General features: G+C 70.6%; 100 protein-coding genes and 4 pseudogenes (2 of these 104 only partly in view). 57 read left to right on the top strand and 47 right to left on the bottom strand.

The window, feature by feature from the left end; all coding sequences use genetic code 11:
• The 5 genes from WME76_RS35895 to WME76_RS35875 all read right to left on the bottom strand — a co-directional run.
• Window positions 1–1,805 carry the 5' portion of a TAT-variant-translocated molybdopterin oxidoreductase gene (locus WME76_RS35895; RefSeq protein WP_437956692.1) on the bottom strand. It extends 1,198 nt beyond the left edge of the window, so 1,805 of the gene's 3,003 nt are visible here — the first part of the coding sequence; the start codon lies at window positions 1,803–1,805; the stop codon falls past the left edge of the window.
• Complete coding sequence (locus tag WME76_RS35890) at window positions 1,802–2,494, bottom strand: cytochrome c3 family protein (RefSeq protein WP_061620487.1); 693 nt, start codon at window positions 2,492–2,494, stop codon at window positions 1,802–1,804. The genes WME76_RS35895 and WME76_RS35890 overlap by 4 nt, the downstream gene beginning before the upstream one ends.
• A gap of 309 nt (window positions 2,495–2,803) precedes the next feature.
• On the bottom strand, window positions 2,804–3,589 hold the full coding sequence (locus WME76_RS35885) for a phytanoyl-CoA dioxygenase family protein (RefSeq protein WP_437956691.1): 786 nt from the start codon (window positions 3,587–3,589) through the stop codon (window positions 2,804–2,806).
• Window positions 3,586–4,578 carry an aldo/keto reductase gene (locus WME76_RS35880; protein ID WP_437956690.1) on the bottom strand — a complete coding sequence of 331 codons (993 nt, stop codon included), beginning with the start codon at window positions 4,576–4,578 and terminating at the stop codon, window positions 3,586–3,588. Before WME76_RS35880 ends, WME76_RS35885 begins: the two co-directional genes overlap by 4 nt.
• Window positions 4,579–4,608: 30 nt before the next feature.
• Window positions 4,609–4,851, bottom strand: coding sequence for a hypothetical protein (locus WME76_RS35875; protein WP_061620488.1), 243 nt, complete (start codon window positions 4,849–4,851; stop codon window positions 4,609–4,611).
• A 129-nt stretch (window positions 4,852–4,980) separates the two neighbouring features.
• On the opposite strand from WME76_RS35875, the gene WME76_RS35870 reads away from it, so the two are divergent.
• The 4 genes from WME76_RS35870 to WME76_RS35855 all read left to right on the top strand — a co-directional run bounded on the left by WME76_RS35870 (window position 4,981) and on the right by WME76_RS35855 (window position 11,674).
• A complete protein-coding gene (locus tag WME76_RS35870; protein ID WP_437956689.1) occupies window positions 4,981–6,996 on the top strand; it encodes a SpoIVB peptidase S55 domain-containing protein in 2,016 nt (671 codons plus the stop codon).
• A gap of 57 nt (window positions 6,997–7,053) precedes the next feature.
• Window positions 7,054–9,159: a hypothetical protein gene (locus tag WME76_RS35865; RefSeq protein WP_437956688.1), complete on the top strand. Its 2,106-nt coding sequence runs from the start codon at window positions 7,054–7,056 to the stop codon at window positions 9,157–9,159.
• A gap of 290 nt (window positions 9,160–9,449) precedes the next feature.
• A complete protein-coding gene (locus tag WME76_RS35860; RefSeq protein WP_437956687.1) occupies window positions 9,450–10,385 on the top strand; it encodes a hypothetical protein in 936 nt (311 codons plus the stop codon).
• A gap of 89 nt (window positions 10,386–10,474) precedes the next feature.
• The gene (locus tag WME76_RS35855; protein WP_437956686.1) at window positions 10,475–11,674 is read left to right on the top strand and encodes a metallophosphoesterase; all 1,200 of its coding nucleotides are present in this window, start codon (window positions 10,475–10,477) and stop codon (window positions 11,672–11,674) included.
• A 103-nt stretch (window positions 11,675–11,777) separates the two neighbouring features.
• Here the strand turns inward: WME76_RS35855 and WME76_RS35850 are convergent, their stop codons facing one another.
• Window positions 11,778–12,464 (bottom strand): hypothetical protein, encoded by a 687-nt coding sequence (locus tag WME76_RS35850; protein WP_437956685.1) that lies wholly within the window; start codon window positions 12,462–12,464, stop codon window positions 11,778–11,780.
• A 131-nt stretch (window positions 12,465–12,595) separates the two neighbouring features.
• Here WME76_RS35850 and WME76_RS35845 point away from each other — a divergent pair, with 131 nt between their 5' ends.
• Entirely contained in the window at window positions 12,596–13,966 is a 1,371-nt protein-coding gene (locus WME76_RS35845) for an OmpP1/FadL family transporter (RefSeq protein ID WP_437956684.1), read from the top strand.
• 28 nt (window positions 13,967–13,994) lie between these two features.
• Here the strand turns inward: WME76_RS35845 and WME76_RS35840 are convergent, their stop codons facing one another.
• Window positions 13,995–14,786, bottom strand: a complete 792-nt coding sequence (locus WME76_RS35840; protein ID WP_437956683.1) for a response regulator transcription factor — start codon at window positions 14,784–14,786, stop codon at window positions 13,995–13,997.
• Window positions 14,787–14,845: 59 nt separating this feature from the next.
• On the opposite strand from WME76_RS35840, the gene WME76_RS35835 reads away from it, so the two are divergent.
• From WME76_RS35835 to WME76_RS35825, 3 genes are read left to right on the top strand one after another with little or no spacing between them, the layout of a single operon-like run.
• Window positions 14,846–15,937, top strand: a complete 1,092-nt coding sequence (locus tag WME76_RS35835; RefSeq protein WP_437956682.1) for a DsbA family protein — start codon at window positions 14,846–14,848, stop codon at window positions 15,935–15,937.
• Window positions 15,934–16,710 (top strand): 3'-5' exonuclease, encoded by a 777-nt coding sequence (locus WME76_RS35830; protein ID WP_437956681.1) that lies wholly within the window; start codon window positions 15,934–15,936, stop codon window positions 16,708–16,710. The genes WME76_RS35835 and WME76_RS35830 overlap by 4 nt, the downstream gene beginning before the upstream one ends.
• Window positions 16,711–16,714: 4 nt before the next feature.
• Window positions 16,715–17,281: a hypothetical protein gene (locus tag WME76_RS35825; protein ID WP_437956680.1), complete on the top strand. Its 567-nt coding sequence runs from the start codon at window positions 16,715–16,717 to the stop codon at window positions 17,279–17,281.
• Between the two features lie 74 nt (window positions 17,282–17,355).
• On the opposite strand, the gene folK is transcribed toward WME76_RS35825, so the two are convergent.
• The 6 genes from folK to WME76_RS35795 all read right to left on the bottom strand — a co-directional run bounded on the left by folK (window position 17,356) and on the right by WME76_RS35795 (window position 21,746).
• Window positions 17,356–17,853 carry a 2-amino-4-hydroxy-6-hydroxymethyldihydropteridine diphosphokinase gene (folK, locus tag WME76_RS35820; RefSeq protein ID WP_437956679.1) on the bottom strand — a complete coding sequence of 166 codons (498 nt, stop codon included), beginning with the start codon at window positions 17,851–17,853 and terminating at the stop codon, window positions 17,356–17,358.
• A gap of 112 nt (window positions 17,854–17,965) precedes the next feature.
• Complete coding sequence (locus WME76_RS35815) at window positions 17,966–18,235, bottom strand: hypothetical protein (protein WP_437956678.1); 270 nt, start codon at window positions 18,233–18,235, stop codon at window positions 17,966–17,968.
• Between the two features lie 157 nt (window positions 18,236–18,392).
• Window positions 18,393–19,352 (bottom strand): glutathione synthase, encoded by a 960-nt coding sequence (gene gshB, locus WME76_RS35810; RefSeq protein WP_437956677.1) that lies wholly within the window; start codon window positions 19,350–19,352, stop codon window positions 18,393–18,395.
• Window positions 19,353–19,422: 70 nt separating this feature from the next.
• Window positions 19,423–20,289 carry an anti-sigma factor family protein gene (locus WME76_RS35805; RefSeq protein WP_437956676.1) on the bottom strand — a complete coding sequence of 289 codons (867 nt, stop codon included), beginning with the start codon at window positions 20,287–20,289 and terminating at the stop codon, window positions 19,423–19,425.
• A complete protein-coding gene (locus WME76_RS35800) occupies window positions 20,286–20,972 on the bottom strand; it encodes a sigma-70 family RNA polymerase sigma factor (protein WP_437956675.1) in 687 nt (228 codons plus the stop codon). Before WME76_RS35800 ends, WME76_RS35805 begins: the two co-directional genes overlap by 4 nt.
• 33 nt (window positions 20,973–21,005) lie before the next feature.
• Entirely contained in the window at window positions 21,006–21,746 is a 741-nt protein-coding gene (locus WME76_RS35795) for a polyhydroxyalkanoate synthesis regulator DNA-binding domain-containing protein (RefSeq protein WP_437956674.1), read from the bottom strand.
• Window positions 21,747–21,886: 140 nt separating this feature from the next.
• Here WME76_RS35795 and WME76_RS35790 point away from each other — a divergent pair.
• The 5 genes and pseudogenes from WME76_RS35790 to WME76_RS35770 form a co-directional block, all read left to right on the top strand.
• Window positions 21,887–22,645, top strand: a pseudogene (locus WME76_RS35790) (ABC transporter ATP-binding protein); the annotation flags it as partial.
• Between the two features lie 80 nt (window positions 22,646–22,725).
• The gene (gene nuoH / locus WME76_RS35785) at window positions 22,726–24,705 is read left to right on the top strand and encodes an NADH-quinone oxidoreductase subunit NuoH (RefSeq protein WP_437956673.1); all 1,980 of its coding nucleotides are present in this window, start codon (window positions 22,726–22,728) and stop codon (window positions 24,703–24,705) included.
• A 50-nt stretch (window positions 24,706–24,755) separates the two neighbouring features.
• Window positions 24,756–26,561, top strand: a complete 1,806-nt coding sequence (locus tag WME76_RS35780) for a hypothetical protein (protein ID WP_437956672.1) — start codon at window positions 24,756–24,758, stop codon at window positions 26,559–26,561.
• On the top strand, window positions 26,558–27,583 hold the full coding sequence (locus WME76_RS35775; protein WP_437956671.1) for a trypsin-like peptidase domain-containing protein: 1,026 nt from the start codon (window positions 26,558–26,560) through the stop codon (window positions 27,581–27,583). The genes WME76_RS35780 and WME76_RS35775 overlap by 4 nt, the downstream gene beginning before the upstream one ends.
• A 3-nt stretch (window positions 27,584–27,586) precedes the next feature.
• Complete coding sequence (locus WME76_RS35770) at window positions 27,587–27,724, top strand: hypothetical protein (protein WP_437956670.1); 138 nt, start codon at window positions 27,587–27,589, stop codon at window positions 27,722–27,724.
• A 413-nt stretch (window positions 27,725–28,137) separates the two neighbouring features.
• Here WME76_RS35770 and WME76_RS35765 read toward each other — a convergent pair whose 3' ends face one another.
• Together WME76_RS35765 and WME76_RS35760 are read right to left on the bottom strand one after the other, a co-directional pair.
• Complete coding sequence (locus WME76_RS35765) at window positions 28,138–29,250, bottom strand: hypothetical protein (RefSeq protein ID WP_437956669.1); 1,113 nt, start codon at window positions 29,248–29,250, stop codon at window positions 28,138–28,140.
• A 29-nt stretch (window positions 29,251–29,279) separates the two neighbouring features.
• Entirely contained in the window at window positions 29,280–29,930 is a 651-nt protein-coding gene (locus WME76_RS35760) for a hypothetical protein (protein ID WP_437956668.1), read from the bottom strand.
• A 511-nt stretch (window positions 29,931–30,441) separates the two neighbouring features.
• Between WME76_RS35760 and WME76_RS35755 the strand changes: the two genes are divergently transcribed.
• The 9 genes from WME76_RS35755 (at window position 30,442) to WME76_RS35715 (ending at window position 42,404) form a co-directional block, all read left to right on the top strand.
• A complete protein-coding gene (locus tag WME76_RS35755; protein ID WP_437956667.1) occupies window positions 30,442–30,720 on the top strand; it encodes a hypothetical protein in 279 nt (92 codons plus the stop codon).
• Between the two features lie 199 nt (window positions 30,721–30,919).
• On the top strand, window positions 30,920–33,292 hold the full coding sequence (locus WME76_RS35750; RefSeq protein WP_437956666.1) for a 3-hydroxyacyl-CoA dehydrogenase/enoyl-CoA hydratase family protein: 2,373 nt from the start codon (window positions 30,920–30,922) through the stop codon (window positions 33,290–33,292).
• 9 nt (window positions 33,293–33,301) lie between these two features.
• Complete coding sequence (locus WME76_RS35745) at window positions 33,302–34,483, top strand: thiolase family protein (RefSeq protein WP_437956665.1); 1,182 nt, start codon at window positions 33,302–33,304, stop codon at window positions 34,481–34,483.
• A 98-nt stretch (window positions 34,484–34,581) separates the two neighbouring features.
• On the top strand, window positions 34,582–34,839 hold the full coding sequence (locus WME76_RS35740) for a BolA/IbaG family iron-sulfur metabolism protein (RefSeq protein WP_061613513.1): 258 nt from the start codon (window positions 34,582–34,584) through the stop codon (window positions 34,837–34,839).
• Window positions 34,840–35,036: 197 nt separating this feature from the next.
• Entirely contained in the window at window positions 35,037–37,115 is a 2,079-nt protein-coding gene (locus WME76_RS35735) for an OmpA family protein (RefSeq protein ID WP_437956664.1), read from the top strand.
• 94 nt (window positions 37,116–37,209) lie between these two features.
• Window positions 37,210–37,707 (top strand): hypothetical protein, encoded by a 498-nt coding sequence (locus tag WME76_RS35730; RefSeq protein ID WP_437956663.1) that lies wholly within the window; start codon window positions 37,210–37,212, stop codon window positions 37,705–37,707.
• Window positions 37,708–37,792: 85 nt separating this feature from the next.
• Window positions 37,793–39,598 (top strand): acyl-CoA mutase large subunit family protein, encoded by a 1,806-nt coding sequence (locus tag WME76_RS35725; protein ID WP_437956662.1) that lies wholly within the window; start codon window positions 37,793–37,795, stop codon window positions 39,596–39,598.
• A 274-nt stretch (window positions 39,599–39,872) separates the two neighbouring features.
• Entirely contained in the window at window positions 39,873–41,612 is a 1,740-nt protein-coding gene (locus tag WME76_RS35720; RefSeq protein WP_437956661.1) for an ABC transporter substrate-binding protein, read from the top strand.
• 144 nt (window positions 41,613–41,756) lie between these two features.
• A complete protein-coding gene (locus WME76_RS35715; protein ID WP_437956660.1) occupies window positions 41,757–42,404 on the top strand; it encodes a hypothetical protein in 648 nt (215 codons plus the stop codon).
• A gap of 62 nt (window positions 42,405–42,466) precedes the next feature.
• Here WME76_RS35715 and WME76_RS35710 read toward each other — a convergent pair whose 3' ends face one another.
• The 5 genes from WME76_RS35710 to WME76_RS35690 all read right to left on the bottom strand — a co-directional run bounded on the left by WME76_RS35710 (window position 42,467) and on the right by WME76_RS35690 (window position 48,124).
• The gene (locus WME76_RS35710; RefSeq protein WP_437956659.1) at window positions 42,467–43,570 is read right to left on the bottom strand and encodes a cellulose binding domain-containing protein; all 1,104 of its coding nucleotides are present in this window, start codon (window positions 43,568–43,570) and stop codon (window positions 42,467–42,469) included.
• Window positions 43,571–43,771: 201 nt separating this feature from the next.
• Window positions 43,772–43,984 carry a hypothetical protein gene (locus WME76_RS35705; RefSeq protein ID WP_437956658.1) on the bottom strand — a complete coding sequence of 71 codons (213 nt, stop codon included), beginning with the start codon at window positions 43,982–43,984 and terminating at the stop codon, window positions 43,772–43,774.
• Between the two features lie 297 nt (window positions 43,985–44,281).
• Window positions 44,282–44,989 (bottom strand): hypothetical protein, encoded by a 708-nt coding sequence (locus tag WME76_RS35700; protein ID WP_437956657.1) that lies wholly within the window; start codon window positions 44,987–44,989, stop codon window positions 44,282–44,284.
• A gap of 906 nt (window positions 44,990–45,895) precedes the next feature.
• Window positions 45,896–47,125, bottom strand: a complete 1,230-nt coding sequence (locus WME76_RS35695) for an AAA family ATPase (protein WP_437956656.1) — start codon at window positions 47,123–47,125, stop codon at window positions 45,896–45,898.
• A 66-nt stretch (window positions 47,126–47,191) separates the two neighbouring features.
• On the bottom strand, window positions 47,192–48,124 hold the full coding sequence (locus WME76_RS35690; protein WP_437956655.1) for an FKBP-type peptidyl-prolyl cis-trans isomerase: 933 nt from the start codon (window positions 48,122–48,124) through the stop codon (window positions 47,192–47,194).
• A gap of 167 nt (window positions 48,125–48,291) precedes the next feature.
• Here WME76_RS35690 and ppdK point away from each other — a divergent pair, with 167 nt between their 5' ends.
• The 4 genes from ppdK (at window position 48,292) to WME76_RS35670 (ending at window position 54,740) form a co-directional block, all read left to right on the top strand.
• Window positions 48,292–51,045 carry a pyruvate, phosphate dikinase gene (ppdK, locus tag WME76_RS35685; protein ID WP_437956654.1) on the top strand — a complete coding sequence of 918 codons (2,754 nt, stop codon included), beginning with the start codon at window positions 48,292–48,294 and terminating at the stop codon, window positions 51,043–51,045.
• Window positions 51,046–51,242: 197 nt separating this feature from the next.
• Window positions 51,243–52,778: a hypothetical protein gene (locus WME76_RS35680; RefSeq protein ID WP_437956653.1), complete on the top strand. Its 1,536-nt coding sequence runs from the start codon at window positions 51,243–51,245 to the stop codon at window positions 52,776–52,778.
• A gap of 210 nt (window positions 52,779–52,988) precedes the next feature.
• On the top strand, window positions 52,989–53,720 hold the full coding sequence (locus tag WME76_RS35675) for a PspA/IM30 family protein (RefSeq protein ID WP_061618082.1): 732 nt from the start codon (window positions 52,989–52,991) through the stop codon (window positions 53,718–53,720).
• A gap of 345 nt (window positions 53,721–54,065) precedes the next feature.
• On the top strand, window positions 54,066–54,740 hold the full coding sequence (locus WME76_RS35670; RefSeq protein ID WP_437956652.1) for a hypothetical protein: 675 nt from the start codon (window positions 54,066–54,068) through the stop codon (window positions 54,738–54,740).
• A 177-nt stretch (window positions 54,741–54,917) separates the two neighbouring features.
• Here WME76_RS35670 and WME76_RS35665 read toward each other — a convergent pair whose 3' ends face one another.
• A complete protein-coding gene (locus WME76_RS35665; RefSeq protein WP_437956651.1) occupies window positions 54,918–55,574 on the bottom strand; it encodes a hypothetical protein in 657 nt (218 codons plus the stop codon).
• 541 nt (window positions 55,575–56,115) lie between these two features.
• On the opposite strand from WME76_RS35665, the gene WME76_RS35660 reads away from it, so the two are divergent.
• Window positions 56,116–58,845 carry an SNF2-related protein gene (locus tag WME76_RS35660; protein WP_437956650.1) on the top strand — a complete coding sequence of 910 codons (2,730 nt, stop codon included), beginning with the start codon at window positions 56,116–56,118 and terminating at the stop codon, window positions 58,843–58,845.
• Window positions 58,846–59,202: 357 nt separating this feature from the next.
• Here the strand turns inward: WME76_RS35660 and WME76_RS35655 are convergent, their stop codons facing one another.
• Window positions 59,203–59,859: a hypothetical protein gene (locus tag WME76_RS35655; protein ID WP_437956649.1), complete on the bottom strand. Its 657-nt coding sequence runs from the start codon at window positions 59,857–59,859 to the stop codon at window positions 59,203–59,205.
• Window positions 59,860–60,502: 643 nt separating this feature from the next.
• On the opposite strand from WME76_RS35655, the gene WME76_RS35650 reads away from it, so the two are divergent.
• Window positions 60,503–61,498, top strand: coding sequence for a metal-dependent hydrolase (locus tag WME76_RS35650; RefSeq protein WP_437956648.1), 996 nt, complete (start codon window positions 60,503–60,505; stop codon window positions 61,496–61,498).
• Between the two features lie 120 nt (window positions 61,499–61,618).
• Here WME76_RS35650 and WME76_RS35645 read toward each other — a convergent pair whose 3' ends face one another.
• Window positions 61,619–61,909, bottom strand: coding sequence for a hypothetical protein (locus tag WME76_RS35645; RefSeq protein ID WP_437956647.1), 291 nt, complete (start codon window positions 61,907–61,909; stop codon window positions 61,619–61,621).
• Between the two features lie 24 nt (window positions 61,910–61,933).
• Between WME76_RS35645 and WME76_RS35640 the strand changes: the two genes are divergently transcribed.
• From WME76_RS35640 to WME76_RS35630, 3 genes are all read left to right on the top strand, one after another.
• Entirely contained in the window at window positions 61,934–63,187 is a 1,254-nt protein-coding gene (locus WME76_RS35640) for an extracellular solute-binding protein (protein WP_437956646.1), read from the top strand.
• Window positions 63,188–63,218: 31 nt separating this feature from the next.
• The gene (locus WME76_RS35635; protein WP_437956645.1) at window positions 63,219–63,968 is read left to right on the top strand and encodes a glutathione S-transferase; all 750 of its coding nucleotides are present in this window, start codon (window positions 63,219–63,221) and stop codon (window positions 63,966–63,968) included.
• Window positions 63,969–64,150: 182 nt separating this feature from the next.
• On the top strand, window positions 64,151–64,705 hold the full coding sequence (locus WME76_RS35630; protein ID WP_437956644.1) for an RBBP9/YdeN family alpha/beta hydrolase: 555 nt from the start codon (window positions 64,151–64,153) through the stop codon (window positions 64,703–64,705).
• A gap of 283 nt (window positions 64,706–64,988) precedes the next feature.
• Here WME76_RS35630 and WME76_RS35625 read toward each other — a convergent pair whose 3' ends face one another.
• The 8 genes from WME76_RS35625 to WME76_RS35590 all read right to left on the bottom strand — a co-directional run bounded on the left by WME76_RS35625 (window position 64,989) and on the right by WME76_RS35590 (window position 74,994).
• Window positions 64,989–66,374, bottom strand: a complete 1,386-nt coding sequence (locus tag WME76_RS35625; RefSeq protein WP_437956643.1) for a carbohydrate-binding domain-containing protein — start codon at window positions 66,372–66,374, stop codon at window positions 64,989–64,991.
• A 610-nt stretch (window positions 66,375–66,984) separates the two neighbouring features.
• A complete protein-coding gene (locus tag WME76_RS35620; RefSeq protein ID WP_437956642.1) occupies window positions 66,985–67,590 on the bottom strand; it encodes a Uma2 family endonuclease in 606 nt (201 codons plus the stop codon).
• 166 nt (window positions 67,591–67,756) lie between these two features.
• On the bottom strand, window positions 67,757–68,551 hold the full coding sequence (locus tag WME76_RS35615; RefSeq protein WP_437956641.1) for an alpha/beta fold hydrolase: 795 nt from the start codon (window positions 68,549–68,551) through the stop codon (window positions 67,757–67,759).
• 16 nt (window positions 68,552–68,567) lie between these two features.
• Entirely contained in the window at window positions 68,568–69,203 is a 636-nt protein-coding gene (locus tag WME76_RS35610) for an HD domain-containing protein (protein ID WP_437956640.1), read from the bottom strand.
• A gap of 81 nt (window positions 69,204–69,284) precedes the next feature.
• Complete coding sequence (locus WME76_RS35605) at window positions 69,285–70,292, bottom strand: GlxA family transcriptional regulator (RefSeq protein ID WP_437956639.1); 1,008 nt, start codon at window positions 70,290–70,292, stop codon at window positions 69,285–69,287.
• A gap of 642 nt (window positions 70,293–70,934) precedes the next feature.
• Window positions 70,935–72,977, bottom strand: a complete 2,043-nt coding sequence (tnpC, locus tag WME76_RS35600) for an IS66 family transposase (protein ID WP_437954404.1) — start codon at window positions 72,975–72,977, stop codon at window positions 70,935–70,937.
• Between the two features lie 271 nt (window positions 72,978–73,248).
• Window positions 73,249–73,572 (bottom strand): IS66 family insertion sequence element accessory protein TnpB, encoded by a 324-nt coding sequence (gene tnpB / locus WME76_RS35595; protein WP_437954403.1) that lies wholly within the window; start codon window positions 73,570–73,572, stop codon window positions 73,249–73,251.
• A 222-nt stretch (window positions 73,573–73,794) separates the two neighbouring features.
• Window positions 73,795–74,994 (bottom strand): LysR family transcriptional regulator, encoded by a 1,200-nt coding sequence (locus WME76_RS35590; protein WP_437956638.1) that lies wholly within the window; start codon window positions 74,992–74,994, stop codon window positions 73,795–73,797.
• 64 nt (window positions 74,995–75,058) lie between these two features.
• On the opposite strand from WME76_RS35590, the gene WME76_RS35585 reads away from it, so the two are divergent.
• Window positions 75,059–76,003, top strand: coding sequence for an MBL fold metallo-hydrolase (locus WME76_RS35585; protein WP_437956637.1), 945 nt, complete (start codon window positions 75,059–75,061; stop codon window positions 76,001–76,003).
• Window positions 76,004–76,190: 187 nt separating this feature from the next.
• Here the strand turns inward: WME76_RS35585 and WME76_RS35580 are convergent, their stop codons facing one another.
• From WME76_RS35580 to WME76_RS35565, 4 genes and pseudogenes are all read right to left on the bottom strand, one after another.
• On the bottom strand, window positions 76,191–77,459 hold the full coding sequence (locus tag WME76_RS35580) for an FG-GAP repeat domain-containing protein (RefSeq protein ID WP_437956636.1): 1,269 nt from the start codon (window positions 77,457–77,459) through the stop codon (window positions 76,191–76,193).
• Window positions 77,460–77,793: 334 nt separating this feature from the next.
• Window positions 77,794–78,399, bottom strand: a complete 606-nt coding sequence (locus WME76_RS35575) for a JAB domain-containing protein (protein WP_437956635.1) — start codon at window positions 78,397–78,399, stop codon at window positions 77,794–77,796.
• Window positions 78,396–78,737 carry an RNA polymerase sigma factor gene (locus tag WME76_RS35570; protein WP_437956634.1) on the bottom strand — a complete coding sequence of 114 codons (342 nt, stop codon included), beginning with the start codon at window positions 78,735–78,737 and terminating at the stop codon, window positions 78,396–78,398. Before WME76_RS35570 ends, WME76_RS35575 begins: the two co-directional genes overlap by 4 nt.
• Window positions 78,738–79,244: 507 nt before the next feature.
• A pseudogene (locus WME76_RS35565) lies at window positions 79,245–79,397 on the bottom strand (tyrosine-type recombinase/integrase); the annotation flags it as partial.
• Window positions 79,398–79,478: 81 nt separating this feature from the next.
• Between WME76_RS35565 and WME76_RS35560 the strand changes: the two are divergent.
• The 5 genes from WME76_RS35560 to WME76_RS35540 all read left to right on the top strand — a co-directional run bounded on the left by WME76_RS35560 (window position 79,479) and on the right by WME76_RS35540 (window position 82,905).
• Window positions 79,479–80,384, top strand: coding sequence for a hypothetical protein (locus WME76_RS35560; protein WP_437956633.1), 906 nt, complete (start codon window positions 79,479–79,481; stop codon window positions 80,382–80,384).
• A gap of 157 nt (window positions 80,385–80,541) precedes the next feature.
• Window positions 80,542–81,027, top strand: a complete 486-nt coding sequence (locus tag WME76_RS35555) for a hypothetical protein (protein WP_437956632.1) — start codon at window positions 80,542–80,544, stop codon at window positions 81,025–81,027.
• Window positions 81,028–82,002: 975 nt separating this feature from the next.
• The gene (locus tag WME76_RS35550) at window positions 82,003–82,242 is read left to right on the top strand and encodes a hypothetical protein (RefSeq protein WP_437956631.1); all 240 of its coding nucleotides are present in this window, start codon (window positions 82,003–82,005) and stop codon (window positions 82,240–82,242) included.
• Window positions 82,239–82,544 carry a type II toxin-antitoxin system RelE/ParE family toxin gene (locus tag WME76_RS35545; protein ID WP_437956630.1) on the top strand — a complete coding sequence of 102 codons (306 nt, stop codon included), beginning with the start codon at window positions 82,239–82,241 and terminating at the stop codon, window positions 82,542–82,544. Before WME76_RS35550 ends, WME76_RS35545 begins: the two co-directional genes overlap by 4 nt.
• A 91-nt stretch (window positions 82,545–82,635) precedes the next feature.
• Window positions 82,636–82,905, top strand: a complete 270-nt coding sequence (locus WME76_RS35540) for a hypothetical protein (protein WP_437956629.1) — start codon at window positions 82,636–82,638, stop codon at window positions 82,903–82,905.
• Window positions 82,906–83,004: 99 nt separating this feature from the next.
• Here WME76_RS35540 and WME76_RS35535 read toward each other — a convergent pair whose 3' ends face one another.
• Entirely contained in the window at window positions 83,005–83,349 is a 345-nt protein-coding gene (locus tag WME76_RS35535) for a hypothetical protein (protein ID WP_437956628.1), read from the bottom strand.
• Window positions 83,350–84,518: 1,169 nt separating this feature from the next.
• Between WME76_RS35535 and WME76_RS35530 the strand changes: the two genes are divergently transcribed.
• The 3 genes from WME76_RS35530 to WME76_RS35520 all read left to right on the top strand — a co-directional run bounded on the left by WME76_RS35530 (window position 84,519) and on the right by WME76_RS35520 (window position 86,684).
• Window positions 84,519–84,962: a hypothetical protein gene (locus tag WME76_RS35530; RefSeq protein ID WP_437956627.1), complete on the top strand. Its 444-nt coding sequence runs from the start codon at window positions 84,519–84,521 to the stop codon at window positions 84,960–84,962.
• Window positions 84,963–85,072: 110 nt separating this feature from the next.
• Window positions 85,073–85,981, top strand: coding sequence for a TIR domain-containing protein (locus WME76_RS35525; RefSeq protein ID WP_437956626.1), 909 nt, complete (start codon window positions 85,073–85,075; stop codon window positions 85,979–85,981).
• Window positions 85,982–85,991: 10 nt separating this feature from the next.
• A complete protein-coding gene (locus WME76_RS35520) occupies window positions 85,992–86,684 on the top strand; it encodes an adenylate/guanylate cyclase domain-containing protein (RefSeq protein ID WP_437956625.1) in 693 nt (230 codons plus the stop codon).
• Window positions 86,685–86,797: 113 nt separating this feature from the next.
• On the opposite strand, the gene WME76_RS35515 is transcribed toward WME76_RS35520, so the two are convergent.
• The 5 genes from WME76_RS35515 to WME76_RS35495 form a co-directional block, all read right to left on the bottom strand.
• On the bottom strand, window positions 86,798–88,342 hold the full coding sequence (locus WME76_RS35515) for a hypothetical protein (RefSeq protein ID WP_437956624.1): 1,545 nt from the start codon (window positions 88,340–88,342) through the stop codon (window positions 86,798–86,800).
• Between the two features lie 38 nt (window positions 88,343–88,380).
• Window positions 88,381–90,048: a hypothetical protein gene (locus WME76_RS35510; RefSeq protein ID WP_437956623.1), complete on the bottom strand. Its 1,668-nt coding sequence runs from the start codon at window positions 90,046–90,048 to the stop codon at window positions 88,381–88,383.
• A 506-nt stretch (window positions 90,049–90,554) separates the two neighbouring features.
• The gene (locus tag WME76_RS35505; protein ID WP_437956622.1) at window positions 90,555–91,544 is read right to left on the bottom strand and encodes an ATPase; all 990 of its coding nucleotides are present in this window, start codon (window positions 91,542–91,544) and stop codon (window positions 90,555–90,557) included.
• Between the two features lie 632 nt (window positions 91,545–92,176).
• Complete coding sequence (locus tag WME76_RS35500; RefSeq protein ID WP_437956621.1) at window positions 92,177–92,809, bottom strand: HupE/UreJ family protein; 633 nt, start codon at window positions 92,807–92,809, stop codon at window positions 92,177–92,179.
• 16 nt (window positions 92,810–92,825) lie between these two features.
• A complete protein-coding gene (locus WME76_RS35495) occupies window positions 92,826–93,281 on the bottom strand; it encodes a DUF6640 family protein (protein WP_437956620.1) in 456 nt (151 codons plus the stop codon).
• A 301-nt stretch (window positions 93,282–93,582) separates the two neighbouring features.
• On the opposite strand from WME76_RS35495, the gene WME76_RS35490 reads away from it, so the two are divergent.
• Window positions 93,583–94,506: a LysR substrate-binding domain-containing protein gene (locus WME76_RS35490; RefSeq protein WP_437956619.1), complete on the top strand. Its 924-nt coding sequence runs from the start codon at window positions 93,583–93,585 to the stop codon at window positions 94,504–94,506.
• Window positions 94,507–94,889: 383 nt separating this feature from the next.
• Here the strand turns inward: WME76_RS35490 and WME76_RS35485 are convergent, their stop codons facing one another.
• Window positions 94,890–95,843 (bottom strand): AraC family transcriptional regulator, encoded by a 954-nt coding sequence (locus tag WME76_RS35485; RefSeq protein ID WP_437956618.1) that lies wholly within the window; start codon window positions 95,841–95,843, stop codon window positions 94,890–94,892.
• A gap of 121 nt (window positions 95,844–95,964) precedes the next feature.
• On the opposite strand from WME76_RS35485, the gene WME76_RS35480 reads away from it, so the two are divergent.
• Window positions 95,965–96,414: a DUF4267 domain-containing protein gene (locus WME76_RS35480; protein ID WP_437956617.1), complete on the top strand. Its 450-nt coding sequence runs from the start codon at window positions 95,965–95,967 to the stop codon at window positions 96,412–96,414.
• A 107-nt stretch (window positions 96,415–96,521) separates the two neighbouring features.
• On the opposite strand, the gene WME76_RS35475 is transcribed toward WME76_RS35480, so the two are convergent.
• Window positions 96,522–97,097, bottom strand: coding sequence for an alpha/beta fold hydrolase (locus tag WME76_RS35475; RefSeq protein WP_437956616.1), 576 nt, complete (start codon window positions 97,095–97,097; stop codon window positions 96,522–96,524).
• Between WME76_RS35475 and WME76_RS35470 the strand changes: the two genes are divergently transcribed.
• On the top strand, window positions 97,098–97,301 hold the full coding sequence (locus WME76_RS35470; RefSeq protein WP_437956615.1) for a hypothetical protein: 204 nt from the start codon (window positions 97,098–97,100) through the stop codon (window positions 97,299–97,301).
• 210 nt (window positions 97,302–97,511) lie between these two features.
• On the opposite strand, the gene WME76_RS35465 is transcribed toward WME76_RS35470, so the two are convergent.
• Both WME76_RS35465 and WME76_RS35460 read right to left on the bottom strand, forming a co-directional pair.
• Window positions 97,512–99,365, bottom strand: coding sequence for a cytochrome-c peroxidase (locus WME76_RS35465; protein WP_437956614.1), 1,854 nt, complete (start codon window positions 99,363–99,365; stop codon window positions 97,512–97,514).
• 845 nt (window positions 99,366–100,210) lie between these two features.
• Complete coding sequence (locus WME76_RS35460; RefSeq protein ID WP_437956613.1) at window positions 100,211–100,495, bottom strand: hypothetical protein; 285 nt, start codon at window positions 100,493–100,495, stop codon at window positions 100,211–100,213.
• Here WME76_RS35460 and WME76_RS35455 point away from each other — a divergent pair.
• The 5 genes and pseudogenes from WME76_RS35455 to WME76_RS35435 all read left to right on the top strand — a co-directional run bounded on the left by WME76_RS35455 (window position 100,494) and on the right by WME76_RS35435 (window position 103,000).
• Window positions 100,494–101,312, top strand: a complete 819-nt coding sequence (locus WME76_RS35455) for a hypothetical protein (protein ID WP_437956612.1) — start codon at window positions 100,494–100,496, stop codon at window positions 101,310–101,312. The two genes, WME76_RS35460 and WME76_RS35455, sit on opposite strands and share 2 nt — an antisense overlap.
• A 175-nt stretch (window positions 101,313–101,487) precedes the next feature.
• On the top strand, window positions 101,488–101,937 hold the full coding sequence (locus WME76_RS35450) for a hypothetical protein (protein WP_437956611.1): 450 nt from the start codon (window positions 101,488–101,490) through the stop codon (window positions 101,935–101,937).
• 7 nt (window positions 101,938–101,944) lie between these two features.
• Window positions 101,945–102,322 carry a hypothetical protein gene (locus tag WME76_RS35445; RefSeq protein WP_437956610.1) on the top strand — a complete coding sequence of 126 codons (378 nt, stop codon included), beginning with the start codon at window positions 101,945–101,947 and terminating at the stop codon, window positions 102,320–102,322.
• Window positions 102,315–102,602 (top strand): annotated as a pseudogene (locus tag WME76_RS35440) (VOC family protein); the annotation flags it as partial. The gene WME76_RS35445 and the pseudogene WME76_RS35440, both read left to right, overlap by 8 nt.
• A gap of 2 nt (window positions 102,603–102,604) precedes the next feature.
• On the top strand, window positions 102,605–103,000 hold the full coding sequence (locus WME76_RS35435) for a GFA family protein (RefSeq protein WP_437956609.1): 396 nt from the start codon (window positions 102,605–102,607) through the stop codon (window positions 102,998–103,000).
• 96 nt (window positions 103,001–103,096) lie between these two features.
• Here WME76_RS35435 and WME76_RS35430 read toward each other — a convergent pair.
• Window positions 103,097–103,231, bottom strand: a pseudogene (locus tag WME76_RS35430) (glutathione S-transferase family protein); the annotation flags it as partial.
• Between WME76_RS35430 and WME76_RS35425 the strand changes: the two are divergent.
• The 7 genes from WME76_RS35425 to WME76_RS35395 all read left to right on the top strand — a co-directional run bounded on the left by WME76_RS35425 (window position 103,224) and on the right by WME76_RS35395 (window position 109,052).
• Window positions 103,224–103,634: a hypothetical protein gene (locus WME76_RS35425; RefSeq protein ID WP_437962193.1), complete on the top strand. Its 411-nt coding sequence runs from the start codon at window positions 103,224–103,226 to the stop codon at window positions 103,632–103,634. The pseudogene WME76_RS35430 and the gene WME76_RS35425 overlap by 8 nt on opposite strands.
• Window positions 103,635–103,679: 45 nt before the next feature.
• Complete coding sequence (locus WME76_RS35420) at window positions 103,680–104,168, top strand: transketolase-like TK C-terminal-containing protein (protein WP_437956608.1); 489 nt, start codon at window positions 103,680–103,682, stop codon at window positions 104,166–104,168.
• A gap of 342 nt (window positions 104,169–104,510) precedes the next feature.
• The gene (locus WME76_RS35415; protein WP_437956607.1) at window positions 104,511–105,740 is read left to right on the top strand and encodes a styrene monooxygenase/indole monooxygenase family protein; all 1,230 of its coding nucleotides are present in this window, start codon (window positions 104,511–104,513) and stop codon (window positions 105,738–105,740) included.
• 255 nt (window positions 105,741–105,995) lie between these two features.
• Window positions 105,996–107,006, top strand: coding sequence for a DUF6585 family protein (locus WME76_RS35410; RefSeq protein WP_437956606.1), 1,011 nt, complete (start codon window positions 105,996–105,998; stop codon window positions 107,004–107,006).
• Between the two features lie 143 nt (window positions 107,007–107,149).
• Complete coding sequence (locus WME76_RS35405) at window positions 107,150–107,527, top strand: hypothetical protein (protein ID WP_437956605.1); 378 nt, start codon at window positions 107,150–107,152, stop codon at window positions 107,525–107,527.
• A 57-nt stretch (window positions 107,528–107,584) separates the two neighbouring features.
• On the top strand, window positions 107,585–108,163 hold the full coding sequence (locus WME76_RS35400) for a hypothetical protein (protein ID WP_437956604.1): 579 nt from the start codon (window positions 107,585–107,587) through the stop codon (window positions 108,161–108,163).
• Window positions 108,164–108,254: 91 nt separating this feature from the next.
• Entirely contained in the window at window positions 108,255–109,052 is a 798-nt protein-coding gene (locus WME76_RS35395; protein WP_437956603.1) for an alpha/beta fold hydrolase, read from the top strand.
• 9 nt (window positions 109,053–109,061) lie between these two features.
• Here WME76_RS35395 and WME76_RS35390 read toward each other — a convergent pair whose 3' ends face one another.
• Complete coding sequence (locus tag WME76_RS35390) at window positions 109,062–110,285, bottom strand: MFS transporter (protein WP_437956602.1); 1,224 nt, start codon at window positions 110,283–110,285, stop codon at window positions 109,062–109,064.
• A gap of 599 nt (window positions 110,286–110,884) precedes the next feature.
• On the opposite strand from WME76_RS35390, the gene WME76_RS35385 reads away from it, so the two are divergent.
• Both WME76_RS35385 and WME76_RS35380 read left to right on the top strand, forming a co-directional pair.
• Window positions 110,885–112,279 carry a hypothetical protein gene (locus WME76_RS35385; protein ID WP_437956601.1) on the top strand — a complete coding sequence of 465 codons (1,395 nt, stop codon included), beginning with the start codon at window positions 110,885–110,887 and terminating at the stop codon, window positions 112,277–112,279.
• A gap of 240 nt (window positions 112,280–112,519) precedes the next feature.
• On the top strand, window positions 112,520–113,006 hold the 5' portion of the coding sequence (locus tag WME76_RS35380; protein WP_437956600.1) for an ADP-ribosylglycohydrolase family protein. The gene runs 398 nt beyond the window's last position; 487 of the gene's 885 nt are visible here — the first part of the coding sequence; the start codon lies at window positions 112,520–112,522; the stop codon falls past the right edge of the window.

Below are 113,006 nucleotides of genomic sequence, written 5' to 3'. Positions count from 1 at the left end.
CCGTTGTTCGCGAACCGGCCGTCCCAGGCGTGCTGGTCGGGCCGGAAGGTCACCTCCAGGCCCTCGGCCGCCGGGGCGAACGCCCGCAGCGCCTCGACCGCGGCCTGCGGCGCGGCGGTGACCAGCTCGTCCGTGAGCTGGGTCCCCGCCACGAGGCCGTCGTGCAGCGCGCGGCGGATGTCCTGCTCCGTGCGCTTCGCGCCCTCGGCCGTCATCCACGTCGCCCGCACGAGGTCGTAGGCCGTCCGCGTGCCGCCGAGCAGGAGCTCGATGACCTCGGCGTCGGTCCTGCCGCCGAAGAGCGGCGCGATGAGCGGCTGCGCGATGCTGGCCGTCCCGTCCTCTGCGCGGACGTCGCTCCACGACTCCAGCGGGTGGGCGCGGTTCAGGTGCCAGCGGGCGCGCTCGCTCGTCTCGTCGACGTGCGTCGAGACGTGCACGCTGACGGGCACCTTGGCGAGCGCGTCGGCGAAGCGCGCGTCGGCGGGCGCGTCGAAGGCCGGGTTGCCGCCGAGGATGAGCAGCGTCTCGACCTCGTTGCGCTCGATGGAGCGCGCGAGCTCGACGATCGCCTCGGGGCCCTCGCGCGACTCGTCGAACGGCGCCACGAGCCGGACCGCCTTGCCGGTGTTGTCGAGGGCGAGGTTGATGAGGTGCGCGACGGCGTGCACCTCCTTCGGCTGCGAGCGCCCCGCGACGACGGCGCCCTGGCCGCGGTTCGCCGCGAGGTCGGCGGCGATGGCGGCGGCGTACCGGGTCGCCTTCGCGTCGAGCCCGCCCGACTTGCCCTCGATCGCCTTGAGCACGTCCGCGTCCAGCGCGACCCCGCGCTTGCCGAGCTCGGCGGCGAGCGCGAAGGCGAAGGCGGCGATCTTGCGGCTCTGGATGCGGAGCCGGTGATCCGCCGACGCGCCGGTGATCGTGAAGGTGCTCTCGACGGCGTACAGGCGGTTCATCGACTGCGGGTCCTTGTCGACCGCGCGGCCCGCCGCGAACGCGCGCGCCTGCTTGATCGGGCTGCCGTCGGTGCCGAACAGATCGGCGTCGAGCGCGACGATCACGCGCGCCTTGGTCAGGTCGAGCGAGGTCTCGAGCGGCCTGCCGAAGGCGAGCCGCGCGCCCTCGCGGGAGGCGTCGCGCGAGAACGGCTCGTACCGGACGACGCGCGCCTCCGGCAGCGTCTTGCGCAGATCGGCGAGGCGCGCCGCCAGGGTGGGCGAGCGGTGGGCCTCGGTCAGGATCGTGAGCCCCTTGCCGCCGCGGCCGCGGAGCTTGTCGCCCTCGGAGCGCAGGAACGCGGCCGCGTCGTCCCACGACCTGGCGTTCGCCCCTTCGCGCGGCGAGCTGCTGCGGTCGGGATCGTAGAGGTCGAGGACGGCGGCCTGGGTGTAGATGGTGGTCGCGCCGAGGCTCTCGGGGTGCTTCGGGTTGCCCTCGATCTTGGTGGGCCGCCCCTCGTGGCTCTCGACGAGGACGCCGAACGCGGTGCCCATCATCGGCAGCGCCGTCGCGAAGAAGAGCGGCTGGCCGGGGATGACCTCCTCCGGCGCGCGCGAGTACGGCAGGATCTGCTCGACGGGCCGGCGGCAGCCGACGAGGCCGCCGAGCGCGAGCGACGCGCCCATGAGGGAGAGGAACGTGCGCCGCCCGACGCCGTCCCCGTCCGTCGGCGGCTCGATCGCGCCCGGCGGGAACTCGCGCGCGATCGCGTCGACGAAGTCGGGGGAGCCGGCGAGCTCGTTCAGGCTGCGCCAGTAGGTCTTTCCAGAGAGGTCCTGGGCGAGGGGGAGAGGAGTTCGTTTCATCGGTGGCACCCCGAGCAGTGGAGCGGCGCCTGCACCTGCCGCCCGGAGGTCGTGACCGCTGGCACGCGATCTTGATAAGGTTCCGGGTTCGGGGGGACCCCGGCCGCCATGACGGCCGTCGAGGGCGCCATATCCATCTTGGTGACGTCGGCGGGATTGCGGAGGTGGGGACCTGGATTGCGGTGGCAGTCCAGACACCATCCCATCGAGAGCGGCGCGACCTGCCGGACCTTGTGCATCTGATCGACGCGGCCGTGGCAGCTCACGCAGCCGACCCCAGCAGCCAGGTGGGCTGAGTGGTCGAAATAGGCATAGTCGGGCAGGTTGTGGACGCGGACCCAGGGAATGGGTTGATCGGTCGCCCAGCTCTCCTGAACGAGCAGAAGCTTTTCGCTGTCCCTCCGCACCTTGGCATGACAGTTCATGCACGTTTCGGTCGGTGGAACGGCGGCGAAGCCGGATACTTCCACAGTGTTGTGGCAATACCGGCAGTCAATACCGAGGTCGCCGGCGTGCAGCTTGTGTGAGTAGTCAACCGGTTGATCCGGTTGATACCCGACCTCAATATGTTTGTTGGTACCGTAGTACCAGAATCCGCCGATCACAGCGGCACCGAGGGGCAGGACTCCGAAGAGGAGCCCCAGCGGGACCACTTTGTTGGCCCATCGTGGGAACAGGAACCGAGCCATAGGGTTTGTGTAGCGTCGGAGCGACGCGCGGGCCCAGTTATGGCCTGCTGGTGGGGTGCGACAAGACGGCAAAACGCCGCGTGACCGCGGCAGATTGCCGCGGGGGAGGGCCATGGGCCGGCAGCGCGGCAGGGCGCCGCGTGCTGCGGCAACTTGCCGCGGCTTGCGGCGTCCACCCTTACGGTGCGCGGGCGACACCGCGGGGCCGCGGGGTGAAAAATCGTCGAAACGCGGGGCGGGGGAGAGGCGGGGGGCTCGTCGAGCGCGGTGGCCGACGGCACCGCCGCGCCCGCAATTCCCGGGGCCGGCTCAGAACACCGGGGTGAACGCGCGCGGCGCTCTCTTCTTCCTGAGGCAGCGGGTCGCCCTGCTCATGTAACAGATGGTGAGGGCCCGCCGCGGCTGGCCGCTGCGGTTCACCGCGGAGCAGTGCCAGAGGTAGTTGTGGATCAGCAGGGCCTCGCCTGCGCGCGCTGGCAGCGCGACCTTGCGGGCGTCCGCGTCGGCGGCGCGCACGCGGTCGCTCGGGACGACCCCGCCGAGCGGCGTCGCGAGCCCGTCCCGGTGGCTGCCCTCGAGCACCTCGACGCAGCCGGCCTCGAGCGGCGCGTCGTCGAGCGCCGTCCAGATCTGCAGCTCGGGGTCGCGATCCAGGCCCCAGTAGCTGCCGCCGTCCTGGTGCCACGGCAGCGGCGTCCCGCCGGAAGCGGCCTTGGTGAAGAGCACGGCGCGGTAGATGGCGATCTCGCCCTCGATGCGCGACCGCGTGATCCGCTCGAAGAGCGGGTTCTCGATCCAGGCGCGGAACAGCGGGTCCTTCTCGAGCTTCTCGATCTTGCGGTACGACGTGCTCGGCCCCTGGTACCCCTTGCCGTACGGCAGGTCCTCGTAGCGGCCCGACTCGGCGTCGTGCTGGAAGAAGAGCCCGGGGTACGTGACGCGCCCGAGCATCAGGTCGTCCGAGCGCGCGCGGAGCGCCGCGAGCCCGGCGTCGCTCATCACGCGGCCGAGCCGCGCGTACCCGCGGGCGGCGTAGTCGGCGAGGGGGCCCGCGACGTCGAGCGTCCTGGCCTCGGGCAGCAGGAAGTCCGTCACCGCGCGTAGCTCGCGTCCGTGCCGAGGTGGTCGCGGTGGAGCGCATCCACGCGCCGCGCCGCCTCCGGCGAGATCGCGCGCCGGGTCGCGTCGGCGGCCGCGTCGAGGTGCTCGACCCGGACGGGGCCGACCACGATGGAGTCGACAACATCCCGCCCCGCGAGCCACGCGTACGACAGCTCGAGCAGGCTCATCCCCTCGTCCGCCGCCACGGCCGCGTAGCTGGCCGCGAGCTCGAACATGCGCCCGCTCCAGTACCGGCGCTGGTAGAGGCGGTTGTCCTCGAAGCGCGAGCCCGCCTGCGTCGCGTCCGGCCCGGCGTGCCGCCCGGTCAGCAGCCCGCCCGCGAGCGGGTTGTACACCGCGGTGGGGACCGAATACCGCCTCGCGAACGCGGCGTACTCGAGGTCGAGCTGACGGATGAGCGCGTTGTAGAGCACCTGAGAGACAGCGGGGCGCGCCTTCCCTTCGGCGTCGCGGCGCGCGATGAGCTCCAGGATCTGCCACGAGGCGTGGTTGCTGACCCCGACGTGCAGGATCTTCCCCTGCTCGAGCAGGGCGTCGATCGCGGCGAGCGTCTCCTCGACGGGCGTCTCCGGATCCGGCGCGTGCAGGTAGTAGACGTCGACGTGGTCGGTGCCGAGCCGCCCGAGGCTCTCCTCCAGGGCGCGGATCACCTGCGCGCGCCCGAGGCCCTCGGCCTTGCCCCGGACGCGGCGCAGGCCGACCTTGGTGGCGATCTGCACCTCGGCCCGGCGGCCGCGGAGCGCCCGGCCGAGGATCCGCTCGGACGCGCCGTCCTGGTAGAGGTTGGCCGTGTCGAACGCGGTGATCCCTCGCTCGAGCGCGCGGTGGACGATGCGCTCGGCCTCCTCGGGCGGCGTGCGGCCGCCGAAGTTCATCGTGCCCACGACGAGGCCCGGCGGCGCGCCCGGGCGCCGCTTCGCCGTCATTGCAGCCTTCACGTCAGCCTTCACGTCAGCCTTCATGTCAGCACGTCGGCCGCCACGCCCTGCTCCTCAGGCCCGCGCGACGAGGTGCGCGAGCACGTACACGATGAGCCACACCAGCCACAGCGTGCTCATCCGCCGCCACCCCTGCCGGAAGCCGTACATCGGCGCGAGGGGCGGCACCACCAGCGCGACGAGCCCGCGCCAGCGGGGCTGGCTCCGGAGCACGAGCCGCGCCGCGAGCGCGACGTGGACGGTCACCCAGGTGGCGAACGCCAGAATGAGCGTCGCGGTCGCCGCGATATCCTTCACGGAGCGAAGCCTAGCGTCACCGGCGCACCTCGCCGCTGGAAATGATCGACCCGGGGTGCGCGCCGGCCCGCCTCGCGCTCCTCGAGCCCCGGCTCTGTCCCGCACCCAAATCCGGGCTAAGCTGGGTCCGTGCCTCTGCGCGAATCACCGTGTTTTCGTCCGGATTCCTTCTTCGCCGCGCGGGCCGTCCCGCTCGCGTCCCGCTGCGCGAGGGCGATCGCGGGCGCCGCCCGCGCCCTCGTCGACCGTGAAGGGCGCCTCATCCCCCTGAGCTTGCTCGCCGGCGCCGCGTGCAGCACCGCAGTCGGCCTCGGCACGGCTCAGGCGATCTCCACGCCGCCCGACACGATGCCCGTCTCCGAGGTGAAGCCGGGGATGAAGGGATACGGCCTGACCGTGTTCTCCGGCACCACGCCCGAGAAGTTCGATGTCGAGGTCATCTCGACCCTCCGCAATTTCCGGCCGAACCAGGACCTCATCCTCATCAAGACGCAGCACCCGCGCCTCGAGATCGCCCGCACCGTGGCGGGGATGAGCGGCAGCCCGATCTACGTGAACGGCAAGATGATCGGCGCCTATGCGTACGGCTGGCTCTTCGGCGCGGAGGCGATCGCCGGCGTGACGCCGATCAAGTCGATGCTCGACGAGCTCGCGCGGCCGCTCCCGCCGGGGATCGCCCCGAAGGTCGGCGGCCCGCTGCCCGCCCCGGTGAGCGCCATCGGCGGCGCGCCGCCGCGCGCCGCGGCGCCCGCCCGGCTCCACGGCGGCCGCGGCTTCGTGGGGGCGGTCGACGCCTACGACCTCGCCGGCCACGCCCGCCAGATCGCCGCGCGGGTCGCGCCGGCGCTCGCCCCGCCCGAGTCGACGGGCCTCGCGCGCGCGTCGACGCCGGTGATGCTCGGCGGGCTCGGCGGGACGTCGCTGCGCATCGCGGGCGACCTGCTCGGCCCGATGGGGCTCGAGCCGATGCAGGCCGGCGGCGGCTCGTCCATGAGCCCCGAGCCGGGCGCGCCGACGAAGTACGTCGACGGCGGGGCGATCGGCGTCGAGCTCGTGCGCGGCGACATCTCCGCCATGGGCATCGGCACGGTCACGCGCGTGTCGGGCGACAAGCTGGTCGCCTTCGGCCACCCGATGATGAACGGCGGCGTGGCCAACCTCCCCACGGCGATCGCCCGGGTGCACTGGATCCTCGCGAGCCAGAACCGGAGCTTCAAGATTGGCGAGGCGGTGCGGTCGGTCGGCTCGCTGGTCAACGACCGGCAGGCCGCGATCGTGGTCGACAGCGCGGCGAAGGCGCCGGTCTTCCCGATGCGCGTCCAGATCGACGGCGTCGACGGCGCGCCGCACCCGACGTGGAACGTGGAGGTCGCGCACGACCAGTTCCTGGCGCCGTCCTTCGTGTCGATGGCGATCGGCAACGCGGTCGAGGCGACCACGGCCGAGCGGCGGGACATGACCTGGCGGGCGGTGAGCCAGCTCAAGATCGGGCGCTATGGCACGATCTCCCTCGTCGATTTCGGCGCGGGCAACGGCACCCCGCTCAGCGCCGACGACTTCGTCCGCAGCCGGCTCGTCCGGGCGATGGGCTCGCTCCTCAACAACCCGTGGGAGGACGTCACGATCGAGCGCGTCGACACCCGCGTGAAGGTCACCTTCGATCGCGAGGTCGTCCTGCTGCGCGGCGCGAAGGTGCTCGAGCCGGAGATCGACGCGGGCGCGCCCGCGCGGATCCGCCTCGACCTCCAGCCCCACCTCGGCCCCGTCGAGTCGCGCGTCATCGAGGTGCCGGTGCCGCGCGAGCTCGCCGGCGGCCAGGTGGACATCGAGCTGTCGCCCGGCTACGAGGTCGAGCGCCCGATGGCGACGCCGAACAACGTCGCCGAGCTCGTGGCGATGCTGCCGCACCAGAGCCACGACCCGGAGAGCGTTGTCGCCACGTTCAAGCTCCGGGAGAACGGCGCCGCGTACCGCGGCAAGGTCGCCTCGCGGCTCCCGCCGGGCGCGATGGACACGCTGCGCCCGAGCTCCGACTCCGACGCGCCCGAGACCTTCGGCGCGCAGGTGCAGGTGCCGGTCTCCCTCAAGCGCTTCCTGGTCGGTAAGGACACCGTGAGCGTCACGGTCCGGCCTATCCTCCGCTGAGCCGCGCTGGCTCCCGGCCTCCCTCTCCTCCCTGACCCCCCTTCAATCCTGCGATCCATGAGCACCAAGCGCTCTCCTGCCCATCCCCGATCCTCACGCCCTCACGCCGTATCCTCTTCGCGAGCGGCCCTCGCCGCGGCCGTCGCCGCCGCGGGGCTCGTCGCGCTCCCGGCCCACGCGGTGGGCACGCGCAGCTTCGAGCTCAAGACGCTCGAGGACCTCAAGGACGGGGATCTCACCGGGGTCAGCGTGGACTCGAACGGCAACGTGCGCGCCGGGCTGACGCTCGGCGCGACGCCGCTGCCGGACGCGACGTCCGTCTGGAGCTCCGCGGCGCTGCCGGACGGGACGGTGCTGCTCGGCACGGGCAACGAGGGGAAGATCTACGGCGTGTCGGGCGGCCGGGTCGCGGTCGTGGCCACGACCGGGCAGATGGCGGTCAGCGCGCTCGCGATCGCGTTCGACGGCGACGTCATCGCGGGGACGTTCCCCGAGGGCAAGCTCTACCGCCTGCCGCGCGGCGGCGGCAACGGCGGCCCTGCGAAGCTCTTCGCCGAGCTCCCGCAGACGGAGGACATCTGGGGCCTCGCCTACGACCCCAGGGCCAGGGCGCTGTACGCGGCGACCGGCCCCGAGGGGAAGCTGTTCCGCATCGACGCCGCGGGGAAAGCGCAGGTGTACTTCGACAGCGACGAGCCGCACCTCGTGAGCGTCGCGGTCGCGGACGACGGCGCCGTCTATGCCGGCTCGAACGGCAAGGCGCTCCTCTACAAGCTCACGGCGCCCGGGCGCGCGACCGTGCTCCACGACTTCGACGCCGACGACGTGAAGGCCATCGCCGTCGCGCCGGGCGCGAAGGGCGGCGCCATCTACGCGATCGCCAACAAGTACGCCGAGGCGTTCGCGCCGCCGAAGCGCAACCGGAGCGGGCCGCCGTCGCCGCAGCCCGCGCGCGCGCAGAAGCCCGGCAAGGGCCTGCTCGTGCGCTTCGATCGGAGCGGCGTCGCCGAGCGGATGATGAGCGACGACGACACCCACTACGTCTCGCTCGGCCTCGGCGACGATCTCACGCCGTTCGTCGGGACCGGCGCGGAAGGCCAGCTCTACACGGTGAGCGACAACCACGTCGCGCGGCTCGTCGCCGACACGGACGAGCGCCAGGTCGGCGCGTTCCTGCTGGCCGGGAAGCGCAGGTTCATCGCCACCACCGATCCCGCGGTGTTCCACGAGGTGAAGGGCGTCGGCGGCGCCTCGGCGGTGTGGACGAGCAAGGTGCTCGACGCCGGGCTGCGGGCGACGTTCGGGCGCCTCACGTGGCGCTCCGACGGCGCGCTGGAGCTCGAGACCCGGAGCGGGAACACCGACACGCCGGACAGCACCTGGAGCCCGTGGTCTCCCGCGCTCGCGGCGCCGGGCGACACGAAGAGCCCGCCGGCGCGCTTCGTGCAAATTCGCGCGCGCTGGAGCCGCGATCCTGGCGCTGTGCTCCGCGAGGTGAAGCTCGCGTTCGTCACCGACAACGCGCGCGCGGTGGTCACGTCGATCGAAGCGGCGCCGAAGGGACAGACGAAGCCCTCGCGCACGAGCTTCCCGCCGTCGGGCGGGGAGGCGCCGAAGCCCGTGACCTCGCTGCAGCTCACGTGGAAGGTCGACAACCCGGATCAGGACGACCTCCGCTACCGGCTGTCCTACCGCATGGAGGGCCAGTCGACGTGGCGCAGCATGCTGAAGCCGGGCGAGAAGGTGACGCGCGCCGAGCACGTGTGGGACACGACCGCGCTCCCCGAGGGGGAGTACCGCATCCTGGTCGAGGCGAGCGACGAGCTGGCGAACCCGCCGGAGCGCACGCTGCGCCACAGCCTCGAGTCGGGGACCGTCCTCGTCGACGCCACGCCGCCGCTGTTCCGGACGCTCGCGCTGCAGGGACGCCGGCTCACGGGCGAGGTCGTGGACGGCCTCGGCCCTGTCGCTCGCGTCGAGGTCTCGATCGCCGGCCTGGAGGAGTGGCGACCCATCTTCCCGAGCGACGGCATCTTCGACGAGGCGGCGGAGCCGTTCGACGCGGACCTCAGCGCGATCGTGCCGCCCGGCTCGCACCTGCTCGCGGTGCGCGCCTACGACAGCGCGGGCAACGTGGTCACCCGTGACATCGAGGCGCGGTAGGCGCCGTCACCGCGCCCTTCCTGCGGTGCGGGGCGCAGCCCTCGGCTGCGGGGCGCCGCCCTCGGCTGCGGGGCGCCGCCCTCGGCGCGACACCGGCGTCATGCTTGCGCCAGGCGCCCGGTCAGGAGCGGCGCTCCCGCGTGCCGCGTACGCCGCGCATCGCGAACGACGGCGTCCCGACCCACGTTGCGCCAGCGTGCATCGGAGGCACGCCGGGACGGCACATTCTATGAATGCTGAATGGGGACATGATACGCTCACTCCGCTTGTTCTTTTCTGGTGACCCTGGAATGAGCTACCAACGTTCCCTGCTGCTTCATGGTCTCGCGGCGCTCGCGATCGCCGCGGTCTCCGCGTGTGGGATGGCCCAGTCCGACGAAACGGCTGGCGACCCCGCGGAGTACACGGGGGGGACACCGGGCCAGGAGGGGTCCACCGGCTCGGGCGACTCCGCGCCGTTCGTGAGCGCCGGCGCCGGCGGCGACGACCTCGGCGGGGGCGGCGGGGCCACCGCGGTGGAAGAGGACGTCAACATCCCCGCGCCCGGAGGGCCGCCGGATCCTTACACGCGCTTCGCTCACCTGTGCGGCGACGGCTGCACGCCGGGGGGCGATCCGGGCGAGTGCTCGTCGTCGGAGGGCGGCGCGGGCACGGGGATGTCCCCCGCGCAGATGCTGCACTGCCAGCTCGCGCTCGTCGACGGCGACGCGATTCCGAGCTGCCGGCCGGTGGGCCGCTTCGACAAGGGCGGCCCCTGTCACCGGGGCACGGACTGCGCGATCGGGCTGGGCTGCGCGGCGGTCGACGGAGAGGGCGGCGTGTGCCGGCAATACTGCTGCGGCAACGTCGAGAGCTGCTCGCCTGGAACGTACTGCGACGAGCGGCCGATGGCCGAATCCATCCTCGAAGGGGGCGCTCCGGTCTCGATCCCGGTCTGCGTTCCCGCGGTGAACTGCGAGCTCCTGAACGACAGCGTCTGTCCGGCAGGGCAGACCTGCACTATCGTCCGCGAGGACGGGACGACGAGCTGCGTGACGCCCGGCGCCGGCCGGGCCAACGAGTCTTGCCCGTGCGCGCCCGGGTTCGTGTGCTCGATGCTGACGAACCAGTGCAAGCAGCTCTGCCGCATCGACGGGAGTGCGCGGGACTGCGGCGCAGGCGCCAAGTGCCAGGGCGGCAGCAGCGCTTACCCTCCGGGGTTCGGCGTGTGCGTCAACACGCTCTAGCTCCACCGGCCCGTTAAAAAGTGTTGCCGGTCCCCGCACCGGCGTGGATCGGAGCGGCAGGCGCGCGCTGCCGTGGTCATGCTGGGCGCGTGCAGCGGCCTCTCCTCCCCTTCCTCCTCTTCATCGGTGTTTTCAGCGCCATCGTGGCCGGCGTCCACTACTACCTCTGGCAGCGCCTGATCCGCGCGCCCGATCTTGGCCCGCTCTGGCACCGCGTCGGCAGCGTGGCCCTGGTGGTGCTCGCGTTGCTCGTGCCGGTCGGCCTCTTCGTCACGCGCGCGCTCCCCCGGCACATCGGCAGCGTCGTCGCGGGCGTCGTCTACACGTGGGTCGGCCTCGCCGTCCTGCTCTTCTTCCTCCTGCTCACCTCGGAGCTCGTCCGCCTCGGCGCCCACGGCGTCACGGCGCTCCTGAGCCAGCCGCCGCTCGACAGCGATCGCCGCACGTTCCTCTCGCGCGCCATCGCGGGCGCGGTCGGCGCGCTCGCGGTCGGCCTCGGCTTCGCTGGCGCCGCGAGCGCCCTCGGCGAGGTCGCCGTCCGCCCGGTGCGCGTCCGCCTCCGCCGTCTCCCCGCCGCCATGTCGGGCTTTCGCGTGGTTCAGCTCACGGACCTTCACATCGGTCCGACGATCGGACGGGAGTGGCTGGAGCGCGTCGTCGCGCGCGTGAACGCCCTCGAGCCGGATGTCGTCGCGATCACGGGAGATCTCGTCGACGGCTCCGTGGAAGAGCTCCGGGAGCACACCGCCCCGCTCGCCGATCTGCGCGCCAGGCACGGGGTCTTCTTCGTGACGGGCAATCACGAGTACTACTCCGGCGTCGAGGCGTGGATCGCGGAGCTCCGCCGGCTCGGCGTGAGGGTGCTCCGCAACGAGCGCGTCACGATCGGCGAGGGCGAGCTCAGCTTCGACCTGGCCGGGGTCGACGACTGGAGCTCCCGCAACATGGGCCGCGATCATGGCCCCGACCTCGCGCGCGCGCTCGCCGGGCGGGATCCTTCCCGGGAGCTCGTGCTGCTCGCGCACCAGCCCAAGCAGATCCTGGAGGCCGCGGAGCGCGGGGTCGGCCTGCAGCTCAGCGGCCACACCCACGGCGGCCAGATCTTCCCCTGGGGCCTCTTCGTGCGCCTCGATCAGCCCTACGTGGCCGGGCTGTCCTCCCACGGCGAGACCCAGATCTACGTGAGCCGCGGGACCGGCTACTGGGGCCCGCCGATGCGCGTCGGCGCGCCGTCCGAGATCTCGCTGATCGAGCTCGAAGGCACCGCCGCAGCCGAGGCCTTGGCCTAGGCCCCGCCCGGCGAGCCGCTGCGCGGCCCGAACCGTCGGCCGCGCTCGCTCGAGATCCCGCCGTACATCGACGTCCGTCGACGGCGCCTGCGCTACCGGGCGATCACGGGAGCGGGCGCGCCGGATCCCTGTCGCAGTTGATGACCGGCGCCGGGTAGCTGCTCGGATCGGTGATGCGCTCCATCGCGAACGTCGATCCCTTGAGATCCAGGGCGATCGGCCTCGTCGCCGTGCCGGTCACGTCGCCACAGACGAAGTCGGCGGGCGCGCAGAGGGCGCCGGTCAGCGTGATGGTGGCCTCGAGCTCGCTGCCGGAGATGGGGTTGGCGTTGCCTGGCACCACGATCGTCGGAAGCTCCGCGGTGAACTGCCCGTCGGCGGACACCTCGTAGGGCCCGACGTCGAACGGCTCGCCCGTGGGCGTCTTGCGATCCGCGGCCTCCAGCGGCTGGAAGCTCAGCGAGAAGCTCAGGCCGCCGTCGCTCGCCTCGGTGGTCAGCTTGCTCAAGAAGACGATGGGGGCCCGTGGGCTGAGATAGGCAGAAAGGCTGAAGAAGAAGTCGCCATCGGGGGCCCCTGCCTCCGGAAGGCAGTCGCCGCTCCCACCACCGCCGTTGCCGCCCTCTCCGTCGTTGCCGCCCTCGCCGCCGGCCTGGTCTTCTCGGATCGCGGTGTCGCGCGTCTCGAAGTCATCGTATCTGCCCTGCGGGTCGGCGCACCCGGCGAGGAGCGCGGCGCAGGAGAGGGTGGCAGAGGCGAGCGTTGTCCGGATGGGGCGGGAGAAAAGCATTTGACACCGTGCGAAAGGTGACATCTGACTCGATCGGGTCGAACGTCCCGCGAGCTGGCAGGTGACACACCCTACCACGCAGGTCTGTCGCAGGTGCGCGTTCCTCCGCCCCGTACCGAGAACACCCGGCCATGCTCATCCACCGCCACTGCATCGCGCTCTCCGTCGGCCTCCTCGGCGGCCTTGTCTGGACCGGGCCGGCGTTCGCCGGCGGCTTCGCGACCGCGCGGTTCGGCGGTGAGCACGGCAACCCGATCACCGGCAATCCGACCGCCGTTTATTACAACCCCGCGGGCCTCGCCGAGAGCGAGGGGATTCACCTGTTCCTGGACGGGACCTTCGCGCTGCGCGCCGCGTCCTACGCGCACACGCAGGCGGCGTCCGACGACGTGACGGTGCCGGAGGCGAACACCGGTGAGGCGCGCCTGCTCAACGAGGCCGCCTCGCCGATGCTCGGCGCGTCGGGCAGGTTCGGCGACCTGGCGCTGGGCGCCGGTATCTACGTGCCCTTCGGCGGCGCGGCGTCCTGGGGCAGGAACAGCGCCTTCGACGACAATGGCGATCTCGCCGGGCCCGTCGACGGCGTGCAGCGGTGGCACTCCATCGAGTCCTCGCTCCAGGCGATGTTCTTCACGCTCGCGGCGGCCTACAAGATCCCGGCGCTCCGCCTGAGCCTCGGCGCGTCGGGGAACCTGATCCGGACGCAGGTGAGCACCGTCCGCGCCCGCAACGCCTCCGGCGACAACCTCCTTGCCACCGAGGGGCGCTCGCTGCTCGAGGTGAGCGGGCTGCACGCGAGCTTCGGCGTCGGCGCGCTGATCGAGGCGATGCCGGAGAAGCTCTGGGTGGGCGCGTCGTACCAGTCGCGGCCGAACGTCACGGGGGGCGAGACGCTCGAAGGCACGCTGACCAACCGATTCAACGGCGTGTCGAGCGCTCCGACCGCCGTCGAGCTTCACCAGGGGCTGCCCGATATCGTCCGGCTCGGCGCCCGCTTCGTCCCGGCGGAGCGCCTGGAGATCCGGCTCTTCGGCGACTGGACGCGGTGGAGCTCGATGGAAAACCAGTGCCTCACGCAGGTGGGCGCGTCGTGCGCGATCGAGAGCGACGGCTCCGCCGTCGACCCCGTCGGCGTGGTGCAGAACATCGTGCGGCGCTGGAACGACACGTTCGGCGTGCGCGCGGGCGTCAGCTACTGGCCGAAGCCCCCGGTCGAGCTCTTCGGCGGCGTCGGGTACGACTCCAACGCTGTGCCTGACGACACCCTGGATCCGTCGGCCACCGACTTTCACGATGTCTCGTTCGCCGTGGGGGGGCGCTTCGAGCTCGCGGAGAAGCTGCACCTCGGGGCGTCGTACACGCACCTGTTCTATGCGAGCCGGGACACCACGGGAAAGAGCATCACCGCAGGCCTGGCGGGCAACTCGAGGGCTCCCGACTCCGGCGGGGTTTACGCGCAGACCATCGGCGTGCTCAACGTCAACGTGGACGTCGGCTTCTGAACGGCCAGCGGCGCCGCGGCGCGATGGCTCAGGAGGCGCCGCGCCGGGTCCGGCGGAGCAGGCTGAAGATGCGCGCCCGGAGCTCGGGGGCGCGGAACGGCTTCACCATGTACTCGTCGGCGCCGCTGGCGAAGGCGTGAACCATGTCCTGCGCCGAGGCGTTCGCGGTCAGGAAGAGGACGGGCAGATCGCGGAGCGCGGGATCCTGCCGCAGCGTCCGGCAGAGCTCGATGCCGGTCATCTTCGGGAGGTTCCAGTCGAGCACCACGAGGTGGAACGCCGAGCCGTGGACGTGTTCCAGCGCCTCCTCCGCGCTGGCGGCGGTGACGACGGCGAGCTCGACAGCCTCGAGCATCGTCGCCAGCATCCCGCGGACGTCAGGATCGTCGTCGACCACGAGCACCCGCGCGCCCTTGCCTCTCAGCCGGGGAGGCGAGGGCGCCCGGCCCGCCGCATCGATGTCCAGGTTGCCGTCCGGCGGCGCGGCGGGACGGACCTCGCCCGCGGCGCGGAGGAGCGCGGCCGCGTCGGTGTCGGGCATCGATCCAGGGCGGGTCGCCTCCGTCTGCGCGAAGTGGGCGAGGCGGCGCCAGTCGCGTGGCTCGAACGTGAGCCGCGCTCCCTCGGGCGAGATGCACGCGCACGCTGCCGCCGACGTGGCGCGGCGGTTTTCGCCCAGCTCGAAGATGGCGAGCACCCACTCGCCGTCGGCGACCACCTCCCCGGCGGGCAGCCCGAGCTCGAGGTCGCCGTCCTCCGGATCGCACACGATTTGCTCGAACTGTTGCAGATCCGGGAAGCGGTAGAGGACGCTCCGCACCCGGCGACGCTACACCCGCGCTAGCATCTCGCAAAGGGTGCGACTAAGCTCGCGCCGCGATGTCATTCCTGCGCTGGATGCTGCCGCTCCTCGCGCTGTCTTCGATCAGCGTCACGGGCTGTCCTGGTAATTCGGGTTCGAGCGAGCCGAAACCGGCCCCGAGCCCGGAGGTTTCGGTCTCGCTCGCCGGTGTGGACACCTCCTCGCTCACGCCCCGCGAGCGTCGAGAGTGGGCCGCCCAGGTCTCCGAGCTCCTCTCGCCCTGTCCGGACACGCCCGTGAGCATCGCGCAGTGCGTGAAGGAGGAGCGTCCCTGCAAGGCGTGCCTCCCCGCCGCGCAGCTCCTGCTCAAGCAGGTCAAGGAGGGCCGGTCGAAGAAGGAGCGCGAGGACGCGTTCCACATGCGCTTCGACGCGAACAAGGTCCGGACGCTCGCCACGGACGGCTCGCCCGACATGGGGCCGCCCGACGCGCCGATCACGATCGTGGAGTGGGCCGACTTCGAGTGCCCGTTCTGCCGGCTCATGTCGCCGGTGCTCGAGGAGCTCGTGAAGCGCTTCGACGGGCAGGTGCGGCTGGTCTTCAAGTTCTACCCGCTCTCGGCGCACGTCCACGGGGAGCCCGCCGCCCGCGCGGCGATCGCCGCGCTCAACCAGGGCAAGTTCTGGGAGATGCACCACCTGCTCTTCGAGAACCAGGACAAGCTGGAGCAGGCCGACATCGAGCGCTACGCGCAGCGGCTCAAGCTCGACATGGTGAAGTTCCGCGCCGACCTGGTCTCGCCCGAGACCAAGGCGCGGATCGACAAGGACAAGAAGCAGGCGGACGAGGTCGGCCTGGACGGCACGCCCCTTGTCTTCGTCAACGGCCGCGAGGCCGACCTGCAGCTCCTCTCGAACCCGCCCGCGGATCTCGAGGAGTGGGTGAAGGTCGAGCTGGAGCTCCTCGGCCACACGCCGCGGCCCGCGCCGCCGAAGCCGGCCGTCGCCCAGCCCGGCGCGACCGACGCGCCCGCCTCCGCGAGCGCGACCCCGGCCGCCAGCGCGGTCCCCGCCGCCGGCAGCAGCGCGCCCGCGGGCAGCGCGGCGCGCCCCGCGCCCTCTGCCGGACCGGCGCAGCCCGCTCAGCCCGCCCAGCCGAGGAAGCCTTGAAGGTCGCCGACCCGTGCGGCTGCTTCCCGACGGGCCGGCACTACCCTGGGATCGCGCACCTCCTCAAGGTGCGCGCCGTCGGCGTCGCGTCCGAGATCGACGCGGGCAGCGCCTGGATCGACCAGCCCATCGCCTTCATCGACGTCGAGACGACGGGGCGCGACCCCGCGGGGGATCGGATCATCGAGCTCGGCATCGTCATCGGCCGCGCTGGCGAGATCCTGACCCGCTACAACTGGCTCATCCATCCGGGGCGGCCGATCCCCGCGGAGAGCACCGCGATCCACGGGATCAAGGACGCGGACGTCGAGGGCAAGCCGTCGTTCGCCGAGGTCGCGGAGGAGATCCTCGTCTGCTTCAAGGGGGCGATCCCGGCGGCGTACAACGCGGCCTTCGATCGGTCGTTCCTCCTCGCCGAGCTCGAGCGCGTGGGCATGCGCCCGCGCGAGCCGCCGCCCGCCATGCGGCGGGAGGTCGACTGGATCGACCCGCTCACGTTCGCCCGTGAGCTCTACAAGAACGAGGAGAGCCGAGCGCTCGGCGACATGGCCGCGCGGCTCGGGATCACGCTGGACAAGGCGCACCGCGCGACGGACGACGCCGAGGCGGCGCTCCAGGTCCTGTACGCGCTGGCGAAGGATCCGCGGGTGCCTCGCGCCTACGGCGGCCTGATCCAGGAGCAGCGGCGGCTGGTTCGCCTGCAGGATGAAGCGCGGAAGCTCTGGCGGAAGGCTCCTGCCGCCGCCGCGCCTCCGACCTCGAAGCCGAGCTGACGTCATGGCCGACGGGCCGAAGCGACGCCTCCCGATCGTCGGCGGCGGTGCGCCCGGCGCGGCGCCTCCCCGCAGCGCGACGGCCGCGCCGGAGAAGCGCAAGCTCCCCGTGCTGCAGAGCAGCGGCGACGAGGAGGGAGAAGACCGTCCGCCGTGGCACTGGATCGCGCTCGGGACGGTGGCGACGTTCATCGCGTGGCTGCCGCTCGCGGGGCTCGTCAACACGCTGCTGCGCCGGATGCTGGAGGGGGCAGGGGACGCCGAGGCGCCGACGCGGGTGCGGCTCGCGATGGTCGGGCTCAACGTGATCGCGTTCGCGCTCGCCGGCGTCGCCGGGGGTTACCTCGTCGGGCGGTTCGGCGGGCGCGCCGGGCGGCGCGAGGCGGCCGCGAGCGGGGCCGTCGTCGCGGCGCTCGCCTGGGCGCTCGCGCTCGCCGAGGGCGCGCCGGCGGGCGCGCTGGGGTGGGCGCTGCTGCTCGTCGTGATGGTCGCGATCGGCAGCGCGGCGTCGTACGCCGGCGGCAGCGCCGGGCTGCGGGCTCGATCCGGCGAGGCGCCTCGCCCGAGCTGAGCGCGCGCTCTGGCGTCGCCGCGGCCGGCCGTCACGGTCGCGCGTCGCCGGGGCGCGCAGATCGAGCGCGCCGTTCAGCCCGGATCGAGCCGGCGAATGGGCGCGCTCGCCTCGGCGAGCGAGGCGTACGCGAGGGCCGTGCGCGGGTCGCGCGCGTCGGGGGCCACGTCGAGCAGCGGCCTCAGCGCGAAGACCCGCTCGCAGAGCCGCGGGTGCGGCACCTCGAGGTCCGGCTCCGCGACGGCCTCGCCCTCCATCCAGAGCAGATCCAGATCGATCGTCCGCGGGCCCCACCGCACCGGATCGGGGCGCTTCCGCCCGAGCGAGCGCTCCACGGCGAGCGTGCGCTCGAGGATCTCACGCGCGGACAGCGACGTGGCGACGAGCACCGCGGCGTTCACGTAGTCGCCTTGCGGCGGGCCACCTGCGGGCGGCGACTCGTAACGCGGCGACTCGCGGACCACCTCGATGTCGGGATCGGCGTCGAGCGCCGCGACGGCGGCGCGGATCGTCGCCAGGCGATCGCCCACGCTCGACCCCAGCCCGATGACGACGCGTCGATGAGACCTCATGACGGGAACCTACCACGCAGCTCCAGGCTGCTCGCGACGCTCGGCGTCGGGTCACCGAGCGCCGGGCACCGTGGACCTCGCGCCGGCGCGACGATCCGCGCGAGCCTCGCGATCACTCCCGGGGGTCGCTGGCGCGGCGTCCGGCTCCGAGCCGCCGGCCTTCGGGACGCGGGGGGAAGACGCGCCGATCCTCGGGGTTGCGGCGCGGGATGGGGGAGCGGCGCTCGACGGACGTGTCGCCCTGCGCCGGCGGCCCACCGCGCTGGAGGCCCACGAACAGCTCGCGCATCTCCTCGAACGTCTCCGGCATGGCGGCGGCGACGGTCGCCGCGTGCGACCGGCACAGGCTCAGCGAGCGCCCCTGGATGACCACGCGGGCCATCCGCGTCCGCGCGCGAGCATCCCCGGACGGCACGCCCTCCCGGCCGTCCAGCTCGCGATCTTCACATACGGCACATCGCTCGAATGACTCGCCCATACGGGAGCCTTCGCAGAAACCGGGCCTCCGGGCCAACTTCCGGATGCCCGGGCGCGTCCGGTCACCCGCGCGTCCGGCCGCGCGCCCGCTCCTCGGCCCAGGCGATCACCCGCTCGGCGGGATCCGTGCCGGTGAAGCGGCCGAGCTCCTGGATGCCCGTCGGGCTCGTGACGTTCACCTCGGTCAGGCGCTCGCCGATCACGTCGAGGCCCACGAAGAAGAGGCCGTCGGCGCGCAGGCGAGGCGCGACCGCCCGGACGAGATCGCGCTCGCGCGGCGTCAGCTCCGTCGAGACCACGCGCCCGCCGACATGGATGTTCGAGCGGTGGTCGTCGTCGCGCGGAACCCGGAGGATGGCGCCGATCGGCTCGCCGTCGAGCAAGAGGACGCGCTTGTCGCCCTGGACGACCGCGGGGAGGTATTCCTGCACCATCGCGAGGCGGTGCCCCTCGCTCGTCATCATGTCCGCGATCGCGCGCGCGTTCTTGTCGCGCTCGCTGATCTGCAGCACGCCGAGGCCGCCCGCGCCGTCCAGCGGCTTGATCACCGCCGTGCCGCCGAGGTCGCGGACGAACGCGTGGATCTGCTCGCGATCGGCGGTGACCAGCGTCCTCGGCGTCCACTCGGGGAAGTTCAGCGCGTAGAGCTTCTCGTTGGCGTCGCGCAGCCCGCGCGGGTCGTTCACGATGAGCGGGCAGCGCCGCGCGCGCTCCAGGATCAGCGTCGCGTACAGGTAGCTGCGATCGAACGGCGGGTCCTTGCGGATGAAGATCGCGTCGACGTCCGCGAGGCGGAGCCGGCGCGGGCCGCCCGCGACGTCGAGCGAGATGTACGGGGGCGCGTCGCCGATGATCACCGGGGTCGTCGAGGCGTGCGCCTCGCCGCCCTCGATCGAGAGGTCGCGCGGCAGGCAGTGGTAGCTCTCGTGTCCGCGCGCCTGCGCCGCTCGGATGAAGGCGAACGACGTGTCCTTGTCGTGCGCCACGCGGCTCAGCGGATCCATGACGAAGACGAAGCGCATGCGGTCTCTCGCGGGTTGGGGTGGTCGAGGGGGGGGAGGGGCGCGCCGCGCACGGGCGGCGCGGGCGCGGTCACTGCATCGCAGCGAGGACGAGCTGCGTGCTGAGGTCGTCGCCGAGATCCGAGGCGAGCGCGTAGCCGACGCCGCTGCGCTCGGCGGCGACGACCGAGTAGCCGTTGATCTTGCCCACGTAGACGGGGCGCTCGCGCACGACGCGCGGCTGGAGGATCGGCTGCGCCTTCTGCACCGGGACCGCGCGTGAGTTGAAGAGGTACACCGTCACGCGGTGGTTGCCCCTCACGACGTACTGGAGCAGCGCGGCGCGCCGGTCGCGCATCGTGTGCACGCGGGCGCCCATGAAGTTCACGGGCATCGACTGGAACTCCGGCCTGCGGACCGGCACGCCGACGAACGGATCGAAGCGCGGCAGGTCCTCCGGGTTGGTCGTCTCCGGCGGCAGCGGCTGGGCGTGCTGGGTGACGAGGTCGTCGAGCAGGATCTCGACGCTCTCGGCGCGCGCCGCGTCGGCCTCCACCTTCGCGGAGCTCTTCGCGACCTCCGGCGGCGGCGCGGCGGCTCGCTGCCGCGTCACGCCCACCATGAACACGACGCCCGCGGCCACGGCGAGCGCGGCGGCGTAGCCCCTGTGCATGAGGCGCGGCCTCGCCTCGAACGACTGCGCCGCCTCGCGCGCGTGCTCGTGCGCGATCGACGCCGCGATGCGCGCCCGCAGCGCGTTCGGGCACGCCGGGGGCTTCGACCGCTTCAGGCTCGCGCGCAGCGAGCGCAGCACCTTCACCTGCTCGAAGCACGGCGGGCACTGGACGAGGTGGGACTCGAGGTCCACCGCGTGATCCGGATCCAGCTCGCCGTCGACGTAGGCCGACAGCGCGTACTCGAACTGCGCACAGCTCTCGATCGACTTCGCGGCGCTCATGCGACACCCCGCTTCCGCTTGCGGTACGCGTCCAGGTCGGCGGGCGCCTCCTTCGGTGCGTCGTCGCTGACGATGCCCATCAGGACCGCGTGCTCGCGCAACGTCTTCTGGAGGAGCTTGCGGCCCCGGTGCAGCCGCGACATCACCGTGCCGATGGGGCAGCCCATCGCCTCGGCGATCTCCTTGTAGGAGAGCTCCTCGATGTCCGAGAGCACCACCGCGAGGCGGAACTCCTCGGGCAGCTCGTCGAGGGCGCGCTGCACCTCGGCCTCGATGAGCGGCGTGAGCGCCTGGGTCTCCGGATCGCGCATCGCGCGCATCGTGGTCGCACCGACCCAGCCGTCGGTGAGCGGCTCGGCGTCAGGGCCCTCGAAGATGCCTCGCTCGAGGCCCCCGCGCCGGTACCGGTTGATGAACGTGTTCGTCAGGATCCGGAGCAACCAGGCCTTGAGGTTGGTGCCGGGCTCGAACTGATCCCGGGCACGCATCGCCTTGACGATGGTGTCCTGGACCAGATCCTCCGCCTCGGTCGAGCTCTTGGTCATCCTGCAGCTCACGCCGTACAGCGTGTCCAGATGACCGAGCAGCTCGACCTCGAAGGCGTCCGCGCGCCCCCCCTCGCTGCTGGATAACGACAGGTCCTGCGCTACGGACGCAGGTTTCTTGCTGAAGAAGAACGGCATGGGATCGACGGGGGAACAGAGGGGCGGTCAGGACTATTCCGGCCTGCTCTCGCCCCCCTGCCCCTCGCCCGCGGGCTCGTCCGTGGCGGAGCCGGCCTGGAGGGGAGCGGTGCCCTCGATCTGCTCACCCGCGCGTCCCTGGAGCTTCGCCTCCAGCTCGTCAATGCGCTGCGAAAGGCGCTTGACATCGGCCTGGAGATCGCGGACCAGCCCGAGACCCGGCAGGATCGACAGGATGCGCTCGTCGACGGCCTGCTGCCACTGATCGAGCGTCTGCTTCGAGCTCTCGACGATGCCGCTCAGGCGGCCCTTCGCGTGGCTCGACCTGTCCGCGTCGAGCGGCGGGGGCGGCTGGGACGGCGACGCGGAGGCCGCCTGCTCCGGCGCGGGCGCCTGCGGCGCGCCCGGCGCTGCAACCCCGCCCTCACCCGGGACCGCGCCGGGGATGAGCCGGCCGATCGGCCCCTCGCGGAGCTGCGAGAGCAGCCGCTCGCCTCGCTCCTGGATCAGATCCCTCAGCGTGCCGAGCGGAACCGAGCGCGGCTGCGACTTGAGGTCCTCCGAGATGATCAGCGCCAGCGTGACCTCGGTCTTGTCCTCCTTGGTCGCGTTGTCGATGATCTGGACCTCCTCGCCGGCCCGCACCATCTCCCCGATCTGTTGCAGGGTGACGTAGCGACTGTCCTTCGTGTCGTAGAGCTTCCGATTGGAGTAGCGCTTGATAACGCGACGCGGTACCTCGCCGCTGCCCAGGGTCTCCTTCGCCGTTTCCATCTCCTCTACGCCTCGAGTCGATTGGACCACCGCTAGAAACCTCGCGCAAGGGAAGATCACTCGATATCACTCGATAAAAGAGGCGGCGCTTGAAGGAGCCGGCGATCGAGCTGCGTGACGTGACCGCGAGCTATCCCACCGGGAGGCTGGCGCTGGAAGGGATCAGCCTGGCGGTGCGCGCGGGCGAGCTCTGCGCCGTCCTGGGGCCGAACGGCGCCGGCAAATCGACGCTGGTCCGCGTCCTGTCCGGAGCCCTGCGGCCAGCGCGGGGGGAGGCGAGCCTGCTGGGGAGGCCGCTCGGCGGCATGGACCGGCGGGCGATCGCGCGGTGCGTGGCGGTCGTGCCCCAGGGCATCGCCTCGGCGCCCGGGTTCACGGTGCGCGAGGTCGTGATGATGGGCCGCGCGCCCCACCAGGGCGCGTGGATGCGCGCCTCCGGGCGCGACGAGGAGGCGGTCGCCCGCGCCCTCGGCGCCTGCGACCTCGTCGAGCTCTCGGGGCGGCCGGTGGCCGAGCTGTCCGGCGGCGAGCAGAAGCGGGTCGCCATCGCCCGGGCGCTCGCGCAGGAGGCGCAGGTGCTGATCCTCGACGAGCCAGGGGCCCACCTCGACATCCGCCACTCGATCGAGGTCCACGAGGTCGTGCGCAGGGAGGTGGCCGAGCGGCGCCTCGCCTGCGTCGCCGTGCTGCACGACCTCAACGCGGCGGCCCAGTACGCCGATCGGGTGGCGCTCCTCAAGGGCGGGCGGCTGGTCGCGCAGGGCACCATCGAGGAGGTGATGACCTACCGCCGCCTCAGGGACGTGTTCGAGGCAGAGCTCTACGTGGGGGTGAACGAGCTCGACGGCAGCCGGTACTTCCTCCCCGTCCGGGGCGCGCCCGGCGCGCCGGTTCGCTGATCAGCGCCGCCCGCGGCGGGGGCCGAGCGCGATCCTCCGCAATCTCGACCGTTTGCGCGGCGCGGTTTATAAGCGGCCCCATGCGCGGATCTCCACCCTGGAGAGCTCTCCCTCGAGGCTTCCTCCCGTGCCTGCTGGCCCTGGTCGCGCTCCTCGGCGCGGCCGGCTGCGCCCGGAGCCGGACGGCGCCCGAGCTCCTGAACGTGATCGACGTCGTCCCGCGCGAGGTCGACCTCGGCGACCGCATCGAGATCCTCGGGACCAACCTTCCCACCGCCGAGGCGAAGGAGGCGGTCGTCACGTTCCGCGGGACGCTGCGGCGCCCGGGCCAGGCGCCGCTCACCGATCAGAGCATCGAGATCGACGACGCGCAGGTCAGCAGCAGCAAGGTCTCGCTGGTCTTCTCCGAGGGGCTGCAGGCGCGCTTCGCCGGCCGCGGCGACGACGCGGTGCACACGACCTTCCACGGCGACGTCGTCGTCGAGATCCCCGCGACCACGCAGGGGGCGCTCCCCGTGGCGGGCACGGTGCGGGGCGTCACGATCGACTTCATCCCGCCGACCCCGCGCCGCGCCGTCATCGAGGCGCGCGAGAAGGAGGGGGCGCGCGCGCTCGCGTTCCTCGGCGTCGAGGTCGCGGCCGAGTCGCCGCCGTCCGGCGGGCTCGTCGTGACGGGCGTGCGCGACGCGAGCCCGGCGAGCCGGGCGCAGATCGCCCCGGGCGACGTCATCACGAGCTTCGAGGGCGTGAAGGTCCTCTCGAGGGGCGACGTGATCCCGAGCGGCCACGAGCGGCTGTCGACGGTCGGGATCCGGCGGGGCAGCGCGACCCCGTCCCAGGTCCAGGTCTCGACCGAGGGGTTCCACGCGAGCGCGCCGACCGACCTGCTCGGCGCCGGGATCATCCTCGGCGTGGCCGCCGCGATCATCCTGCTCTTCATGGCCCCGACCGCGGGGATCATCACCTGGGTCGAGCGCCGCGTCTCGGCGCGCATGCAGTCGCGCATCGGGCCGAACCGCGCCGGGCCGCAGGGCTTCCTCGTGTGGATCGCCGATGGGATCAAGTCGATCCTCAAGGAGGACATCATCCCGGCGGAGAGCGACAGGGCGCTCTTCCGGCTCGCGCCCTACCTCGTGTTCGTCGGCGTGTCGGCGACGTTCGTGGTGATGCCGTTCGGCCAGTACCTCATCGCGGCCGACCTCGACATCGGCATCCTCTTCGTCATCGCCGTGACCTCGCTCGTCACGATCGGCCTCATGACCGGCGGCTGGGCGTCGAACAACAAGTGGTCGCTCCTCGGCGGGATCCGCTCGGCGGCGCAGATCATCAGCTACGAGATCCCCGGCGCGGTCGCGATCGTGTGCATCGTCATGATGACCGGGTCGTTGCGCCTTCAGGACATCATCGGCGCGCAGGGCGGCACCGGGGCCTCGTTCCTCGACGTGGGCGGCTGGCCCTGGTACTGGTTCGTCTTCCGCAACCCGATCACGTTCGCGCTGTTCTTCCTGTACTTCACGACGGCGCTGGCGGAGGGCAACCGCGCGCCGTTCGACCTGCCCGAGGCGGAGAGCGAGCTCGTCGCCGGCTACTCGACCGAGTACTCGGGCATGCGGTACCTCTTCTTCTTCTTCGCCGAGTGGGCGAACGTCTTCGTGATGTGCGGGATCGCGAGCGCGCTCTTCCTCGGCGGCTGGCAGATCCCCGGCGTCTCCCCGGCCCAGCAGGAGGCGAGCTTCGGACTCCAGCTCCTCGGTGTTTTCCTCTTCCTGCTGAAGAGCTGGCTGCTCGTCTTCGTCGTCATCTGGATCCGCTGGACGCTGCCGCGCGTCCGGATCGACCAGATGATGAACCTCTGCTGGAAGTGGTTCGTCCCGCTCTCGTTCGGGGCCTTCCTTCTGACGGCGCTCTGGATGGTGATCGGCGTCAGCAAGACGGTCCAGCTCGTCATCAGCGTGGTCACCTTCGCCGTCTGGGCCTACCTGCTCATCCACTTCATTCGCAGGGTCCAGTACAACCTGCGGCAGGCCAAGGTCGCGCTCCACCTGAATCCGTTCCTGTGAGAGCAAACCCCGGTGCCACCTCGGCCTTGCGCTGAGGTATGCTGTCGGGCGTGGCGGTCCCGTCGAGCCCGGCCTCCGATTTCTGCGCGGCGTGCGGCTTCCCGCTGCGCGGGCCGCGGTGCGAGGCGTGCGGGGTCGACCGCTCGCCGGCGATCTCGCGCAAGCCGCCGCCCGCGGACGCCGACTGGGACGGGAGCTCGGTAGAGGCCTGGCGCGCGCGCGATCCGGTGCGCTTCGTGTCCCACTGCGCGTCGGCGGAGGCCGGGACGAGCGTCCAGGCGACGACGCTGCAGGAGGGCGTGGGGTGGATCGTGCCGCTCGGGGCGGCGACGCTGTTCGTCGCGCTCGACGCGGCGAACGAGCGGGTGTCGATCGACGTCCCGGTCGCGCGCGTCGCGGAGCGGCAGCGGGTGCCGCTCCTCCGGGCGGCGCTCGAGCTCTCCGGCGGCCCCGAGCCCTTCCGGCTCTGTCTGCGGGACGATCTGCTGCTGCTCCGCCGCGTCGGTCGCGTCGCCGCGTTCACGCCGGAGGCGCTGCGCCTGGCGCTGCGCGAGAGCGGCGAGGCGGCGCAGCGGCTCGGGGCGACGATGGCCGCCTGGTTCGACGCGCGACCGCCGTTCTCGGAGGAGCAGCGCGCGAGCCTGACGTGGGCGTCGGCCGGCCGCGCGCGGCCCCTGAAGAGCTTCTCCATCCCGCCGACACCGGGCCGCCCGCCGAGCGCCCCGTCGGTGCGCGCCGTCGCGCCCCCGCCGCCGATCTCGGCGGTGCGGACGCCGCACGAGGAGCACTCGGCGTGGGCCGCGCCCCCGCTGCCGCGCCTGCCGGAGTCGGTCGCGCGCCCCATCCGCGACGCGGACGCGATCCCCGACATCCTGTCGCCGTCGCTGGCGTCCGTCCCGGCGCCGACGTCGATGACCGCGTCGGCGAGGAACGGCGGCGCGCCGTCGGCGAAGGCCGGCATCCTCCCGCCGGCGCACGACGGGGGCGCCGCGTCGAAGGCGATCAGCAGCGTGGCGATCCCGGGGCCCGAGGCCGGCGCCGCGAAGCCGGCCTCGGCGACCGCGGCCCCGCTCTCGGGGGAGCACGCGCCGGCCGCGGACACGCCGGCGCAGATCAGCGATCGCCGCAGCGCGCGCACCGTGCCCTTTCGGCGCTCGAACTCCAGCGTGATGGCCGCCGTGACGACCCCGGTGTCGGTGCGCCCGCCGGCGCTGCCGGAGGTCGAGATCGACCCGCCGTCGCGCCAGAACATCCCGTCCCGCCCCGAGTCGACGAACACGCCGGCGGACCGGTTCTGCCAGCTCCTCCGGGATGCGCAGGTGCTCGGCACGGCGCTCAGCTTCCAGGAGCGGCCGGGCGTCATGGTGCTCCTCATCCGGTGCACCGTGTTCCGGGCGATCTACGAGTACGGCGACACGATGCCGGACGCGGTGGCGCACCTCTACCGCTGCACGGCGGCCGCGACCCGCGAGCTCATCCAGGCCGAGGGCGGCGCGCGCCGCGGGGGCACGGCCGGGGTCGCGGAGCCGGCGTTCCTCGCGATGGAGCGCCTCGTGACGCTGCGCGGGCAGGTCGCGGAGGAGAAGCCGCTGCACATCGATCCGCTCACCACGGCGGCGCTCGCGCGCGAGCACCTCGGCCGCTACCTGCGCGAGATCGAGCGCGCGCCGGCCGACCCGATGCTCCGCCACTTCCTCGCGATCGGCGCCCTCTCGGAGCTGCTCGTGCGCACGAAGCTGCCCCTCAAGACGGAGCAGCGGCTGCGCGACATCGTCGCCTACGCGCAGCGCGACGGCGCGAAGCCCGGCACGATCGATCTGCTGATGACGGCGCTCTCGAGGATCGTCGCCCAATGACGTCGCAGCTCGCGCCGCACGGCGACGGCGATCTGGCCCTGCTCCACGAGCGGGTCGCCCGCGCGCGCCGCTCGATCGTGGCGATCCGCGCCGGCGCGCTCGTCACGACCGGCTGGGTGGCGCTCGGCAACGGCGTCGTGGTGACGAGCCGGCGCGGGCTCGGCTACCCGACGGAGGTCGCGCTGACGCTCGAGGACGGGCGGAGCATGGCGGGGCGCGCGATCGCCGCCGACGTGGGGCGGGACGTGGCGATCGTCGCGCCGGGCGAGCCGCCGGGCGTCGCGGCGCTCGCCGTGCGCGCCCCGGCGGAGCCGCGGCTCGGCGAGCGCGTCGCCGTGCTGAGCTGCCTGCCGGGGCAGAGCCTGCGCCTCGCCGTCGCCAGGGTGTGCCACGTGGCGCGCAAGGTCGACGGGCAGCTCCCCGCGTTCGAGCTCGACGTGGCGGCCCCTCTCGGCGCGCCGGTGCTCGACCCGGAGGGGCGCGTGCTCGGGGTGGTGGCGGCGCCGTCCGGCGTCGCGGGCGAGCTCCCGGGCCACAGCGTCGTGCTGCCGGCGGGCTCGTTCCAGCCGCTGCTCGCCTCGGCCGACCGGCCGCTCGTCGAGCTCAGGGAGAGGGCGCCTGTCTACCGCTGCCCGGCGTGCGATGAGCCGTTCGACGTCGAGAGCGATCGCTGCCTGGGCTGCGGCCGGCTGCTGCCGCACGCGTTCGCGCCGGCCCCGGCCCGCGCCGGGGTCGAGCGGGTGATCCGCCAGGGCCTGTCGGCGCTCGGGATCATCGCCAACCGGGCGCGCGTCGGCCCGAGGACGTGGCGCATCGCGCAGCGGCCGTTCCCGGCGGCGGAGACGGCGACGCAGGTGGACGTCGAGATCGACGAGGCGGGGCGCCTGCTGACGCTGCGCGCGCCGGTCGTCGGCCTGCCGGCGGCGAACCACGAGCCGTTCTACCGGTTCCTGCTCACGATGAACGACCAGACCACGGGCGAGTTCCGCGTGTCGATCACGGGCGACGAGGTCTCGGTCTAGTGCGTGGCGTCGCTGGAGGGCTTCTCGGACCACGACGCGGCGCTGCTGATCGACGGGCTCGTCCAGATGGCCGACGAGTACCGCCGGACCCTCGCCGAGACCTTCGAGGCGGCGCCGCGCTTCGAGTCGGCGCCGCGCTGAGAGGGCCGCGGCCGGCGGGGAGGCTTCGGGAGGCGGGGGGAGGCTTCGGGAGGCGGCGGGGAGGCTCCGGGAGGCGGCGGGGAGGCTCCGGGCGGTGTCGCGAAAGCTTCGCGCGGGGTCTGGAAGCTTCGCGTGCGCTCCGGAAGCTTCGCGCGCGGGTCGGAAGGTCAAATTCTCCGGGAAATTCGTCCCCTGGCGCACGCCGGAAGGCGCCGGAGGCGCGGCGGACGCCGCCAAGTACGCGAAATCTCGTGCTCTGGAGCGCGCGGGAAGCTTCCGGAGCGCGCGCGAAGCTTCAGGACCGCGCGCGAAGGTCTTGGGCGCGCGCGGGAAGCTTCCGGAGCACCCCGGGAGCTGGAGTTCGTGTGTAGGAGCACTCGAAATCGGAGCTCGTGCTCAGGCGCGCCGAGAAGTCAGCCGTCTCTGAATGATGACCACGTGCTCGGTGGAACATCGCCTGCAAGTGCCTCTCGCGCGGCGCGGACGGCCGCGAGCCAGTGCGTCTTCGCTGGATCGCTGTCCCACCGCGGGGCCTCCCGATAGAGCGAGTCCCAGTATTCGCGCGCTGCCGCCTCGGCGGTCGCAAGCTCGCTCTCGCCTTCGGGCGCATCCTCGACGGCATCCACGAAAGCACGCCAGGGGTCCGAGGCGAAGTAGGTCAATTTCGGCCATGGTGGAGCGGGCTGCCCGTCGAAGAGCCCATCGCTGCTCCGGAGATAGCCTTCATAGGCGCGCTGAGCCACGGCGCTTCGCCGGCGACCGTTGACCTCGTTCATGCAGGCGTGGCGGTAAGATTCGGCCCATTCGCGGTCCTCCTCCGGCACGTCGTCTCGCCAGGCGCCCGCATAGAGATCGCGCAGCTCCTGCTGGAGCGCCGCCAACTCCTTGGGATCGTTGCAGTGAAGCCACGCGTCCCAGAGGGCTCGGTTCCGCGCCGCGCTCGGTCCGGGGAGCGGGGGCAGCGAAGACGGCCAGAACCGCGGAGCTTCCAGCCTCGGGGGGATGGGTCTCGTCATGGAGCTCGGGTGCCCATGGCGCCCGCGCCGAAACCCCCTCTGGAAGGCGCGGAGCGCCGCGGGCCGGTCGACCTCGGGGGCGCCGTCGGCCGACAGCGCCCGCCAGAGCGACGTCCGGTCGAGGCGCGTTGCCGGATCACCCGTCGCGCCCTCGCCCTCGCCCGCGACCCTCTGCCCGAAGTCCACGACGAAGGTAAAGAACGCGCTCTTGACGGCTTCGAGCAGCATCGGCCACGGTGGAGCTGGCTCCTTGTCGAACCTGCCCGGGAGGTCCTGGCGAGAGCCCGCGTTCGACCTCGGGCGGATGGCATCGGGCCGCGACTCGTCGACCCACCTCCTGAATTTCTCGCGATGCGCCACGGCCCATGCGCGGTCCGCCTCGGGCAGGTCGTCGTGCCATGCCTCGGCGCACAGCCTGCCCAGGATCTCGAGGTCCATGTGCCGGCCCAAGGCGTCCTGGGGCGAAAAGAGGTGATTCCCCGTGCCCGCCTCGACGAGATTGCGCCGCATGAGGTATCTCATGCGCGACGTCCGGAGCTTCATCGATGATCCCCTGGTTCACCGCCCGTCGGATTGGTGGGTTGCTCGCCCGGAAGGTCCGTCGGCCGAGGCGGGCATCCCCAGCCGGGTCCCGCGCCGAGCGGGCAGAGGAGCGGGACGAGCTCGGGGAAAGCCCATCCCGGAGGCGGCGCGGGGAGCCCGATCAGCCAGTCTATCAGCTCATCTGGCGTCATCCCTCTGGGGCTCGTCAGGTCGGACGGTACCTTCTCCGGCTCGTAGCGGGGATCCCAGACGAACCTGCACTCGACGTGCGTCACGCCCGGTACCTGCTCCTCGTGCAGGATCTTGAGCTTCATGGCCGCATTGCCCCGGCCTTGCAATTCGCCGGCACACATCGTGTAGATCACGGCGATATCTCCTCCTCCAAGGAGGCAGTCGATCAAGTCAGCGACGGTGTACGGCGGCTCCTGGTCGTTCCAGCCGCTCCACGTGCCCCCCGCCTTCAACCGGCACTGGAGCTTGCCCACCTGATCGTCGGGGTCCTTGTAGAGCTTCAACCACCTCAGCGCGTTGGTGTTCATGACCACCTTATCCCAGTACGACAGCGTGTCGGGCGGCAGCGCCGCGATCCGTTCTCTCAGCTCGTCGCGATCGCCGGGATCCATGATCGAGCAGCCGAAGGCGAGCACGACGGCCGCAGCTACCGCCCACATCCTCAGGAAGCGAGCCATGCGAGGGTGATCTCATGGGGGGCGGTGAGCATCAAAGCACAGTCCCCGGGCCGCGCCTTCCTGAGGCGCGCATGCAGGCGTCGCTCGGACGTATCCGCTCCGTTCGCAGTGGATGTTCCGTGTCCACGAAGCACCCGTGAATCGCCACGCCACAAGCTTCATTCGCCGCTCGCCGGGAAGCCTGCTCCGGCATCTTCCCGTCCCGACGTACACGTCGGTGTGACCGACGCGGACGAACTCGACGTGTTCGCGTCGGCGCCGTCCACGTCCGGCGCTCCACGCACGCCGCCGCACGCACAGCCCCCGACGAATGTCAAGTCTCCCACGCCCACGCGGACCGGGCCGTCGCAGTGGATGAGGCCCGTCCGGCACTGCCGCGCCGCCCGCCGGGACTCTCGCCGAGCGACACATGGTAGCGTGAGCCGCGCCAGCACCACGCCGTGCGGCCATCCCCGTCCTCGAGGAGACCATGAAGCGAGAAAAGCGACTGACCAAGCGCGAGCGGAAGGCGCTCGCACCGGCGCGCCCGGCGGCGCAGCAGCACGAGCACAAGCACATCCACTGCGTCGCCTGCGGCAAACACCTCGATGCGGTGGAGTTCGGGGCGCAAGGGACGGCGACGTGGCTCCAGTGCCTGCACCGGTCGCGCTTCGCATCCTGCACCGTATGCGTCGACATATCGAAGCGCCTCCTGGCCGAGCACGACCGCACCGGGCAGCCGGTGCAGTCCGCTCAGGCATGGCACTGAGAACGGAGCCACAGGCCGCGAGCCCCACCAGCCCCGCCTGAGCACGCTCGCACCACGGCGCACACGGGCGGACGATCAGGACAGATCGTCAGCGCACCTCCTTCGCGCGCTCACCCCCAAGGCCGTCCACCCCGGATACGCTTGCGCTCGGCGCCCTTCGCGCCAATGGTTTGCGCCCCATTCATCTCGGAGGATCTGCATGACGAAACCAATCCGCCGCGCGGGCGTCATCGGCGCGGGCGTCATGGGCAGCGGCATCGCCGCCCACTTCGCGAACGCCGGCATCGAGGTCTTGCTCCTCGATATCGTGCCCCCGAACCTCAGCGAGGCCGAGCGGCAGGACCCGGCCGCCCGGAGCCGGTTCGCCGCGGGCGGGCTCGAGAAGGCCCTCAAGGCCAGGCCCGCCGCGTTCTTCCACCCGTCGCACGCCCGCCTCGTGCGCACCGGCAACACGGAAGATCACTTCGCCGAGCTCGCGCAGTGCGACCTCGTCATCGAGGCCATCATCGAGAAGATGGAGCCGAAGCGCGCCCTCTTCGCGCGGCTCGAGCAGGTCATGCGGCCGGACGCGATCGCGGCGTCGAACACCTCCGGGCTGCGCATCGAGGAGATGATGCAGGGGCGCTCCGAGGACTTCCGCAAGCGATTCCTCGTCATGCACTTCTTCAACCCCGTCCGGTACATGAAGCTCCTCGAGCTCGTCACCGGCCCCGACACCGATCCGGCCGTGGTCGCGCGCGTGCGGAGGTTCGGCGAGGACGTGCTCGGCAAGGGCATCGTCTTCGGGAAGGACACCCCGAACTTCGTCGGCAACCGCATCGGCACCCACGCGATGCTCACGGCCATCCACCTCATGATCGAGGAGGGGCTCGCGCCGGAGGACGTCGACGCCATCACCGGCGTCGCCATGGCCCACCCGAAGAGCGCGAGCTTCAGGACAGGCGATATCGTCGGGCTCGACACCTTCGCCCACGTCGCCGAGAACTGCTACGCGTCGCTCGATCGCGACGAGGACCGCGAGGTCTTCAAGCTGCCCTCGTACATCCGGAGCATGATCGAGGCGAAGCTCCTCGGCGACAAGACCAAGGGCGGCTTCTACCGCAAGACCAAGGACGGGCTCGAGACGCTCGATCCCGCGAAGCTCACGTACCGCCCGCACGGCGGCGACGAGGCGATCAAGAAGGCCACGAGGTCGTGCGAGAAGATCGAGGACCCGGCCGCGCGCGTGAAGAAGCTCGCCGGCGACCCGGGCAAGGCCGGGCAGTTCGCCTGGAAGGTGCTCTCCCGCTCGCTCGCGTACACCGCGCGGCGGATCGGCGAGATCACCGACAGCATCGTGGCCGTCGATGACGCCATGCGCTGGGGGTACAACTGGGAGCTCGGGCCGTTCCAGACCTGGGACGCGCTCGGCTTCGCCGAGACCGTCGAGCGCATGCAGAAGGACGGCATCAAGCTGCCCGAGTCGATCCTGCGCATGAAGCAGAGCGGCGCGACCTCGTTCTACCGCCAGGACGGCGCGGTGTTCGACCTGCTCAAGGGGGAGTACGTCGCCCGCCAGCTCGATCCGCGGAACGTCACGCTGGCCGGCGCGCGTCGCGGCGTGAAGGCGGTGCTCGCCAACGACGGCGCGGAGGCGTGGGACCTCGGCGACGGGGTGCTCGGCGTCACCTTCAAGACGAAGGCGAACAGCCTCGATCCGGACTCGATCGGGATGCTCACGCTCGCCGCCGAGAAGGCCGAGCAGGACTTCCGCGCGCTCGTGGTCTTCAACCAGGGCGAGCACTTCTGCGTCGGCGCCAACCTGTTCCTGGTGGCGATGGCCGCGGGGAACAAGGACTGGGACGCGATCCGCAAGATGGTGAAGGCGTACCAGGACGCGACGCAGCGGCTGAAGTACGCGAGCGTCCCCGTCGTGGCCGCGCCCTACGGGATGACCCTGGGCGGCGGGCTCGAGCTCTGCTTCGCCTGCGACGCGGTGCAGGCCGCGGCCGAGACGTACGCGGGGCTCGTCGAGGTCGGCGTCGGGCTGATCCCGGGCGGCGCGGGGACGCTCAACATGCTCTGGCGCGCGTTCGAGGGCATCCCGGAGGGCGTGCCGGTGAACTCGTACGACCTCGTGACGCAGGTCTTCAAGAACATCGCCCTCGCCAAGGTCGCGACGAGCGCCGACGAGGCGAAGGCGCTCGGCTTCTTCCGCAAGACCGACGGCGTCTCGTTCGATCGGGCGCGCCAGCTGTACGAGGTGAAGGCGCGCGCGGTCGGGATGGCCGAGGCCGGGTACCACGCGCCCGTGCCGCGCGCCTACAAGCTGCCGGGCGAGAGCGGGATCGCGACGCTGCAGATGATGATCGACACGCTCGTCGCCGGCGGCCACGCCAGCGAGCACGACGCGAAGATCGCGCGCAAGCTCGCCGAGGTGCTCTGCGGCGGCGCCGGGGGCGGGGCGCGCGAGGTGACCGAGGACGAGATCCTCGAGCTCGAGCGCGAGGCGTTCGTCAGCCTGTGCGGTGAGCCCAAGAGCGCCGAGCGAATGCAGTACATGCTGATGAACAACAAGCCCCTCCGGAACTAGGTGAACGCCATGGTCGACGTCGTAATTGCAGAGGCCGTCCGCTCGGCCGTTGGCCGGGCCCACAAAGGGTCGCTCGCGCTGAAGCGCCCCGACGAGCTCGCGGGCGAGGTCGTCGCCGCGCTGCTCCAGCGCGTCCCCCAGGTGAAGCCGGAGGACATCGAGGACCTCGTCCTCGGCTGCGCCATGCCGGAAGGCGAGCAGGGGCTCAACGTCGCGCGCGTCGTGTCGCTCCTCGGCGGGATGCCGCAGGAGAGCTCCGCGATCACCATCAACCGCTTCTGCTCGAGCGGGCTCCAGGCGATCGCGAACGCGGCGGGGAGCATCGCGATGGGCTCGGTCGACATCGCCGTCGCCGGCGGCGTCGAGTCGATGAGCATGGTCCCGATGACCGGCAACAAGCTGAGCGCGTCGCCGGAGGCGATGGAGCGGTGTCCGACGGTGTACACGCCGATGGGCATCACCGCGGAGAACGTGGCGAACCGGTTCCAGGTGAGCCGCGCCGACCAGGACGCGTTCGCGCTGAAGAGCCACCAGAAGGCGGCGGCGGCGCGCGCGGCGGGGCGGTTCGAGGACGAGATCGTCACCGTGAAGGGGGTGCGCTACGAGAACGGCAAGCGCGCGACCTTCGACTTCCGCACCGATGAGCTGATCCGCAAGGAGACGACCGCGGAGGCGCTCGCCGGGCTGAAGCCGTCGTTCGCGGCGAAGGGGAGCGTCACCCCGGGCAACAGCTCGCCGCTGTCGGACGGCGCCGCCGCCGCGCTCGTGATGAGCAAGGCGAAGGCGGACGCGCTCGGCGTGAAGCCGCTCGGGTTCTTCAGGTCGTTCGTGACCGTCGGCGTCGACCCGGCGATCATGGGCATCGGCCCGGTGCCCGCGGTGAAGAAGCTGCTCGCGAGGACGGGGCTGAAGATGGCCGACATCGACGTCTTCGAGGTCAACGAGGCGTTCGCGTCGCAGGCCGTCTACGTGCAGCGGGCGCTCGAGATCCCCGAGGAGAAGCTCAACGTGAACGGCGGCGCGATCGCGCTCGGCCACCCGCTCGGGTGCACCGGCGCGAAGCTCACCGCGACCGCCCTCTACGAGCTGCGCCGCCGCGGCGGCCGGTACGCCATCGTCACGATGTGCATCGGCGGCGGCATGGGCGCCGCCGGCCTGGTCGAGCTGGCCGGCGCGGCCTCGCGCGCCTGATCCCCCGCCGCGGATCCTCCCCGCTGCGCGCCCCGCCGCGAGCCCGAGCCCCGCGCTCCGGCTTTCCTGCGGCGGGGCGATGGCCTATAGATCGCCCCATGTCCATCCACCTGACCACCTTCCAGGGGTCGATCCCCGAGGCCTTGAAGCGGGCCATCGAAGAGAAGATCGAGGGTTCTACCGCCGAGGTGACGGGCGGCGGAGGGCACTTCAACCTCGTCGTGACCTCGCCGGTGTTCGCCGGCAAGAGCATGCTGGAGAGCCAGCGGCTGGTCTACGGGGCCATCGCCCACCTCATGGCCGGCGATCAGGCCCCCGTTCACGCCATCGACAGCCTGAAGACGCGCACTCCCTGAGCGCGGCGCGCCCGCCGCGAGACGGGCCCGCCTCGCCGCGCGTGGACATTTCTGGTCCAGGTATCCCCCGCCCACGCGGCCGCGGAGACCTCGCGCCGTCTGTTTGACACCGGAATTCGCGCGGTGGTACGTGGCGGCCAGCGCCTGATCCAGGCGCGCTTGCCCGATCGCGACCTCACGAACCCGAGGACCTTGCCATGATGCCTCGTTCCCCGTTGCTCCCCGCCGCTCCGCCGCCGGGCGGCCCCGCTGCGCCAGACGACCGGCGCGCGCTGCCCGCCCACGGTCGCCCCAGCCGCCTCGGCGTCGGGCTGCTCTCCATGTTGCTCGGCGCGGCGATCACTGCCGCGGCGCCGGACGCCGCCGCGCAGGACGCCGGCAGGGACAGGACGCGCACGGGCAACGGCGCCAACGGCGACGGCATGGACCTGCACCTGTTCCGGCCGGCGATCGACTCCAAAGGTCTCTTCTCGGTCAACGGGGCAGACATCCTCGGCGCCAACGACATCAGCCTGGGGCTCGTGCTCGATTACGGGCACAACATCATGCCGCTCAACGAGAACGCCCGAGGGACGGGGGTGATGCTGAATCACGCCTTCCAGGGGACGTTCCAGTTCGATTACGGCATCGCCAACTTCCTCGTCGTCGGGCTGTCGGTGCCGGTGGTGCTCAACGGCGCGAAGGCGGTCGACGACATCGGCCCAGGGCCCGGCGCCAACTACAACGACGACGCGCTCGACGCCCAGACGCTCGGCAACCTGGCGATCCACGCCAAGGTCCGCCTGCTCCGCCCCGATCAGGACGTGATCGGGCTCGCGCTGATCGCGCAGGGCGGCGTCGGCGTGGGCGGGAGCGAGGACTTCGCGTCGGACCCGGGCTTCTTCTTCTGGCCGCAGATCGTGCTGGAGAAGCGGCTCGGCATCACCAACCCGTTCCGGATCGCGCTGAACGCCGGGTACCGCGGCCACACCGGGAAGAACCCCGCGTTCGGCCTCCGCCAGGACGGCCTGACCTTCCAGCTCAAGGAAGGAGACTTCGAGTACTCCGACCTGCTCACCGGCGGGTTCGGGATGAGCTACCGCGTCCTCACGCCGCTCGACCTCGTGGCCGAGACGTACCTCACGCAGCAGGTCGGCGGCGGCGACAGCAGCCGGCAGAAGCTGTCGGCCGAGGCGATCGGGGGCATCAAGCTCTTCATCGAGCGGAACAGCTTCCTCATGCTGGGCGCGGGCGTCGGGTACACGCCCGGGTTCCAGGCGGCGGAGCAGCGCGCGACCCTCGGGTTCGTCTTCGAGCCGTCGATCGGCGATCGCGACGGCGACGGCATCAAGGACGATCAGGACGACTGCCCCGACGAGCCGGAGGACTACGACGGCTTCCAGGACACCAAGGCGGACTCGCCCCCCGGGAAGTACGGCTGCCCGGATCCGGACAACGACGAGGACGGCATCCTCGACGTCGACGATCGCTGCCCGAACAACCCCGAGGACCGCGACGGCGACGAGGACGACGACGGCTGCCCGGAGGGGAGCGACGGCGACCGCGACGGCGACGGCATCCTCGACTCGCGCGACAAGTGCCCGGACGACCCGGAGGACCGCGACGGCTTCCAGGACAAGGACGGCTGCCCGGACCCCGACAACGACAAGGACGGGATCCCCGACAAGTCCGATCAGTGCCCGAACGACCCGGAGGACAAGGACGACTTCGAGGACGAGGACGGCTGCCCGGACCCCGACAACGACAGGGACGGCATCCCGGACGTGGCCGACAAGTGCCCGAACGATCCGGAGACGTTCAACGGCCTCGAGGACGAGGACGGGTGCCCGGACAAGGGCAGTGTCGTGATCGAGGAGAACAACATCGTCATCCTCGAGAAGATCCAGTTCGCGACCGGCAGCGCCGAGATCCTCCCGGAGTCGTTCGGCATCGTGCAGGCGGTCGCCGAGACGCTCAAGCACCACCCGGAGTTCACGATGATCGAGGTGCAGGGGCACGCCGACGAGCGCTCGGCCGACGCGTACAACCTCAAGCTGACCCAGTCCCGGGCCGACGCCGTCGTGGCGGCGCTCGTGCAGCGCGGGGTCAACCGGAGCGCGGTGCGCGCCATGGGCTACGGCGAGTACTGCCCCCTCGACCCGGCCCACAACGCGCCGGCCTGGGAGAAGAACCGGCGCGTCGAGTTCAAGGTCGTGCGGACCGACAAGGGGCCGACCAACGTGGAGCTCGGCTGCGCCCTGGCCCGCTCCAAGGGCGTCGTCCCGCCGCCGCCCTGAGCGGAGCCGGCCGCGCGCGGCTGGTCGCGCCGCCGCGCCGCGCGCAAGGCCGCCGATCTGGACAGGACAGGTCGGCCCGGGAGAGAGTGACACCATGAAGGCCCGCGCCTGGATCCCCGCCGCCGCAGCGACGCTCGCCGCGGCGGCGAGCAGCGGTTGCATCGACACCGACGCCGCCGTGTTCGTCGACCCGGCCATCGCCGCGCCCGAGGCGACCGTCTCCGCGGGCGCGCTCGGGGCGAACCTCGAGGCGCGCTTCACGCTGGAGCTCCACCTCGGCCCGCGGGCGAGCGGCCCCAGCCGCGTCGCGGTCCGCACCTTCGAGATCGCGAGCGCCGATCAGAAGACCTCGATCGTCGCGCCGCTCCCCGTCGAGACCGCGACGTCGCTGCCTGTCGAGGTCGCCCCGGGCAGCGACGTCACCGTGGCGTTCACCGTCGACACCAGCGCCGGGGGCGGGACGCTCCGGGACGACGCCGCGGCGGCGCTCTGCGCCGCGGAGGGGATCCGGATCACGGGCGTGATCGAGGACTCGCTGGAAGACGGGGCGACGCCGGTCGCCTCCGAGGTGTTCCACGCGCGCTGCCCGTGACGCGGCGCGCGCGCCCGGCGCCGCCCCGCCGGCGCCCCCGGCGATGAGCGGCGCCACCGCGCGCGCGCCGCGCTAGATAGAGTCCATGGCGTACGAAGAGCGCACCTCCCCCCAGGAGACCGAAGCGGACCGCGCGTCCGGGTCCCCGGCTCCCGCCGACGAGAGCAGCGCCGACGCGCTTCGTTACACGAACGGCGGCGGCGGCGAGGGCCTCGGGCTCGACGAGGGCGGGCTCGCCGCGCTCCGGCGCGCCGTGGCCGCGTGGCGCGAGGGCCCGGTCGCCGAGGCGTCGGCGCGCTTCCCGCCGCGCAGCGAGCGCTTCACGACCTGGAGCGGCGTCGACGTGCCCGACCTCGCGACGCCGGCCGACGCGCGGGTCGACCACGCGGCGGATCTCGGGCTGCCCGGGGAGTACCCGTTCACGCGGGGCGTCCAGCCGACGATGTACCGCGGCAAGCTGTGGACGATGCGGATGTTCGCCGGCTTCGGCACCCCGGAGCAGACGAACGCGCGGTTCAAATACCTGCTCGCCGAGGGGCAAACAGGCCTGTCCACCGCCTTCGATTTCCCGACCCTCATGGGGTACGACTCCGACTCTCCGCGGTCGCTCGGCGAGGTGGGGATGTGCGGTGTCGCGGTCGACACGCTCCGCGACATGGAGGTGCTCTTCGACGGCATCCCGCTCGACCAGGTGACGACGTCGATGACCATCAACGGCCCGGCCGTCGTGCTGCTCGCGTTCTATATCGCGCTCGCCGACAAGCGCGGGATCCCGCGCAAGCGGATCGGCGGCACCGTGCAGAACGACTGCCTGAAGGAGTTCATCGCCCAGCACGCCTGGCTCGTCCCGCCGCGCCCGGCGATGCGCATCGTGACGGACATGATCGAGTTCTGCGCGCGCGAGGTGCCGCGGTGGAACTCGGTGTCGATCAGCGGCTACCACATCCGCGAGGCCGGCTCGACGGCCGCGCAGGAGCTCGCGTTCACGCTGGCGGACGGGCTCGCCTACGTCGAGAGCTGCATCGAGCGCGGCCTCGACGTCGACTCCTTCGCGCCGCGCCTCTCGTTCTTCTTCGACCTCCACAACGACTTCTTCGAGGAGATCGCGAAGCTCCGCGCCGCGCGCCGCATGTGGGCGCGGTTCCTCAAGGAGCGTTACGGCGCGAAGAAGGCCGAGAGCATGAAGCTGCGGACGCACGCGCAGACCGCCGGCGTCTCGCTGACGGCGCAGCAGCCCTACAACAACGTGGTCCGCGTCTCGCTCCAGGCGCTCGCCGGCGTGCTCGGCGGCACCCAGTCGCTCCACACGAACTCTCTCGACGAGACCTACGCGCTCCCGACCGAGGAGAGCGTGACCATCGCGCTCCGGACGCAGCAGATCATCGCCCACGAGAGCGGGGTGGCGAACACGATCGATCCGCTCGGGGGGAGCTACTACGTCGAGTGGTTGACCGACCGCCTGGAGCAGGAGGCGCTCGCGTACATCCAGCGGATCGACGAGATGGGCGGGATGGTGCCCGCCATCGAGAAGGGGTATCCGCAGCGCGAGATCGCCGCCTCGGCCTACCGGTTCCAGCGAGAGCTGGAGTCGAACGAGCGGATCATGGTGGGCGTCAACCGCTATGCCGCGGCGGGCGAGAAGACGATCCCCCTCCTCCGCATCGACGAGGAGGTGCAGCGCGTGCAATGCGAGAACCTGGCCCGGGTCAAGGCCCGACGCGACAAGGACCGGGTGCGAAGCGCGCTGTCCGAGGTGCGAAGCTGCGCGCGCGGCCGCGACAACCTCATGCCCTCCATCATCGCGGCGGCCAGCGTGTACGCGACCGAGCAGGAGATCTGTGACGTGCTGCGCGACGTCATGGGGACTTACAGCGACCCGGCAGAATTCTGATCCTGCGAGCCGTCCCTGGGGACGCCCGCGCCCGCGGGCGCATCCGATCAGGTCACGGACCGCACAGCGGGCCCAGGAACCCCCCTCAATTCGTCAGGTTGACACTTCTCTACCTCGGCCGGTAGAGTGCGCCGGCGTCAGGTTGCCGCAGTCGCGGCTCATCCGTGGCGCCGCCGTACGGTCTGCTGTTGTCGCTGCGCTGCGGCGCTGCGTGCTGTCGGTCGAGTGAGAGGATCGTCGCTGGCGACCGAGATCGCCGCGAGGGAGCAAGCTTATGAAGAGTCGATCCATGTCGCGCCGCTATTTTGCCCTGTCGGCGCTCCTTCTGTCCGTCGGCGCCACGGCGGCCTGTGGCAACAAGGAAGGCGAGAACGCCAACAAGGAGCCGGGGGCCACGGCTCCGGCCGGGACCGGGACGGCGCAGGCGGGCGGGGCCAAGAGCGGCGGCGCGAAGTTCGTCACCATCTCCCGGGAGCAGCAGGCCTCCTGGGTGCGCAACTTCAACCCGCTGCTCGGCGAGGGGGCCGTGCGCTTCCCCACCGTGGCGGGCATCTACGAGCCCATGATCGTGTACAACACGATGAAGGGCGAGTTCGTGCCGTGGCTCGCCACGAAGTACGAGTGGAGCGACGCGAACAAGAAGCTCACCTTCACGACCCGCACCGATGTCAAGTGGTCTGACGGACAACCCTTCTCGGCGAAGGACGTCGCGTTCACGTTCGGCCTCCTCAAGAAGTTCCCGGCGCTCGATCAGACGGGCGTGTGGAAGTTCGTCGAGACGGTCGAGGCCAAGAACGACACCACCGTCGAGTTCGCCTTCAAGGAGGCGTTCGTCCCCGGCCTCCACTACATCGGCCACCAGCCGATCGTGCCCGAGCACAAGTGGAAGGACGTCGCCGACCCGGTCACGTTCACGAACGAGAACCCCGTCGCGACGGGCCCCTTCACCGAGGTGAAGACGTTCCAGAACCAGATCTACGAGCTCGGCAAGAACCCGAACTACTGGCAGAAGGGCAAGCCGGCGGTCGAGGGGCTGCGCTTCCCGGCGTACCCGGGCAACGACCAGGCGAACCTGGCGCTCATCAACGGCGAGGTCGACTGGGCCGGCAACTTCGTCCCCGACATCGACAAGACCTACGTCGCCAAGGACCCGCAGAACAACCATTACTGGTTCCCGCTCGTCGGCGGCACCGTGACGCTCTACCCGAACGCCACGAAGAAGCCGTTCAACGACATCAAGCTGCGCAAGGCCATCAGCATGGCCATCGACCGGGCCCAGATCGCGAAGATCGCGGTCAACGGCTACACGGTCGGCGCGGACGGGACCGGGCTCGACGACGCCTACGCGCGCTGGCGCAACGAGAAGGCGGTCGCGGCCGGCGACTGGACGACCTACGACGTGGCCAAGGCGAACGCCCTCCTCGACGAGGCCGGCTACGCCAAGGGTGCGGACGGGATCCGCGCGAAGGACGGCAAGCCGCTGAAGTTCGACATCAACGTCGTGACCGGCTGGTCCGACTGGGTGCGCGCGGTCCAGATCACCACGCAGAGCCTGAAGGCCGTCGGCATCGAGGCCACGCTGAAGACGTACGACTTCAGCGCGTTCTTCGAGGCGCTCCAGAAGGGCACGTTCGACATGTCGATGGGCTGGACCAACACCGAGCCCACGCCGTTCAACTTCTACCGCGATCTCATGGCCCCGGAGTTCGTGAAGCCCGTCGGCGAGGTCTCGAACCGCAACTGGCACCGCTTCGCCGCCAAGGAGGCCGAGCCGCTGTTCAAGCAGTTCCAGGCCGCGACGGATGCGGCCGAGCAGAAGCGCATCGTCGACGAGCTGCAGATGATCTACGCGCAGCAGGTGCCGGTCATCCCGCTGTTCAAGAACCCCTCCTGGGGCGAGTACAGCACGAAGCGCTTCGTCGGGTGGCCCAGCAAGGAGAACCCGTACGCGAAGCTCTCGCCGAACAACTCGCCGGACTACCTCCTCGTCCTGACCGAGATCAAGCCGAAGTGACGCTCTCCGCGCGGCGCGCCGGGTAGCCGGCGCGCTGCGCGCGTGTCTCACCGTCGCTTCTCTCTCCTCTCCGCGCCTTCGGCGCCTTCCCCGTCTCAGCACAAACCTTGGCCGCTGGCGGCGCCGGTGCGAAGATCGCGCCGTATGCTCCGCTCGGGCGTCCAGATCGCACGGTTCGCTGCGCTCCTCTCCGGGGTCGTCCTCGCCGCCTGCGGCGGCAACCAGCACGCGGGCGCCGCCGCGTTCTGGGAGGGCGACACCGTCGAACCCTCCAGGCCGCAGGAGCAGGAAGGCGCGAAGCCGAAGGCGCCGCGGCGGGCGTTCGGCACGCCCGACGACTACGGCGGCGCCTCCGCCATGCCGCAGGAGCGGGGGGCCGCGTCGTGGGTCGGCGTGCGGCACGATCTCGCGCTCGCGAGCGCCGCGTCGCCGAAGGAGCGCTGCAGCTGCCTGGCCGTGGAGGTGGCGGAGGCCCGCGATCCGAGGTTCCAGTGGGCGGCCGGCGCCCCGGAGACCGGCGCCGACACGCTCGCCGTCGCCCTGAGCGCGCGCGGCGTCTCCTGCCCAGGCGGCCCCGCCGACGAGGAGCGCCGGCGGCCGTCGATCTCGGCGGTCGATCAGGAGGGGAACGACATCGTCATCGAGGTCGAGGAGCTGCCGCCTGGACGGCCGATCGCGACGGGCGCCGTGATCCCGAGGCCGGCCCCGGGCGGGGCGATCTACGTGAAGGCGCGGAGCGCGGCGGTGCCTTACGCGCGCGCCGCCGGGGGCGCGCGCTGCAAGGTCTACTGAGCCGGTCGGGGCTCAGCGGGCGGGGAGCGCCCGCGCAGAAGGTCCACTGAGCCGGTCGGGGCTCAGTCGGCGGGAGCGCCCGCGCAGATCCAGTCGGTGATCGTCTTGAGGTCGGCCGCGGGCAGCGGCGAGCCCGGGGGCATGGCGATCTCGTCGGGGTCGCACAGGTCGACGTCGTTCAGCTTGTTCATGAGGTAGCTGCTGCTCGGCATGAACGGCACGACGAGCGCGTGCTCGCCGGAGCACGAGTTGGCGCCCTGATTGACGAGCGCGCCGACCGCCGCGGCCTTGTGGAGGTCGAGCCCGCCGGCCGGTGTGGTGTCGCTGCCGTGGCAGAACGAGTTCGCGCAGCTCCGCTCGAGGATCGGCCACACCTGGGCGAAGGTCGCGGTGTCCGGGCCGCAGGCGGGATCGCCCGGAGGCGCGCCGCCTTCGCCGCCCGCGCCGGTGGTGGTGGTGCCGCCGCCCTCGCCGCCCGCGCCGGCGGAGGTGGTCGTGGCGGTGGTGGAGCCGCCGCCCTCGCCGCCCGCGCCGGCGGAGGTGGTCGTGGCGGTGGTGGAGCCGCCGCCCTCGCCGCCCGCGCCGACGGAGGTCGTCGTCGTGGTTGTGGTGGAGCCGCCGCCCTCGCCGCCCGCGCCGACGGAGGTCGTCGTCGTGGTTGTGGAGGTGGTGGAGCCGCCGCCCTCGCCGCCCGCGCCGGCGGAGGTGGTTGTGGAGGTGGTGGAGCCGCCGCCCTCGCCGCCCGCGCCGGCGGAGGTGGTCGTGGCGGTGGTGGAGCCGCCGCCTTCGCCGCCCGCGCCCACGCTGCTGCTCGTGGAGGTGCTCGAGCTGGTGGTGATCGAGCCTCCGCTGCCCGCGACCGACACGATCGAAGGCCTTCCGCTGCCGCTCCCGCAGAACCCCCACGTCGTGGAGCGGCCAGGGTCCAGCTCGGCGTTCCAGTTCATGTTGGCGGCGGTGAACTGCCCGTCCGCGCGGGTGATGTTCGCGACCCACCCGTGGTCCAGCGTCGAGCCGTTGAGCCCGACGACCATGCTCCAGCCGGTGGTCCGGCTGGCGCTCCTGTTCGTGACCGTCACGCTCGCGCAGTATCCGCTTCCCCAGTCCGACGGGAGCGTGAGCAAGGCCTCCATCGTGCCGTCCGCGCTGAGCAATGCGGAGCGCAAGGAGTCGCCTTCCTCGTTGCCAGAGGTCCCAGGGCTGCAGGCGAGCAGAAAGCATGCGAAAGAAGCGGAGAGGCTGCCAAGTAAGCGAGTGGTGCGCATCAAGTTTCTCCAGGTCAGTTCGGCGGAGTCGCAGGTTCTGCTCAAGATGAATAAGTGAATCAGCTCGCCTGCGATCTCTGCCGCTTCATTGGTTTGAGTTCGTCATTCCCGGCCAGCGTTCGGTTGATCACGTCGGTGCCGCCAATTGGCGCTGGCACCGTCGATGAGGATCGTGTTGAGAACGGCCGTGTCCGCCGATCGATGTTGGCGTGATTGATGCTCCGCACATTCTGTGCCGGCCGCAACCCTGGCGATGATGTCGTTATCAGTGCCATCGCGCGTACAGGCGCCTGTGCGCGCGATGGCACCGATCATGAAATCATGAAATAACGCTGGAGCGGCTCGGGCGCGTCTCTTGGATCCCAGGGGAGCTCCCCGGTAATGCGTCCCCGGAGCTCGTCTCTGGTCCCGTGATGATTCCGTGATGGCGAGGACTATGAAGCACCGAGCAACAGAGGTCACAGAATTTTGTTGTTGAGCCCGGCTGTTTCCTCTGTGCTTCGGTGGTTTCTTCTCCCATGAACCAGGGACGAGCCTGGGCGACGCGGCGATAGCCATCCTTCGACGCGCTTCAGAGGGTCGCGTCGCTGCTGATGTCGAGTCGATACGAGCTCACTCGGCGGGAGCGCCCGCGCAGATCCAGTCGGTGATCGTCTTCAGCTCGGCGTCTGACAGCGACCCGCCCGGGGGCATCTTGATCTCGTCGGGGTCGCACAGGTCGACGTCCTTCAGCTTGTTCAGGAGGTAGCTGCTGCTCGGCATGAAGGGCACGACGAGCGCGTGCTCGCTGGAGCAGGAGCTGGCGTCCTGGTTGACGAGCTCGCCGAACGCCGCGCCGTCGCGCAGGTCGAGCCCGGCGGACGGTGCGGTGGGACTGCCGTGGCAGTACTGGTTCGCGCAGTTCGCCAGGATCGGCTTCACCTGGGCGAAGGTCGCCGTGTCCGGTCCGCAGGCCGGATCGGCCGGAGGCGCGCCGCCGCCCGTGCCGCCGCCGCCCGTGCCCCCAGCGCCGCCGGTACCGGCGGTGGTGCTGCCGCCGCCGGTGCCGCCTGCGTCGCCGCCGCCGGTGCCGGCATCGCCGCCCGCGCCGCCGCCGCCCACGCCGCTGCCCGCGTCCGCGCCGCCGGTGCCGGCGGTGGTGCTGCCGCTGGTGCCGGCGCTGCTGCTGCTCTGGCTGGAGCTGCTGTCGCTGCCGGTGGTGCTGGCGGCGTCGCCGCCGCCGGTGCTGGCGGCGTCGCCGCCGCCGGTGCCGAAGTTGTCGTTGACGTAGTCCTCGATGGCGTCAACGTTGCAGGCCGCCGCCGATAAGCCGATGGCCATGCAAAAGACCAGTCGAAGCGAAGTGTTGTAGTAAAGCAAGGTACCTCTTCAAGGTGTTGGCCGCGCGACGTTCGCCGCGCAGGCGGTTCACGGAGAGATAGAAAGCATGGTCGCGCACACGATGCAATGCGTGATGACAGGCAAGCTGGTCACTTTATGCGTGGTATCACTGCAATGCAATGATATCGTTGGAATATGGTGTGCTCTATGGCGCCCAATTTCGGTGCGCAGATGGGGGTTGCTGTCGGATGTCCGGAGATGCCCCGCATCGTGGTGGAATGGATAAAATGCCAGTCTGATCCGAACTCCGACTCCTCGAGAGCGTGCCCGAGCGACAGCATCTCACGCATGCAGGAATGGGCTATCCAGCAACGATCTCAGGACTTTCCTTCCTCGCTCCGAAAACTCGTGACGTCCTGACATGATTTTTCCGGGATCGCCGTCCCAGGCACGGTCCGGGCCAGGTTCTGCATGACGTAACTCGTTGACATGCGGCACGAACCATTCGAGCCTCGCAGGGCGAACGATACACCACTGCAATATTCCGGGTAGACTCGACCGATCGGGCCGCAGCTCGTCGCACAGAGCCACCGCGCACTCGCAGATCGCACCCGATGCCGCGTCCCACGGTAGGCCCGCGGAGAGGGTGTTCGCCGCGCGGGGTGGGGGATGGGCCGATGTCTGAGGCTGAGACAATGAGCCTCCGGCGCAGCCGGAGGCTCATTGTCTCAGCCGAGTTCGGCGGGGCCCCCACCCCGCGCGGCGAACACCCTCTCCGCGGGCCGGGCGTCTCGGAAGTCCCGGCTCTGTCGGAGGCTCATTGTCTCAGCCGAGTTCGGCGGGGCCCCCACCCCGCGCGGCGAACACCCTCTCCGCGGGCCGGGCGTCTCGGAAGCTGCCCGCGAGCTAACCCGCGAGCGCCTTCGACGAGAGCAGCTCTCCCGGATCCCGCTCTGCCATCTCCGCGAAGCGCGGCAGCTCGCCCAGCCGCCGCGCCGTGGTGGCGGAGGTCTCGGCGTCGCGCTCGAACGCGATCGCGCGGCTCAGCCCCTGCTTGGACACCCCCCTGAGCAGCGCCGGCGAGTGCGTCGTCGCCACGATCTGGCAGACCGACGGCCGCGCCGCCCCCTCCAGGAGCTGCGCCAGCACGCCGGCGCGCTCGGGGTGCAGGCCGGCGTCCGGGTCCTCCACGAGGAGCAGCGAGCCCTCGGGCGCCGTGAGCACGCCGGCGATCTTGCCGAGCACCCGCAGCGCGCCGTCCGGCAGGCTCGGCGCCGGGATGCGGGCGCCCCCCTGCTCGACGAGCACCATCATGACGTCGCCGAGGCCCGTCTCCGCGAACTCGATGTCGCTGATCTCCGGCGCGAGGATCGATCGCGCCCAGCCGAGCACGTCGGCCTTGTGATCGGCCTCCTGGCAGAGCCACCGGAGCACCGCGGAGAGGTTCTGCCCGCCGGCGCCGAGGTTCTCGATCTCGTGCGGGACATAGCCCCTCATGCGCGAAGGATCGATGTCGATGGACAGCGTGCTCCGCATCGCGACCTGGAGCGCGTTGCAGAGCGCGATGACGTCCGCGAGGCTCACGTCGTCGGCGCGCCCGCGGTGGTGCTCGATCTGGCCGAGCAGGCTGCGCCGCGCGGGGTTGCGGTCCATCGAGGCGATCCGCATCGAGCGGCCCTTCTTCGACGCCGCCTTCAGCGCGCTGCCCGCGGCGAACCCCTCCAGCCCCCGCAGCGCCGATGCCGTCGTGTCGAAGAGCAGCCCCCCGGCCGACCTCGCCTCGAGCGACTCGTGCTCCACGATCACGTCAGGCTCGACCTGACACGTGATCTTGTGTGTGAGCTCCTCCTTCCCGATCGCCCATCGGCTCTCGATGGTGAACGATTTGGCGCCCCTGTGCGTGGCCCCCTGCGTGCCGCCGCGCAGTCCCGGCCAGATCTCGCGCCTGCCGTCGACGCGGCCGCGGAAGATGTCGCACAAGGGGAGATCGAGCCCGACACCCTGCAAGAAGCGCAGGGCGTCGAGGAAATTGCTCTTGCCGGAGCCGTTCGCCCCGACCAGCAGCGTGAAGGGGGAGAGCTCCACCGTTTGATCGGCGAAGCTCTTGAAGTTCTTGAGTCGAATGGATGTCAGCATGCCTGGCCGCCCGCAGCCGTCCATGTAGCCAGGCGGTCGGCCGGATGTAAAGCGCCGGCCGACGGGTCAGCGAAAGTCGATGAGGTCGATGTCGAACACCAGCATGCCGGACGGGGCGCCGGGGCGCGTCGGCTTCTCGCCGTATGCGAGCTCGGCGGGGATCCAGAAGCGCGCCTTCTCGCCTTTCACCATGAGCTGTACGCCCTCCGTCCACCCCTTGATCACGCCGCCCACCGGGAAGGTGGCCGGCTCGTCGCGCACGATGGAGCTGTCGAACATCTTCCCGTCCGTCGTCCACCCCGTGTAGTGCACCGTGACGCGGCTCGTCGGCTTCGGGTGCTCCGTGCCTGTGCCCTTCTGGAGCACCTGGTAGGCGAGCCCCGAGGCCGTCTTCTTCGCGCCCTTCGGCGGCGCCTTCACGTCCTTGGGCACCGGCGGGGGCTTCGGCGCGGGCGCGAAGTCGAGCAGCTCGACGTCGAACACCAGCATGCCGGCCGGGGCGCCCGGGCGCGTGGGCCGGTCGCCGTAGGCGAGGCTCCCGGGGATCCAGAGACGGCGCTTCTCACCCTTGCTCATGAGCTGGAGCGCCTCCGTCCAGCCCTTGATCACGCCGCTCACGCCGAAGGTCGCCGGCTCGCCGCGGAGGACGGAGCTGTCGAACATCTTCCCGTCCGTCGTCCACCCCGAGTAGTGGACCGTCACCTTGTCGTCCGGGCCGGGGTGCGCCTGGTCCTTGCCCGGCGCCAGCACCTTGAACGCCAGGCCCGACGCCGTCTTCTGCGCGTCGGCGGGCGGCGCGGCGACGTCCGGCGGCGCGGGCAAGCCGGCGGGCTCTGCGGGCGCCTCTCGCGCCGTCGGCTCGGCGGTGGGCGCCGCCGGCGTCGCCGGCTGGGCCGAGGCGGGCGGCGGGGACTCGGCGGTCGGCTGCGAGCTGGACTTCTGGTCGCAGGCCGCGAGAGGGAGGGTGAGCATCGCGAGGAGGAGGGCGCAGCGCTTCATGGGCGGCTTCATAGCTCGTCTGCCGTCGAGAGCCGGTATTTTTGGCGAGGTGCACGCCACATCACGATCCGTCCGTCGGTCGCGGATCCGGGGCGGCGGTCGGCCGTCCTCGCCGGCGTTCGAGGATCTCGACCGGCCTGCGCGGAAGGTCTAGCGTGCGCCCCGCCATGGCGAGATCGATATATTTCTTCGGCGCGGGGGAGGCGGACGGGGACGCACGACAGAAGGACCTGCTCGGCGGCAAAGGGGCAGGGCTCGCCGAGATGACGCGCCTCGGCATCCCGGTGCCGCCGGGCTTCACGGTCACGACCGAGGTCTGCAATGCCTATGTCGCCGCGGGCAAGGTGCTCCCCGCCGGCGTCGAGGGCGAGATCAGGGCGGCGATTGGCCGGCTGGAGTCGCTGCTCGACGCGAGGTTCGGCAACCCCGAGGCGCCGCTGCTCGTGTCGGTCCGCTCGGGCGCGCGCGCGTCGATGCCAGGGATGATGGATACCATCCTGAACCTCGGCATCAACGACGAGATCGCGAGGGGCCTGGCGAGGCGCACGGGCAGCGAGCGATTCGCGCTGGACGCCTATCGGCGCTTCATCCTGACCTATGCCGATGTCGTGCTCCGGGTGCCCCGCGACCGCTTCGACGAGGCGCTCGGCCGCGCGCGCCGGCAGGCCGCGGCGCGGCTCGGCGTCGACGCGACGCGCCTGAACGCCGCGGAGCTCGAGCGCAAGGTGCCCGACTCGCTGCTTGACGAGGGGTCGCTCGCGTCGCTGATCCAGCAGCAGAAGGACATCGTGCGCGAGGCGGCGGGACGGCCGTTCCCCGACGATCCGTTCGAGCAGCTGGAGGGCGCGATCCGCGCCGTATTCGATAGCTGGAACAACCACCGGGCCCAGGTGTACCGGAAGATGCACGATATCCCGGAGGCCTGGGGGACGGCGTGCAACGTCCAGGCGATGGTGTTCGGCAACCTGGGTGACGACTCCGGCACCGGCGTCGCGTTCACGCGCGACCCGTCGACGGGAGAGCGGCGCTTCTTCGGCGAGTGGCTCCCCAACGCGCAGGGCGAGGACGTGGTGGCGGGGGTGCGCACGCCGCACCCGCTGTCGAGGTCGGGCGGCGACGACGACGAGCGCTCGCTCGAGACGCGGATGCCGGAGGTGTACGCGAAGCTCGTCGCGGTGCAGGCCAGGCTCGAGCAGCACTTCCGCGACATGCAGGATCTGGAGTTCACGATCCAGCGGGGCGAGCTCTTCCTGCTCCAGTGCCGCACCGGCAAGCGCACCGGCAGGGCGGCCGTGCGCATCGCGGTCGAGATGGCCCGGGAGGGGCTGATCAGCCAGCGCGAGGCGATCTTGCGCGTGGATCCGGGCTCGATCGACCAGGTGCTCCACCCGAGCATCGACGAGGGCGCGCCGAAGAAGCTGCTCGCGCGGGGCCTGCCGGCGAGCCCCGGGGCGGTGACGGGGCAGGTGGTGTTCACCGCCGACGAGGCGGAGCGGCGCGCGGGCCAGGGCAAGGCGGTGATCCTCGTGCGCTCCGAGACGTCGCCCGAGGACATCCACGGCATGAAGGCCGCGCGCGGCGTGCTGACGGCCCGCGGCGGCATGACGAGCCACGCGGCCGTGGTGGCCCGCGGGATGGGCAAGAGCTGCGTGGCCGGCTGCTCGGCCATCAGCGTGAGCCAGGGCCAGATGGCGGTGACGGTCTACGACGACCGCGGGCACGCGACCGGCACGATCACGGTGAAGGCCGGCGACCTGATCACGCTCGACGGCGGCACCGGCAGGGTCTACCTCGGCGCGGTGCCGACCGTGCCGGCGGCGCTGAGCGGCGAGCTCGAGGAGCTCATGCGCTGGGCCGACGCGGTCCGGCGCCTGCGCGTGCGCGCGAACGCCGACACGCCGCACGACGCGAGGACGGCGCGCAACTTCGGCGCGGAGGGCATCGGGCTCTGCCGCACCGAGCACATGTTCTTCGACGAGGAGCGCATCCAGGCGATGCGCGAGATGATCCTCGCCGCGGACGAGGCGGGGCGGCGGCGCGCGCTCGCGAAGCTGCTCCCGTTCCAGCGCGGCGATTTCATGGGTGTTTTCCGGGAGATGGCCGGGCTGCCGGTCACGATCCGGCTGCTCGATCCGCCGCTGCACGAGTTCTTGCCGCAGGACGACGCGCTGCTCGGGCAGCTCTCGAGGGCGATGGGGGTCAGCGCGGAGGAGCTGCGGCGCAAGAGCCAGGAGCTCGCCGAGTACAACCCGATGCTCGGCCACCGCGGCTGCCGGCTCGCGGTCACGTCGCCGGAGATCTACGAGATGCAGGCGCGCGCGATCCTCGAGGCGGCGTGCGAGGTCGCGGCGGCGGGCATCGAGGTGAAGCCCGAGATCATGATCCCGCTCAGCATGACCCGGCGCGAGCTCGCCATCGTGCGCGGGCTGGTCGAGGGCGTGGCGGAGGAGGTCTTCGCCGAGAAGGGGCGGAGGGTCGATGTCCAGTTCGGGACGATGATCGAGCTCCCGCGCGCCGCGATCATGGCCGGCGAGCTGGCCGAGGAGGCGGAGTTCTTCAGCTTCGGCACGAACGATCTCACGCAGACGACGCTGGGCATCTCGCGCGACGACGCGGGCCGCTTCCTCGGCGCGTACGTCGAGGCCGGCATCTTCGCCAGAGATCCGTTCCAGTCGCTGGACGTGCCCGGCGTCGGTGCGCTCGTCGAGATCGGGCGGGATCGAGGGCGCGCGGCGCGGCCCGGGCTGAAGCTCGGTGTATGCGGCGAGCACGGCGGCGACCCGAGCTCGATCGCGTTCTTCGAGCAGGCCGGGCTCGATTACGTCTCGTGCTCGCCGTTCCGCGTCCCCGTCGCCCGCATGGCCGCGGCCCAGGCGGCGCTCGCGGCCGGGTCCTCGAGCGGTCCGCGCGCGACGGACTGAGCCTCTCCGCCTGCGGGACGTCTCCAGAGGACAGCGCGACATCCGTTCTCACGAGCGTGGTTTGGCGCGCTCACGAGCGTGCTTTGGAGTTTCGCCAGGTCTGCTAAACCAGGAACCTCGCTGTTCACCGCCGGTGTCTGGCTGGGCGCTCGTGTTGCCCCAGGCCGCATCACCGCGCGCTGGCGACTGGAGGTTTCATGCGTCATCTCGGCGTCTCCTCTGCGCTCCTCGCTGTTCTGGGGGCCGCGGCCTCGGGTGCGTTCGTCGCGGTCGGCTGCAATGCCTCGGGGCCGGGCCAGGATCCCGGCGGCGCCGGCGCGTCGCCCGGCGGCTCCGGCGGGGGCGGCGGCGGCGCGGGCGGCGCGGGCGGCAACGGGGGTCTCGAGCCGGGGGACGCTCCGGGCGGGGTCATGCCGTCCGGCGAGGACGCCGGGGTCATCGACGCGGCGGTGAACCCGTGCGGCACCGAGTGCGGTCCGGAGGAGCTCTGCGATCTCAACCACCTCGGGCTCGACGACGACTGCGACGGTCAGGTCGACGAGACGTGCTCCTGCGTCGCGGGGCAGTCGCGCGCGTGCTTCATGGGCGACCCGTCGTACCGCGCGGCGGAGGGGTGCTTTCCGGGCACCGAGCTGTGCAACGAGGTCGGCGTGTGGGGGCCGTGCCTCGGCGGCCGGCACGCGACCGAGCAGTGCTTCAGCGAGAACCCCGCGGGCTGTCACCCGCTGCAGGTGCCCCCGTTCGCCGACGTGAACCTGAAGGACGGGACAGGCACGTTCAGCGCGGACGCGGAGCCCGGCTCCGAGGCCTGGACGGTCGTTTGCCCGACAGGCATCGATCCGTGCCCCGCGGTCTCCGGAGCGAGCCCGGCGGATGACTACAAGCCGCTCCAGTCGGGGGAGTACAAGGTCGTTTACACGAAGCGCCTCGCGGACGGCACGAGCGACTCGTGCGAGTATGCCCTCTACGTCGGCGCGCCCGGCCTGCGGGTCGAGCTCGAGTGGGAGCACGACCTCGGGGGCGACGGGGTGGATCTCGATCTGCACCTGCACCGGCCGAACGACATGGATCCGTGGCGGGTCGGCGGCTCGCCGAGCGACTGCGGGTACAACAACTGCACCATCGAGATGCTCGAGTCGGATCCGGAGATCCGCTGGTTCAGCGACAACGCGACGCCGCCGGAGCCGGTGAGCTGGTACGCGGACCCGATGGAGGCCAAGAACACCTGCTATCATGCCCCGCGCGGCGCCGGGCAGGCGTGGCGCGCGCTCGGCCGGGGGTGCCACAACCCGCGGCTCGACATCGACAACATCACCTGCGACCCCGGCGTCACGGACCCGAACAGCGACGACTTCTGCGCGCCCGAGAACATCAACGTCGATTTTCCGCCGCTCGGGCAGTGGACGAGGATCGGCGTCCACTACTACTCGAATCACGGGGAGACCTACGCGGTGCACCCGCGGATCAAGATCTTCTGTAACGGCGCCCTCGGGGCGGATCTCGGCCCGACGGGGTTCCACGACCCGGAGGCGCCCGTCACGTTCGACGCGAGCGACGGGAGCGTCCGGTACTGGCTCGTCGCCGACGTGGCGTTCGTCGATGGGGGCGAGTGCGGCGAGGACACCTGCGTGGTGAGGCCGCTCTACCAGGACGAGGCGGTGAAGACGCCGCTGCTGACGACCCGGTCGTCGGCGGAGTCGAGCGTCGGCCCCGCGTACCCGCCGCCGCCCTGACCGGCGGTCTTCCACGGCAGGGGGCCGCGCCGCGGGCGCTCCCAGGGGGCCGCGGGGCGCGCCCGGGGGCCGCCGACGCGCGGCCGGCGCGCGGGGGTCCAAGGGGGCCGCGGGGCGCTTGCAAGGGGCCGCGGGCGCGCTTCCGGGCGGCGCCGGCGGCCCGGCGCGCCGGCGCTTTACAGGGGCGGCGGGGCGGTGCACGCTACCGGCATGGGCATCTTCGACCGCATGGGAAAGGTGATCTCGAGCAACGTCAACGCGCTCCTCGACAAGGCGGAAGATCCGAAAAAGTCGCTGGATCTCATCGTCGAGGAGATGAAGGACCAGGTCCGCGCGGCGCGGAAGGAGATGGTCGACGCTGTGGCGGCCGAGAAGGTGCTGCGCAAGAAGGTCGACGAGCTCGACGCCGAGGCGGAGAAGTGGGAGAAGCGCGCCGAGCTCGCGCTGAAGGCGAACGACGAGAAGCTCGCGCGCGAGGCGCTGGTCCAGAAGAAGCGGGTCGTGGGCGAGCGCGACCGCGCCGAGGCGATGCGCGCGGAGCAGCGCTCGGCGGTCCTCTCGATGAAGGCCGAGCTCGAGCGCATGGAGGCCAAGCAGGAGGAGTTCCAGGCGCGCAAGGGCACGCTCGCGGCGCAGATCCAGCAGAGCCGCGCCGGCGGCGGGGCCGAGGGGCTCGGGGCGCGGGGCGGCCAGAGCGCGTTCTCGGAGTTCCGGCGCATGGAGGAGCAGGTCGAGGGGCAGGTCGCGCAGGTCGCCGCGTCGCGCGAGGTGGAGGAGGCGATCTCCGGCGGCGGGCTGTCGGCGGCCGAGCTGGAGGCGAAGTTCGCCCAGCTCGAGCACGGCCGCGGCAGCGCGGGCAGCGCCGGCGCGGACAGGCCCGGCGGGTCGGCGGTCGACGATGAGCTCGCCGCGCTGAAGAAGAAGATCCGGATCGGGTCCTGAGGGCAGCGCGGCGGGCGGCAGGGGCGCGGGCTGCGCCCGCTGTCGCCGGCCGATCTCGCCGCCGTCCCCATCACTGGCGCTCACCGGGCGCCGCGGCTTCGATCGCTCGAAGCCCCCAAGACCAGACAGACCGAGAAGGCCGAGCAGGCAGGCGTCACGGACCGGCGCGGGCCACGGGCTCACGCCGCGGTGAGCGGCCGCGGAGCTCGGGCGCCGGGGCGGCCGGGTCGATTACTTCGGCGCGCATGTCGCGCATGATATGCTGTCATGCGTAATTTTCGTGCGTGACAGACAGCCGAGGTGCACATGAAATGGAGTTCGATTGCCTTTCTTGGATGCTTGCTGGTGGCCGCCTGCGGGGACGATGATCCCAGTCCGGGAGCCGGCGGCGCGGGCGGCCATGCCGACGGCGGCGGGGGTACCCATGCGGAGGGCGGCGGGCCCGGGGGTACGGGCGGCAATGCGGAGGGCGGCGGGTCCGGGGGTACGGGCGGCAATGCGGAGGGCGGCGGGCCCGCGGGAGAGGGCGGCAATGCGGAGGGCGGCGGGCCCGCGGGAGAGGGCGGCAACGCGGAGGGCGGCGGGCCCGCGGGCGAGGGCGGCAATGCGGAGGGCGGCGGGCCCGCGGGAGAGGGCGGGGGGCCCACGGGCGCGGGCGGCCTCGATTCGGTGGAGCTCGCGATCGGCACCGACGAAGATGCCACCTCGGGTTGCGCGACGTTCGTGAACGGGGTCTGGGGCGTCGATGAAACCTCGTTCTTCGAAGGCGAGGCCACAAACCAGGAGTGCGCCCTGGTGCCTGTGCGGGTCGACGGCGACGCGTACTGGATCACGTCGCGCGATTTCGGGGGTCGAATCGACGTCTACGATCTGAACTACAGCCTTCTCTCCGCCGACGCGCGGATCGAAGAGACGAGCTCCTCGTTCGTCCTCCTCGACACAGCGTTCGAGGAGATCTTCTCCGGCACCATCAACGTGACGTCCCTCACGGACGATAGCGTCACCCTGTCGATCGAGTAGGGGGAGAAGAAACGCGGGGGGGCAAGCGCGCAAGGGCGAGTGGTTGGCTTCTTCTCCGCTCCTTGCGCGCCTCGCGCCCATGCAACATCTCTTCGTTATCTCACTCCGTATCCTTTCAGTGCGCTCGCCGGCTGCTCCTGTGGGCACACCGGGAGCTCGATGTCCGCGCCGAGCGCGTCAGCGAGGGGCCTTGACGGGCTCGAGGGACTCGACGTGGAGCTTGCGGGTGGGGGCGGAGCTGCTCTTGTAGGTGCGGGCGGTGGCGGAGATGCGGTAGGTCTTGCCGGCCTGCATCTCGGAGGAGAAGGAGACGGCGGGGCCGGCGCAGAAGCCGCCGTCGAAGAAGGGAGTCCAGGCGCCGAGCGACTCCTTGGTGGTCTTGTAGACCCAGGCAGAGCCGACCTTCTCGAAGAGATCCGCGGCGACGTAGGTGCTGTTGCACCTGACGACGCGATCGGGGTCCGAGAGGGCGGGGAGGCTGTCGGCCCACGCGACGGTGGTGCGGCCCGGGAAGACGGAGCCGCTCGGGTTCTGTGCGTACGACGAGGAGTAATTGCTGACGTCGAGGACCACGCCCTTGTAGCAGCCAGTCGTGTTGTAGGTCTGCGGCGAATCGTAGTCGATGCCGCCGACGAACGAGGCGGTGGCGGCGGCATTGGCGCACTCGACGCCCATGGCCTGCTCGGCCTCTTGCACCACCTCCACGTCCTCTTCGATCATGTCGTCGACGAGCGAGTCGTCACCTGCGGCGTCGACCGCGCAGCCCGTGAGGGCGAAGGCAACCACGCTGAAGCAAAGGAAACCGAGCCCGTTGACGATGCGAAGCGTGTTCATGATGATCCCTGACTCCTGCCGCTGGGCGCAGCGGGCCGGCCGGACCGAAGGGGCTCGGACCGTGCCGCGCTCGCTGCGCGCCGCGAATGCGTTGCTTTTTGGTCCGGCGGCTTCACTCGCGCGCCGGACGCCAACCTGTTGAGCAACCGATGTGCCAGCGTGTCGGTGAGGAGGATCCGAAGAGGAAGAGGCCTGTCCGGCGCGGCGAACGAGGGCGCCGTCGCGCGGTGATTCCGTGCTAACTAGCTGAAAACGCAGGATTTTTGGCGCGTGTCGCGCGCCCGCGCGGACCACGTGGAGGTGCCGGCCTGCGCCGGACCACGGCAGTCCGCGGCGGGTCCTCTGGCGGTGCCGCCCTCCAGGTAGAGGCGGGAGCCACCAGGGCCGTGGAGGCCGTTTGCCGGCCCCCCGGTTCGACCTGCGTCGAGCTCGCCCTTCCGCATCACGCCTCATTGGTGAGAAATCGTCGGCGTAAAATGGAATGCCTGTCTCTCCCGTCTGGGCTGTTGCGATGATCGGACGGCTGCGGCAAAGCTGCGCCGTGCGCTCTGCCTCGCTCGAGCCGACCCGCTGGGATACCCCGCAATGCCTCGATTACGAGGATCCCGATGCCGTCCGCCGTTACGAGCGCGACGTGCGTGTCCATCGCGCGCACACCGAGCCGTTCGGCGTCACGCCGCTCGGCGGTCGAGTCGACGGCGACTACGCCGTGACGAGCGGGAGCGGGGGCCGGTACCTCGTCGATCTCGTGGACCGCAGCGAGCGCCACGACACCTGCACTTGCCCTGACTTCCTGAGCAATCAGCTCGGCACGTGCAAGCACCTCGAGGCGGTGCGCCGCGCGGTCGCGGAGCGCCCGGCGTGGCGTCGCGCGCTCGCCCGGCTCGACGCGCCGGCGCAGCCGACCCTCACGGTCGACGCGACGGACGGCTTGCGCCTGCTCGCGGTCGGGGAGTGGCCCGGAGCGCTCCGCGCCGAGCGCGCGCGCCTCGCGCAGGCGGGCGGTCTGCTGAAGGCCCTGGCGGCGCGGGCCGCCGGGGCGCAGGCGCTCGCGCCGCGGGTGGTCCACGCGGCGTTGCCGGCGGCGGAGCGGCTCGCGGGGGCGATCGGGCACAGGCGCCGCCGACGGGCGCTCGAGGCGCGCGCGGGGGGCGCGCAGGACGCGCTGGACGCGCTCGGGCTGCCCCTCTTCCCGTACCAGCGCGACGGCGTGCTCCACCTCTTCCGCAACGGGCGGGCCCTCCTCGCCGACGACATGGGCCTCGGCAAGACCCTCCAGGCCATCGCGGCATGCGAGCTGCTGCGGCGCCGCGGCGAGGCGCGGCGGGTCCTCATCGTCACGGCGGCGTCGCTCAAGCACCAGTGGGCGCAGGAGATCGCGCGGTGGACGGGCGAGCGCGCCGCGGTGCTCGGGGGCTCTCCGGCGCAGCGCTCGGGGGCGCTCGCGCTGGAGGCGGCGTACACGGTGCTGAGCTACGAGCTCACCTGGCGCGAGCTCTCGCGGCTCCAGGCGCTCGCGGCGGACGTGCTCGTGCTCGACGAGGCGCAGCGCGCCAAGAACTTCCGCACGAAGACCGCCGCGACGCTCCGCGCGATCCCGTCGCGGTTCCTGTTCGTGCTCACGGGGACCCCCGTCGAGAACCGCCTCGACGACCTGTACGCGCTGATGCAGCTCGTCGATCCCGCGCTCCTCGGGCCGCTCTGGCGGTTCAACGTCGACTTCCACCGCCAGGACGACCGGGGGAGGATCGTCGGCTACAAGAACCTCGGCGAGCTGCGGCGTCGCGTCGCGCCGGTCGCCCTCCGGCGCGAGCGGGCCGAGGTGCTGCCGGACTTGCCGCCGCTCCTGGAGCAGACGCGGTACACGCCGCTCACCCGGGAGCAGCGCGAGCTCGACGCGGACTACCGCGCGCAGGCGGCCCGCCTGATCGCGCTCACGGAGCGCCGGGCGCTGCGCAAGGAAGAGCTGGACCGGCTGATGATGCTGCTCCTGAAGGCACGCCAGGCGTGCAACGCGCTCGAGCTGTGCGATCCGAGGCGCCGCAAGCGGGCGTCGCCGAAGCTCGACGAGCTCGAGGCGCTGATCGCCGAGATCACGGCGCAGCCCCGGAGCAAGGTGATCGTGTTCTCCGAGTGGGTGGGGATGCTGGAGCTGGCCCGGGAGCGCCTCGACCGGCTCCGCGTCGGCCACGTGATGCTCCACGGCGACGTGCCGACCGACCGCCGCCCGGCGCTGCTCGACCGGTTCCGCGACGACCCGGCGGTGCGGGTCCTCCTGAGCACGGACGCCGGCGGCGTGGGGCTCAACCTGCAGGCGGCGAGCTACGTCGTGCACCTGGATCTGCCGTGGAACCCGGCGCGCCTCGACCAGCGCACGGCGCGCGCGCACCGCCTGGGCCAGGCGCGCGGCGTGAGCGTCACCTATCTCTGCGCCGAGGAGGGCATCGAGCGAGGCATCGAGGGCATGCTGGCCGAGAAGCGCGCGGTGCTGATCGCGTCGCTCCGCGCCGACTCCGCGGTGGAGGAGCTGGCGGCGCCGAGCTTCTCGGTGATGCTGCGCGAGATGCGGCAGGTGCTGAGCGCGGCGGAGGGAGCCGGGGTTGGGGAGCAGAGCGCGGAGGAGCAGGGGGGCGCCGCCGCCGTGCCGGTGGAGGGCGAGCGCGCCGGAGGGCAGGCCACGCCGGCGTTGCTCGCGGCATGGCCGGGGGGAGAGGCTGCGCCGGCGAACGACGCGGCGGGGATGGAGGCCGGTGTCGAGACCGCCGCGACGGAGGGCGCCGGCACGGCGGTGACGGGCATGGCGGTCGCGGGCATGGCGGTCGCCGGTATGGAGGGCGCCGGCATGGCAGTCCGCGGGGTGGGCGCTGCCGCCGTGGACTCTGCAGTCGTGGAGGCGTCTCCGGCGAGCCCCCGCGCCCGGGCGGAGACCGCGCGCAGGGCGGCGGAGCGGCTGCGGCTCGCGCGCGTGGTGCTGGACGCCGGCTTCGCGGCGGACGCCGCCCGCGCGGCTTACGAGGCGCTCGCCGGGACCATCGCGGGCATGCTGGAGGGGCCCGCGCCCGAGTCGCACGCGGCCCTCATCGCGGGCGTGTACCGCGACCTCGTGCCGGGCGGCGGGCTGCCCGTCGCAGCCCACGCCGCGCTCGCGCGTCTCCACGATCTAGGCACCCTCGCGCGCGCGGGCGTGCCGCTCGACGCAGCGCTCGCCAGGTCGGCCGTGGACGAGGCGGCGGCCTGGATCGGCCGACTGGGGGGCGAGGGCGCCGCCTGACGCGGCGGCTCGGCAGCTTGCCCGCAGGCGAGGGGAACCTCCTGCCAGCGGAGCGCTGACGCGCCGGTGAGCGCCGTCGCCCGTGCGACCGGCCCTGGCCCGCACGGGGAGGGGCCTCGCGCGAGACCAGCTCCAGTCTCCCGGCGACGCTCGAGTCTCCCGTCGAGACCAGGGTCGATCTCGAGGGAGACGTCTCCCCCTCCGCTCGGCACCAACCCCGGTATCGCGGCGGCGCCAGACCGTTTCGCCGAGATCCGAGCCCGTCTCGGAGCGAAGGGCCACGCCTTCGCCCGAGACCGGCCCGGTGCTCGAGGGCACAGGGCACCCCAGGAACTCGAAGGGTCCGCGCCGAGCGCGTCAGCGAGGGGCCTTGACGGGCTCGAGGGACTCGACGTGGAGCTTGCGGGTGGGGGCGGAGCTGCTCTTGTAGGTGCGGGCGGTGGCGGAGATGCGGTAGGTCTTGCCGGCCTGCATCTCGGAGGAGAAGGAGACGGCGGGGCCGGCGCAGAAGCCGCCGTCGAAGAAGGGAGTCCAGGCGCCGAGCGACTCCTTGGTGGTCTTGTGGACCCAGGCAGAGCCGACCTTCTCGAAGAGATCCGCGGCGACGTAGGTGCTGTTGCACCTGGCAACGCGATCGGGGTCCGAGAGGGCGGGGAGGCCGTCGGCCCACGCGACGGTGGTGCGGCCCGGGAAGACGGAGCCGCTCGGGTTCTGCGCGTACGACGAGGAGTAATTGCTGACGTCGAGGACCACGCCCTTGTAGCAGCCAGTCGTGTTGTAGGTCTGCGGCGAATCGTAGTCGATGCCGCCGACGAACGTGGCGGTGGCGGCGGCATTGGCGCACTCGACGCCCATGGCCTGCTCGGCCTCTTGCACCACCTCCACGTCCTCTTCGATCATGTCGTCGACGAGCGAGTCGTCACCTGCGGCGTCGACCGCGCAGCCCGTGAGGGCGAAGGCAACCACGCTGAAGCAAAGGAAACCGAGCCCGTTGACGATGCGAAGCGTGTTCATGATGATCCCTGACTCCTGCCGCTGGGCGCAGCGGGCCGGCCGGACCGAAGGGGCTTGGACCGTGCCGCGCTCGCTGCGCGCCGCGAATGCGTTGCTTTTTGGTCCGGCGGCTTCACTCGCGCGCCGGACGCCAACGCATTGAGCAACCGATGTGCCAGCGAGTCGGCGCGAAGGACTCGATGAGAAGGAGCCCGCGCGACGACGCGATCGAGGCGCGCTCCCGGGCGGTGGTTGCGCGCTATCTTGCTGAAATCATGAGGATTTATGGCTTCTCCGGCGCGCGCGACGCGTCCGCACACCTCGGATGGAGGCGCCGGCCGGCGCCGGACCACGGGACGTCGCGGCGCGTCCCCCTGATGGCGCCGCCCTCGAGGTGGAGGCGGAAACCTCCATGTCTCGATGGACGCGCCCGCCGCCACCTGAGGAATCCCCTCCTTCAGCAGCCATTTTCAGCGGAGAAATTGAACAGGGAGGCGGGGAGGCGGGGAGTATTTGAAGATTTTTCCTCCCCGCCTCCCCGCTTCCCTGTGAATTTTCCGAAGAATTTGAGGGAATTCCCCAGCGGCGCCGCCCTCGACCCGGCGGGCTGGAGCGGGTCGCGGCCTTGCGCTCGCTCGGGGCCATGAGGTAGCTGACGACCGTCATGGATACGCTCACGCACGGGCTCTTCGGTCTGGCGGTCGGCGCAATGCGTCGCCCCGACGTGAGGCCCGGCGAGGGGCGCGCGTCGCCGACCGACCGCGCCGTGCTGCTCGCGTGCGTGATCGCCGCCGAGCTGCCGGATCTCGACTACTTCTGGCCGGCGGGGGACGCGGTGCTGCGCACGCTGCGCGCGCACCGCGGGCCGTCGCACGCGCTCCTCTTCGCGCCGCTGGTGGCGGCGGTGGCCGCCGGGATCGCCTGGCTCGTCCTCGGGCAGCGGGCCCGGCTCGGCCCGGTCTACGCGTTCAGCGTCCTCTCGGTCGCCCTCGCGCACCTGTTGCCGGATCTCTGGACCGGGTGGGGGACGCGCCTGCTCCTCCCGTTCTCGGACGCGCGCCTGACGCTCGACTGGACCGGCGTGCTCGACCCGCTGGTCACGCTGCCGCTCGCCCTCGGCGCGCTCGTCGCGTGGCGCCGGCCGGCGCGCTGGCGGCGGGCGATCCTCGCCGGGGCCGCCGTCGCCATCGCGTACGTGGGCGGCCGCGTCGCGACGCAGCAGGTCCTCGTCGCCCGCGTCGCCGCCGCCCACCCCGAAGCGCAACGCGTCGCCGTCTTCCCCGCGATGCTCGGCGTGACGACATGGCGCTTCCTCGCGACGCACGAGGACGCTTACGCCGCCGGCTCGGTCAGCCTGCTCGGCGGCGCGCCGACCGAGGAGCGCCGGGTCGCGCGCGCGCCCAGCGGCCCCGTCCCCGCCCGCGTCGCGGCCGTGCCCACCGTGCGTGAGGCGCTCGCCTGGGCGCGCTTCCCCGTGGTCCGCCACGCCCCCGCCGGCGACGGCGGGACCACCGTGCGCGTCGCCGACCTCCGCTACCACCTGCGCGGCGACCCGACGCTCGAGTTCATCGTCGACGTCGCCCCCGACGGCGCCGTGACGCGCGCCCGCCTCGAGCGCGGCGGCTCGGCCCGCGAGCTGCTCGACCGCTGGCGAGAGTAGCCGAGCCGACCGCGCGTACCCGCGCGCGAGCGGCGTCGGCGCGAGCGTGTTGAGCAGGCAATGCGCCGGCGCCGTGACCCGCCCGTATCGCTCCGTCCTCGCGGGTCGGCGTCGGGCGGCTCACGCCGACATGGCGCTGGCCCCGAGCAGGCTCTGGGTGAGCTTGCCGCCTTCGACCGCGAGCTCGCGCAACGCGGTGTCGACGTGCCGATCCTCGACGGCGCGCCCGGCTCCCTCGTCGGCGGCGAAGAGCGCGGCCTTGCGCAGGAGCTCGCGGAGGAAGGCTGCGCTCACGCCCTTCGTCCTCGCCACGAAGGCGTCGAGCTGCGAGAGGCGCAGCTCGATCCCTCGGCCGTAGAGCTCGAAGAGGCGGCGACGGCAGCCCCGCGATAAGAGATCAACGGAGAACAAATGCGTCGAAGAACGATGATCTGGATGCTCTGCGCCTTCAACCTCGCATGCGGCGGCTCGCAAGCCAGTCCGGACGCATCAGGCACCGCGGAGCACGCTGCGCCGCCCACCACCCCAGCTACCAGTCGTTTCCAGCTAAAGGTGTCGCTCTTCCCGTGGGTCCCTGGCGATACGTCCTACGTCAAGTGGACCGAGGAGGAGTTTGAAAGGTCGCATCCCACGATTGACCTCGTCGTTCGCGACCTTGCGAAGTCCCATGACTGGAAGCCGGACGAGTACGTCGGCGATCTGTCGTACGAGTGGGAGAAGACTGGCCAGGCGCTGACCGATACGAGTTCGCCCGACTTTCAGCACGTCGTCGAGGTCGATACAATGATCCTGGGCGAGCTGGTGAAGCGGAATGCCGTGCTGCCGTTCACGATCCCTGAGCCTGGGTTCCTCGGGTTCACCCGACAGGCGGTTCGAGTTGGTGACACCACGTATGGCGTGCCTCACTGGACGTGCGGGCACTTCTTCATGAGCAACTTGCCCCAGATCAAGACGGCTTCATCTCTCGACCAGCTTCTCAGGATACTTGCCACTGCCGGGCGAGCGGGGAGCGTCGACGTGGCGGGTGATATGGACGGTAGCTGGGAGTCCGTCATGTTGTACCTCGACGCCTATGTCGATGCGCACCCCACCGCGTCAGCATCCGAGGCGGCGACGCACTCCAGACTCGACAAGGACGTCGAGGCGAATCTGGCGAAGCTTGGTCGAGCGTGTACCCACGAGGGAAAGAACCACTGCGGCCGTAACGCCGAGGAAGCCTTCGCCGCAGGGCGAGTTGACGCTCTGTTCGGATACTCGGAGCGGCTTCACGATGCTGCGCGCATGGGCACAGACCCTGGCAAGGTGACAATCGTGCCGGCGATGCTTGGCCAGGCCAACCGGCTTCTCCTGTTCACCGATGCGCTCGTGTTGTCGCCGCAGTGCAGCTCTGCGGAGTGCAGGGATGCTGCTGCCAAGTTTGCGGCCTTTTACACGGATGCGAGGGTTTACGAGGCGGTCCTGCTGTCCCGCGATGGGGACCGGGACGCGAAGCCACGATATCTCCTGCCTGCCACCCAGGCAGCGTTCGAGCGTCCCGATGTCCAGGCTGACCCGATCTACAACCAGCTCATGGGGTACGTTGGCGGCGCGGAGGCTTATCCCAACGAGGGGGTGCCAGCCGCGAAGCACCGGGGGGTCCTCCGTGGGCTTGTGGCGAACGCGCTCGGGCTCAAGAGCGGCGCCCATTGACAGCGGCCCTCGCCGGCGCGAGTCATCCGTCATGAACGCGCCAACGTACGAGCTGTATTACTGGCCGAGCATTCAGGGCCGAGGCGAATTCGTGCGCCTCGCGCTCGAGGACGCCGGCGCTCCTTATGTCGATGTCGCCCGCCTGCCCGCGGCGAAGCACGGCGGCGTCGCCGCCATGCAAAAGCTGATGAAGAGCCACGCGCTCGCGCTCGATCCCTTCGCGCCGCCGTTCCTCCGCTCCGGCGACCTCGTGATCGCCCAGGTGGCCAACATCCTCTTCTACCTCGGCCCGCGCCTCGGCCTCGCGCCGGACGACGAGGCGGGCAGGCTCGGCGCCCATCAGCTCCAGCTCACCATCACCGATCTGGTCGCCGAGGTGCACGACACGCATCACCCCATCTCCGTCGAGCTCTATTACGAGGACCAGAAGCCCGAGGCGCTCCGCCGCAGCCAGGCGTTCCTCGCCGAGCGCATGCCCAAGTTCCTCGGCTATTTCGAGCGCGTGCTCGACCGCCACGGCGGCCGTCACCTCCTGGGAGGCGCGGTGTCGTACGTGGATCTCTCGTTGTTCCAGGTGATCGCGGGCCTCCGCTACGCGTTCCCGCACGCCATGGCCGCCTTCGCGCCCAGGATCCCGAAGCTCGTCGCCCTGCACGACCGCGTGGCCGAGCGCCCGCGGATCGCGGCCTACCTGGGCTCGGATCGGCGGATACCGTTCAACGAAGACGGCATCTTCCGGCATTATCCGGAGCTCGATCCGGCGCCGTCGAAGAGGCGATGAATCGGCCCACCCTGTGCCGGGTGACGAGCCGGGGGCGTCCGAGGTACGCTGTGTCCGATGAAGCTCGCCATCGACCTGTCGCCCGCGCGAGCCGACCGCCTCCGTGAACGCGCGAAGCGCCTCGGCAATCCACGCGTCGGCGTCGGACGCGGGGGCTGAGGAGGCCGGGAGGAACGCTCACCATGCCGTCGCAGCTCATCGTCCCCGGCTACACCGGCTCCGGCCCTCGCCACTGGCAAACGCTCTGGGAGCAGAAGCTCGCTCTGGCGCGCCGCGTGGAGATGCCGGACTGGGATCACCCTGACCGGGGCGCGTGGGTCGAGGCGCTCGACCAGGCGGTCGCCGGCAGCGATGAGCCCCCGGTGTTGATCGCGCACAGTTGCGGCGTGAGCACGGTGGTCCACTGGGCGGCGCTGGGCGCGCGGCCCGTGCGCGCTGCGCTGCTCGTCGCGCCGGCAGACACCGAATCGCCGAGCTACCCGCGCGCAGCGCTGACGTTTCATCCCCTGCCCAGCGTCAAGCTCCCGTTCCCCTCGATGGTCGTCGCCAGCACGAACGACCCCTACTGCACCCTGGAGCGAGCCGAGGCCTTGGCGCGCCTCTGGGGGAGCCGGTTCATCAACCTGGGGCCGTCCGGACACATCAACACGGACGCGGGCTTCGGGCCCTGGCCCGAGGGCGAGCGCATCCTCGCCGCGCTGATAGGCGAGCCCCTCTGCGTGCCGTCTCGTCCCTGACGCGGCGAACCCCCGCCCGCGAGCAGCGGGCAGGTGGTCCTCCCCCGCCGTCGGGGGGGTCGACGGTAACAGGGGGGATCAGTTCCCCGACGTCGGGCGGGGTGTTCGGCGCGCGCTGCTCAAGCGATTCCCTCATGCAGTCTACTTCCTGCTCCGTGGTGAAGGAGACGAGCGGGCGGCGGTCGTCCTCGCCGTACTCCATCAGCGGCGTAGCCCGTCTGCCTGGAAGCAACGCGCTCGAGACGGGGATAAAACGGGCTGACTCGGCGTGGGTGCCGGCGGGCTACTCCACGAACCGGAGCCAGTTCAGGTTGATGTCGCCGGTCTCGAAGACGACGCGCACGACGTGCGGGCCGACGGTCACCCAGCCGACCGGGACCGAGACGGTCTGCCACGACTGCGCGCCGCCGGTCGCCGGCAGGGTGACGGTCCCGGTGACGTTCTGGCCATCGATCTCGACGTGGAGCGCCTTCGATGCGCCGGTCGTGGCCACCCGCAGCTCGAGGAGATACTGGACGGGGAACGGGTTCGTCACCGAGTAATTGAGCCACTCGCCTGCCGCGGTGCCGGTGACGTTGGCGCCGGGGCCGGTGGGGGCGTCGGACGTCGGCTCGAGATCGACGTGCTGACCACGGTAGAAGCCGGTCGCGTTGCCGACCGTGGTGTCGTGGTAGGCGAGGCCCTCGTAGCCGTAGTCGAAGTTCTCCGCCTCGATCGTGCCCGTCAGCGGCGCGTGCGTGAACTCGTAGGGGATGGTCCGTGGGGAGCCCCCCTGCGTGTTCACGCCGCGGTCCTCGAGCCAGGTCAGGACGTCGTAGCGCGCCGCGGAGTCGAGCCGGGTGTGCCAGTTCGTGACCGAGATGCCGCTCTCGTCGGAGAACGTGTAGTAGGAGTTGACGCCGACCACGAGCTGCTGGGACGCGCCGGCGCGGTAGAGGGGCCCGCCGGAGTCGCCGGGGCAGAGGCTCGCCGCGGCTGGATCGGTCAGGACGCCCTCGGTGATCACGTTGGCGCCCGCGACGTCGGCCGCGTCCTCCGGGACCACGTAGGAGCCCTCGTGGATCAGCGCGCTTGCCGGGAGCGTCGTCACCGTCTCGATCTTGAGCCGAGCCGGGGGGGTAGGCTGGTCGACGCCATTTTCGCAGCCGTATCCGGCGATGATCACCTCGGTTCCCGGCAGCACGGGGGTGCCGTCGACCGTCGCCTCGGGGATGTCCGGCGTGTCCTCGTCGACGACGATCACCGCGACATCCGGCGGATGGTACGGGTTCAGGATGTTGATGCAGTGCCTGTGGCAGCTCCGCCGGGACGACGTCCACGCCGGGAAGATGTGGGTCTCCTGGACGGTGAGGTTGCGCCGCTGCATGCCGGTGGGGCCGTTGTCGTTCGTGAGCGCGACGATCGAGCCCGGCAGATGGTTGCTCCCGACGCCGCCGGTGTTGTCGTCGTCGACGCAGTGGGCCGCGATGAGGAAGTGACGGGGGCCGACCTTGGCCCCGGTGCAGTCGCTGACCTGGATCGTGGCGGGGACCTCGTTCTCGAGGGCCGGGCGGCCGCCGATGAGCTCATCGCTGGACTCGTCGACGTGCTCCGAGGTCGGCGCGGCGTGGTCGCCGACGCACGCGGCGAGGACAAGGGGAAGCAGGCCTATCGCTGGACGAAGACGCATGGGAGATCCTCTTTGTTCATGTCGGCCCGGAGGCTCCTCGAGCGAGAAACGGCCTTTGCGGCGCACCCGGCATCGGGGAGCGCGCGCCCCGTCGTCGGCTCATGGCCGCTCCAGCAGCGCTGTAGCGGCGGGCCGAGGGGAGGCCGTTCGGGAGGCTGGCGAGGCTCCGATCCGGCCCTTGCGGTGGTTGCACCGCAAAGCGGGGATCGGCGCGTGCGCTCACGCGCGAGCAGCCTGCGGCAGAGCGACGGGTGATCCGTCGGACGTGGTTGCGTGTGCCGGGGAGCTCGGGCGCGAACAGACTTTAGGAATACTGTTTACGAAAGGGAACGTACGCGCCCGGCTCCCTCTGTCTCCTTGAATGGTGGCGAGCCCGGCGGACCTTCAGAGATTCGTACGTGGGCGGCTGATTTTTGTGGGGGCGCGGAACCGGGGCGCGAGGATTACGGGCAGAGAAGGGCCGGGGCGGGCCTCACGTCCCGCTCGGCGCTTGCCTCCAGCCCGTGGCGAGAGGTTTGAACAATAATTTCCGCGGCCTCATCCTGGTCGACGGCGCTCGCGCCCGCAAACACGGCGAACGCGACGTTCACCATCGCTCGCCTGCGATCGTTCATCGGGTCCAGATCGCCGCCAGATCGAGCTCCACCGCGTCGAACGGCTCGGCCCTCACCTTCGCGTCTTCTTCGTAGGTCTCGAGCAGCACCCACCGCCCGCCCTCGAGGCGGTACACCTCGAGCGTCCGCAGCAAGGGGCTGAGCAACCAGACGTGCCCCACGCCTTCGCGCCGGTAGATCCGCATCTTCTTGCCCCGGTCGACGCGCTCGGTACGCGGCGAGATCACCTCGCACACCCAGTCCGGAGGGACGTCGTAGTGCGCCGGCGTGTCCTCGTCCCCGAGGGCGTCCGGCATGCGCTCCCGCTTCCACCCTGCGAGATCGGGCACCACCTTGTCGGGCCGCGGCCCGAGGTGGAGCTCCGGCTCATCCAGGAGCACCCAGCCGCCGGGCCCGCCATCACCGAGGTCGAAGGCGCCGCCGAGCTTCATCGTGAGGCGCGATGCGCTCCGCGTGTGGGGGCGGCCGGGGCGCGGAAAGGTGAAGAGCTCCCCGTCGAGGATCTCTGCCACTTGCTCGGGCGGCACCGCCTCGAAGGCTGCCTCGACCTCCGGTGCGTTGCGAGCGGGATCCGGGTCGCGCGGCGGCACGCCGGTGCTCATGGCCGACCCTACCACGGGAGCGTGGTCCCAGCCGGGGCGAGCGGCTGTTCCCGCGACGCCAGACGCCGTGCGCCTGGCTCCCGATGTCGGGCCCCGGTGCGGACGCCCCGACGTGCCGGCGGTCGCCGGGCGGCGCGTGGGTGCGGGTCGACCGGGGCGCGGTGCCTCACGCGGATCCGAGCTGCGTGACGAAATCACGCAGCGCGGACGCGAGCGCGAGGGGCGCCTCGAGGGGCGACAGGTGCCCTGTGCCGGGCAGGACGCGCAGGCCTGCGCCGGCGATGCGCGGCACCACCTCGCGCCGCAGGACGTCGAGGCGCTCGACCTTGTCGAGCTCACCGGCGATCACCAGCGCCGGCGCGTCGATCGACGCGACGTCCGCCGAGATGTCCTCCTGCGACGCGACGTGCGGCCAGGCGGCCTTGGCGGCGGGCGCGCCGCGCAGGCTGTCCTCGATCACCTGCTGGCGCAGCGCGGAGCTCAGCGGACGCGCGGTCAGCACATGATCGAGCACAGCGCCGACCGATTCCGGCGAGTCATAGGCGCGGGCCATGGTCGCGCGTTGCTCGTCGCCGAGCGGCATCGGCGTGGGCGGCGCAGGGGCGACGAGGACGAGCCCCCGCAGTCCGGCAGGCCGGCGGGACGCGCGGGACGCTAGCAGCTGCGCGACCTTGCCGCCCATCGAGTGGCCCACCAGCACGTGGCGCTCGAGGCCGAGCACCTGGATCACGGCCTCTGCGTCATCGGCCATGTCGCCGATGCGATAGCCCTCTTCCGGTGCGTCGGAGTCGCCCCAGCCGCGGTGGTCGATCGCGACCGTGCGGTACCTCGGGGAGAGGGCCTCGGCCACCGCCGCCCACGTGCGCGATGAGCCGCCCCAGTAATGGAGGAAGACGAGGGCGATGTCCCCCTCGCCTCGATCCCGGACATGGATCTGGATCCGGTTCGCCGTGATCTTCATGAGCGCTCCGTCCAGCTCAGCTGTCGAAGGGGGCGCCCTCCAGGAGGGCGCTGGCGTCGAAGGGCTGAAAACCCGGCACGTGGCGGCGGCCGTAGTCCGAGAGGAAATTGCCGGCCGCGGTGTGCGGCTTCCGCGCCACGACGCCGCAGAGGGCGCGCCGGAGCTCCTGCTTCATCTCGAGCCGCGGATAGGCCCTCAGGATCTCCTCGACGGCCCCGCGCGGCAGCTCCTCCAGGCCGAAGCCGGCGTAATCGATCGAGATCCCGAGATAGGCGACGGCGACCTCCGGCTCCTTGTGCGGGGCGATTCCGAGGCTGGTGTGCAGCGCGATGGCGTCCCACACGAGGGACGCCTTCTCCCGGGGCAGGCCGCGGCCCTCGAGAAAGGCCCGGGCGGCGTTGGCGCCGTCGACCTCGAAGCGCTCGGGGCCGGCGAAGCGCTCGGTCAGGCCGAGGTCGTGCAGCACCACGGAGAGGTAGAGCAGCTCGCGGTCGCAGGCGACGCCGCGCTGCCGGGCCGCGAGCTCGCCGAAGTAGTACGAGCGCATCACGTGGTGGAAGAGGTAAGGGGCCGAGACCTCGCGCGCGAGCGCGGTCGCGTCCTGGGCAAGGCGCGTGTCGGGGGCGTGTATTCCGGCGATCTCTGGGGTCATGGCGGGGGCTCCTGTCTGCCGGCGAAGGCCAGGCGAAAGGAGGGTGCGCGCTCGCCGGCCGGGCGCCCTGCCGAGCTGCGGTCATTTCCTGCCACGCGCGCGGGCGCTGCCGGAGAAGCGCTCCCGGTACTCGAGCGGTCCGACGCCGAGCCGGCGCAGGAAGGCGCGGCGCAGGTTCTGCTCGTCGCCGAAGCCGCACTGGTGGGCGATCCGCTTGAGCGGGAGGTCCGTGCCGGCGACGGCCTGGCAGGCGGCCTCGAGGCGCATGGCCGCGACCACCTTCGCCGGCGTCTGCCCGAGCGCGGCCGTGTACGCGCGCGCGAAGGTGCGCGGGCTCATCCCCGCCTGCGCGGCCAGGCGCTCGACGCGGAGATCGCCGGCGAGGCGGTCCGCCATCCAGGCATGCAGGTCGGCGAAGGTGCCGCCCTCGGCGGCCTGCGCCGCGAGCGGCGCGCTGAACTGCGACTGCCCGCCAGGCCGCTTGAGGAACACGACGAGCTGCCGGGCGACCGCCATCGCCGCGCGATGCCCGAGGTCCTCCTCGACGAGCGCGAGGGCGAGGTCGATGCCGGCGGAGATGCCGGCCGAGGTCCAGATCGAGCCGTCGCGCAGGTAGACGGAGTCCGCGTCGACGCGGACGCGCGGGTGGCGCTCCGCGAGGAGCGGCGCGGAGCGCCAGTGGGTCGCAGCGCGGCGACCGTCGAGCAGGCCCGCGGCGGCGAGGAGGAAGGCGCCCGTGCACACGGCGCAGGTGCGGCGCACGCGCGGCGCGCGGCGGGCGAGCCAGGCGACGAGATCCGGCGGCACGGCCGGGGCCTCCGGCGGCCCGCTGCCGGGCACGATCAAGGTGTCGATGGCGGCGTCGTCGAGCGCCGCGAGCGGCTCGGCACAGAGCGCGAGCCCGGTCGTGGTGCGCACCAGACCGCCGGCCGTCGAGGCGACGATCGCGCGATACGGCGGAGGAGCGCCGGGCGCGCGCAAGGTGGTCGCCACGGTGAAGGCCTCGAGAGGCCCGGCGAGATCGAGCAGCGCGACGCCCTCGAAGGCGAGCAGGACGACGAGGCGGGGCTGGGGGAAGCTCGCTGGCATGAGGGGACAGGTAGATAGATCAAGGCGGGGCAGGCGGGAGCGCAGGAGAGCGGGAATGCGATCGAGCTCGCCGCAGACCGTGCCACCGCACACCCTGGCGGACGGCGCCGTCAGCGCCGCGCGGGTAGCCGCTCCGCAGAGCGCGTTCTGAAGCGTGCTTGTGGAGGGCGGCCACGTGCGTAGAGTCGCGATGCGATGACGAAGCGACGGAGCGGGGACGCAGGCGCCGAAGTCCCGAGCCTGACGACGGCGGTGCTGAAGCTGTCGGCGCCGCATGTCGCGTGGCAGGGCCGCGAGGACGCCCCCGCCCGCGCGAAGGGGCGCCCGCGTCGCGCGGCCTCGCAGCAGGAGCGCGCGGGAGTTGCCGAGGCCGCCGGCGTGCGGCGCCGCAAGACCGCCGCCCAGCCGTTCGCGGAGGAGGTGGGCGAACGGCCGCCGACCGGAGGCGCGGACAAGCCGCGCCGAAGCGAAGCGACCCGAAGGCGCCCCGCCAAGACGAACTCGACGGTGGCGGGGCGAAGCGACGACAGCACCGGCTCGACGAGCCGACGCACCTCGGCGCGGAGAGGACGCGCGCCCCACTCGGCCGCTCCGGACGCGACGAGCGCTGTGGGCGCGACGGAAGCGGGCAACGCCGCACGATCAGCGGTCGCGGAAGGCGAGCCGCGAGCCGGTGATCCGAGCCAGGTCCAGGTACTTGAGCCGCCCCTCGGCGATGAGGCGTTGTCGCGTCGCGACCCAGTTCTTGGGACTCAGGTCGAGGATGCGACGGAGCGGGTAGCTCGGAGCCACGGTCAGGATCTCCTGCAAGTACAGCTCGGGGTCGAGCCCGTGCATCTGGCAGGTCGCGATGAGCGACGTGATGGCACACGCCCGGACAGCATGCTCGTCGCTGCCGTGGAACAGCCAGTTGCGCCGTCCCTTGACGACGCGGCGCAGAGCCCTCTCGCTGGCATTGTTGTGGATGGGGATCTCCCCGTTGGAGAGGAACTCGCAGAGCGCCTCCCTCTGGTTGTGCAAATAGACCAGCCCCTCGCGCAACGGCGAATGCTCCGGGACGACCTGCCGCTGCGCCTCGGCCCAGGCGAAGAGCTTCTCGATCAGCGGTGCGGACTCGCGCTGCCGGATCGCGAGGCGCTCGTCCGGGCTGCACAGGGCGCATTCCTCCTCGACGCGGAAGAGCGCCTGGAGGGTCTGGAGCGCGAACGCCGCCTCCTTGCCCGCCCCGGCCTTGAACGCCTTGAAGAAGCGCCTCCGTGCATGGCTCCAGCAGCCGGCCTCGCGGGCCTTGCCCGGCCCGAACAGCACGTTGTGGTTGGCCGAAGCATCGGCGACGAGCGTCCCCTGGTAGCCGCCGAAGAGCTTCGCGACGGTGAGGCCGTCGTACGTCGGTGTATAGCGGAACAGCACGCCATCGCCTGGCGCGACCAGGACGAAGACATGCCCATAGCGGTGCTTCTCCTTGGCCCGGATGGCGGTGCCCGTCGCGTCCATGGCGAACCACGACCTCGAAAGCGCGTCGCTCCACATGGCATCGGCAATGCGCATCGCGATGCCGCCGCAATCGTACTGCCAGCGTGTCATGTTGCTGCGGCCGATGCGAAAGCCGTGGCGATCCGACTCCACCTCTTGCCGGTAGTAGGGCATGTGGTAGTCGAGCTTGTGGACGAACAGGTGGGCCAAGAGGCTCGGATCGGCAAGGCACCTGTCGATCGGGCGCTCCGGCAGCGAGGCGATCTTCACCGGTCCGCCGCTGTCCTCCTCAGCGTCCGATTCGGGCGTGTAGCGTACGAGGACGCCGTCGACGAAGGGGCTTTGCTTGAAGCCCGTGTCCGTGGGGATCCCCAGGAACTCGTGCTCCCGCAGGACGAGGGGCTCGTCGAGCTCGCGCGTGAAGGCCGACCCTACGGCTGGCAAAGAAGCAGGCTCCTGGCCCGCTGCGCGGCTCGCCGCCGGTACCTCCGCCTTGGCCACGTACTTGGGTCGACGCCAGACGATCTCCACGGGGCCGCCGCGCCGGTGGCCGATAACCGAGCTGTCTTCGACGCCCACACGCTCGAAGCGCTCGATGCCCTGGAGCAGCACCTCCGGCGGCAGCGTCTCGATGATCACCCTCGGGATGACACCGATGCGACGGCGCCCGTGCTCGTGGCGCTTAACTCGCTTGCCACCTCCGGGATCGGAGCCGGAGGAGGACTCTGCCGTCCCCCCACGCTCCGGCGGCCTCGCGGGGTCCGGCGGCGGGCTGCTGCCCTCGCTCGGGTCCGCTTCGGGCGAGGTGCCGAGGCTCTCGGCCTGCGACGCGGGAGCCGGACAGGCGCCTGGCTCACCGGCCAGCGAAAGCCGCAGCTGGTCAGGCGAGATCTGCTCGGAGACGTGGCGCCGGAACCCGATCTCCAACGTCCGAATCGTCTCCTGCAGCTGTCGATTGTACGCCTTGAGCGACTCGACGGAGCGAGCGAGCTCTTGGGCCTGCTGCTCCGCCGTCGAGAGCTCGGTCAGCCTCGCCTCGAGCTCCTGCACCCGCCGGAGCAGCGCGTCGACCGCCGACGCGGGGTCGGCGGGGCTCCCCTGTCCTTGTCCCCTGGCCTGGAGATAGCCGAGCACGAGCGCCGCGCCGTCAAGGCGCTCTGTCTCCGCCGACTGCGGCAGCTCGGTCCCACCGGGTCGTGTCGTCGAGGTCAAAGCGCGCCATGGATGCCCGCTCCGCTTGCTCCTGGCAAGTACCTTACGTAGACACTTTCCGCTGTTTTTTGATGAGAATATTTTGTCGAAAGTGGGAACGCGGAACAAGCGTGATGCGCCCTCGGCGCTGCGCTGTCGCGAGGTCTTCGGGATGATGCAACTCGCGCCCTGCTCCACCTCGGCATCGGGCTGAGCCGGCCGCCATCGGGCCGCGCTGGCGCCCGTAGCGCGGTGTCCGGCAGCGCGGTGGACGAGCGCCGGCGCAGACACCTCAGTGCACCACGCGGCGGCGGCTTGCCAGCTCTTCCACGGGTAGACCGGCGAGCAGCTGCGCGAAGTCCTGTGCTGACAGCTCTATACACTTGCCGTCGGCCTCGGTGAACGAGGGCAGAGCAAACGCACCCTTCGAGAGACGCTTGTACAGAATTGTGTATCCGTTGCGGTCCCACCAAAGTGCCTTCAGCCGGTTGCGCCTCTTGTTAAGGAACAAGAACAGCGCGCCGCTGGCCGGGTCCAGGCACAGCACCTGCCGGGTGATCGCGGCGAGCCGGTCGAACGCGCCACGCAAGTCCACTGGTCCGACCGCCAGATACACGGCTATCGTCGCGGGCGTCACTGCCCCCTCCGCAACGCTTCGATCGCTTCCACGAGGTCGCGCGCGCCTATCCCACGTACCTGCATCCGTGTCCCATCGGCAAATGCGACGTTGAGCCGCAAAGGCGGCGCCTCTCGGCGCTCCGGGCGCACCACGACGGGTAGGAACGAAACATGCTGAGCCGCCTTGATGGTCGCTGGCAACGCCCCCTCATCTGCGCGCTCACCGCCAGCCACCCATCGGTCGGCCGTCATCTTGTGGACACCGAGCTCCGTGGCGATCTCGGTCGGCGTCGCCCCCGCCCGGGAACGCTCCCTGGCGTACGCCTCGGCTCGCTCTCGCAGCTCGCCCGGGTACTTCCCACGGCTCTTCTGCTCTCGATACCTCGACAGCTCCGCACGCAGCTGCACCAGCTCCCTGCTTCCTGGCATCGCTCGCTCCTCTTCGCTCGACGAGGGCACGGCCCTCATCGGACGCCGCGTAGCGTGCAACCGAAGCTGGCCAGGGAAAAGACGCGGTCTGCGGAGCGGCTACCCGCGCGGTTCTTCCCTTCGGCGGGCGCCACGCGCGCAGGCTATCCACGAGGAGCTCGAGCACCGCGCGCACGCGGGGAATGGCGCGTGCGCCGCGCGGGCAGAGCAGGACGAGCGGGCGTCGGACGGGCGGCAGGTCCACCTTCAGCTCACAGAGCGGCGGCCGCCTGCCGAAATGCGGGTGCTCGCGCGCGAGCAGCATCGCGCCGAGACCGAGCTCGCACGCGCGGATCTGAACGAGGTAGTCGTCGGACGCGAAGGAGGGGCGCCATCCCGGGATCCGGCGTCGGAGGACGCTGTTCGGCGAGAGGTCGTCGAACGGCGGCGCCCAGCCGATCCAGGCAAGATCGGCCGGGTCGGTCTTGCCCGCCACGCGCGCCGCGTACTGCTCCGACGCGAAGGCGCGCAGCTCGAGGTCAACCGAGGCGACGCTGGTCTCATCGGCGGGGACGCCCAGCCGCAGCGCAATATCCGCTTCCCGCCTGAGCAGATCGAGCGGGCGCACCGTGGACACCACGTGCAACTGGATGCCCGGCGTGCGCGACGCAATCGCCGCGGCGAAGGGGGCGAGGAAGACGTGCGCGACGCCGGGGGGCGCTGTCATCCGGACCACGCCCGCGGGCGCGTGTCGCCGCTCGGCCGCGCGGGTCAGCTCGGCGGCCCAGTCGGCCATCCGCTGCGCGGGCTCGATGAGGCCGGCCCCGTAGGCCGTCAACGCGGCGCCAGCGACGCTCCGGTCGAAGAGGGGCTCGCCGAGGACCGCCTCCAGCTCGGCCAGGCGCCGGCTCACGGTCGGCTGGGTCATCTGCAGCTTGCGCGCGGCGGCGCTCAGGCTGCCTGCCTCCGCCACCGCGAGGAACAGCCGCGCGTCGTCCCAGGAGATATCCATCTGCGTATATCTACATGCTGGTTTCGTCAGTTTTTATCCATTTTCTCGAGAGCACACTGGCGGCATGTCCCTCCACGCCACCCCGCTCGTGTCCCGCACACTCCTCGCCTCCGCGCTGCTGCTCGGCGCCTGCACGGCGCCGTCCCCGGAGCCGAAGGCCCCACCCGCGTCGACGCATGACGTGGGGAAAGCCACCCTCGGCGAGCCGACCACGCTTGAGGCGATGGAGGCGCTCCTCGATGACGCAGGCCCCATCACCGTCGAGACCGTCGTCAGCGCGCGCTGGGAGTCGAGCCGCAGCGGGCTCATCAACCTCGAACACGAGCGCGCCGCCGCCTTGACCGACGGCGCCGAGCCGGTCGAGATCAACTTCCACGCGCTCGCGCACCCGACCCGGGGCCTGTACATCATCGACACCGGCGCGGCGCAGGCGCTCGCGGCGCACGACCATCCCCTGAGGACTGGCGCCGTCGGGCAGGCGCTCAACTTCGGCGCGTTGCGGGTGGAGGCCGGCCTCGGCGTCTGGCGCGGCGACCGGTCGCTGTCCGGCGTGCTGCTCACGCACCTGCACTTCGACCACGTGCTGGGCCTGGGCGACGTGGCGCGCGACGTCCCGATCTTCCTCGGACCCGGCGAGTCCGCGTTCGAGAGCCCCTTCCATGCGCTGACGCAGCCTGTCGTGGACCAGCTCCTCGACGGCCGCGCGGCCCTTCAGGAGTGGGTATTCGACGAGAGCGGCGCGATTGACGTGTTCAGCGACGCCTCGCTCTTCGCGCTCGCTGCGCCGGGACACACGCCGGGATCGGTCGCCTACGTCGCGCGAACACCCGAGGGACCCGTGCTCTTCACCGGCGATGTGTGCCACACCGTCTGGGGCTGGCGCAACGACGTCGAGCCCGGGACATTCTCGGACGACCGCGCCGACAGTGCGAGGAGCCTCGCCTTTCTCCGCGCCCTCGCTGCCCGCCACCCGTCGATGCAGGTGCGCCTCGGGCACCAGTCGCTGTGACCGCGCCGGGCTGCGCGGCGTTGTAATTACCGCCGTCATGACCCCCCGGCCCGATGCGGATGCGCCCGGCCATGAGCGCGCGTTCCGAGGAGCGCCTCCGTGGGCCCGCGACCGGGAACTCGCCTCCGTCGCTTCGCAAGTTTCGCGCCGGTGGGAGGCCGTCTTGGATCGGCGCGAGGATTCTGCCCTAGCGTTGTAGGAAGACGAAAGCGCCCTTCTTGTTCGAGATGACGATGTCCGGCCGGCCGTCTCCGTTGCCGTCCGCGACCGTGAGCTGGGTGCCTACCCCCGAATCGTCGTCGATGAGAACGGGCTGAAAGTCGATGCGTTCCGCCGCTCGCGCCTGCTCGAACCAGTAGAGCCGGGCCGGCGCGTCGAAGTCCGGCATGCCGGCAGGCACATGACCCCAGAAGCGCTCACCGCTCACGAGGTCCTGGAGCCGGTCACCGTCGATGTCGGCGTGAGCGAGCGCGTGCGGCTCGTGCATGAACACGCTCGACGCGGCATCGGGTGTGGTCCTCGGAACGACGACGTGCTCCACGAACGCGGTGCCGGCCGCGTTTGGAACCTGCTCGAACCAGGAGAGCCCGTAGCCGTGAGCGGCCAGCGTGGTCGCTATGTCCGCGTCCCCGTCCCCGTCGACGTCGACCACCGGCATCTGCGCTCCCCCGGCACCGAACGGCTGCTCGACGCGCGTGAACGGCAAGCCGTCGGGCGACTCTGGGCTCCGCGTGAAGTAGCCGCTGGCCTCGACCAAGTCGCTTGCGCCGTCCCCGTTGACGTCGCCTGCACCGAGGCCGTGCGTGAACGCGCCGTACCCCCGATTCTCGGTGAGCGCCCGGAAGACCCACGGCTTGGTCGGGTCCACGCCGGGCGACGACGTTCCGAGCACGCCCCCCGACATGTGCACGAGCTCGGGCACGCCGTCGCCGGTGATGTCGGCGAACAGGGGCGACTCGTTGTCGATCGGCCACGGCAGCGTGTCGTGACGAGCCCAGAGCGCGTCGCCGTCGCGCGGGTTCTGGTACCAAGCCGCGGGCACACCCGGAAAGCCGACGACGAGGACGTCGGTGAACCCGTCGTGGTCGAAGTCGTAGGGAAACTCGAAGAAGCAATCCGAGTAGCCGTGCGGATCGAAGGCTTCCCTCGGCCACACGGGATGGCTCGTGCCATACCCTGGACCCTCGTACCAATCCGGGCCCGCGATGACATCCGTCACCCCGTCGTGATTGAAGTCCGCAAAGCTCGCCCCCTCGCAGTAGAACTCGCGGTGCAGCGTGATCTTCACGAAGCGTGCGTCGAGGGCGGCCTCACGCGGGAGCGGTGGGGGCGCGGTGACGGTGCCCGCGGGCGGCGCGTCGGTGCCCGCGTCGACGGGCGCGCGCGAGGATTCGGCCGCGCAGGCGATAACCAAGGCGAGCGGTGTGCAGCACAATAACCCCATTCCCGAAGCCATCTCCGAGCGCTTAGCACGTCGTGGCCTGCTCGATGAGCATAACCGCGAGAATTGAGGGACCTCCGCGCACGGAGATGGGGGGACGCGCAGCGTCGAGCGGGTAGCTCGTGCGTCAGAAGGGATGCCGTCGTCATCGGGCTCTGCGAGCGCGCGGTGTAGGGGAATCGCCGCACGAGCCACCAGCGAACCTCGTTCTCCACAGCCCTCCCCGCGAGCGGTGACGCTGCCAGGGCCTCGACTGCGCCTTGAACCTCGGCGACGAAGGCGTCACCAAGGTGGCATCTGCGGCTCATGGAACGAGCCATCCAGGCCCGGCCGCCCGGCTTCGACGACCTCACCGTGGAGAGGCCGGGATGACGTGGGCCTTGAGCGGGACGTGCAGCTCCAAGCCGAGGTGGCGCAGCTCCAGGGTCATCGCTTCGTCCTCGTGGGTCGGCGTCGGGTCGCCGCTCGGGTGGTCATGGGCCAGGACGAAGCTGTGGGCGGCCATGTCCAGCGCCGTGCGCAGGACGGTGGAGCGGCCGACGTAGAGGGCGTCGTCGGAGCCGCGGGCGAGCAGGCGCGTCTCGCGGACGCGGCCGTGGGTGTCGAGGGCGGCAATCCAGAGCTCCTCGTGGACCAGGGAGGCGAGCCTCGGGCCGAAGTAACGCGCCACGCGGGCGGCGTCGGTGAGGAGCGCGCCCCGGCGCGCGCGGGCGGCGTGGGTGCGGCGGCCGAGCTCGAAGGCGGCGGCGAGCCGGGTCGCGTCGAAGAGGGCAATCTGGGTGCGCTCGGCCAGCGCCGCGGGCGAGAGGCGACCGAGCGACGGGAGAGCGGCCGTGCCGAGGATGCGCGGGCCGACGCCGGGCAGGCCGAGCACCATCTCGAGGAGGGCGGCCTCGGTCGCGGTCGGGAGATCGGCCGCCGTCTCGGCGGGGGCGTCGACGGGGGAGCGGCTCATCGGGGGCATCGGGGCCACCTCCGAGAGCGGGTGAGGGCGCGGGCGAAGAGGCGGCGCGCGAGGCGGAGGCGGGTGGCGACCGTGGGGCGCGGGAGCGAGAGGGAGGCGGCGATCTCGAGCGAGGAAAGGCCGGTGGCGGCGAGCGACAGGATCTCGCGCAGCTCGGGGCGGAGACGGTGGAAGGCGCGGAGGAGGCCGCGGGCGACGAGGCGGGCCTCGGGAGAGGGGGCGGCGAAGGCGGAGAGGCGGTCCGGGTCGACCGCGGGGAGCTCGTGGCGGCGGTGGGCCTTAGCGCGGTAGTGCGAGGCCTGCCGCGTGGTGTCATAGCTCGGCCTCATGGATCGCGCCTGGGTCGGCCAAGCGGATCCTGTGATCGCGAGCGCCGTCAGCGCCGCGATCACGACCCGGGCGATCGACGCTCGGGGTCGGCCAAGCGGATCCTGCCACCCGCTCGACGTGCTCATGTCTTGCTCTCCTCCGATGCCTCCGCCGCCCGGCGTCGCCGGGCAATCCGTCGCCGCCCTTTCGCCGACGCTCGGGAGCCCGTCCTCGCACGGGTTCACCACGGAAGGCCGGCCCTGCGCATGGAGAACTCGGCAAGCTGCGGCAACCTGAACAGCACCGCCGCTGATCGGCCGGGCCGTTGCAGGGGCACTCCTTCGCTTGGGAGGGGTATGCCATCGAGGGCCCGCTCGCGCCTTGGTCCGGTGTAGAGACCCCACGGCCCTGCGCTGGCCTCCTTGACAAGGTGGGGCAGCCGTCGGATACGCTATCTTTCCACGATGCGTGGGGGCGGCACGAGGGGGTGGGATCGGAGTTCGAGGCGCCCCACGCGGAAGCGGCGGTCAGTGGTCGAGAGGGCTGATCACGTCGAGAGGGCCGCGGTCGACGATGTGGGTGTAGAACACGGTGGTCCGCACATCCTTGTAGCCGAGCAATGTCGCAATCGTCCGGATGTCGGTGCCCGCCTCGATCAGGTGGGTCGCGAAGCTGTGCGAAAACCCGAAGGCATGCCGTGCAGCACTGCTAATTGCGACGTTGGGTGCCGAGGCGACGGTGAGGGGGAAGAGGACGAGCAAATGTACAATCTACTCGTGACTAACAACAGCGATGCCTGGAAGCGTTCCCCGTACAACAACCTCCACCGTGACAGGTTCCTCGAGCACACCGAGAGCAGCATCAAGGACCTATTCAAAGATCTGACTCCCGCGGCGGCTGGCATCCTGTGCTCATTCCCCGCGCTCTTCATGTACGAGGAACAACGCTCGCAGCCGGGCTGGAGAGGCCGGATTGCCGCCATACGGGCCGACCCCTACTACCTGTCCATTTCCTTTGAGGTTGATCGCGGCCACCCTATCACGTGGAACGATATAAATGATTTCACTGAATCCCTTGGGATCACCGATCACGCAGAGCGAGATAGGACTCATTGGGCGGTGAAGGATATTGACTTGGATCAGGTGCTGGCGCGACTGCCGGCAGGTGTCGGCTCAGTATTGAGTGCGGCGAGCCTCCCTCGAGCAGGTGAATCACTGCTTCTTGAGCAGGTTCGCCAAATCTGTAGCAATTTTCGAGAGGTTGTCACGCCCTTGATACGCCGCCGCGCGGCGAAGACGCCGTTCTCGATCGCTGACGAGTATGATGTTCAAGACCTTCTTCATATGGCACTCCGAGCGCTGACTTTAGAGGTGCGGGTCGAAGAGCCCGGGGCGAGCTTTGCGGGTGCCGGCTCTCTGCGCGATTTCTTCGTACCGAAGGCTCGAACCGTTATCGAAGTGAAGCGCGTCCGTGACAGTAACCATGGCCGCCGAGGCGTCGCGGACGAGCTCATGGCCGATCGCGTCCGACACGCCAACCACGGAGGCTGCGAGCGCCTTGTCTGCCTCGTCTTTGATCCAGAAGGCCACATCTCGAACCCTGTGGTCTTCAAGCAGGATCTCGAATCCGGTCCCGGAGTTCCGCTCGAGGTCTACGTCGCAAGATGAACGGCAACCAACGCACTCCGGCAAAGCCGCCCAACAAGGGCTTGCCGTCCACGGCAGAAGCCCCAGCCGTTCGGCGGCGCTGCCGAGACGGCGCCCTCTCCACCAACCGAACCGGAGGGTCGGTGCAGGGAATGGGAACTCATCAAAGGAAACGACCATGGCGACGATTGATGAACTTCTGAAGCCGTTCGCCTGCTCGCTCTACGCCAAGGCCTGCACGTTGAGCTCCGTCGAGCTGTCGCCCAGCCAACGCGCCCGCCTGCTTGAGTCGATGTCTGATGACATTAAGAAGTGCACCAACTTCATCGAGCCGGAGGTGAGCGAAGCAGCGCTGGCCGAAGCAGAGCACCTGCGGGTAGACCTTCGCGCGAAGAACTGGCACGACCAGCCGTCGTTCGATGCAACGCGCGAGATATTTCACTTCGAGCACGTCGTTCCGGTCTCAGTCATCCGCACGGCTTGCTGCGGCCAGAACAGCGAAACCGCTGTTCTCGCGGTCCTCAAGAGTCGCTTGCGAGTAGCCTGGATTCTGAAGTCCGAGGATTCCGAGTTGACCCGGCTGGGTCACCGGAGCAACCGGCCGGATCCTGACGGCGCGTACCACAAAGCAGGAATCCGGCTTGTACCTCGGAGGGATGTCTGAACTGGCAACAAGTTCTCGCTCTCCTCCAACAACGCGTCCCCAGGCAGGCCAAGTGACCACTTGCTGAAATCGCTCGAATTCGGTGCTTGTGTGTTGTAATGCAGGACAGTGTTTGAGCTGTGTTGGTGGCCGCGGCCAAGTGCAAAAATCAGGCATGGACTAATACTACTACGTCGATTTTTTAGCCAAGTTCCCCGGGTCGTGATGTAGGGGCCGCATGCCCGACGCCGAGGAGGTCGCAGCAGCGTGGACGGGTGAGCTGACGCGCCGAGCGAGGTCGCGGAGGGGAAGGTCCAGACTGTCGACTGGGGCATGGCGCGGGCGGAGATCCTCTCGCCATCGCGCATGCAAAGCGACGTCCGCTGTACTGGATACCCGTGCCTTGTGAATGGCCCGCCCAGCGCGGCAATGCACCCGACGCCGCTTCGCGCTGCGGGTGATTATTAAGGCGCTGTGTGGGCGCGGGCGAGCTCCACTCCAGCGATCCAGCGAAGATGAGTTCGGCTCTGCTCCGATTGAGCCTGTGCTGCACCGGTCGCCTCTCGCGGGGGCTTGAGGTTCGACGATGTGGAGTTCGGCTGCCTGTCGTGCTTCGTCCGGGAAGAACCGGGCCCCGACTGGCTTGACCTCTCGATTCCCATCGGGATGCTCGATTCCCATCGGGATGCTCGAGGCTGCACATCGGGTCTCGTACCCACTGGATGCGCAGACAGATTCCTGGCTCGTGCGGCTGGAGCCGGTTCGTGGCCGGGCTGCTGTCCCGGTTCAGCGGCGCGCCGATGGACGACTACACCGCGCAAGCGGGGGAGGACCAGCGCGCCCGTTCCGTTGCAGCACGAGAGCCGGTGTCGCGCGGCAGCACCCACCAGCCGCCCCTGAAGTGCCCCGACGTGCCCCGCGGACGGGCTCGACGGGAGCGCCGCCCAGGTGCAGGCTCGAGCTTCCTGCTCCGACCGCCGTGTGCTACACTTCGGTATGCTCTCGCTGAAAGCCAGTGTACGAAACGGCCGCCTCATCCTCGACGAGCCCACCGAGCTACCCGAGGGAGCCGTTGTGGATCTGGTCGCGATCGGGGGAGACAAGCTCGACGAGCTCGATGACGACGAGCGCGAGGCCCTTCACGCGGCGTTGGCCGAAGGCATCGCGCAGGACGACGCGGGCGACACGGTCGATGCCGAGGAGGTGCTCGCCCAGCTCCGCGCTCGTGCATCGTGATTGCCGTTCGTTTCGCTCGACGGGCGCTCCGTGAGCTCGATCGAATCGAGACGTGGTGCCGAGCAAACAGGCCGGCAAGTTGGCCCCTGTTCGTATCCGAGCTCGCGCAAGCCATTCGCCTACTCCGCGTGGCTCCCGAGCTAGGTCCCGAGTACCAGGCAGCCCGAACCCATGGAGTTCGCCGACTGCTGCTCGAGAGAACACAGTTCTACGCCTACTATCGGTATCACCCGCAGAAGGCGCTCGTCGTCATCCTGTCCGTTTGGAGCACACGTCGCCGGCGACCACCGGCTCTACCTTGACATCAGCAGTCCGCCAGAGCGTACAGTCCAGCTTTAGCTCATCTGGGACGGGTTACGTGAGCCCATGAGGCAGGCTCTGGAGGCATTGGTCATGGAACGGCAGATCGAAGGCGAGGCGACCTTTCCCCCGTTCGTGCAGAAGCTCATTGATCGCGGCGTCCGCGAGGGCGAGCTCAAGGGCATGCGTGAGGGCAGGCTCGAGGGCAAGAGAGACACGCTGCAGCGGCTGCTTGCGCGTGCAGGGATCGGGCTCACCGAGAACGAGAGCGCGCGCATCCAGGCATGCACGGACGTCACGACCCTCGACCGCTGGATCGAGAACGTCCTCGGGGCGAAGACCGCCACCGAAGTGCTCTCCTGACGATGGACGGATGCGGCCCAACAAGGCGATGATTCAGACGGGCTTTGCCGGCTGACGATCGGCGGGGCGTTGCGCGGGCGTGGGCGAGCTCCAATCCAGCTATTCAGCAAACCGGCGCATCTCCACGGCGACGCCGTCCTCGCCCGAGATCATCTCGCCCTGCTCGTCCCAGCTGATGCCGCCCTTGCCCGGCGGCCCCAGCGTGAAGGTGACGCCCTCGACCGTGAGCCGGTCCTCGTCGAGGTAGGCGATGCCGATCGAGTCGCCGCCGCGCCCCGGGCCGCCGTAGCCGCCCTCGCCGCCGTTGCCCCCGGGGCCGCCGTTGCAGGAATAGGCCGAGCGGTCCTCCAGCACGCCGCCCGGTGCGCCCCGGCCGCCTCGGCCGCCTCGCTGGGGCTCGCCGCCGTCGCCGCCTCTGGACGCCTCGGTTTCGGTGTCGCGCATGGTCACACTGGCGTGCAGCGCGACGATGCCGATGCTCGGGTAGCCGTTCCCGGCCCCTTGCCGCCTCGGCCACCGCAGCCGCTGGCCCCGCCCGAGCCCCCCCGGCGCCTCCCTTGGATGCCACGCCGCAAACGCCGACCCCTCCCCTGCGGCCGCCGCCGCCGCCGCCGCCCTGGCCCGGCGTGCCCCAGCCGCCGTCGCCGGCCCAGCCCGCTTCCCAGCCAGCCTCGCTGATGCGCCCCATGTCCCGGCCGGGGGCGCCGATCGTGCCTCGCGCGCCGTAGATCCCATAGTCGCCGTCCGTGCAGCCCACGTCGGCCGCGTCCCCGAGTCCTCGCCGTCCGTGATTGTTGGGGTTCGGCGTCGGGGTCGGCTCGCCGTCGCGCCCGTCCTCGGCGCCGCTGGGCAATCCGTCACCGCCCTTGCCGCCGACGCTCGGCATCCCACTCTCGCACGGGTTCACCACCGCAGGCCCGCCCTGCGCGGTAGAGAACTCGGCAAGCTGCGGCAACCTGAACAGCCCCGGCGCTGATCGGTCGGGCCGTCGAGGGGCACTTCTTCGCCTCGGAGGGGTCGGGCATCGAGGGCCCGCTCGCGCCTTCGTCCGGTGTAGGGCCCGCACGGTCCTGCGCCGGTCTCCTTGACAAGGTGGGGCAGCTTTCGGATACGCTATCTTTCAACGATGCGTGGGCGCGGCACGAGGGGGCGGGATCGGAGTTCAAGGCGCTCCACGAGGAAGCGGCGGTCAACGGTCGAGAGGGTTGATCACGCCGAGAGGGCCGCGGTCGGCGATGCGGGTGTATATCGTCGTGATCCGCACATCCGGATGTCTCTGCCCGCCTCGAGCAGGTGGGTCGCGAAGCTGTTGCGGAGGGATTAGCATGTCGCGCGTCTGGTGAGCCCCGCCGCGCGTCCGGCATCGTTTACGGCCACGGCTCGCAGCCTACATGCGGAAACGCGAAGACATGTCGCGTAGCACAGCTGGCTGCGACGTTGGGCGGCGAGGCAAAAGCGTATGAGGCGGGATTAGTGGAACACAGCCAATGAGTCGAGCATACACAGATAGGCGCCAGTTTCTGACTCACTTTCGTGCGGAACTCATTCGACGGGGTATCGACCCGATTTCCGCAGATGCCCTGTCCGATGCGCTCGCGGACGATTGCACGGAAATGCGGTTTCCCAAGTTTCCGCCCGGCACCATTGGATTTATGATTCCCGTGCGACATTGGGTTGTGCGGCATGAAGACCTGAAGCTTGCGGAGGCCGTATGGCTAGCTGCTGGCGCTGCGGTGGCTACCTATGTCAATGTCCCCGTTGCGCTTCCGGCCGTCGCGTTGGCTGCGGGGATCTGGAAGGTCATCATCGGCGCGGTTCGTAGGGGGGCATATGTCAATCCGCTGCAGTTCAGAATCCTGGCGTTGCTTAAGAAGCGTGGTGCCGCGACCGTGGATGATGTCGCAGAGGAACTCTCCGTGATTCTAGAACAGCCCATTACGTCGTCAGACGTTCAGCAGGAACTCGATGCCTTGGCCAAGGTGACGCTCGGCGACGGGACCGTAGTAGCGTTGGCTGCAGCGAACGCCGAGGGCCATTGGAGCGCCTGTGGTATGTGAGGGAAGGGAGGCCATCGACGCAGGCCATGGATGCTCCACACTCAGAAACTGAAATTCATTGTTGACGACTTGTGCTACTAGAGCGCGCCATTCGACGTATAGGAGTTTAAATGATCGAGCGCTTCAAGGGGCCTGCTGGAGCCACCGCATTGAAGGACGCCATTCTTCAACAGCGCTTGGTGCAGCACGACGACGCCATCGCCGATAGACTCGTCGCCGTCGGCGAATTGCTCGAACATCAGCCAGGCGCTGTTCTAATCGAGCAGGGGCACGCCGATGACGCCATTTTCTTCATTTTGGTCGGCGAAGTCGGAGTCGAGGTTAATGGGCGGCCAGTGGCTACCCGAAAAGCGCACGACACAGTTGGAGAGATGTCGGCAGCGGACCCAACGGCGGCACGTTCAGCCACAGTTCGCGCCCTCGTCGTGACGGTCTCGCTGAGGGTTTCCCCTGCCGACTTCGTATCAATTGCGAACGAACATCCAAAATCGTGGCGCGCACTAGCCCGCATCATTGGGGCCCGTCTACGAGAACGCCATCGATTCCACCGGCCTCCGAATGCTCGACCTGTCCTTTTCGTGGGCTCGAGTGTCGAAGGTCTCCTCATTGCCAAACACATCCAGCTTGGATTGAAGCACGAACCCGTCGAGGTAAGAATCTGGACCGACGGTGTATTCGGCCCTTCAGGGGTCACCGTTGACAAACTTCTCGAACAGGTGGCTGAGGCTGATTTTGCAGCGTTTGTGTTCGGACCCGACGACCGCGTCGCAAGCCGTTCAGAGAACTACGAGGCGCCGCGCGACAACGTTGTGCTTGAAATCGGGATGTTCCTGTCGCACCTTGGTCGGGAAAGGACGTACATGGTGATGGAGCATAAGGCGGACCTAAAGATCCCAACCGATCTTCTCGGAATTGCCCCGATCACTTATGTGTCGGCCAAGGACAGCAAGTTGGAGGTTACGCTGGGGACAGTGTGCACCGAACTAGCCAAACGAATTCGCGAATTGGGAGCAATGTGAGGTTTGACTTATGGCATTGGCAGACGATCTCAACTCAAAAGTGATCGAAATATTCGCTACGAACTGGAAAGAGCGCCAAGGTAGGCAGGTGCCCGAAGCACCGGAAGTACAGCTCGGGAACGACGCGGTTACGCTTCAAGGCGCAGTTCTCTACGCCGATTTGGCTGAATCCACCGAGCTGGTGCAGAACCACAAGCCTCAGTTTGCGGCGGAGGTCTATAAGGCGTACCTCTATTGCGCATCGAAAATAATCGCCTCGGAGGGAGGGGTAATCACTGCATTCGATGGTGACAGAGTCATGGGGGTCTTCGTTGGCGAAGGTAAGGAGAGGGCAGCTGCACGATGCGCCCTGAAGGTGAACCACGCTGTGGTCAAGATCATCAACCCCGCTCTTGAGAAGAAATACCCAACTCTCGCCTACAAGGTAAAGCAGGCTGTTGGCATTGACACGAGCGCCCTCTTCGTGGCTCGAACGGGTATTCGTGGTTCGAATGATCTCGTCTGGGTGGGACGCGCCGCGAACTACGCAGCCAAACTATGCTCCTTGAGAGAGGGTGGCTATGCATCCTGGATCACGAAGGATGTTTACGACTCTCTCGACGATTCTACAAAAAATTCTAAAGGTTCGGCAATGTGGGAGGCTCGGACTTGGGCGGCGCGAAACATAACGGTCTACCGATCGTCGTGGACGTGGACGCCATGACGTCTATGGGGAGCAGCGGAACAAGATGCTGCCCAACATAAACTTGAAGCTGACGGCGCTTGGCGCCGCAGCTCAGTTCTGCGTTGCGCGGGCGTGGGCGAGCTCCAATCCAGCTATTCAGCAAACCGCAGCATCTCCACGGCGACGCCGTCCTCGCCCGAGATCATCTCGCCCTGCTCGTCCCAGCTGATGCCGCCCTTGCCCGGCGGCCCCAGCGTGAAGGTGACGCCCTCGACCGTAAGCCGGTCCTCGTCGAGGTAGGCGATGCCGATCGAGTCGCCGCCGCGCCCCGGGCCGCCGTAGCCCCCCTCGCCGCCGTTGCCCCCGGGGCCGCCGTTGCAGGAGTAGGCCGAGCGGTCCTCCAGCACGCCGCCCGGTGCGCCCCGGCCGCCTCGTCCGCCTTGCTGGGGCTCGCCGCCGTCGCCGCCCGGGCCGCCGTCGGACGTCTCGATCTCGCTGTCGCGCACGGTCACCCTGGCGTGCAGCGCGACGATGCCGATGCTCGGGGAGCCGTTCTCGCCCCCCTTGCCGCCTCGTCCACCGCAGCCGCCGGCCCCGCCCGAGCCTCCCCCGGCGCCCCCCCTGGACGCCGCGCCGCACACGCCGAGCCCGCCCCTGCGGCCGCCGCCTCCGCCGCCGCCCTGGCCCGGCGTGCCCCGGCCGCCGTCGCCGGCCCAGTCCGCCTCCCAGCCGGCCTCGCTGATGCGCCCGATGCCCTGACCGGGGGCGCCGGCGGTGCCTCGCGCGCCGTAGATGCCGTAGTTGCCGTCCGTGCAGCCCACGTCGGCCACGTCCCCGCTTCCTCGCAGTCCGTATTTGCCGGGGTTCGGCGTCGGGGTCGGCTCGCCGTCGCGCCCGTCCTCCGCGCCGCCGGGCGATCCGTCACCGCCCTTGCCGCCGACGCTCGGGAGCCCGCCCTCGCACGGGTTCACCACGGCAGCCCCGCCGGCCACGGTCTCCGCCGAGCACGCGTCGCCGCCGTACATCCCATCGGGGCCGTCGGGGGCGTCGTTCAGCTCGGGCAAGTCCTCGCCATCATGGCCTGCCCACCCATAGGAGGGGCGAAACCTGCTTCGGAGGATCTCGACCTCGGTGTTCGACTGGACGAGCATCGCAATCGGGCCATAGGAGCTCAAGACCATGTCGACGATCCTCGATACCCCGTCCGCAGCGCCCGTATCCTCGGCGGTCGCCGGCACGACGGTCAGGGGAAAATCCGGCTTGTTGGTGATATTGAGCTGGGAGGGGCTCCCTGCCTGACGCCACCACTGGAAGCAATGAAACCCTCCGAGGAGATCGACCCCGGAGGGCAGCACCACCGGACCATGGAATCCGTCGGCACAGACGAACACGCGCCCGCGCCCAGTGCGCGCGAGCTCGACACCGCGCTGGATCGTGCGCACCGGCTTCTCTTTCGTGCCGGGGTTCGCGTCGTCACCGCCTCCGAATTCATGGGTCACGAACACGCCGCAGCCGTCCACCAGCTCATCGGCGGCGAGGCGCTCTAGGCAGACCGACTCCGGCGGCGCCTCGTCGTGACACGCCGCGGAGCCGTCACACGCTGCTCCACCGGCGTCGCTCGCGGCTGGTGCGGTGCCGCACCCGGCCAAGACGAACAGCAGTGCAAGAACCGGACAGGTCGTTCGGGTCGTCGTCATGGTCTTCTCTCGGCGCCGCACGGCGCGCACCGCCTCGGTCACTGGGGGGGTCCTGGAGCGGGCGCATCGAACGGACGGTAAGCCATGCCGTCTCCAGGCTCGCCCCGGCCCCGGTCGTCGTCAGGCGCCGCATTGCCTGCTGGCCCGCCCTTGGCCCCGTCCCCGACGTGGACGATCACGCCCGGATCGATGCTCAAGAAGGCACCGACGAACGCGACGCCGTAGGACGAGCCCCCGATGCCGCCGCCGGCGTCCCCGCCGCGGCCGCCATCGCCTCCCCGCCCTCCGGGGCACGCGGGCAACATGTTCGTTTCCGTGTGAGTCCCGCCGGCGCCGCCTCCCCAACCGCCGCCCCCCGGTTGGCCCCTTCCACCGGCGCCGCCCTGACCCCCGTTCCCCGTGGTGATCTCGGTCGTCTCGAGCGTGAGCGCGCTCCCCTGCAATGCGACGATGCCGATGCTGGAGCCTCCGTAGCCGCCTCCCTTGCCTCCCTCGCCACCGCAACCGCCGCTCCCGCCCGAGCCGCCGGCCGCGCCGCCCTGCGGTCTGCCCGCGCGGCATGCGATCGTGCCGTCTCGCCCTTTGCCGCCGCCGCCGCCGCCCCCCCCTTGGCCGACGCCGCCCCTCTTGCCGTCCTCGCCGCGGACGCCGATCCAGCCATACGATTCCGAGAGGTAGCCCGCGCCCACCGCGCCGGCAGCGCGCCCGCCGTCGGCGCCTTCGGCGCCGTCTTTCCCCGGTGTGCACGTGCTGCTGCCCGCGCCGGTCCCCGCGAGGCCTTTGCCTTCCGGATTCGCCGCCGGCTCCGGCTGTCCCGGCTCCCCGTCGCCCCCCGCGTCGAGCCGGCCGTCGCCCCCGTAGCCTCCAATGGATTCGGTGCCATCGTCGCACACGGTCACGGCCGGCAGGGCGCCCGCGGCGAAGTCCGCCGTGCAAGCGTGCGCGCCGTGGTTCCCCGGCTCGCCGTCCTGTGCCCGCTCGCTGAGCGCGTCCTCGCCCGGCTCCCCATCCTTGCCGTCGCCCGCGACGATCGCGCTCTCCCGCACGATCGCCCGGGTCCCCGCGCTCAAGATCATCGCGATCGACGACTTCCCATCCGGCGCCGACGCGTCCGCCGCCACGGCGCGCACGCCGAAGACCATGGACGTCGCGTCGTCCCCCGGGATGGCCCGCAGGTCCTCCCCCTCGACGAGCCGCAGCGGGATCCCCCCGGGCGGCGCGATGACGGTGGGCTCGTCCGGCCCGCCGAACGACCCCGCGTACGACCAGTCGCCGTCCTCACAGCGGCGGCCGCCCCAGAGGTCGACCCCGGAGGGCAGCGTGATTTTCTCCTCGAACGACCCGCCGCACGCGTACACGCGTCGGGTCGGCGGCTTGCCATCGCCTCGTCCGTGCGCGGCGAGCCCGATCGCGTGTTGCAGGGTCTTCACCGGCGCGCCCTTCGTGCCAGGGTTCCCGTCGTCGCCTGACGACGCGCTGACGAACACCCCACACCCCTCCTTCGCCGGGCTCGTCGCAGGATCGCCGTCGCACGGCGACGCCGGCAGCACCGGCGGCTTCTCGCCGGGGAGCGGCGGGCACGTGAACGTCGTCGCGCAGTCGTCGGCGTAGCACCCGGAGATACCCGCGGCGCCCACGGCGCTGAACGCGAGGACCGCGATGGAACGAGCAACCCCGCGGCAGCGATCCTGGAGCCTACGCTGCACGAACTTCCCTCCGCCTCGCCCCTCGCCGCAACGGGGGAGCCCCTGCCTGCTCGGGGACCGCCACCAGAACGGCGCGGACGCCCTCGGCGGACGGTGCGGTCCCGCCGAGCGCCACGCAGACGCCCAGCGATGGCTCGACGACACGCATGCGCGGACGGTACGTACGCGAGCCGCACGGCGTCAACGGGGTCGAAATGGCCACAAACCGGCGCTTCGGATGAGAAAAGGCAGTCCGATGCCGCAAGGCGTTTGTCTGTCCCTGGGTTCGGAGGCTGTGCGAGCGCGCCGAGGTGGGTCGCGTGGCACGCTTTCCATGGGATACCGCACCGGACCGTGCCCGCGCCCTGGTTCCGAGCGGATCCTCCAGGCGCGCTCGCAGGGAGCCAGGCGCGCTAGCCGGGGTCACCCGTGGCGCCCGGCCGGGCCGGCGCGCTGGCGGGGAACCTCAACCCCACGCGACGAGCCAGGCGCCCCCTCATTGAGGCGCCCGCCGCCGTCTCTGGCGATTACGCCTCGTCTTCGCCCTCGCCCGGCTCGCCGTCATCCGTTGCGCCTTCCTCCGTCTCGCCGTCTTCCGTTGTACCCTCCTCCGACGCGTCGCCTCCCGGCGCGCCGTCCTCCGCGGCGCCTTCGCCTTCCTCCTCATCTCCATCTCCGGTGGACGCTGCGCCGCGGGAGACGGGGAAGGGCGCATAGTCCTTCATCTTGTCGGTCCCGGCGTACCAGTACTCCGCGGCAGCGCGCAGCCTCCGCTCGGCGTGCACGACGAGCGTGTACGCGGCGTCGCGGAGCTTGCGCGCGCGCTGCGCCTCGGGAGAGAGCGTCTTGTCGGCGAGCGTGCGCGCGAGCTGCGGCGACAGCTCGCGGAGGCGGGCCGCCGCGTCGGCCTCGCCGCGAGGCGCCTTGTGAAGGGCCTCCGCGTGCTCGGAGCACAGCAAGAGGAGGTCGGAGACGTCCTGAACCAGATCCGCGTCGCCGCTGCCCGCGCGGATCGCCATGAGCCGCTTTTGCCCCTCGGGGCTCTTCTTGAAGCGGAGATCGAAGAAGCGGAGGAGCGTTTGCCGGTGCAGGGCGGCCTCGGCGGCCGGCCCCTTGAACATCGCGATGGCCCGCTCCTGGCGCTGCTGCGCGGCTTGCCAGCGCGATTGCGTGGCGCGCAGGAGCTCGATCTTGTCGCGGAGCGCGTGGATCTCCTCGCCTGTCAGCGCGGGCTCGTCCTCGGGGAAGGGGGTGCGGACGAGATCGGCCGCGTCGCGCTCGGCGGCGAGCTGGATGCGGCTCGACCAGATGACGCGTCGAGCGAGCTTGCCGGGGAAAATCACGGTATTGTCGCCGAGCGACTCGGCTTCTCGGAGGAGCTCGGCCTCGCGAGCGGCGCTCAGCGTGTACGCCGCTGCGCTCGTCGAGGCGCGAGGCGCGCCCTGTGCCTCGCGTGAAGCGCGCTTCGTTGCGGCCTTGTTGGTCCTGGGCGAAGTGGTGATGGATGCCTTTGCCATGATGAAAATACGCCTCCTTGTCGGGGCCAGCGCCCCTCGGTAGGAGGGGCCGGAGGATCGGCGAGGGTATTGGTCAACAAAGCATTGGCCAGAGGAGAGCACGGGTCGGTCACGCCTCGAAGAAGGCGCTCGGGCCCAAGGCGGGAGAGGCGGTGTGCCGCGCATCGAATCGAGGGGAGCGGCGTACCCGGCGCTGCGGGGCCGTCGGCAGCGGGCAGCGGGCCATCGAGCTGGCGAAGAGGGCGCACGCGGGAGGACGAGTTGCGCAGCCTACGTAAGAGGCGCGCGAGGCGACGCCGAGGCTGCGCAGGAGACCCGCCGGGGCTGCTCAGGCGCCGGACGATGGTGACGAAGGACACCAACGGGGGCGCGCAGGAGGGGGGCGGGGCCGCGCAGGACGCGGGCGGGTGTTGCGAAGGACACCAACGGGCGTGCGCAGGAGGTCGCCCAGGGCGCGTAGGAGGATCTGCGGGCTGCGCAGGAGACCCACCGGGGCCGCGCAGGAGGGCGCCGGGGCTTGCACAGGAGGGCCGACGGGCTGCACAGGAGACCGCCGGCGTGCTCGAGCTTCGAGACGAAGAGGGCACGCCGGCGCGCAAAGGACATGGCGCGTCGCGGCGGGCCGTTTCCAGTCAGATGCCGGCCCCGCGCACCAGAAGGACCATCCCCGTCCCCATCACGGCGGCGCCGGCATAGCGCAGCCCCCGCGACAGGGACCCTCGACCGGCGGCGAGCTCGCCGAGGACGAGACCGCAGAGATGAAGCACGGTCGTGCTCAGCAGAAAGCCGATGGCGTACAGCGCCGGGCTGACCGCATGAGGCATCTCCAGGCCGTGGGCATGTCCGTGAAAGACACCGAACATCGCCACGCATCCGGAGAGCAGGAACGGTGAGGAGCCACGGGTCGTGGTGACGATGCCGAGACCGAGCGCCGCGACCGACGCCGCGATGCAAAGCTCGCCCAGGGGCATGGGCCATCGCGCCATTCCCAGGAGGCCGCCGACCAGCATCGCGGCGACGAACGTGGCGGGGATCCGGAGGAGGTGCTTTCCGCCGAGCTGCGAGCTGACGACACCGACGCTCACCATCGCGAGCAGGTGGTCCGCGCCGAACACCGGATGAAAGAGGCCCTTCAGAAATCCCGCGTCGGCGCCGCCCGGGTGCGCCCAGCTCACGGAGGGCCACGAGATGAGCGTGGCGACGAGCAGGGCGCGGGCGCCGGGACATGAAGCCCATCCCATCGCCTCTTGGATCGTGGATTTCATGAAGCGCCTCTCCTCGTCAGGCGTTCGCCACGCGCGCTGCCGTCGATGCAGGATCGCTGTGGAAGAGTTTGTAGGCGAGCGCCGCGAGCAAGAGCTCTGTACCTGCGATGAGCACGTTCGGGTAGAGCGGGACGCCCGCGACGACCGGGAGCGGCATGTCGGGTCCCGCGAGCAGGCTGGTCCCCGGAATGAGCCACGTGATGTAGAAGAAGGGCGTCCAGATGATGACGACGATCCAGGCCGCCACGTTGAACCCGACCTGCGGCTCCATGGACCGCCGCCACACCATCCACAATCCGACGACCGTCACGCCACACAGCATGAGCAGCATGAGGGCGCCATGAAAGCGCGCATGCTCATGCCATGCAGGGTTGAAGAGGTGGGTTTCATTCCAGTCCACGCCGACGGCGACGATGGCGCTGCTCACCAGAGCGAACGTGAGAACGACTCGCCCCAGGGTGCTTCGGTTCATGGTGATAGAGCTCCTTGCTCTCGTTGGTTGAAAATGGCCTGCTTCCCTCATCGGCGCGGCCACCTTGCGTTGAGATTCACGGTAGCGGTGGAACGTGGCCGCGGCGCTGCCTGGGGCAATATCGATAAACTGCTGCGCCAGGCATCTTCGATGCGACCGACATGGCCGCAAGCCCGAGCTTTTCCTTCCGCACATGGCTATCCATGGGCTCTCCGCGGTGAGTCGCGAAGACCATAGCCGCCCATTCGCCAGAACAACAATATATTGATCCAATCGATCGATTTGATTTTCTGATTGATCCATGGTACGGTCGAACGTCGTGGACCTACGACACCTTCGCTATTTCCTGGCCGTCGCCGAAGAGCGCCATTTTGGCCGCGCCGCGCAGCGACTGCACATCGTTCAGCCGGCGCTGAGCATGCAGATCCGGGCGCTCGAAGACGAGATCGGCGGCGCGCTGTTCGTGCGGACGAGTCGGCGCGTGGAGCTGACCGAAGCCGGCGCGTTGCTGGTCGTCGAGGCGCAGCGGGCGGTCGCGCAGGCGGAGCGGGCCAAGGCGATCGTCCAGCAATCGCTGCGCGGCGACATCGGCAAAGTTCGCATCGGTTACGCGGGCAACGCGATCCTCACGGGCAAGATGACGGACCACCTGCGAGCGTTCCGCAAAGTCCATCCTGCCGCGGAGATCGAGCTGCGCGAGATGCCACCTTCGAGACAGGCGGAAGCCGTGTTGACCGGCGAGGTTGACGTCGGCTACTGCCCGACGTTCGCTCTCAGGGAAGATCCGCGGTTGAGCGTCCGACCGATCGGCGCGTGGCCGCTGGTTGTCGCGATGGCAGAGGAGCACACGCTCGCGGCGCACAGGCGCGTGACGCCGAAGATGCTCGCCGGAGAGCCGCTCATCATGTTCCCATCGGAAGAGGCCGGTGGCGACGTGCTGAAGAGATTGATCCTCGTGATAGGAAGCGAGCCGCGCCGGGTCCACCGCGCCGACACCACGTTGAGCATGCTGTCGTTGGCCGGCGCAGGCCTGGGCGTGGCGCTGGCTCCAAAACCGCTGATTCAGCTGAAGGTTCCCCGCATCGTCTATCGTCCGTTCGTCGCGCCGAAGAGCGTCTTCGCCGAGCTGCTCCTGATCGGCCGCGCTGACGAGACCGCCGGCGCTGTACGCGCCTTCGTGAAGCTAGCGTCCGGCTCCTCGGATCGGGCCACCTCACGGTCGTAAGCTCCCTATCGTCGATGCGGCCGTCGTCCCCGAGATCATCGACCCGGCCGAAGGGGCCGAAGTTCGCCACGAGCGACCCCGAGACCAGGCTTGTCGTACAGCTCCATCATCCCAGGCAGTACGCGTGGCGAGAGCACTTCGTCACGGAATCGAACGGGATCATCGACGGGCTTACAGCGGAGGGGCGCGCGACTGTCCAGCTCCTGGACATGAACGACGAGGATCGCGTTCGCTTGCGCGCGTTCCTGCTGCGCCGAGGCCAGCATCCGTGAGGTCGCGGCGAGGCTCGACACGGTGCGGCCTCGATGAACGGAGCGACAGGCTGCTGTGCGATGACCACGCCCAGCCCTGCGACAGCGCGACACGGCGCGCCGGAGCGGCCCTCAGGAGCGGGCCTGTCGCCGGTACTGCCCGGGAGGCACACCCATGGCCCGGCGGAACGCCCGATTGAAGGCAAATTCGGAGTCGTACCCGACGCGCGCCGCGATCGACGCGAGCCCGTCGTCGCTCTCGCGGAGCCGCGCGGCCGCCTCCTGCATCCGCAGGCGTGTGAGGTACGCGTGCGGCGCCATGCCCACCTCGGCCGCGAACCGACGCGCGAGCGTCGCCCGCGACGTCCCGGAGCGGCGCGCCAGCTCGCTCACGCTCCAGTCGCGCTCGGGCTCGGCGTGCATCGACGCGAGCGCGCTGGCCAGCGTCCTGTCCCCGAGCGCGCCCAGCCACCCCGCCCCACCCGGGGGTTGCGCGTCCGCCCAGGCGCGGAGCACCTGCACCAGCAGGACGTCGAGCAGCCGCGAGACGACCACCGAGGCCCCCCGCTCGCCGCGCTCGTACTCCCGCTCCAGCAGCGACACCGTCGGCGACAGGGCGCGCGCGGCCTCGGAGGCCCCGCCGAGGTGCACCCGCGCCGGCAGCAGGCGCAGCACCGGGTGCGCGCCGGGCTCGTCGAACGCGAAGCAGCCACAGAGCACCCGCGTCTCGGCGCCCCCGCCGCCCAGCGCGCGCACGGGCCCGCCACCGCGCTCCGCAAGCCATCGATCGAGCGGCACCTTCGGGCTGCGCGGCGAGTCCGCCATCGCGTGCCCGTCCCCGCGAGGCAGCAGCACGACATCCCCGGGCCCCAGGGCGAGCACCTCGCGCCCGTGCACCAGGTGACAGGTGCCCGAGGTGATGAGGTGCAGGGTCGCGACCGCGGTCGTCGGGAAGCGGAGGCCCCACGGAGCGCGCGCCACCGTGCGGCAGTAGAGCTGCCCGCGCAGCCCGGTGCGTTCGAGGATCTGCCCGAGGAGATCGGATGCGCCGGAGACGTCCACGCCCACAGGATAGCAGCGATCCATCCGGCTACCCCGGACGGTGAGCGTCTCGGGCAAAGCATTGAGCCGCCCGCGAATGGCCCTCGGCGGTGGCCGTGACCATGATCCTCGTCGTGAAGCGCGGTCGATCGCGCACGGAGGCACCATGGAATCGCACCGAGACGACTTGCCCTGGAAGTTCACCTCTCCCACGGCCGTTCTGACGCTGCTGCTGGGAGCCTTCATGCTCTTCCTCAGCGTCCGCGGCGCGATGGACCCGCTGGCCGCCGCGCAGGGCTTCGGCCTGCCCATCTCCAGCGCCGATGCCGTCCCCTGGCTGCGCATCAAGTCCGGGCGAGATCTCGGCGTCGCGCTGGCCCTCTTCGGCCTCGTCGCGACCCGGCAGCGGCGCGCGGCGGGCGTCTTCGTGCTCGCCTGCTCCGTGATGCCCGTCGTCGACGCGCTGACCACGTGGAGCCACGGCGCATCCCCCGCCGTGTTCCTCGGGGTCCACGGCAGCGCCGCGGCCTTCTGTCTTGCGCTCGCCCCGGCGCTGCTCTGGCGGTCCGGGCTGCGACGCCTCGCCGGGGTCCGCCGGCGGTCGCCGAGTACATGAGCAGCACGCCCACCTACCTCGTCATCAGGCGATCTGCCCGAGGCTTCGTGGTGGACAGCAGCACAGAAGTCCGCCCGCCGCGCTGTTCGTTCTGGCGGGAGGCGCGCTCACCGCCTGCGAGAAGGCGCCTCTCCACGGGGCATTGCCCCCGACCGCGGCACCTTGGAGGACCAGCACATCGTCGCGGTCTCCATCGCCGTCGAAGTAAGCCGGAAGCCGTTGGTCGGCAGCGGCGCGAGCGGGCCCGCCGGCATCCAGGGGATGTACGGGTCAGCGCGCGACGCGGAGGCTCCTTTCACGCACGAGGCGCGCGACGGCCGCCCAGTCGACCGGCGCCACGTTCCTCGGCGCGGGGCAGGCGAGGCCGTGTTCTCCCACATGTCCTTCGTGCCGAAGAGCATCTCGACGACCGCCGGATCCTCGTCCCACGTGACGGGCACGAGGTCGTCGAGGCACGTCGTATCGACAGGAGCCTCGGGATCCGCGATGAACTTCGCCATCATCTGCGTGCCGCAGGGCGCCGCATCGGCGGTCTTCACGGGGGACTCGAACGTGACCACGTGCGGGCTCCAGGGCACCGCCACGAACGTGTGGTGGGGCGCGGTCAGCCTGTCGGCCGCCAGCTCCGCCTGGCCGATGGGCGTCTGCGGGTCGAGCAGGCCGTTCATCGCCAGGATGGGCACATGTGGACCCCGACCAGCTGCGGTGGAGGGTACTGGAGCCACGCCGGAGGCACGCTCGGGTACTCGACCCGGAACGCCGCGAGCGACGACGGCTCTCGCGTCATCGTGATGTCGCTGTCGACGTCGACCGACGACCCCGAGGCCTCGTACGCCACGACCATCGATACCTTCAAGATCATCGATCAGCTCATGTGCGCCGATTGAGCGTGGGCCCGGCGCGGGAGGACCGGATCGTTCGCCTTCACGGGCTCGATCGCCTCCGGCTGTGCCGTGCGTTTCGGGCCGAGCACGGGATCCCGCCGTACACCTACGTGCTGCGGATGCGCGTGGCGCGCGAGTAACGTACGCGTACCCCCTCACGGCCCCCTCACGGCGCGATCCCTGCCCGTGAGCGGCGGAGCGTCTTCCGTGGCGTCAGAGCGACTCGAGGTACGCCAGGAGATCGTCGAGCTGCGCCGGGGCGAGCGCGGAGACGTCGCCGTGGCGGTCGCCGCCGCAGGCCGGGTCGAACCGGTCGCGGAGCGTCTTCGCGCAGCCGTCGTGCATGAACGGCGCTCGCGCGGAGAGGCCGAGCAGCGAGGGCACCTGGAGCGCCTCGCCGAACCCGACATCCTCGTTGAGGTTGTTCGTGAGCATCGGCCCTTCGTGGCATTTCGCGCAGCCTACCTGCGGGTCATGGAACAGGGCCTCTCCTCGCCGGACGGCGGCCAGGTCGTCGGGGGGCGAGGCGGGGAGCGCCGGCACGCTGTCGAGGAAGCGCTCGAGGAGCCCCACATTATAATTTCCGGGCCATGAGCCGCCCATGCGCGAGACGAAGACCTCCTTCATGAGGTGGGTGAGGTCGCTCTGGTCGCCGCTCCAGTGGAAGGGAGCTGTCTTGAGCACGCCGCCGGCGACCGTCTGGGTGCGCCGGAGGCCGAGCTTGTCGAAGCGCCACGTGTGACCGTCCTCGTGCGCTTCCGGATGGCAGGAGGCGCACGCGATGCCGCGGGAGCTGAGCGGCGGCTTGTGGAACAGCGCGTGTCCCGGGTCCCTCACGCTGTCGCCGGGGAGGTCGATGCCCACGCGATCGTGCGTGTCGAGATCGAGCACCTCGATCCTCGCCGACTCGCGGAACTGGATGACCGCAGCGCCTCGCGCCGTGAAGGCGACGGCGATCGGCTGGTTCGAGTGCTCCCGCCACCTGTAGCTACCGCACGTGCCCGCGGCGTCCTCGCTCGTGATGGTGTCGAGGTCGATGAACTCGGTCGTGTAGCTGCCGGCGCCCACGACCGCGGCGCGCTTTCCGTCCGGCGCGATCGCGATGTCGACCGGGAGCGCGATCTGCCAGAGGGCCGGCGTCGGGCGCTCGGCTCCGTTCCCTGGAGCGGCCGAGGCCGGGGGCAGGACGCTGACGGCGCCGTGCAGGATGCCGCCATCGCAGCCGGCAGCCTCGTAGTAGCCCGTGGGGGCGAGCACGACGGGCGAGGTCAACGCGCGCTGGTGGACCATCGCCGCGCCGCCGCCAGGGAGGGCGACCATGCGCCAGGCGACCGAGGGGCGGTAGTCGGAGGCGACGGCGGCGCTCGCGGTGAACGACGGGAGCGACCGCCGCGAGAGCACCTCTCCGTCCGGGCCGACGACGAGGGTCTCCGCGGATTTGAACCGGCTGACGAGCAGGCGATCGCCGTCGACGATCACGTCGCGCAGGTCGGCGTCGAGCCGTAGCTTCCGGAGCGCGGCGCCGCCTTGGGCCGGGAGCGTCACGAGCTCGCCGCCGGCGCAGGCCACATGGATCGCGTCGAGCGACGCGTCGTAGGCGAGGCCGCGCGGCGCGGGGCAGACGGCGCGCCGGTCGAGCACCTTCGCCGTCCCGACATCGATCGTCGCGAGCTCGCCTGCGCGGCGCAGGGCGACGTGGACGCGGCCGGCCCCGTCCTCGACGACGCGCCCGGGCTCGTCGCCGCGCGCGAGGGGGATCGCGCGGGGCTCGCCGCCGTCGGTGTCGACCACCCAGACGCCGTCGCGATCGGGGTCGGCCGCCACGGCGGTGTGCCCGTCGCGGGCGATCAGCAGCGTGCCGCCGCTGATGGGCGGCGGGGGCCCGTCGATCGCGGGGCCCGACGGCAACCGATTCGCGGCGTCGTCGGGGGGAGAGGAGCAGGCCGCGACGCCGGCGGCGATCGCGCTCAAGGTCGCGAGGGCGAGGTGGGTTGTCGTGCGGGAGAGGTTCCGATGCATGAGGCCTCCGGAGGTGGCGGGCTGCTCGGCGAGCGCGAGCAACAGCAAACCCGAGAACGCTGTCGGGGAGTCGACGGCGCGCGGCCGAGCAAGAGCAAGGAGCGTGCGCGGGGGCGGGGGCGGGGGGGTGCGCGGCGCGCCCGGGAGGCGCGGTGCTCGGGAGTGCGGGGAGGCATAAGCGGCGGCAGCGTGGGTGTGGTCGCCTGGCGTCAGTGTGCCGGCATCCGTGTTGCGGACAGCCACGCGGGGGCAGCGCGGGGCGGGAGGGAGCTCCGGCGCGAGGGCGTGCCCTCCCGGCGGCTCGCGGCGCTTCTGCGCGGCGGCGCCATCGGGGCACGACGGGGCGCTCCACCCGCTCGGCCCACTCCGCCCTTGTCGCCATCGCTTCCTCCGCCGCCGCCCTGGCCCGACATGCCCTGGTGCTCTGACACGATTCTGTTGAACCCGTCGGATCCGAAAATCCGCTCGGCGTCACGGACGGTGAAGGTCCAGTTGATCTTGCGACGAGCCCGGTCCGCGGCTGCATTCCACTGCCGGACGCGGCGGCGTAGCTCGGCGAGGGTTGGGATGCGGTTGCGACCGAGGCGCTCCCTGGACACGAGGCTGGCTTCGATCTCCGCGGCGTTGAGCCAGCTCGCGTGCTTGGGCGTGTGGTGAAACGCGAAGTGCGAGGCGAGCGCACGGCCTCGCTCGGTCCCGAAGGCTTTGATGAGCGAGGCCGGGGTAAGAGTATTCGGAGCGAGCAAAAGCGTCGCGCTGGGCTCAAAGGAGCGGAGCCGGCACATTGGCGGTTTCACCGAGCCGCAACGAGCTCGAATTTCCGTGCGAAGCCATGGCGCTGCTCGGATTGAGCATCCTCGTGTGGCGACGGAGGAGCGGCTCGCGGCGAGCGATCAGCCGAAAGGGAGCCGGTCCCTGTACAGCTTCAGATCATGTGCCGCGGAGGCCATGCAGTGAATGTCGTCGGCGGCTTCGAGGTACTCCAGCATGGTCTTGACGCCAAGGGTCGTGTTCTCCGACGTCAATCTCATTAGCATTCTCCAGCGCGTTTTCTGGGACAATTCCTTGAGCGAGATCAAGCAGCTCTGCACGAGCGCCGCATGATCGGGGCCAAGCAAGTTCGGAAGGGGGTCCGGCAAGCTGTCCAGCAGTCTATCGATCGTATCTTTGATGATCATGGCTACCTTCCTCTTGATTTTGTTGACACCGACCTGGTTCAATCCAGGTACCAGCAGAACAGTCGCTAGCACAGGCAGACTGGAATGTGTAGCGATGCCAATCGAGTATCTGATGCCCACGAATGTCAATGACGCTCAAAAATTCGCGTGGCGCCCAGCCCGGCGCGCCCGGTTCGCGCCGCCTTGCGTGGCGCCGGCCTCGGCATCACGGGCTGCCGTTCGCGATCTCGCCGAGGCGGGGAAGCGATACACGCTGCGGGCGCGGACCTCCTCGACCACGAGGTGCAGCCTCCCGGCGAGCGGGCCGAAAACGGACCCGTACTTGCCGAAGCCGCCGACCTTGCCGCACACCGCGAAGACCTCCGCGCCGGCCATGCTGCCGGGCTTCAAGATGATGCGCTCCATCGCGTGGAAATCGAGCACGAACCTGTTCCAGGCGGCGCTCGTTGCCCTCGGCCGGCTCGACCAGACGCACGCGATGGTCTATTTTCAGGTCATCTGGAACGGGTTGCGTGAGCCCATGAGGCAGGCTCTGGGGGCATTGGTCATGGAACGGCAGATCGAAGGCGAGGCGACCTTTCCCCCGTTCGTGCGGAAGCTCATCGATCGCGGCATGCGCGAGGGCGAGCTCGAGGGCCTGCGTGAGGGCAAGCTCGAGGGCAAGAGGGACACGCTGCTGCGGCTGCTTTCGCGTGCAGGGATCGGGCTCACCGAGGACGAGAGCGCGCGCATCCAGGCATGCACGGACGTCGCGACCCTCGACCGCTGGATCGATAACGTCGTCGGGGCGAAGACCGCCACCGAAGTGCTCTCCTGACGATGGACGGAGGCGGCCCAACAAAGACGAGCTAGCCGAGGCGCTCAAGGAGGGTGAGGCCAGTTGCGGGCGGATGATCGTACGGCCGCCACCGCGTGAGGTGACGCTCGTTCGCAAAGCCTCGTGACGCCCAAAACGTCAGGTCAACCTACGTAACCGCATCGTGCGCGCTTCCATGAACCTGATTCAATTGGCCGACGTCCTGACCACATGCGCTGTCGATGACCCCTGGGCGTTCGATGGCAGCGACTTCCTGGAGACGCTCTCCAGGATCGAAATGACGGATGGCGTTCTTCAGCCGCCGTTTTCCCCGGAGATCGAGCTGAACGATCGCTTCATCGTGGTCGAACACGCGGGCCATGTGCCAGAGTCCTCTGTCTGGGGCTTTGCCGATCGTACGGAGCTCGAAGCGTTCATCCTTGGCCCCGCGGGGCTGACGAATCCGTTCACGACCTTCTGCGTCGCCTTCGTCGACGGCAGCTACCGCCCGTTTCGGCTGCTATACGTCGATGGTGCACGAGATGTCGAGTTCAGCAAGGCCGAGCAGCTGGAGCGCGACCCCTTTGGGCATGAGTATCCCGAGCTTCGACTCGAATGGTTGCCGACCGCGCGACATGGCTCGTGACGCGTCCATGCAGGAAGAGGTCAACGAGCTGCCGGTCGACATGGCGGAGGCCATCGCCGCGCTGCACTCGCCAGGTGACGAGGAGCTATGGAGGGCCGCCAGGCAGAGCCTCGCCCCGGAGAAGGCCGCGGACCTCGAGGAGCTGCACATGACGCGCCAGAGCGAAGGGCTCTCCGCGTCGTACATCGCGGCGCTCGCGACGCTCATGAAGGAGGAGCGGCACGCGAGGGCAGGCGGCCCACTTGACGCGCTGCAACGCCCGGCGTCGAATGCGCCCTGGATGACCATCGGGGCGGTCAAGGGCCGCGTTGACTTCGGGATCCTCACCGTCCGCGAAGACGAGTTCCGCGCGGTCCTGCGCCGCTTCAGGAGCACTCATGTTTGATCACGTCAAATTCGGGGTCAGCGACTATGCAGCGAGCAAAGCGTTCTTCCTCAAGTCGCTCGAGCCGCTCGGCGTAGCTGTCGTCTCGGAGGGACCGCCGACGTATGGCGTCGAGCTCAGCGCAAAGGGCAATGTTTCGATGTGCCTGTACCAGACCGAGGAGAAGCCGGCGCATCTTCACCTGGCGTTCACGGCCGAGAATCGACAGCAAGTCGATGCTTTCTACCGCGCAGCTCTGGAGGCGGGGGGCAGAGACACGGCGCAACCCACCCGAGCACCACGATGAAAACTCATCTCGCAAGCTGCAGTTGCGGCAAGTTGTCGGCCGAGGTCGAGGGCGAGCCGATTCGCGTCTCCGTCTGCCACTGCCTGGCCTGCCAGCGAAGGACCGGGAGTGTCTTCGGCGCTCAAGCCAGGTTCAGCCGCGAGAGCGTGAAGATAAAGGGGCACGGGAAGGACTTCGTTCGCATCGGGGATGAAGGGACGAAGAGCACCTTCACGTTCTGTCCTGAATGTGGCGCCACCGTCTATTGCGCGATGGCCGGGCACGAGGACATGATCGCCATACCGGTGGGAGCCTTCGCGGACCCGGCCTTCCCCGGTCCAACGTTCTCTGTCTACGAAGAGCGAATGCATGGCTGGGTGGTCATGCCGCAAGACATCGAGCACATGCGCTAGGTCAGGGCGCGTCAGACGCACGTCATGGCGCTGCCACGCCGGGCGGGCCTGGCAGCGCTCGAAGTAGGCCTTGAGCCTCGGGAAGGGATCCATCAGGTCGGTCTTGCGGATGGTGCGCAGGACGCCGGCCATCATGATGTCGGCCGCCGTGAAATCGGCGCAGGCGATCCACGCGCGGTCCTCGAGGCGGCGCTCGACGTGGCCGAGCCAGCGGCGGGCGAGGTTGGGCACCTCCGCGTGGAGCTTTTGTGCGGCCTTGCCGGCCGAGGCGCGCGCGTGCTTCCGCTCCGTCGGGGAGCGCGGCAAGGCCCTGCACAGGGACTGGGACCAGCGCTTCGCCGCCTACGCCAGGGCGTATCCCGAGCTGGCGCAGGAGATCGAGCGGCGCTTCAGCGCAGAGCTCCCTGCCGGCTGGGACGAGAGCCTGCCGAGGTGGCCCGCCGATGCCAGAGGGATGGCCACCCGCAAGGCCTCCGAGGCAGTGCTGCAAGCGCTGGCGAAGGCGGTGCCGGAGCTCGTCGGCGGCTCGGGTGACCTGGATCCTTCGACGTTCACCTGGCTCAAGGAGGGCGGCGATCTCGAGTCACCGGCACGGCAACGTGAGGGGGTGGACGGGACCGTCGGCGGCGGCTGAGGTTACGCGGGGCGCAACATCCACTTCGGCGTCCGCGAGCACGCGATGGGCGCGATCGTCAATGGCCTTGTCTATCACGGCGGCTTCACGGCCGAGGAGCTGCGCCGGGGCGCGTACGTGCTCAATCGACGCGAGGCCGATCCCGAGCTCATTCTGATCGGGACCGGCTCCGAGGTGCCGCTCATCGTCGCCGCCGAGCCGGCCCTGCGCCAGCGCGGCGTCCGGGTGCGCCTTGTGTCGATGCCATCGTGGGAGCTCTTCGCGCAGCAGAGCGCGGAGTACCGCGAGAGCGTGCTGCCCCGCGCGGTGAAGGCCAGGCTCGCGGTGGAAGCCGCCCGGTCGTTCGGCTGGGAGCGCTGGGTCGGCTCGGACGGCGACGTCCTCTCCGTCGACCGGTTCGGGGCGTCGGCGCCCGGTGATCTCGTGATGAAGGAGTACGGTTTCTCGGTCGATCACGTCGTGGAGCGGGCCCTCGCGCTCCTCGAAAGGCCGAGAGCCGTGGGGTCGCGGCGCGCATCGCCACGCTGCCGATGAGCGACGTGCTGCGGGCGACACACCCGAGGGCGGTCGCCTCAACGCTGCTCCTCGATGTGGATTCCACACATCCCCCTCCCGACGACGGTGGGCCGCTCTACTGTGCTCCTCCACAACACCCGGCCTGATCGAGGCCGCCGAGGAGAAATTCAGGGCCTCGCTCGAGAACGACACGCGCGTTCCGCGCAGCGGTGTGGTCCTCTGGAATGAGGCCGCCGCGCGAGGGGCCTTCGCCGCCGCGATCCGCTCCCGCGACGTCGCCGCGGTCGGGGGCGCCGAGAGCCCGGCGGACGTCGCCGTGAAGCTCGCACCGACCAGGTGAGAAGGACGAGGAGGACAAGGATGCCCACCATTGCAATCGTCGGCGCCGGCATGGCCGGCCTGCACCTCGCGCTGCACCTCCAGAAGGAGGGGCTCGACGTGAGCCTGTACGAGGAGCGCACGCCGGACGAGATCCGGGCGGGGCGCTTGCCCAGCACCGTCGCGCTCTCCCCGCCGACCCGGGCGCGCCAGCGGGCGCTCGGCGTCGCGCACTGGGAGGGGGCCGAGCACGCCACCCGCATCGTCCGGGTGCGCGTGGCGGCTGATCCGCCGCTCGGCTTCGCCGGCCACCCCCCGGATCACATGCTCTTCATCGACATGCGCGTCTATCTGCCCCGGCTGCTCGAGGACTTCGCCGCGCGCGGCGGCCGCGTGGTGAAGGCCTCGCTCGACGCGCCCGGCGTCCGCGACCTCGCCGCGGGGCACGACCTCGTGGTCGTCGCCACGGGCCGCGCGGGCCTCTCGGACCTCTTCCCGAAGGTCCCCGAGCGCAGCCCCCACGCCGGGCCCCAGCGGCGGCTCTTCGCGGGCATCGTCCGCGGGCTCCGCATGCCCGAGCGGCGCGAGTTCATGTTCCAGCTCTCCCCGGGGCACGGCGAGATCTTCGAGAACCAGTACCTCACGCTCGGCGGGGTCGCGCCATCGCTGCTCATCGAGGCGATCCCCGGCGGCGCGCTCGAGCCGATCACGCGGATGCGCCACGAGGACGATCCGGCGCGGTTCGACGCGGCGCTGCTCGACGCGGTGCTCGCGCACGCGCCGCTCACGGCCGAGCGCGTCGATCGGGCGAGCTTCGGCGTGGCCAGCCCGCGCGACTACCTGACCGGCGCCGTGACGCCGGTGGTGCGGCGCGCGTACGCTCCCCTCGGCGGCGGCAGGTTCGCGCTCGCGCTGGGCGATCTCCACATCACCCACGATCCGATCACGGGCCAGGGCGCGAACATGGCCACGCTGGCGGGGTGGCTCGCCGCCGAGCGGATCGCGGGGCACGCCGCCGCCGGCGCCGCGTTCGATGAGGCGTTCTGCGCGGACCTGGACGACCGCCTCTGGGAGGCGCTCCGGCCGGCCACGGAGTGGACGAACGCCTTCCTCCTGCCGCCGCCGGACCACGCGGTGGCGCTCCTCGCCGCGGCCTCGCACAGCCAGCCGCTGGCCGACGCGTTCGCCACGAACTTCTCTTACCCGGATCGCCAGTGGGCGATCCTCTCGTCGCCCGAGGCGACGGCCCGCTTCATCGCGAGCCACGCCTGACGCGGGGCCGCGGGGGGGGCATCGATGCCGATATCTTTCGCGTACTTGCCTCATCCGCGGCATGGAACTCTCTCGTCCGGTTGTGCTGGGAGCCTGCTCGTGATCGGTGACAGCAGCCCCGTCGTCACGCTCGAGATGGCAACGGAGCTGCGGAGTTTCGACCCACGCGGGTCGGACGGAAAACGCATCTACTCTGGACCGCAGCAGCTTCACCCTCGCCCGCCGCCCCGCCGCCCTCCGTGATATGGACTTCCCATGCCTGCGCGACCCTACCGTGAGCCCTCTCCGGTCGAGCCCGACCCCGCGCCGCAGCAGTCGGAGGCGGTCCGGCTCGGGAGTCTGCGCTCCGTCCACGCGCCGCCGCCGCTGCGCCGGGCGCTCCTCGGCCCGATCCTGATCGCGGCGCTGATCGTCGTTATCGGCGCCGCGGGCGGTGCGTCACTGGCCATCCTCATCGCCCTTGCTGGGGCCACGCTCGCGATCCTCGCCTGGGAACCGCTGCGCAACCGCGGGTGGTCGGCGGCGCTGCACGCGCAGGGATTGGTCCTGCTGCAATCAGGCACCCGGCGGGTCGTCCCGTTCGACGACGTGAACGAGGTCTGGTACGAGATCCGTCCAATTCACAATCAGGCGGGGGCGTACCTCGGCGCCCTCCGCCTTGTCGAGTACTCCGGTGAGGAGCACCGCTTGCCCCTCGCGGTCAACGACGGCGCCACCCTCGCCATCAGCGTGTTGCGCGGGTGCTCGGGGCCGCTGTTCCTCGAAGCTCGCCGGGCGCTCGGAGAAGGTGAGGTGCTCTCGTTCGGGCAGATCCAGCTTGATCGCGCGGGGATCACCGTCGGCGGTGCGCGGATGATGTGGAGCGAGATCCGGCTGGCCGTCGTGTCGCACGCGCGCGTGCGCCTCTATCGCCGCTTTCCGATCCTGGCCTGGCGCACCCTACGCCTCGATCGCATCCCCAACCCCGCGGTATTCATTGATCTGGTCGCGCTGTGCGCGGCGAAGACGCGAGTCGACGATCCGCTCATCGTGCCTCTCACCTCCGGGGACGAGAAGCTGCGCGTCCAGGCCGCAAAGGGAGACAACGAGTGGGCGCTGCGGGAGATGCTCGTCGGCGGCCTCTTCTGCATCGCGGGCATCACCTTCACCGTGGCGACCTACTCAGCGAGCAGCAGCTCGTATATGCTTGCGTGTTGGCCCATTCTTTTCGGAGCGTTCCGCTTCTTCAAGGGCGTCGCGTCGCTGCTGCGCGGCCCGCGCCTGTGACGTTCATGTCAGAGCAGCAGCGGAGATCGACCGGCTGCGCGTCGGTGGGGCCGCGCGCCGCCGACCTTGCTTGCCTCGACGGCTCATCGTAAACCAGGACATGGCCGTTCAAGCCCTTACCGTGAATCTGCCCGAGCCGCTGTATGAGCGCCTGGCTCGCCGCGCAGATGACGCAACGAACCGTCGAGGCCGAGCTCGTCGACGCAGCGGCAACCTCCCTCCCTGAAGAGCCCGACGAGCTGCCGGTCGACATGGCGGAGGCCATCGCCGCGCTGCACTTGCTGGGTGACGAGGAACTATGGCGGGCCGCCAAGCAGAGCCTCGCCCCGGAGAAGGCCGCGGACCTCGAGGAGCTGCACATCAAGCGCCAGAGCGAAGGGCTCTCCGCGTCGGACATCGAGGCGCTCGCGACGCTCATGAAGGAGTACACGCGGATCATGCTGGTTCGTTCCCGATCTGCGGCCCTGCTCAAACAGCGAGGTCATGACGTCTTGTGGCTTCAACAAAGACATGAACCGTAGCTACATCGGGAGGGCGCTGCGTGAGCAGCGGGTTGGCATCCGCCCGAGGATTGAACCATGAGCCCACCCGACCAGACGCCCATGGTATTCGGGGATCGGCTGGACTTCGCCATCGAAGCGGACGTGGAGCCCGACCTGGAGCCCCCGAGCGCGGTGTGGGGGCGCATGTGCGTCTGGTGTCGCGGGGTGGCCCTCGGAGACCTCGGGGAGTCGCGCTGCGCGCTGTACCCGGCCTACCTCGCGTTTCGCTGGCTGCCCTCCAACCTCGACCGCCTGTGGTCCGAGGAGCTGGCCGGGTTGGACGACATCGCTGCCTGGAACTTCCTCGACGGGCTACTGTACGGCCATCATGGAGACGTCGAAGTGCCCGATACGCGAACGGCCGAGGAGCTCCGCCGGGACTCGACGTTCTGGAGCGCCCACACTTTCCTGACCGGCTGGGGCGAGCAGTTCAGCGGGTGCAAAGCGTTCATCCTCTGCCCGCCCGACGGCTCGGTTCGCATCCTCTCTCGCGAGCTACCCGGGCACATGGGCCGCGGCGTGGATGTGTCGCGGGCCGGGCTCGTCGCAGCCGTCGAGGGGTTCACCCGCTGGTTCGAGCAACAGGCGCGGCGCCTGGAAGGCGGTCGGGCCTGATGCACGCCGATGCGGCCCAACAAGGGCTCTCTGACCGATGCGCGGGTGCACTGCGCGCACCGTGCGAAGCCGCGGCAGGCAAGGACGGTTCATGACGACCTGGATCAGTGGAGTCTGCGAAACGAACGGCATCAACATTCACTACCTCCGGACTGGAGGCGCCGGACCTCCCGTCGTTCTGCTGCATGGATTGATGGGGAGCGGCGCCTGCTGGACTCCCCTGGCGCGGGCGCTCGAAGGTGAGTTCGACGTCGTCATGCCCGACGCCAGAGGGCACGGCGGCTCGAGCGCGCCGCACCACGGATACCGGTACGACGATCACGCGAGCGACGTCGTGGGCCTCCTCCGCGGCCTGGAGCTCTGTCGTCCGGTTCTGCTGGGCCACTCGATGGGCGGCATGACCGCCGCGGTGGTGGCGAGCCGAGGGGCGGGGGTGATCCGCGGCCTCATCCTCGTCGACCCGACGTTCTTGAGCCCCGAGCGCCAGCGCGAGGTGCACGACAGCGACGTCGCCGATCAACACCGCCAGGCCCTCGGCTTGCAGAAGTCCGAGCTCGTCGCGCAGGCCCGAGCCCGAAACCCGGGTCGCTCGGCCGAGATCGTCGAGCTGCAAGCCGAGGCGAGGCTGAAGACCCGCATGGGCGCGTTCGACGTCCTCACGCCGCCCAACCCCGAGTTTCGCGGCGTGGTGAGCGCGATCGACGTCCCGACCCTGCTCGTCATCGGTGACAGCAGCCCTGTCGTCACGCTCGAGATGGCAACGGAGCTGCGGAGCCTCAACCCACGCGTGCGGATCGAACAGGTGCAGGACGCCGGCCACGGCCTTCCATTTCAACAACCCGAGCGCCTGGGAGAGGTGGTCCTGTCGTTCTTGCGCGAGCTGGCGTGACTGCTGCGGTCACTCCGGCTCGCCCTCGGCCAGCGCGACGGGCCCGGCGTTCTCGGTCAGCGCGCCGCGCCCGTGCCACACCACCAGCACCGCATAGAGCGCCGCGAGCACGCGAAAGCCGCTGAGCAGGCCGAAGCGCTGCCCGAGCGAGCCGCCCGCCACCGCGCCGATCAGGCTCCCGGCCGGCCCGGAGAGCGAGAACAGACCGCCCACCCGGCCGCGGCCGAGCTCCGCGGTGAGCGCCGCGAAGCGGTTGACGCTCGTGAGGTGCTGCACGCCCAGACCGAGCCCGAGCAAGACCGCCCCGAGCCACAGCGACGCGACGCCGAGGGGGAAGGCGAGCAGGAGCTCGGTCGCGAGCAGCAGCGAAAAGGCGATCGCGTAGCGGGCAGCGTCGCGCAGCGGCGACAGGGCGCCCCCGGCGAGCAGTAAGGTCAGCACGAACACGGCGCCCTGGAGGGTCACGAGGCTCGCGGCTTGCGGCACCGAGAGGTGAAACTCGCGAATCCCGATCAGCACCACGAAGACGGCGAAGTAGGACATCGCCATCTGACCACACAGCTCGATGAGCATGCTCTGGCGCAGCTCGCGGCGAGACAGGATGATCCCGACCTGTCCGCGAAGGCGCTCGACGAGCGGCGTGGCCGAGCGTCCGCGGCCGGGGGGAGCCCCGGAGAGCACGCGATCGCCGACGAAGACCGTCGCCAGCAGCCCGAGTCCGGTCACCACGAACACGCCGGTGTAGCTCAGCAGGCCGAGGAGCTGCGCGCCGAGCATCGGGCCCACGAAGAACATGCCGAGCGCGTGGGACGCGCGCTGCCAGCCTGCCTTGCGCGGGCCGAGGCGAGGAAGCAGGTGAAGAAACTCGGTCTGGGTCGCGACCATGCGAAACGGGTTGAGCAGCCCGAAGAGGACCACGCCCGCGATGAGCTGCCAGGGCCGATCCATCCGGGTGAAGCCGAGCAGGTACAGCGCCGCGCCCGCGAGGCCGCCGAAGCGGAACAGCGGCCGGCTGCCGTGGCGGTCGATCAAGCCTCCGACAGGCATCGAGAGCAGCAGCATGCCGGTGAACTGCAGGCCGCCGACAAGGCCGATCTGCCAGGGAGAGGCGTGGAGCGAGGCGGCATACAGCGGCAAGACCACCTTGGCCACGCCGTTGCTCGAGCCCGCGAGCAGGCCGAGCACCATGAAGCCGAGAAGATAACGCTGGGGGAGAGGCGGCGAAGAGGTCATCACGCGAACCGAGGCGAGCGGCCGGTCGGCCGGAGCGTTCTTCCGCTGTGCCGAGTCGGTTGGTGCTGCCGCGCGGGCGCCCTGCAAATCACGCTCCCGAGCCGGAGCAGGCCCACGGCGACCGGCTCGTCGCCCCTGGCGCCACGGCAGGAGGCCGGCGTCAGCCCGCCCGCCGCCTGCTGCTCCAGCAGCACACGCGCAGCACGCGCCCGCTGCTGGCGCAGCAAGGGAGGCTTCCGGTACAGCGGATCCGCGTCCTCCGGGACCGGACGTTCGAGGGCGGGCTCGGGCTGACGGGCATCGGCGAGGGCGGGCGGCGTGGCCGGCGCCACGACGACCCACCCGGGCAGTCCGCTGCGATAGGCTGCCCCCATGGCTGGGCGACCGGGCGTGTTAGCGTGCGCTTCATGCGGGTGATCCATCTCCTCTTGGCGGCGGTCGCCGTTGCTGCGTGCGGAACCAGAGTCACGGAGCAAGAACCCGGTCACGGTGGTAGTCCCGGCAGCGGCGGATCCGGCAGCGGCGGATCCGGCAGCGGCGGAGGCGTGAGCACGGGCACGACATCCAGCGGATCGAGCGGACCCGGGGGCTCGGGCGGCATGTCGCCCGAACCCCAGGAAATCACCCGCTGCCCAGCTCCGGACACGGCCGCGGCCGGCACCAACACGGTGGTCCGGGTCCACTCGGCGGACCCCATCGACGCAGCCACGGTCGGCGCGGCGAGCTTGCGCGTGATCGTGGGCGACGTGGAGGTGACGGGCGCGATCGAGGTCGCCCCTCAGGCCATCACGTTCGTGCCAAGGGAGCCGCTCCCACCCGATCAGCTCGTGCAGGTCCTCTTGTCGCCGGAAGCCCGCGACGACAAGGGCCGATCGCTCGCGGCCGCCGGCGGCTCCTGGACGTTCTCGACCGCGGGTGGGCCCACTCCCCAGGCCGGGTTTGTCTTCTCGCCTGCGGCGGCCGTCGACGGGGGGACGCACGCTCCTCGCCACACGCTCGTCATGGATGGCGAGCACCCCGTCCTGACCTGGGCCACCGGGAGCAGCCTTCTGGTCTCGGCGTTCGATGGCGTCTCCTTCCCCGCGCCGGCAACCATCATCGACGGGGCCTTTACCGACCAGCTCACCTTGGCCCTCGGGGCGGGCAAAGCTCACTTCGGGTGGACCTACTTCGATGGCCCCGGCACGATCATTTACAACCGCGCAGACCTGCCCTTCGGGGGCGCGGTGACCGAGTCGGTCGGCATCAGCCCCGCGTCGTATGCCGCGAAGATCGCGGCCGATCAGGCGGGCAACGTGGCGCTTGTGTGGCACGTCCACCCCGATTACTGGACGGGGTGGGGCTTCCGTTACTCCACCTCGTCAGACGATGGTTCGAGCTTCTCGCCCCCCGTCATGCTGGATCCGATGTCGACGTGCGCCGATGTCCTCTACGTCGACGGATATCTGGTCATCGTGTGGGGATCCGGAGACTACGGCAGTCAGGAGGTGCGAATCGCCGCCTCGGCCGACAACGGAGCCACGTTCGGCGCGCCCACGACCCTCGCGACCAGCATGGCGCAGGTGTGGTGCCCACACGCCATCGACAGCGGCGGCAAGGCGCTGGTGGTGTTCGATGACGGCCCCGGGATCGGCCAGAGGTCCACGTACGTCACGAGCTTCGAGCCGGCCACTGGCACCGCCGGCCCCGTCGTGCAGGTCACGCCTCCCGACGAGCTGAACATGTGCGCTACCATCGTGGGCTCGTCTGACGGGAAGGTGGCCGTCGCGCGGACCCGCGGGGAGCCGTTCGGCACGAACAACGTCACGGAGCTCCTGATCTCCGAGGATTCCGGGAGCACGTTCGGCGCGCCCACGACCGTCGATGTCATGCTCGGCGACGAGGGGTGCCCCGACGTCGGCCATGCTCCGTCAGGCGACGTGTACCTCGCCTGGACGAGAGATACGTACGCCCTCATGTGGAGTCGTGGCAGGCCCAGGCGCCCATGCGAATAGGGCCGAGCAGGCCCGCGGCTTCCGAGCTCGATCGTTCGGCAGTGGAGGCACGGATGCTCGATTCATCGAGGCACGCCGAACCAGGTCATCGTGGGCGCCTGAGCGCGCGAGGGCGAGCGCCTTCCACCGCTTCGCCTGCGAGCGCTCGCCGCGCGACGTCGTCGGCTGCCCGCGGGTGACCGGCAGCGCGTTAGCCCGAGGACGAGCGGCGCGGCTGGAGCTCGCGTAGGATCGCGACCCATGACGACCCTCGAGACCCGAACGCGCGCACGCAGCTGCCTCCTCGCCGGTGCGCTCGGCGACGCATGGGGCGGTCCGTACGAGGGCCTGGCCGGGCCGGTGCAGCCCGTCTTTCCAGAGGCTCCGCGGCGCTCCGATGACACCTGGCTGACCCTCGCCACGTGCGAAGCCATCGTGCTGAGCCGAGGACGCGTACAGCCGGAGCGAATCGCCGAGCGCTTTCGTCACTGGTTCGAGACTGGCCGCATCTCCGGCGTAGGCTCTGCGACGCTCAAGGCGCTTCGCGATCTCGCCGCGGGTGCCCACTGGGCTCTTGCTGGAGCTCGCGGTGAGTTCGCCTCAGGGTCGGGTGCTGCCATGCGCGCAGCTCCGTTGTCGTTCTTCTTGGACCCGAGCGTCGAGGCGGACCGTCGAACGATTCGTGACGTCTCACGGATCACACACCACAGCGACGAAGCCTACGCCGGTGCGCTCGCCGTCGTCGTCG

It is taken from the genome of Sorangium sp. So ce119, assembly GCF_051524405.1.
In the GTDB taxonomy this organism is placed as follows: domain Bacteria; phylum Myxococcota_A; class Polyangia; order Polyangiales; family Polyangiaceae; genus Sorangium; species Sorangium cellulosum_G.
This window is presented reverse-complemented; position numbering and strand designations above follow the sequence as displayed.

Excerpts from the sequence above, each read along its gene's own strand:
- WME76_RS35635 (WP_437956645.1), top strand. The coding sequence starts at position 63,219 with ATGAACGCGCCAACGTACGAGCTGTATTACTGGCCGAGCATTCAGGGC.
- WME76_RS35435 (WP_437956609.1), top strand. The coding sequence starts at position 102,605 with ATGAAAACTCATCTCGCAAGCTGCAGTTGCGGCAAGTTGTCGGCCGAG.
- WME76_RS35700 (WP_437956657.1), bottom strand. The coding sequence starts at position 44,989 with ATGGCCATCGGCTTATCGGCGGCGGCCTGCAACGTTGACGCCATCGAG.
- WME76_RS35515 (WP_437956624.1), bottom strand. The coding sequence starts at position 88,342 with ATGACGACGACCCGAACGACCTGTCCGGTTCTTGCACTGCTGTTCGTC.
- WME76_RS35455 (WP_437956612.1), top strand. The coding sequence starts at position 100,494 with ATGGCTACCTTCCTCTTGATTTTGTTGACACCGACCTGGTTCAATCCA.
- WME76_RS35865 (WP_437956688.1), top strand. The coding sequence starts at position 7,054 with ATGAGCACCAAGCGCTCTCCTGCCCATCCCCGATCCTCACGCCCTCAC.
- WME76_RS35675 (WP_061618082.1), top strand. The coding sequence starts at position 52,989 with ATGGGCATCTTCGACCGCATGGGAAAGGTGATCTCGAGCAACGTCAAC.
- WME76_RS35400 (WP_437956604.1), top strand. The coding sequence starts at position 107,585 with ATGAGCCCACCCGACCAGACGCCCATGGTATTCGGGGATCGGCTGGAC.
- WME76_RS35505 (WP_437956622.1), bottom strand. The coding sequence starts at position 91,544 with ATGGCAAAGGCATCCATCACCACTTCGCCCAGGACCAACAAGGCCGCA.
- WME76_RS35605 (WP_437956639.1), bottom strand. The coding sequence starts at position 70,292 with ATGCCAGCGAGCTTCCCCCAGCCCCGCCTCGTCGTCCTGCTCGCCTTC.
- WME76_RS35445 (WP_437956610.1), top strand. The coding sequence starts at position 101,945 with ATGCAGGAAGAGGTCAACGAGCTGCCGGTCGACATGGCGGAGGCCATC.
- WME76_RS35720 (WP_437956661.1), top strand. The coding sequence starts at position 39,873 with ATGAAGAGTCGATCCATGTCGCGCCGCTATTTTGCCCTGTCGGCGCTC.
- WME76_RS35540 (WP_437956629.1), top strand. The coding sequence starts at position 82,636 with ATGGAACGGCAGATCGAAGGCGAGGCGACCTTTCCCCCGTTCGTGCAG.
- WME76_RS35815 (WP_437956678.1), bottom strand. The coding sequence starts at position 18,235 with ATGGCCCGCGTGGTCATCCAGGGGCGCTCGCTGAGCCTGTGCCGGTCG.
- WME76_RS35705 (WP_437956658.1), bottom strand. The coding sequence starts at position 43,984 with ATGATCGGTGCCATCGCGCGCACAGGCGCCTGTACGCGCGATGGCACT.
- WME76_RS35730 (WP_437956663.1), top strand. The coding sequence starts at position 37,210 with ATGAAGGCCCGCGCCTGGATCCCCGCCGCCGCAGCGACGCTCGCCGCG.
- WME76_RS35460 (WP_437956613.1), bottom strand. The coding sequence starts at position 100,495 with ATGATCATCAAAGATACGATCGATAGACTGCTGGACAGCTTGCCGGAC.
- WME76_RS35740 (WP_061613513.1), top strand. The coding sequence starts at position 34,582 with ATGTCCATCCACCTGACCACCTTCCAGGGGTCGATCCCCGAGGCCTTG.
- gshB (WP_437956677.1), bottom strand. The coding sequence starts at position 19,352 with ATGCGCTTCGTCTTCGTCATGGATCCGCTGAGCCGCGTGGCGCACGAC.
- WME76_RS35800 (WP_437956675.1), bottom strand. The coding sequence starts at position 20,972 with ATGCCGTTCTTCTTCAGCAAGAAACCTGCGTCCGTAGCGCAGGACCTG.
- WME76_RS35420 (WP_437956608.1), top strand. The coding sequence starts at position 103,680 with ATGGGCGCGATCGTCAATGGCCTTGTCTATCACGGCGGCTTCACGGCC.
- WME76_RS35560 (WP_437956633.1), top strand. The coding sequence starts at position 79,479 with ATGTACAATCTACTCGTGACTAACAACAGCGATGCCTGGAAGCGTTCC.
- WME76_RS35495 (WP_437956620.1), bottom strand. The coding sequence starts at position 93,281 with ATGAACCGAAGCACCCTGGGGCGAGTCGTTCTCACGTTCGCTCTGGTG.
- WME76_RS35480 (WP_437956617.1), top strand. The coding sequence starts at position 95,965 with ATGGAATCGCACCGAGACGACTTGCCCTGGAAGTTCACCTCTCCCACG.
- WME76_RS35395 (WP_437956603.1), top strand. The coding sequence starts at position 108,255 with ATGACGACCTGGATCAGTGGAGTCTGCGAAACGAACGGCATCAACATT.
- ppdK (WP_437956654.1), top strand. The coding sequence starts at position 48,292 with ATGGCGAGATCGATATATTTCTTCGGCGCGGGGGAGGCGGACGGGGAC.
- WME76_RS35735 (WP_437956664.1), top strand. The coding sequence starts at position 35,037 with ATGATGCCTCGTTCCCCGTTGCTCCCCGCCGCTCCGCCGCCGGGCGGC.
- nuoH (WP_437956673.1), top strand. The coding sequence starts at position 22,726 with ATGCGCGGATCTCCACCCTGGAGAGCTCTCCCTCGAGGCTTCCTCCCG.
- WME76_RS35405 (WP_437956605.1), top strand. The coding sequence starts at position 107,150 with ATGAGCGCCTGGCTCGCCGCGCAGATGACGCAACGAACCGTCGAGGCC.
- WME76_RS35745 (WP_437956665.1), top strand. The coding sequence starts at position 33,302 with ATGGTCGACGTCGTAATTGCAGAGGCCGTCCGCTCGGCCGTTGGCCGG.
- WME76_RS35765 (WP_437956669.1), bottom strand. The coding sequence starts at position 29,250 with ATGCGGCGCAATCTCGTCGAGGCGGGCACGGGGAATCACCTCTTTTCG.
- WME76_RS35625 (WP_437956643.1), bottom strand. The coding sequence starts at position 66,374 with ATGCGTCTTCGTCCAGCGATAGGCCTGCTTCCCCTTGTCCTCGCCGCG.
- WME76_RS35575 (WP_437956635.1), bottom strand. The coding sequence starts at position 78,399 with ATGAGCCGCTCCCCCGTCGACGCCCCCGCCGAGACGGCGGCCGATCTC.
- WME76_RS35520 (WP_437956625.1), top strand. The coding sequence starts at position 85,992 with ATGGCATTGGCAGACGATCTCAACTCAAAAGTGATCGAAATATTCGCT.
- WME76_RS35390 (WP_437956602.1), bottom strand. The coding sequence starts at position 110,285 with ATGACCTCTTCGCCGCCTCTCCCCCAGCGTTATCTTCTCGGCTTCATG.
- WME76_RS35890 (WP_061620487.1), bottom strand. The coding sequence starts at position 2,494 with ATGGCTCGGTTCCTGTTCCCACGATGGGCCAACAAAGTGGTCCCGCTG.
- WME76_RS35570 (WP_437956634.1), bottom strand. The coding sequence starts at position 78,737 with ATGAGGCCGAGCTATGACACCACGCGGCAGGCCTCGCACTACCGCGCT.
- WME76_RS35470 (WP_437956615.1), top strand. The coding sequence starts at position 97,098 with ATGTGGACCCCGACCAGCTGCGGTGGAGGGTACTGGAGCCACGCCGGA.
- WME76_RS35750 (WP_437956666.1), top strand. The coding sequence starts at position 30,920 with ATGACGAAACCAATCCGCCGCGCGGGCGTCATCGGCGCGGGCGTCATG.
- WME76_RS35630 (WP_437956644.1), top strand. The coding sequence starts at position 64,151 with ATGCCGTCGCAGCTCATCGTCCCCGGCTACACCGGCTCCGGCCCTCGC.
- WME76_RS35835 (WP_437956682.1), top strand. The coding sequence starts at position 14,846 with ATGTCATTCCTGCGCTGGATGCTGCCGCTCCTCGCGCTGTCTTCGATC.
- WME76_RS35555 (WP_437956632.1), top strand. The coding sequence starts at position 80,542 with ATGGCGACGATTGATGAACTTCTGAAGCCGTTCGCCTGCTCGCTCTAC.
- WME76_RS35580 (WP_437956636.1), bottom strand. The coding sequence starts at position 77,459 with ATGGCTTCGGGAATGGGGTTATTGTGCTGCACACCGCTCGCCTTGGTT.
- WME76_RS35415 (WP_437956607.1), top strand. The coding sequence starts at position 104,511 with ATGCCCACCATTGCAATCGTCGGCGCCGGCATGGCCGGCCTGCACCTC.
- WME76_RS35650 (WP_437956648.1), top strand. The coding sequence starts at position 60,503 with ATGGATACGCTCACGCACGGGCTCTTCGGTCTGGCGGTCGGCGCAATG.
- WME76_RS35690 (WP_437956655.1), bottom strand. The coding sequence starts at position 48,124 with ATGAAGCGCTGCGCCCTCCTCCTCGCGATGCTCACCCTCCCTCTCGCG.
- WME76_RS35530 (WP_437956627.1), top strand. The coding sequence starts at position 84,519 with ATGCGGTTTCCCAAGTTTCCGCCCGGCACCATTGGATTTATGATTCCC.
- WME76_RS35755 (WP_437956667.1), top strand. The coding sequence starts at position 30,442 with ATGAAGCGAGAAAAGCGACTGACCAAGCGCGAGCGGAAGGCGCTCGCA.
- WME76_RS35500 (WP_437956621.1), bottom strand. The coding sequence starts at position 92,809 with ATGAAATCCACGATCCAAGAGGCGATGGGATGGGCTTCATGTCCCGGC.
- WME76_RS35385 (WP_437956601.1), top strand. The coding sequence starts at position 110,885 with ATGTCGCCCGAACCCCAGGAAATCACCCGCTGCCCAGCTCCGGACACG.
- WME76_RS35615 (WP_437956641.1), bottom strand. The coding sequence starts at position 68,551 with ATGAAGATCACGGCGAACCGGATCCAGATCCATGTCCGGGATCGAGGC.
- WME76_RS35725 (WP_437956662.1), top strand. The coding sequence starts at position 37,793 with ATGGCGTACGAAGAGCGCACCTCCCCCCAGGAGACCGAAGCGGACCGC.
- WME76_RS35775 (WP_437956671.1), top strand. The coding sequence starts at position 26,558 with ATGACGTCGCAGCTCGCGCCGCACGGCGACGGCGATCTGGCCCTGCTC.
- WME76_RS35620 (WP_437956642.1), bottom strand. The coding sequence starts at position 67,590 with ATGAGCACCGGCGTGCCGCCGCGCGACCCGGATCCCGCTCGCAACGCA.
- WME76_RS35850 (WP_437956685.1), bottom strand. The coding sequence starts at position 12,464 with ATGCTTTTCTCCCGCCCCATCCGGACAACGCTCGCCTCTGCCACCCTC.
- WME76_RS35640 (WP_437956646.1), top strand. The coding sequence starts at position 61,934 with ATGCTCTGCGCCTTCAACCTCGCATGCGGCGGCTCGCAAGCCAGTCCG.
- WME76_RS35695 (WP_437956656.1), bottom strand. The coding sequence starts at position 47,125 with ATGCTGACATCCATTCGACTCAAGAACTTCAAGAGCTTCGCCGATCAA.
- WME76_RS35655 (WP_437956649.1), bottom strand. The coding sequence starts at position 59,859 with ATGAACACGCTTCGCATCGTCAACGGGCTCGGTTTCCTTTGCTTCAGC.
- WME76_RS35880 (WP_437956690.1), bottom strand. The coding sequence starts at position 4,578 with ATGAAGGCTGACGTGAAGGCTGACGTGAAGGCTGCAATGACGGCGAAG.
- WME76_RS35845 (WP_437956684.1), top strand. The coding sequence starts at position 12,596 with ATGCTCATCCACCGCCACTGCATCGCGCTCTCCGTCGGCCTCCTCGGC.
- WME76_RS35410 (WP_437956606.1), top strand. The coding sequence starts at position 105,996 with ATGCCTGCGCGACCCTACCGTGAGCCCTCTCCGGTCGAGCCCGACCCC.
- WME76_RS35665 (WP_437956651.1), bottom strand. The coding sequence starts at position 55,574 with ATGAACACGCTTCGCATCGTCAACGGGCTCGGTTTCCTTTGCTTCAGC.
- WME76_RS35585 (WP_437956637.1), top strand. The coding sequence starts at position 75,059 with ATGTCCCTCCACGCCACCCCGCTCGTGTCCCGCACACTCCTCGCCTCC.
- WME76_RS35485 (WP_437956618.1), bottom strand. The coding sequence starts at position 95,843 with ATGGATCGCTGCTATCCTGTGGGCGTGGACGTCTCCGGCGCATCCGAT.
- WME76_RS35860 (WP_437956687.1), top strand. The coding sequence starts at position 9,450 with ATGAGCTACCAACGTTCCCTGCTGCTTCATGGTCTCGCGGCGCTCGCG.
- WME76_RS35795 (WP_437956674.1), bottom strand. The coding sequence starts at position 21,746 with ATGGAAACGGCGAAGGAGACCCTGGGCAGCGGCGAGGTACCGCGTCGC.
- WME76_RS35715 (WP_437956660.1), top strand. The coding sequence starts at position 41,757 with ATGCTCCGCTCGGGCGTCCAGATCGCACGGTTCGCTGCGCTCCTCTCC.
- folK (WP_437956679.1), bottom strand. The coding sequence starts at position 17,853 with ATGAGGTCTCATCGACGCGTCGTCATCGGGCTGGGGTCGAGCGTGGGC.
- WME76_RS35680 (WP_437956653.1), top strand. The coding sequence starts at position 51,243 with ATGCGTCATCTCGGCGTCTCCTCTGCGCTCCTCGCTGTTCTGGGGGCC.
- WME76_RS35490 (WP_437956619.1), top strand. The coding sequence starts at position 93,583 with ATGGTACGGTCGAACGTCGTGGACCTACGACACCTTCGCTATTTCCTG.
- WME76_RS35590 (WP_437956638.1), bottom strand. The coding sequence starts at position 74,994 with ATGGATATCTCCTGGGACGACGCGCGGCTGTTCCTCGCGGTGGCGGAG.
- WME76_RS35450 (WP_437956611.1), top strand. The coding sequence starts at position 101,488 with ATGAACCTGATTCAATTGGCCGACGTCCTGACCACATGCGCTGTCGAT.
- WME76_RS35525 (WP_437956626.1), top strand. The coding sequence starts at position 85,073 with ATGATCGAGCGCTTCAAGGGGCCTGCTGGAGCCACCGCATTGAAGGAC.
- WME76_RS35805 (WP_437956676.1), bottom strand. The coding sequence starts at position 20,289 with ATGAGCGCCGCGAAGTCGATCGAGAGCTGTGCGCAGTTCGAGTACGCG.
- WME76_RS35610 (WP_437956640.1), bottom strand. The coding sequence starts at position 69,203 with ATGACCCCAGAGATCGCCGGAATACACGCCCCCGACACGCGCCTTGCC.
- WME76_RS35535 (WP_437956628.1), bottom strand. The coding sequence starts at position 83,349 with ATGCGCGACACCGAAACCGAGGCGTCCAGAGGCGGCGACGGCGGCGAG.
- WME76_RS35825 (WP_437956680.1), top strand. The coding sequence starts at position 16,715 with ATGGCCGACGGGCCGAAGCGACGCCTCCCGATCGTCGGCGGCGGTGCG.
- WME76_RS35550 (WP_437956631.1), top strand. The coding sequence starts at position 82,003 with ATGCTCTCGCTGAAAGCCAGTGTACGAAACGGCCGCCTCATCCTCGAC.